At 68.4% G+C, this 110,857-nt stretch carries 111 protein-coding genes, 4 tRNA genes and 1 pseudogene (1 of these 116 cut by a window edge); 68 read left to right on the top strand and 48 right to left on the bottom strand.

The features are described 5' to 3' along the window. Positions 1 to 935: the 3' portion of an alpha/beta hydrolase gene (locus tag ACFWMR_RS04145; RefSeq protein WP_378376834.1), read on the top strand. Its footprint begins 283 nt before the window's first position; the window shows 935 of its 1,218 coding nt (coding positions 284–1,218); the start codon falls outside the window, past its left edge; the stop codon is at positions 933 to 935. Here the strand turns inward: ACFWMR_RS04145 and ACFWMR_RS04140 are convergent, their stop codons facing one another. Together ACFWMR_RS04140 and ACFWMR_RS04135 are read right to left on the bottom strand one after the other, a co-directional pair. Next, entirely contained in the window at positions 936 to 1,775 is an 840-nt protein-coding gene (locus ACFWMR_RS04140; protein WP_378376832.1) for an oxygenase MpaB family protein, read from the bottom strand. 66 nt (positions 1,776 to 1,841) lie between these two features. Then, entirely contained in the window at positions 1,842 to 2,762 is a 921-nt protein-coding gene (locus ACFWMR_RS04135; RefSeq protein WP_378376830.1) for a serine hydrolase, read from the bottom strand. A gap of 186 nt (positions 2,763 to 2,948) precedes the next feature. Here ACFWMR_RS04135 and ACFWMR_RS04130 point away from each other — a divergent pair, with 186 nt between their 5' ends. Next, the gene (locus tag ACFWMR_RS04130; protein ID WP_378376829.1) at positions 2,949 to 3,545 is read left to right on the top strand and encodes a DUF4383 domain-containing protein; all 597 of its coding nucleotides are present in this window, start codon (positions 2,949 to 2,951) and stop codon (positions 3,543 to 3,545) included. A gap of 9 nt (positions 3,546 to 3,554) precedes the next feature. Here the strand turns inward: ACFWMR_RS04130 and ACFWMR_RS04125 are convergent, their stop codons facing one another. From ACFWMR_RS04125 to ACFWMR_RS04115, 3 genes are all read right to left on the bottom strand, one after another. Beyond that, a complete protein-coding gene (locus ACFWMR_RS04125) occupies positions 3,555 to 4,550 on the bottom strand; it encodes an SCO0930 family lipoprotein (protein ID WP_378376827.1) in 996 nt (331 codons plus the stop codon). A gap of 82 nt (positions 4,551 to 4,632) precedes the next feature. Continuing rightward, positions 4,633 to 6,006 (bottom strand): 3-carboxy-cis,cis-muconate cycloisomerase, encoded by a 1,374-nt coding sequence (gene pcaB / locus ACFWMR_RS04120; protein ID WP_378376825.1) that lies wholly within the window; start codon positions 6,004 to 6,006, stop codon positions 4,633 to 4,635. Between the two features lie 25 nt (positions 6,007 to 6,031). Further along, positions 6,032 to 6,571: a DinB family protein gene (locus ACFWMR_RS04115; protein WP_378376823.1), complete on the bottom strand. Its 540-nt coding sequence runs from the start codon at positions 6,569 to 6,571 to the stop codon at positions 6,032 to 6,034. Positions 6,572 to 6,669: 98 nt separating this feature from the next. Here ACFWMR_RS04115 and ACFWMR_RS04110 point away from each other — a divergent pair. The 4 genes from ACFWMR_RS04110 (at position 6,670) to ACFWMR_RS04095 (ending at position 9,616) form a co-directional block, all read left to right on the top strand. Further along, a tRNA-Lys gene (locus ACFWMR_RS04110) sits at positions 6,670 to 6,742 on the top strand. Positions 6,743 to 7,242: 500 nt separating this feature from the next. Continuing rightward, positions 7,243 to 7,647, top strand: a complete 405-nt coding sequence (locus ACFWMR_RS04105; protein WP_378376821.1) for a hypothetical protein — start codon at positions 7,243 to 7,245, stop codon at positions 7,645 to 7,647. A 35-nt stretch (positions 7,648 to 7,682) separates the two neighbouring features. After that, complete coding sequence (locus ACFWMR_RS04100; protein ID WP_378376819.1) at positions 7,683 to 8,972, top strand: sensor histidine kinase; 1,290 nt, start codon at positions 7,683 to 7,685, stop codon at positions 8,970 to 8,972. Beyond that, positions 8,957 to 9,616: a response regulator transcription factor gene (locus ACFWMR_RS04095; RefSeq protein WP_378376817.1), complete on the top strand. Its 660-nt coding sequence runs from the start codon at positions 8,957 to 8,959 to the stop codon at positions 9,614 to 9,616. Before ACFWMR_RS04100 ends, ACFWMR_RS04095 begins: the two co-directional genes overlap by 16 nt. A 375-nt stretch (positions 9,617 to 9,991) precedes the next feature. Here ACFWMR_RS04095 and ACFWMR_RS04090 read toward each other — a convergent pair whose 3' ends face one another. After that, positions 9,992 to 10,492: a polyketide cyclase gene (locus ACFWMR_RS04090; RefSeq protein WP_378376816.1), complete on the bottom strand. Its 501-nt coding sequence runs from the start codon at positions 10,490 to 10,492 to the stop codon at positions 9,992 to 9,994. Positions 10,493 to 10,584: 92 nt separating this feature from the next. Between ACFWMR_RS04090 and ACFWMR_RS04085 the strand changes: the two genes are divergently transcribed. Genes ACFWMR_RS04085 through ACFWMR_RS04075 form a run of 3 tightly spaced genes read left to right on the top strand, consistent with a single transcriptional unit; the run spans position 10,585 to position 13,752 of the window. Further along, complete coding sequence (locus ACFWMR_RS04085; RefSeq protein WP_378376814.1) at positions 10,585 to 12,165, top strand: FAD-dependent monooxygenase; 1,581 nt, start codon at positions 10,585 to 10,587, stop codon at positions 12,163 to 12,165. Positions 12,166 to 12,177: 12 nt separating this feature from the next. Further along, on the top strand, positions 12,178 to 12,798 hold the full coding sequence (locus tag ACFWMR_RS04080) for a PadR family transcriptional regulator (RefSeq protein ID WP_378376812.1): 621 nt from the start codon (positions 12,178 to 12,180) through the stop codon (positions 12,796 to 12,798). Between the two features lie 42 nt (positions 12,799 to 12,840). Continuing rightward, on the top strand, positions 12,841 to 13,752 hold the full coding sequence (locus ACFWMR_RS04075; RefSeq protein ID WP_378376810.1) for a trypsin-like serine peptidase: 912 nt from the start codon (positions 12,841 to 12,843) through the stop codon (positions 13,750 to 13,752). On the opposite strand, the gene ACFWMR_RS04070 is transcribed toward ACFWMR_RS04075, so the two are convergent. Further along, entirely contained in the window at positions 13,749 to 14,960 is a 1,212-nt protein-coding gene (locus tag ACFWMR_RS04070) for an amidohydrolase family protein (protein ID WP_378376808.1), read from the bottom strand. The genes ACFWMR_RS04075 and ACFWMR_RS04070 overlap by 4 nt on opposite strands. A gap of 160 nt (positions 14,961 to 15,120) precedes the next feature. Between ACFWMR_RS04070 and ACFWMR_RS04065 the strand changes: the two genes are divergently transcribed. Then, positions 15,121 to 16,644 (top strand): nucleobase:cation symporter-2 family protein, encoded by a 1,524-nt coding sequence (locus ACFWMR_RS04065; protein WP_378376807.1) that lies wholly within the window; start codon positions 15,121 to 15,123, stop codon positions 16,642 to 16,644. Here the strand turns inward: ACFWMR_RS04065 and ACFWMR_RS04060 are convergent. Both ACFWMR_RS04060 and ACFWMR_RS04055 read right to left on the bottom strand, forming a co-directional pair. Further along, positions 16,611 to 17,357 (bottom strand): MerR family transcriptional regulator, encoded by a 747-nt coding sequence (locus tag ACFWMR_RS04060; protein WP_378276107.1) that lies wholly within the window; start codon positions 17,355 to 17,357, stop codon positions 16,611 to 16,613. The genes ACFWMR_RS04065 and ACFWMR_RS04060 overlap by 34 nt on opposite strands. A gap of 32 nt (positions 17,358 to 17,389) precedes the next feature. Then, positions 17,390 to 18,223 (bottom strand): alpha/beta fold hydrolase, encoded by an 834-nt coding sequence (locus tag ACFWMR_RS04055; RefSeq protein ID WP_378376805.1) that lies wholly within the window; start codon positions 18,221 to 18,223, stop codon positions 17,390 to 17,392. Positions 18,224 to 18,435: 212 nt separating this feature from the next. Between ACFWMR_RS04055 and ACFWMR_RS04050 the strand changes: the two genes are divergently transcribed. The 3 genes from ACFWMR_RS04050 (at position 18,436) to ACFWMR_RS04040 (ending at position 20,842) form a co-directional block, all read left to right on the top strand. Beyond that, positions 18,436 to 18,639, top strand: coding sequence for a cold-shock protein (locus ACFWMR_RS04050; RefSeq protein ID WP_016330817.1), 204 nt, complete (start codon positions 18,436 to 18,438; stop codon positions 18,637 to 18,639). A 235-nt stretch (positions 18,640 to 18,874) separates the two neighbouring features. Beyond that, positions 18,875 to 20,104, top strand: coding sequence for a lipase family protein (locus ACFWMR_RS04045; protein ID WP_378376803.1), 1,230 nt, complete (start codon positions 18,875 to 18,877; stop codon positions 20,102 to 20,104). A 93-nt stretch (positions 20,105 to 20,197) separates the two neighbouring features. Further along, on the top strand, positions 20,198 to 20,842 hold the full coding sequence (locus ACFWMR_RS04040) for a GNAT family N-acetyltransferase (protein WP_378376801.1): 645 nt from the start codon (positions 20,198 to 20,200) through the stop codon (positions 20,840 to 20,842). Here the strand turns inward: ACFWMR_RS04040 and ACFWMR_RS04035 are convergent. Both ACFWMR_RS04035 and ACFWMR_RS04030 read right to left on the bottom strand, forming a co-directional pair. Next, the gene (locus ACFWMR_RS04035; protein ID WP_378376799.1) at positions 20,832 to 21,479 is read right to left on the bottom strand and encodes a response regulator; all 648 of its coding nucleotides are present in this window, start codon (positions 21,477 to 21,479) and stop codon (positions 20,832 to 20,834) included. The two genes, ACFWMR_RS04040 and ACFWMR_RS04035, sit on opposite strands and share 11 nt — an antisense overlap. Continuing rightward, a complete protein-coding gene (locus ACFWMR_RS04030) occupies positions 21,476 to 22,678 on the bottom strand; it encodes a sensor histidine kinase (RefSeq protein WP_378376797.1) in 1,203 nt (400 codons plus the stop codon). Before ACFWMR_RS04030 ends, ACFWMR_RS04035 begins: the two co-directional genes overlap by 4 nt. A gap of 139 nt (positions 22,679 to 22,817) precedes the next feature. Between ACFWMR_RS04030 and ACFWMR_RS04025 the strand changes: the two genes are divergently transcribed. Continuing rightward, entirely contained in the window at positions 22,818 to 23,906 is a 1,089-nt protein-coding gene (locus ACFWMR_RS04025; protein ID WP_378376795.1) for an alpha/beta hydrolase family protein, read from the top strand. On the opposite strand, the gene ACFWMR_RS04020 is transcribed toward ACFWMR_RS04025, so the two are convergent. Further along, on the bottom strand, positions 23,903 to 24,859 hold the full coding sequence (locus ACFWMR_RS04020) for an SDR family NAD(P)-dependent oxidoreductase (RefSeq protein ID WP_378376793.1): 957 nt from the start codon (positions 24,857 to 24,859) through the stop codon (positions 23,903 to 23,905). The two genes, ACFWMR_RS04025 and ACFWMR_RS04020, sit on opposite strands and share 4 nt — an antisense overlap. A gap of 55 nt (positions 24,860 to 24,914) precedes the next feature. On the opposite strand from ACFWMR_RS04020, the gene ACFWMR_RS04015 reads away from it, so the two are divergent. Continuing rightward, the gene (locus ACFWMR_RS04015) at positions 24,915 to 25,307 is read left to right on the top strand and encodes a MerR family transcriptional regulator (RefSeq protein WP_093936728.1); all 393 of its coding nucleotides are present in this window, start codon (positions 24,915 to 24,917) and stop codon (positions 25,305 to 25,307) included. Between the two features lie 111 nt (positions 25,308 to 25,418). After that, positions 25,419 to 26,405: an MCE family protein gene (locus ACFWMR_RS04010; RefSeq protein WP_378376791.1), complete on the top strand. Its 987-nt coding sequence runs from the start codon at positions 25,419 to 25,421 to the stop codon at positions 26,403 to 26,405. A gap of 178 nt (positions 26,406 to 26,583) precedes the next feature. Here the strand turns inward: ACFWMR_RS04010 and ACFWMR_RS04005 are convergent, their stop codons facing one another. Both ACFWMR_RS04005 and ACFWMR_RS04000 read right to left on the bottom strand, forming a co-directional pair. Beyond that, complete coding sequence (locus ACFWMR_RS04005) at positions 26,584 to 27,006, bottom strand: hypothetical protein (protein ID WP_208636043.1); 423 nt, start codon at positions 27,004 to 27,006, stop codon at positions 26,584 to 26,586. Further along, a complete protein-coding gene (locus ACFWMR_RS04000) occupies positions 26,999 to 27,364 on the bottom strand; it encodes a hypothetical protein (RefSeq protein WP_378376789.1) in 366 nt (121 codons plus the stop codon). Before ACFWMR_RS04000 ends, ACFWMR_RS04005 begins: the two co-directional genes overlap by 8 nt. A 426-nt stretch (positions 27,365 to 27,790) precedes the next feature. Here ACFWMR_RS04000 and lanKC point away from each other — a divergent pair, with 426 nt between their 5' ends. From lanKC to ACFWMR_RS03980, 4 genes are all read left to right on the top strand, one after another. Then, positions 27,791 to 30,334 carry a class III lanthionine synthetase LanKC gene (gene lanKC, locus ACFWMR_RS03995; protein WP_378376787.1) on the top strand — a complete coding sequence of 848 codons (2,544 nt, stop codon included), beginning with the start codon at positions 27,791 to 27,793 and terminating at the stop codon, positions 30,332 to 30,334. A gap of 39 nt (positions 30,335 to 30,373) precedes the next feature. After that, a complete protein-coding gene (locus ACFWMR_RS03990) occupies positions 30,374 to 30,517 on the top strand; it encodes a SapB/AmfS family lanthipeptide (protein ID WP_093936726.1) in 144 nt (47 codons plus the stop codon). A gap of 111 nt (positions 30,518 to 30,628) precedes the next feature. Next, positions 30,629 to 32,305: an ABC transporter ATP-binding protein gene (locus tag ACFWMR_RS03985; protein WP_378376785.1), complete on the top strand. Its 1,677-nt coding sequence runs from the start codon at positions 30,629 to 30,631 to the stop codon at positions 32,303 to 32,305. 163 nt (positions 32,306 to 32,468) lie between these two features. Next, a complete protein-coding gene (locus ACFWMR_RS03980) occupies positions 32,469 to 34,205 on the top strand; it encodes an ATP-binding cassette domain-containing protein (RefSeq protein WP_378376783.1) in 1,737 nt (578 codons plus the stop codon). Here the strand turns inward: ACFWMR_RS03980 and ACFWMR_RS03975 are convergent. Continuing rightward, entirely contained in the window at positions 34,161 to 34,580 is a 420-nt protein-coding gene (locus ACFWMR_RS03975) for an acyl-CoA thioesterase (RefSeq protein ID WP_378376781.1), read from the bottom strand. The two genes, ACFWMR_RS03980 and ACFWMR_RS03975, sit on opposite strands and share 45 nt — an antisense overlap. Further along, on the bottom strand, positions 34,574 to 35,860 hold the full coding sequence (locus ACFWMR_RS03970; RefSeq protein WP_208636042.1) for a hydroxyacid-oxoacid transhydrogenase: 1,287 nt from the start codon (positions 35,858 to 35,860) through the stop codon (positions 34,574 to 34,576). Before ACFWMR_RS03970 ends, ACFWMR_RS03975 begins: the two co-directional genes overlap by 7 nt. Before the next feature lie 116 nt (positions 35,861 to 35,976). On the opposite strand from ACFWMR_RS03970, the gene ACFWMR_RS03965 reads away from it, so the two are divergent. The 10 genes from ACFWMR_RS03965 (at position 35,977) to ACFWMR_RS03920 (ending at position 45,357) form a co-directional block, all read left to right on the top strand. Further along, positions 35,977 to 37,638 carry a thiamine pyrophosphate-binding protein gene (locus ACFWMR_RS03965; RefSeq protein ID WP_378278478.1) on the top strand — a complete coding sequence of 554 codons (1,662 nt, stop codon included), beginning with the start codon at positions 35,977 to 35,979 and terminating at the stop codon, positions 37,636 to 37,638. A gap of 245 nt (positions 37,639 to 37,883) precedes the next feature. Beyond that, on the top strand, positions 37,884 to 38,054 hold the full coding sequence (locus ACFWMR_RS03960) for a hypothetical protein (RefSeq protein WP_005163371.1): 171 nt from the start codon (positions 37,884 to 37,886) through the stop codon (positions 38,052 to 38,054). A 249-nt stretch (positions 38,055 to 38,303) separates the two neighbouring features. Further along, positions 38,304 to 38,507, top strand: a complete 204-nt coding sequence (locus tag ACFWMR_RS03955; protein ID WP_005163378.1) for a cold-shock protein — start codon at positions 38,304 to 38,306, stop codon at positions 38,505 to 38,507. 206 nt (positions 38,508 to 38,713) lie between these two features. After that, complete coding sequence (locus tag ACFWMR_RS03950) at positions 38,714 to 39,595, top strand: ATP-NAD kinase (RefSeq protein ID WP_378376779.1); 882 nt, start codon at positions 38,714 to 38,716, stop codon at positions 39,593 to 39,595. Positions 39,596 to 39,676: 81 nt separating this feature from the next. After that, a complete protein-coding gene (locus tag ACFWMR_RS03945) occupies positions 39,677 to 40,930 on the top strand; it encodes a GAF domain-containing protein (protein WP_378376777.1) in 1,254 nt (417 codons plus the stop codon). Positions 40,931 to 40,997: 67 nt separating this feature from the next. Continuing rightward, entirely contained in the window at positions 40,998 to 41,120 is a 123-nt protein-coding gene (locus ACFWMR_RS03940) for a hypothetical protein (protein ID WP_279629241.1), read from the top strand. An 8-nt stretch (positions 41,121 to 41,128) separates the two neighbouring features. Beyond that, positions 41,129 to 42,256 (top strand): sensor histidine kinase, encoded by a 1,128-nt coding sequence (locus ACFWMR_RS03935; RefSeq protein ID WP_378376775.1) that lies wholly within the window; start codon positions 41,129 to 41,131, stop codon positions 42,254 to 42,256. After that, positions 42,253 to 42,891 (top strand): response regulator, encoded by a 639-nt coding sequence (locus ACFWMR_RS03930; protein ID WP_378376773.1) that lies wholly within the window; start codon positions 42,253 to 42,255, stop codon positions 42,889 to 42,891. Before ACFWMR_RS03935 ends, ACFWMR_RS03930 begins: the two co-directional genes overlap by 4 nt. 106 nt (positions 42,892 to 42,997) lie before the next feature. Beyond that, positions 42,998 to 44,392 (top strand): hypothetical protein, encoded by a 1,395-nt coding sequence (locus ACFWMR_RS03925; RefSeq protein WP_378376772.1) that lies wholly within the window; start codon positions 42,998 to 43,000, stop codon positions 44,390 to 44,392. Beyond that, entirely contained in the window at positions 44,392 to 45,357 is a 966-nt protein-coding gene (locus ACFWMR_RS03920; protein ID WP_378376770.1) for a glutamate ABC transporter substrate-binding protein, read from the top strand. Before ACFWMR_RS03925 ends, ACFWMR_RS03920 begins: the two co-directional genes overlap by 1 nt. A gap of 43 nt (positions 45,358 to 45,400) precedes the next feature. On the opposite strand, the gene ACFWMR_RS03915 is transcribed toward ACFWMR_RS03920, so the two are convergent. From ACFWMR_RS03915 to ACFWMR_RS03900, 4 genes are all read right to left on the bottom strand, one after another. Further along, entirely contained in the window at positions 45,401 to 46,900 is a 1,500-nt protein-coding gene (locus ACFWMR_RS03915) for a PPE domain-containing protein (protein ID WP_378376768.1), read from the bottom strand. A gap of 17 nt (positions 46,901 to 46,917) precedes the next feature. Beyond that, positions 46,918 to 47,469 (bottom strand): DUF3558 family protein, encoded by a 552-nt coding sequence (locus tag ACFWMR_RS03910; RefSeq protein WP_378376766.1) that lies wholly within the window; start codon positions 47,467 to 47,469, stop codon positions 46,918 to 46,920. 12 nt (positions 47,470 to 47,481) lie between these two features. Continuing rightward, positions 47,482 to 47,898 (bottom strand): hypothetical protein, encoded by a 417-nt coding sequence (locus ACFWMR_RS03905; protein ID WP_378376764.1) that lies wholly within the window; start codon positions 47,896 to 47,898, stop codon positions 47,482 to 47,484. A gap of 94 nt (positions 47,899 to 47,992) precedes the next feature. Then, positions 47,993 to 48,745: an ESX secretion-associated protein EspG gene (locus ACFWMR_RS03900; RefSeq protein ID WP_378376762.1), complete on the bottom strand. Its 753-nt coding sequence runs from the start codon at positions 48,743 to 48,745 to the stop codon at positions 47,993 to 47,995. Positions 48,746 to 48,879: 134 nt separating this feature from the next. Here ACFWMR_RS03900 and ACFWMR_RS03895 point away from each other — a divergent pair, with 134 nt between their 5' ends. Next, positions 48,880 to 51,555: a serine/threonine-protein kinase gene (locus tag ACFWMR_RS03895; protein ID WP_378376760.1), complete on the top strand. Its 2,676-nt coding sequence runs from the start codon at positions 48,880 to 48,882 to the stop codon at positions 51,553 to 51,555. Between the two features lie 67 nt (positions 51,556 to 51,622). On the opposite strand, the gene ACFWMR_RS03890 is transcribed toward ACFWMR_RS03895, so the two are convergent. From ACFWMR_RS03890 to ACFWMR_RS03865, 6 genes are all read right to left on the bottom strand, one after another. Next, positions 51,623 to 52,207 carry a PaaI family thioesterase gene (locus tag ACFWMR_RS03890; RefSeq protein WP_378376758.1) on the bottom strand — a complete coding sequence of 195 codons (585 nt, stop codon included), beginning with the start codon at positions 52,205 to 52,207 and terminating at the stop codon, positions 51,623 to 51,625. Between the two features lie 9 nt (positions 52,208 to 52,216). Further along, positions 52,217 to 53,632 carry an MFS transporter gene (locus ACFWMR_RS03885; RefSeq protein ID WP_378277828.1) on the bottom strand — a complete coding sequence of 472 codons (1,416 nt, stop codon included), beginning with the start codon at positions 53,630 to 53,632 and terminating at the stop codon, positions 52,217 to 52,219. Positions 53,633 to 53,846: 214 nt separating this feature from the next. Then, positions 53,847 to 54,317, bottom strand: a complete 471-nt coding sequence (locus ACFWMR_RS03880; RefSeq protein WP_378376756.1) for a hypothetical protein — start codon at positions 54,315 to 54,317, stop codon at positions 53,847 to 53,849. A gap of 4 nt (positions 54,318 to 54,321) precedes the next feature. After that, positions 54,322 to 54,879 (bottom strand): SigE family RNA polymerase sigma factor, encoded by a 558-nt coding sequence (locus ACFWMR_RS03875; RefSeq protein WP_093936854.1) that lies wholly within the window; start codon positions 54,877 to 54,879, stop codon positions 54,322 to 54,324. Further along, positions 54,880 to 55,236: a hypothetical protein gene (locus ACFWMR_RS03870; RefSeq protein ID WP_378376754.1), complete on the bottom strand. Its 357-nt coding sequence runs from the start codon at positions 55,234 to 55,236 to the stop codon at positions 54,880 to 54,882. It abuts the gene before it with no gap. A gap of 299 nt (positions 55,237 to 55,535) precedes the next feature. Further along, entirely contained in the window at positions 55,536 to 56,777 is a 1,242-nt protein-coding gene (locus ACFWMR_RS03865) for a L,D-transpeptidase (protein ID WP_378376859.1), read from the bottom strand. Between the two features lie 421 nt (positions 56,778 to 57,198). Between ACFWMR_RS03865 and ACFWMR_RS03860 the strand changes: the two genes are divergently transcribed. Then, a complete protein-coding gene (locus ACFWMR_RS03860; protein ID WP_003097368.1) occupies positions 57,199 to 57,402 on the top strand; it encodes a cold-shock protein in 204 nt (67 codons plus the stop codon). Between the two features lie 116 nt (positions 57,403 to 57,518). On the opposite strand, the gene ACFWMR_RS03855 is transcribed toward ACFWMR_RS03860, so the two are convergent. Further along, positions 57,519 to 57,941: a hypothetical protein gene (locus ACFWMR_RS03855; protein WP_093936857.1), complete on the bottom strand. Its 423-nt coding sequence runs from the start codon at positions 57,939 to 57,941 to the stop codon at positions 57,519 to 57,521. 595 nt (positions 57,942 to 58,536) lie between these two features. Between ACFWMR_RS03855 and ACFWMR_RS03850 the strand changes: the two genes are divergently transcribed. The 9 genes from ACFWMR_RS03850 (at position 58,537) to ACFWMR_RS03810 (ending at position 63,932) form a co-directional block, all read left to right on the top strand. Further along, positions 58,537 to 58,794 (top strand): hypothetical protein, encoded by a 258-nt coding sequence (locus ACFWMR_RS03850; RefSeq protein WP_020633070.1) that lies wholly within the window; start codon positions 58,537 to 58,539, stop codon positions 58,792 to 58,794. A 126-nt stretch (positions 58,795 to 58,920) separates the two neighbouring features. Next, positions 58,921 to 59,700 carry an SCO6745 family protein gene (locus ACFWMR_RS03845; protein ID WP_378376752.1) on the top strand — a complete coding sequence of 260 codons (780 nt, stop codon included), beginning with the start codon at positions 58,921 to 58,923 and terminating at the stop codon, positions 59,698 to 59,700. 145 nt (positions 59,701 to 59,845) lie between these two features. Then, a tRNA-Glu gene (locus ACFWMR_RS03840) sits at positions 59,846 to 59,918 on the top strand. A 28-nt stretch (positions 59,919 to 59,946) separates the two neighbouring features. Next, positions 59,947 to 60,020, top strand: a tRNA-Asp gene (locus ACFWMR_RS03835). A gap of 31 nt (positions 60,021 to 60,051) precedes the next feature. Continuing rightward, positions 60,052 to 60,125, top strand: a tRNA-Phe gene (locus tag ACFWMR_RS03830). Positions 60,126 to 60,278: 153 nt separating this feature from the next. Then, positions 60,279 to 60,719: a hypothetical protein gene (locus ACFWMR_RS03825; protein WP_378376750.1), complete on the top strand. Its 441-nt coding sequence runs from the start codon at positions 60,279 to 60,281 to the stop codon at positions 60,717 to 60,719. A 450-nt stretch (positions 60,720 to 61,169) separates the two neighbouring features. Next, positions 61,170 to 61,745: a hypothetical protein gene (locus ACFWMR_RS03820; RefSeq protein WP_378376748.1), complete on the top strand. Its 576-nt coding sequence runs from the start codon at positions 61,170 to 61,172 to the stop codon at positions 61,743 to 61,745. Then, the gene (locus ACFWMR_RS03815; RefSeq protein ID WP_378376746.1) at positions 61,742 to 63,184 is read left to right on the top strand and encodes a hypothetical protein; all 1,443 of its coding nucleotides are present in this window, start codon (positions 61,742 to 61,744) and stop codon (positions 63,182 to 63,184) included. Before ACFWMR_RS03820 ends, ACFWMR_RS03815 begins: the two co-directional genes overlap by 4 nt. Positions 63,185 to 63,371: 187 nt before the next feature. Continuing rightward, a complete protein-coding gene (locus tag ACFWMR_RS03810; protein ID WP_378376744.1) occupies positions 63,372 to 63,932 on the top strand; it encodes an HD domain-containing protein in 561 nt (186 codons plus the stop codon). Here the strand turns inward: ACFWMR_RS03810 and ACFWMR_RS03805 are convergent. Together ACFWMR_RS03805 and ACFWMR_RS03800 are read right to left on the bottom strand one after the other, a co-directional pair. Further along, positions 63,923 to 64,393 (bottom strand): NUDIX hydrolase, encoded by a 471-nt coding sequence (locus ACFWMR_RS03805; protein WP_378376743.1) that lies wholly within the window; start codon positions 64,391 to 64,393, stop codon positions 63,923 to 63,925. The genes ACFWMR_RS03810 and ACFWMR_RS03805 overlap by 10 nt on opposite strands. 10 nt (positions 64,394 to 64,403) lie before the next feature. After that, complete coding sequence (locus tag ACFWMR_RS03800) at positions 64,404 to 65,288, bottom strand: XRE family transcriptional regulator (protein ID WP_378376741.1); 885 nt, start codon at positions 65,286 to 65,288, stop codon at positions 64,404 to 64,406. A gap of 161 nt (positions 65,289 to 65,449) precedes the next feature. On the opposite strand from ACFWMR_RS03800, the gene ACFWMR_RS03795 reads away from it, so the two are divergent. The 13 genes from ACFWMR_RS03795 to ACFWMR_RS03735 all read left to right on the top strand — a co-directional run bounded on the left by ACFWMR_RS03795 (position 65,450) and on the right by ACFWMR_RS03735 (position 77,842). Further along, positions 65,450 to 65,908 carry a hypothetical protein gene (locus ACFWMR_RS03795; RefSeq protein ID WP_125790294.1) on the top strand — a complete coding sequence of 153 codons (459 nt, stop codon included), beginning with the start codon at positions 65,450 to 65,452 and terminating at the stop codon, positions 65,906 to 65,908. A 322-nt stretch (positions 65,909 to 66,230) separates the two neighbouring features. Beyond that, positions 66,231 to 66,473: a hypothetical protein gene (locus ACFWMR_RS03790; RefSeq protein WP_005155612.1), complete on the top strand. Its 243-nt coding sequence runs from the start codon at positions 66,231 to 66,233 to the stop codon at positions 66,471 to 66,473. Beyond that, the gene (locus ACFWMR_RS03785) at positions 66,451 to 66,705 is read left to right on the top strand and encodes an AMED_5909 family protein (protein ID WP_191256330.1); all 255 of its coding nucleotides are present in this window, start codon (positions 66,451 to 66,453) and stop codon (positions 66,703 to 66,705) included. Before ACFWMR_RS03790 ends, ACFWMR_RS03785 begins: the two co-directional genes overlap by 23 nt. Next, a complete protein-coding gene (locus tag ACFWMR_RS03780; RefSeq protein ID WP_378376740.1) occupies positions 66,695 to 66,997 on the top strand; it encodes a helix-turn-helix domain-containing protein in 303 nt (100 codons plus the stop codon). The genes ACFWMR_RS03785 and ACFWMR_RS03780 overlap by 11 nt, the downstream gene beginning before the upstream one ends. 334 nt (positions 66,998 to 67,331) lie before the next feature. Further along, entirely contained in the window at positions 67,332 to 68,915 is a 1,584-nt protein-coding gene (locus ACFWMR_RS03775) for an FtsK/SpoIIIE domain-containing protein (protein WP_378376739.1), read from the top strand. After that, positions 68,912 to 70,561 (top strand): replication initiator, encoded by a 1,650-nt coding sequence (locus ACFWMR_RS03770; RefSeq protein WP_378376737.1) that lies wholly within the window; start codon positions 68,912 to 68,914, stop codon positions 70,559 to 70,561. Before ACFWMR_RS03775 ends, ACFWMR_RS03770 begins: the two co-directional genes overlap by 4 nt. 12 nt (positions 70,562 to 70,573) lie before the next feature. After that, positions 70,574 to 70,786: a helix-turn-helix domain-containing protein gene (locus ACFWMR_RS03765; RefSeq protein WP_037333131.1), complete on the top strand. Its 213-nt coding sequence runs from the start codon at positions 70,574 to 70,576 to the stop codon at positions 70,784 to 70,786. Beyond that, positions 70,786 to 71,913, top strand: coding sequence for a tyrosine-type recombinase/integrase (locus ACFWMR_RS03760; RefSeq protein ID WP_378376735.1), 1,128 nt, complete (start codon positions 70,786 to 70,788; stop codon positions 71,911 to 71,913). The genes ACFWMR_RS03765 and ACFWMR_RS03760 overlap by 1 nt, the downstream gene beginning before the upstream one ends. Positions 71,914 to 73,627: 1,714 nt before the next feature. Next, entirely contained in the window at positions 73,628 to 74,857 is a 1,230-nt protein-coding gene (locus tag ACFWMR_RS03755) for an efflux RND transporter periplasmic adaptor subunit (protein ID WP_378376733.1), read from the top strand. Further along, positions 74,854 to 75,558, top strand: a complete 705-nt coding sequence (locus ACFWMR_RS03750) for an ABC transporter ATP-binding protein (RefSeq protein ID WP_378376731.1) — start codon at positions 74,854 to 74,856, stop codon at positions 75,556 to 75,558. Before ACFWMR_RS03755 ends, ACFWMR_RS03750 begins: the two co-directional genes overlap by 4 nt. After that, entirely contained in the window at positions 75,555 to 76,754 is a 1,200-nt protein-coding gene (locus tag ACFWMR_RS03745; RefSeq protein ID WP_378376729.1) for an ABC transporter permease, read from the top strand. Before ACFWMR_RS03750 ends, ACFWMR_RS03745 begins: the two co-directional genes overlap by 4 nt. An 8-nt stretch (positions 76,755 to 76,762) precedes the next feature. Then, on the top strand, positions 76,763 to 76,981 hold the full coding sequence (locus ACFWMR_RS03740) for a hypothetical protein (protein ID WP_378376727.1): 219 nt from the start codon (positions 76,763 to 76,765) through the stop codon (positions 76,979 to 76,981). Positions 76,982 to 77,020: 39 nt separating this feature from the next. Further along, complete coding sequence (locus tag ACFWMR_RS03735; RefSeq protein WP_378376725.1) at positions 77,021 to 77,842, top strand: arylamine N-acetyltransferase family protein; 822 nt, start codon at positions 77,021 to 77,023, stop codon at positions 77,840 to 77,842. A gap of 4 nt (positions 77,843 to 77,846) precedes the next feature. On the opposite strand, the gene ACFWMR_RS03730 is transcribed toward ACFWMR_RS03735, so the two are convergent. Both ACFWMR_RS03730 and ACFWMR_RS03725 read right to left on the bottom strand, forming a co-directional pair. Then, complete coding sequence (locus ACFWMR_RS03730) at positions 77,847 to 78,146, bottom strand: GNAT family N-acetyltransferase (RefSeq protein ID WP_093936863.1); 300 nt, start codon at positions 78,144 to 78,146, stop codon at positions 77,847 to 77,849. Continuing rightward, a complete protein-coding gene (locus ACFWMR_RS03725; RefSeq protein ID WP_378376723.1) occupies positions 78,143 to 80,920 on the bottom strand; it encodes a sensor domain-containing protein in 2,778 nt (925 codons plus the stop codon). The genes ACFWMR_RS03730 and ACFWMR_RS03725 overlap by 4 nt, the downstream gene beginning before the upstream one ends. Positions 80,921 to 81,166: 246 nt before the next feature. Between ACFWMR_RS03725 and ACFWMR_RS03720 the strand changes: the two genes are divergently transcribed. Beyond that, positions 81,167 to 81,694: a serine/threonine protein kinase gene (locus ACFWMR_RS03720; protein WP_378376721.1), complete on the top strand. Its 528-nt coding sequence runs from the start codon at positions 81,167 to 81,169 to the stop codon at positions 81,692 to 81,694. Here the strand turns inward: ACFWMR_RS03720 and ACFWMR_RS03715 are convergent. Further along, entirely contained in the window at positions 81,691 to 83,040 is a 1,350-nt protein-coding gene (locus tag ACFWMR_RS03715) for a nucleobase:cation symporter-2 family protein (protein WP_378376719.1), read from the bottom strand. The two genes, ACFWMR_RS03720 and ACFWMR_RS03715, sit on opposite strands and share 4 nt — an antisense overlap. Before the next feature lie 134 nt (positions 83,041 to 83,174). Here ACFWMR_RS03715 and ACFWMR_RS03710 point away from each other — a divergent pair, with 134 nt between their 5' ends. From ACFWMR_RS03710 to ACFWMR_RS03700, 3 genes are all read left to right on the top strand, one after another. Continuing rightward, the gene (locus tag ACFWMR_RS03710) at positions 83,175 to 84,389 is read left to right on the top strand and encodes an NAD(P)/FAD-dependent oxidoreductase (RefSeq protein WP_378376718.1); all 1,215 of its coding nucleotides are present in this window, start codon (positions 83,175 to 83,177) and stop codon (positions 84,387 to 84,389) included. 33 nt (positions 84,390 to 84,422) lie between these two features. Beyond that, positions 84,423 to 85,142: a Clp protease N-terminal domain-containing protein gene (locus tag ACFWMR_RS03705; RefSeq protein WP_378376716.1), complete on the top strand. Its 720-nt coding sequence runs from the start codon at positions 84,423 to 84,425 to the stop codon at positions 85,140 to 85,142. Positions 85,143 to 85,446: 304 nt separating this feature from the next. Then, a complete protein-coding gene (locus tag ACFWMR_RS03700) occupies positions 85,447 to 86,256 on the top strand; it encodes a hypothetical protein (RefSeq protein ID WP_378376714.1) in 810 nt (269 codons plus the stop codon). An 82-nt stretch (positions 86,257 to 86,338) separates the two neighbouring features. Here the strand turns inward: ACFWMR_RS03700 and gndA are convergent, their stop codons facing one another. Both gndA and ACFWMR_RS03690 read right to left on the bottom strand, forming a co-directional pair. Next, positions 86,339 to 87,778 (bottom strand): NADP-dependent phosphogluconate dehydrogenase, encoded by a 1,440-nt coding sequence (gndA, locus tag ACFWMR_RS03695; protein WP_378276512.1) that lies wholly within the window; start codon positions 87,776 to 87,778, stop codon positions 86,339 to 86,341. A 676-nt stretch (positions 87,779 to 88,454) separates the two neighbouring features. Further along, the gene (locus tag ACFWMR_RS03690; protein WP_378376712.1) at positions 88,455 to 89,363 is read right to left on the bottom strand and encodes an MBL fold metallo-hydrolase; all 909 of its coding nucleotides are present in this window, start codon (positions 89,361 to 89,363) and stop codon (positions 88,455 to 88,457) included. 220 nt (positions 89,364 to 89,583) lie between these two features. On the opposite strand from ACFWMR_RS03690, the gene ACFWMR_RS03685 reads away from it, so the two are divergent. The 3 genes from ACFWMR_RS03685 to ACFWMR_RS03675 all read left to right on the top strand — a co-directional run bounded on the left by ACFWMR_RS03685 (position 89,584) and on the right by ACFWMR_RS03675 (position 92,194). Then, positions 89,584 to 90,441 carry a helix-turn-helix domain-containing protein gene (locus ACFWMR_RS03685; RefSeq protein ID WP_044855139.1) on the top strand — a complete coding sequence of 286 codons (858 nt, stop codon included), beginning with the start codon at positions 89,584 to 89,586 and terminating at the stop codon, positions 90,439 to 90,441. Positions 90,442 to 90,506: 65 nt separating this feature from the next. After that, positions 90,507 to 91,322: an SAM-dependent methyltransferase gene (locus ACFWMR_RS03680; RefSeq protein WP_167406296.1), complete on the top strand. Its 816-nt coding sequence runs from the start codon at positions 90,507 to 90,509 to the stop codon at positions 91,320 to 91,322. Positions 91,323 to 91,336: 14 nt separating this feature from the next. Further along, positions 91,337 to 92,194, top strand: a complete 858-nt coding sequence (locus tag ACFWMR_RS03675) for an SAM-dependent methyltransferase (RefSeq protein ID WP_093936871.1) — start codon at positions 91,337 to 91,339, stop codon at positions 92,192 to 92,194. A 4-nt stretch (positions 92,195 to 92,198) separates the two neighbouring features. Here ACFWMR_RS03675 and ACFWMR_RS03670 read toward each other — a convergent pair whose 3' ends face one another. Further along, positions 92,199 to 92,465 (bottom strand): hypothetical protein, encoded by a 267-nt coding sequence (locus tag ACFWMR_RS03670; RefSeq protein ID WP_167406297.1) that lies wholly within the window; start codon positions 92,463 to 92,465, stop codon positions 92,199 to 92,201. Positions 92,466 to 92,470: 5 nt separating this feature from the next. Continuing rightward, positions 92,471 to 92,743: a hypothetical protein gene (locus tag ACFWMR_RS03665; RefSeq protein WP_093936873.1), complete on the bottom strand. Its 273-nt coding sequence runs from the start codon at positions 92,741 to 92,743 to the stop codon at positions 92,471 to 92,473. Positions 92,744 to 93,093: 350 nt separating this feature from the next. Between ACFWMR_RS03665 and ACFWMR_RS03660 the strand changes: the two genes are divergently transcribed. Continuing rightward, the gene (locus ACFWMR_RS03660; RefSeq protein ID WP_093936874.1) at positions 93,094 to 93,348 is read left to right on the top strand and encodes a DUF397 domain-containing protein; all 255 of its coding nucleotides are present in this window, start codon (positions 93,094 to 93,096) and stop codon (positions 93,346 to 93,348) included. Positions 93,349 to 93,408: 60 nt separating this feature from the next. Here the strand turns inward: ACFWMR_RS03660 and ACFWMR_RS03655 are convergent, their stop codons facing one another. The 7 genes from ACFWMR_RS03655 to ACFWMR_RS03625 all read right to left on the bottom strand — a co-directional run bounded on the left by ACFWMR_RS03655 (position 93,409) and on the right by ACFWMR_RS03625 (position 99,829). Then, positions 93,409 to 93,957, bottom strand: a complete 549-nt coding sequence (locus ACFWMR_RS03655; RefSeq protein WP_093936875.1) for a hypothetical protein — start codon at positions 93,955 to 93,957, stop codon at positions 93,409 to 93,411. Next, complete coding sequence (locus ACFWMR_RS03650) at positions 93,950 to 95,083, bottom strand: hypothetical protein (protein WP_378376710.1); 1,134 nt, start codon at positions 95,081 to 95,083, stop codon at positions 93,950 to 93,952. Before ACFWMR_RS03650 ends, ACFWMR_RS03655 begins: the two co-directional genes overlap by 8 nt. An 18-nt stretch (positions 95,084 to 95,101) precedes the next feature. Then, positions 95,102 to 95,518, bottom strand: a complete 417-nt coding sequence (locus ACFWMR_RS03645) for a FixH family protein (protein WP_378376708.1) — start codon at positions 95,516 to 95,518, stop codon at positions 95,102 to 95,104. Continuing rightward, positions 95,515 to 96,963 (bottom strand): hypothetical protein, encoded by a 1,449-nt coding sequence (locus ACFWMR_RS03640; RefSeq protein WP_378376706.1) that lies wholly within the window; start codon positions 96,961 to 96,963, stop codon positions 95,515 to 95,517. The genes ACFWMR_RS03645 and ACFWMR_RS03640 overlap by 4 nt, the downstream gene beginning before the upstream one ends. Before the next feature lie 84 nt (positions 96,964 to 97,047). After that, positions 97,048 to 97,905: an oxygenase MpaB family protein gene (locus ACFWMR_RS03635; RefSeq protein WP_378376704.1), complete on the bottom strand. Its 858-nt coding sequence runs from the start codon at positions 97,903 to 97,905 to the stop codon at positions 97,048 to 97,050. Continuing rightward, on the bottom strand, positions 97,902 to 98,450 hold the full coding sequence (locus ACFWMR_RS03630) for a TetR/AcrR family transcriptional regulator (RefSeq protein WP_378376702.1): 549 nt from the start codon (positions 98,448 to 98,450) through the stop codon (positions 97,902 to 97,904). Before ACFWMR_RS03630 ends, ACFWMR_RS03635 begins: the two co-directional genes overlap by 4 nt. Further along, positions 98,447 to 99,829 carry an amidase gene (locus tag ACFWMR_RS03625; RefSeq protein ID WP_378376701.1) on the bottom strand — a complete coding sequence of 461 codons (1,383 nt, stop codon included), beginning with the start codon at positions 99,827 to 99,829 and terminating at the stop codon, positions 98,447 to 98,449. Before ACFWMR_RS03625 ends, ACFWMR_RS03630 begins: the two co-directional genes overlap by 4 nt. A 90-nt stretch (positions 99,830 to 99,919) precedes the next feature. Between ACFWMR_RS03625 and ACFWMR_RS03620 the strand changes: the two genes are divergently transcribed. Then, complete coding sequence (locus tag ACFWMR_RS03620) at positions 99,920 to 100,924, top strand: D-cysteine desulfhydrase family protein (RefSeq protein ID WP_378376699.1); 1,005 nt, start codon at positions 99,920 to 99,922, stop codon at positions 100,922 to 100,924. Between the two features lie 78 nt (positions 100,925 to 101,002). Here ACFWMR_RS03620 and ACFWMR_RS03615 read toward each other — a convergent pair. Continuing rightward, positions 101,003 to 101,473: pseudogene (locus tag ACFWMR_RS03615) on the bottom strand (DUF998 domain-containing protein); the annotation flags it as partial. Positions 101,474 to 101,607: 134 nt separating this feature from the next. Then, complete coding sequence (locus ACFWMR_RS03610) at positions 101,608 to 102,381, bottom strand: hypothetical protein (protein ID WP_378376697.1); 774 nt, start codon at positions 102,379 to 102,381, stop codon at positions 101,608 to 101,610. A 61-nt stretch (positions 102,382 to 102,442) separates the two neighbouring features. Between ACFWMR_RS03610 and ACFWMR_RS03605 the strand changes: the two genes are divergently transcribed. Together ACFWMR_RS03605 and ACFWMR_RS03600 are read left to right on the top strand one after the other, a co-directional pair. Further along, entirely contained in the window at positions 102,443 to 102,652 is a 210-nt protein-coding gene (locus tag ACFWMR_RS03605; protein WP_004559389.1) for a sigma factor-like helix-turn-helix DNA-binding protein, read from the top strand. Next, on the top strand, positions 102,652 to 103,176 hold the full coding sequence (locus ACFWMR_RS03600) for a Clp protease N-terminal domain-containing protein (RefSeq protein ID WP_378376695.1): 525 nt from the start codon (positions 102,652 to 102,654) through the stop codon (positions 103,174 to 103,176). The genes ACFWMR_RS03605 and ACFWMR_RS03600 overlap by 1 nt, the downstream gene beginning before the upstream one ends. Before the next feature lie 203 nt (positions 103,177 to 103,379). Here the strand turns inward: ACFWMR_RS03600 and yczE are convergent, their stop codons facing one another. Beyond that, positions 103,380 to 104,012 carry a membrane protein YczE gene (gene yczE / locus ACFWMR_RS03595; protein ID WP_378376693.1) on the bottom strand — a complete coding sequence of 211 codons (633 nt, stop codon included), beginning with the start codon at positions 104,010 to 104,012 and terminating at the stop codon, positions 103,380 to 103,382. Between the two features lie 61 nt (positions 104,013 to 104,073). Here yczE and yczR point away from each other — a divergent pair, with 61 nt between their 5' ends. After that, positions 104,074 to 105,528: a MocR-like transcription factor YczR gene (gene yczR / locus ACFWMR_RS03590; protein ID WP_378280360.1), complete on the top strand. Its 1,455-nt coding sequence runs from the start codon at positions 104,074 to 104,076 to the stop codon at positions 105,526 to 105,528. Between the two features lie 519 nt (positions 105,529 to 106,047). Here yczR and ACFWMR_RS03585 read toward each other — a convergent pair. Next, positions 106,048 to 107,157: a hypothetical protein gene (locus ACFWMR_RS03585; protein WP_378376691.1), complete on the bottom strand. Its 1,110-nt coding sequence runs from the start codon at positions 107,155 to 107,157 to the stop codon at positions 106,048 to 106,050. Positions 107,158 to 107,522: 365 nt separating this feature from the next. Here ACFWMR_RS03585 and ACFWMR_RS03580 point away from each other — a divergent pair, with 365 nt between their 5' ends. Continuing rightward, positions 107,523 to 108,014 carry an RNA polymerase sigma factor gene (locus ACFWMR_RS03580; protein WP_378376690.1) on the top strand — a complete coding sequence of 164 codons (492 nt, stop codon included), beginning with the start codon at positions 107,523 to 107,525 and terminating at the stop codon, positions 108,012 to 108,014. Positions 108,015 to 108,029: 15 nt separating this feature from the next. Here ACFWMR_RS03580 and ACFWMR_RS03575 read toward each other — a convergent pair whose 3' ends face one another. Further along, positions 108,030 to 109,193, bottom strand: a complete 1,164-nt coding sequence (locus ACFWMR_RS03575) for a pyridoxal phosphate-dependent aminotransferase (protein WP_378376688.1) — start codon at positions 109,191 to 109,193, stop codon at positions 108,030 to 108,032. 29 nt (positions 109,194 to 109,222) lie between these two features. Between ACFWMR_RS03575 and ACFWMR_RS03570 the strand changes: the two genes are divergently transcribed. Beyond that, positions 109,223 to 110,521, top strand: coding sequence for a DUF445 domain-containing protein (locus ACFWMR_RS03570; RefSeq protein ID WP_378376686.1), 1,299 nt, complete (start codon positions 109,223 to 109,225; stop codon positions 110,519 to 110,521). Positions 110,522 to 110,857: the final 336 nt, after the last annotated feature.

The raw sequence follows: 110,857 nt of genomic DNA, 5'->3' as shown, positions 1-110,857 counted from the left end.
GCTCGGACCTCGACAAGCTGCGCGACGCCGGGGCGATGCGGGCCAAGGAGGGCAAGGGCTCCGTCGTGCACATGACGGTGACGGGCAAGCGCACCGGCCTCACCCGCGACGTCACGGTGTACTTCCCGCCCCAGTACTACGACCAGGCGTACCGGTCACTCAAGTTCCCGGTCATCGAATGGATCCCGAACTACCCGTCCGGCCCCGAAGTGGTCACCGGCCCCTACGAAATGCCCGCCAAACTCGACGCGGCCATCGCGAAGCACGTGCTCCCGCCGACCCTGGTGATCATCCCGGACCCGACCGGGAAACCGAAGATCGGTCACGACACCGAATGCATCGACGAGGTCAACGGGACCGCCAACGACACCTACCTGACCGCCGACATCCGCGACTGGGCGATCGACAAACTCGGCGCCAACCCGCAGCGGAAGGCGTGGACGATGGCGGGCTGGTCCTCGGGCGGGTACTGCGCGATGAACCTGGTGACCCGGCATCCGCAGTGGTACGGCCAGGCGGCGAGCGTCAGCGGCTACTACAAGGCTTCGGTGGACGCGGAGACCGAGAACCTGTTCAAGGGCAGGCAGGACATCATCGACGCGAACACGGTCTCGCTGAACCTGCAGAAGCACCCGGCGCCGGTCGACATCCTCGCGATCGCCGGCGAGAAGGAAAGCTTCGAAAGCTTCTCGATCGACCAGATCCAGTCGGCCATCCGCGCGCCCGCGACGCTCTCGTCGTGGCGGATCCCGGACGCCGGGCACAACATGAACACCTTCAAGACGCAGATTCCCGACGTGCTGGCGTGGATCGGCGCGCGGACCGTGGCGCCGTGCGCGCCGCAGGACAAGAAGATCGTCTCCAGCGGCGGGGTCACTCCGTGGCCCCTGCCCAACACCGGCGCCAAGGGCGCGCTGGTCGACGTCGTCGAGTAGCTAACTTCGCTTGGCGCGATATGCCTTGGGGTACAAGCGAAGCCGGTCGGGAACCCGGTTCCCGGCCGCCCTCGTGATCGCGCCGAGCCGCTGGAGGCGCCGTTCGTCCGCGTCCGTCCACTTGAGACTCAACCGGTCGCGAAGCACTGTGGGCAGCAGGCCGATCGCGCACAGGGTCAGCACGTTCCCGCCCGCCGGTCGCACGGGGCGCCACAAAGCTTCCGGCAGGAACCACCACGGTGGCGGCGGGGTGTCCCGCATGGTGATCGAGGCGAGCAGCTCCCGCACGGTGTGGTTGTCTTCGAGCCGGTTCGCGACGACGCCGTCGAAGTACGTCTCGAATCCTTCGAGGTCCGCGGGCATGTGGTGCTCACGGAGACCGAGGAGCAGGCCGAGGCGCCGCCATTCCGCGTAGAAGCGGCTCTTTTCCTCACGTGACAAGGGTTGTACGAAGACGTCCCGCATGCGCAGCGTCGTCCAGAAGGTCGATCCGTGCACCCACCAATAGGCTTCGGGATTCAGCGCGTGATAGCGCTCGCCGTGATGGTCGACGCCTTTGATCGCCTTGTGCATCTCGCGGAGCCGCTCGGCCTCCGCGATCGCCTCCCGGCCGCCGAAAACCTGGGACAGCAACGAATCGATGGTCCGGTCGAGGCGGCCCCACGGATCTTCGGGGTAGTTCGAATGGTCGTGGACACCGGCGCCGATCATCGGATGCGCGACCTGCAACAGCAACGCCGTCCCCGCGCCGAGCAGCAGTCTCCGGTCGCCGACCACTTGCCAGGCAACGGAATCCGGGCCGAGCGGGGTCACGGCGGGCAGGCTGGCTTCGGTGCTCATGACGACCTCCCGGAAGAGTGGCGTGAGGCCACTGTCCCACCTTGTTTACAGGTCGTCAATAGCGGCTCAGGCCGGGTCCAGCGCGGGGAGCAGCGCTTTCACCACCTCGGTCACCTGCCGGCCGGCACCGGGATAGGTGGTCGACGACGGTTGGGAGGTCAGGACGACGACGATGTAGCGGTCGTCTTTTCCGACCACGCCGGAACTGTGCAGGATCCGGGAGCCGCGGCAGCACGCCCAGCCCTGCTTGATCGACCAGGGCAGTTCGCCGGCGGCGTCCGGGATGCCGAAGTACTGCCGGATCCCGTCGGAGCCGTTTTCCGTCGCGCCGCTCAACGCCCGCATGATCGTCGACCTGGTCCCGGCGCTCACCTGGTCCAGCAGGTAGCGGTAGACCTTCGCGATGTCCGCCGCGGTGATCCTGGTGTCGCCCCAGCGTCCGGGATCCTCGGGCGGGCGGGTGCCGGCGAGGCCGATCTTGGTGGCCCACTTCGTGACGATGGCGGGTCCGCCGTGCGCGGTCCACAGCCTGCTGGCGATGTCGTCGTCGCTGACCGAGAGCATCCGCTGCACGGTGCTCGACGGTGTTCCCGCTTGCAGCGCTTCCAGTGCGATGAGGAGCTTCACGAGCGACGCCGAAGTGTAAGAACGTTCTGATTTGACCGAAACCGTGTTCTTCTTGGCGGTGCGGTCGTAGACGACCACGCTGACCTGGCCGCCGGGGACGAGGTCGGCGAGAGCGGACGCGTCGACGGTCGACGGTTTGCCGGGAACGGCCGACTTCGAGGGCGCCGGCGACCCCGGTGCCGCCGAGGGGGACGGAGCCGGGGAATCGACGGGCTCGGCTTCGACGCTCATCTCCGTGGCACCCGACGCCGCGACCGCGACCGACGAGGGCTCGGGTCGCGACGACGGGAACAGCAGCATCGCGAGGATGGCTCCCAGGCACAGCCCCACCAGGAGGAAGACTCCGCTCACCTTGCCCACACGACTTGTTGTCCGAACCACTCTTTCGTGTTCGCGACTGGGCTATTCGTGTGACGCAGGTCTCGTTTGAGGGCGGAATCCGTGACCCCTCGAACGCGCGGCGTTGCTTTCCGGTTTGTCCGGGAGATCCTCGGGGTATGTGACCCCCAGCGTGAATTTAGGTGGCCAACTCTGGAAGGCGGAGCAATGGCACGTGCACAACGCGCTCGTATCCGGACGGCGGGGCTCCAGCCCGCGCAGGTCCTCGCCGGACTCGCGAGCCTGGCGTACCTGGTGTTCGGGATCGTGGGCTTCACCAGGACCGGGTTCGCCGATTTCATCGGCCGCAGCGACGCGACGGTCCTCGGGATCTCGGTGAACCCCCTCTACAACCTCGGGTTCGTCCTGCTGGGCGCGATCGGTCTGCTGCTGACCTTCGGGTCGGGCAGGTCCCGGGTCTTCGGGTTCCTGACGTTCGTCGCCTTCGGGGCGTTGTTCGTCTGGGGGCTCATGATCACCGGGACCGTTTCGACGAACCCCGTCTCGCAGGCGGGGAACCCGTTCAACCTCAACGGGCCGGACAACTGGGTGCACCTCGGTCTCGCCGCGCTCGGGCTGGTGATCGCTTTCCTGCCCGCCCGGCACAAGGTCCTGCTGCCGGAGGACGAAGAGGAGACCGTGGTGACGGACCGCGCCGAAAGCGCCACCGTCGTCGAACCCGTCCCGGACACTTCACGACGGCCGAAGCATGAGAAAAGCCCGGCCGTCGCTCGTGAAGAGCGGCCGCCGGGCCTCGCCCACTAGATCGGTCTCTCAGTACCCGTACTCCGAACCGCCGGACTGGGCGGGAGCGTCGTCCTTCTTCTCGGGGGCGGCGTTCCCGCTCTGAGCCGCCTTGGTCTTCACCGGCGCGGAGCTCTTGCAGCCGGCGGGCTCGATGACGAACCAGGTGCCGCCGACACCGTGGCCGTTCGCCTCACCGGCGTTCGCGTCCTTGGCGTAGCGGTAGACGGGCCAGCCGCCGACGGTGACCTGCGTGGCGCCGTCCGCGCGCTTCACCGTGCCGAGCAGCTTCTTCTCGATGCCTTCGAGCTGGACGTCGCCTTCGGCGAGCACGGGCGGCCAGGCCTTCGCGCAGTCACCGTTGCAGGTCGGCTGCTTGTTCTTCTTGTCCTTGGTGAACATGTAGAGGGTGAAGCCGTCCTTGTCCACAATGGCCGGTCCGATGCCGTCGACGTCGCTCGCGACCAGCTTCGTGGCGCCGTCCTTCTGCTCGGCCGGAGCCTCTTTCTTCTCGGCCTGGCCCGCCTTGCCGCCCTTGGTGTTCGCGGCGTACCAGGTGCTGCCGACACCCTGTCCCTTCGACTCGCCCGCCTTGGTGTCCTTGGCGTAGCGGTAAAGCGCCCAGCCACCGACGGTGACCTGCTTGCGGCCGTCGGCGCGGGTCACCTCACCGACCAGGGACTGGTCCACACCTTCGATCCGGACCTCGCCCTCGGCGAGCATCGGCGGCCAGGTCTTCGCGCAGTCACCGTCGCAATTGGACTTCGGCGGCTTCGCGCTGTCCTTGTCGAAGCGGTACAAGGTGAACCCGTCCTTGTCGACGAGTATCTGCCCGAGATTCCCGGCTTCGGCCACGGCCACCTTGGTCTCACCCTTGGCCGCGGGGGCGTTCCCGCCCGCTCCGGCCACCGCGGCGGCCGGAGCGACGGCGGGCGCCGCCGTCTCGGTGCCACCGGAGCAGGCCGACAGCACCACCAGGCCCGCGGCCGCGGACGCCGCTGCGACGACGAAACGCTTGCGAAGCATGGGATTTCTCCTTGTTCGTAGGGGTTCCGCGGCTCGGCGCGGTGAGCTTGTACCCCCTACACGGGCCCGGTTCGGGACCGGTTCAAGGAGTTCCCGGTTTTTCTTCGCGGGCCTGAAGCGCGGCGTCCGTGAGCACCCCGGCCGAGCCGGTGTAGTTCGCGGGATCCAGCAGGTCGGACAGGGATTCCGCGGGCAGGACTCCGGTTATCTCCGGTAGGCCGGAAAGGACCTCGCCGAGAGGCTTGCCCTGTTCGAGGGCGAGCTTGGACGCGTGCCCGAGGACCTCCTTCGCCCGCGTCTTGCCGAGCAGCGGGGCGAGCACGGTCGAGAGCCGCTCGGACACGATCTGGCCGTGCGTGATCCCGAGGTTCTCGCGCATGCGTCCGTCCTCGACGACCAGACCGCGCGCGAGCTCGGCCGCCGTGTGCGCGGCGCCGCCGGTCAGCCGCAGGCATTCGCGCAGCAGTTGCCACTCGGCGTGCCACGCGCCCGCGGACCGTTCGTCCTCGGAGACCAGGGCCTGGGTGACGCCGGTGGCCAGCACCGGGACCTGGAGCGCGGCCGAGCGGATCAGCGTCGCCAGCACCGGATTGCGTTTGTGCGGCATCGCCGAAGAACCGCCACGGCCCTCGCCCGCCGGTTCCGTGACCTCGCCGACCTCGGTGCGGGTCAGGAACTGGACGTCGACAGCGATCTTGCCGAGCGCGGCGGCGGTGAACGACAGCGCCGCCGCGAGGTCGGCCGTCGGCGTGCGGAGCGTGTGCCAGGGGAGCGTGGTCTCGGCGAGACCGGTCTCTTCGGCGAAGGCCGTCTGCAGGCGCTGCGGATAGCCGTCGGGCAGCTCGGCGAGGCGCGCGTACTCGGCGTACGCGGCCCGTGTACCCGCCGCGCCGCCCAGCGAGACCGGCAGGACGACGCGGTTCAGCCTGTCGAGCGCGTCGAGCGTCAGCTGACGCCACCCCGCCGCCTTGAGCCCGAACGTGGTCGGGACCGCGTGGGCGGTGAGGGTGCGCCCGGCCATGACCGTGTCGCGATGCGCGCGGGCGAGGTCCTCCAGCGCGCTCGCCGTCGCCTCGAGGTCGGCCGCGATGAGCGCCCGTGTCCGCGCGGCGACCAGCATCATCGCGGTGTCGAAGATGTCCTGGCTGGTCGAGCCGCGATGGACGTACTCCGTCCCGGCCGCCTCGGTCAGCTCCTTGATCAACCCCACGACCGGATTCGCAGTCTCCCGCGCGGCCCTCGCCAGCGCGACCACGTCGATCTCGATCCTCGCGGCCGCGTCAGTGATCGCGTCCGCGGCTTCCCGCGGGATCAGCCCCGTGCTGGCCTGCGCCCTGGCGAGCGCCGCCTCCGCGTCGAGCAGGGCTCGCAGCCAGGCGAGATCACCCGTCGCAGCCTCGGCGGGCGTGCCGGCGCGGACCGGGGAGAGGAGGCCGGAATCGGGATCGGCGTTCATCGGCCCAGCATCGCACTCCGGGGTTTCAGTGGCCTGTCCTCCCGTCTATGCGCTCGCGCAGCAGGTCGGCGTGGCCGTCGTGACGCGCGTACTCGGCGATGTGATGGGTCAGCAGCCACCGCAGGGAGAACGGCGAGCCGTCGCGACGGCTCGTTCCCGTGTCGTCGAGCGAAGCGGCCGCGACGATCTCCCTCGACCGCTCGCACTCCTCACGCCACAACGCCCACGCGGCCTCGACGTCGCCATCGGTGTCGTCGAAGTCCTGCTCGGGCCGATCGTCGGAGTAATAGAGCATCGGGAGCTCTTCACCCGCGAACTGCAGGCGGAACCACCAGCGCTCGGTGCCGGTGAGATGCCTGAGCAGCCCGTGCAACGACATGCTCGACGGCTCCGCCGACCGCAGGGCCATCTGCTCCGGCGTCAGGCCCGCGCACTTCAGCTCGAAGGTGCGGCGATGCCAGTCCAGCGTGGACGTCAGGATCTCGCGCTCGCTCGCCACGCGCGGAGACTCCGGGCGGTCGCCCTCCCACTTGGGCGAGTAGTTCTCGTCGGGGATCGTGTCCATGCCCCGACCCTGGCAGAGACCCCCGACAATTCCGTGGCGCTCCGGCGGCGGCCCCGCCATCCTGGTGGTCGGCGGCGGTCTACTAGACTCAGCCGCACGGGCCGTTAGCTCAATTGGTAGAGCTGCGGACTTTTAATCCGTAGGTTCTGGGTTCGAGCCCCAGGCGGCCCACTTCAAAACCCCGTTTGATCTGCGAAAACGGTGTTTGACTATCTTCGCTCAGGTTTGGGAAATCCGTGTGGCCCGTTGTGTGTCCGAGGCCACCAGTTCGAGTGCCAGGTCCGGCCAGGTCCGGGATCGCCTGCCGCGGACCGAACACGTCCGGCATATCCCGCCAGGCGATCCCGCGCCGACATCGGTAACGACTCCCTCCGGTTAGGCCGGAGCCTGCACGGTGCACGGTCCGCTTTCGTCGCGACAGAAGGGGAATCCGGTCGCGGCGCTCGCGTTCCGAGGTGCTCACGTCGCCGGGCACGACCCTGCCCACTTCGCTGAATGTGCTCGGACAAGTACGCCGGAGACTGCGCTGCCGTCCTCTGTCTTGTCGCGACTCTCCATCGGCTCACCAGGGTTGGTGGGGATAGCCCCACCCCGATCGTGGGTTCAGACCGGTATTGCGGCAGGGGCGCTTTTCTTAGCGTGGTGGCACGACTTCGACGAGAGGAAACATGATGGCTGAGCAGTTGCGTGGGGCGAGCGTGCGGGAGGAGTTCGAGCTGGCGAGGAAGTGCATCTGGATCTTCCTGGTGTTCAACACGATCGCCTTGGCATCCGTGGTCGGCGTCACTCTCCTGGGTGAAGGGGCGAGCACGTTCATGTGGGTGCGGGCACTCATCCTGGTGGCGGTCTCGCCGTTCCTGTTGTGGGTGGCGCGCAGTGCGGGAGCAGGATCCGCGGGGATGGTCGGGCGGCTGCGTGTGGTGTCCACGGTGCTTCCCGTCGCGGTGGTCGTGGTCGACTTCATCCCGGGAATCGCTCCGGTCTGGTACGGAGTGATTCAGGGGCTTGGGGCACTGGCGTTGATCCCGGTCGCGGTCGTCTCCCGGCGCTGGGCCCGACGCCTGTCCGCGGCGTGAGGCGACACGGGACAACGGGTGCGAGGAGAACGACGATGAGGCAGCGGGATCCACGGCCGCGGACACCGGTTGGTCGTGCCGCGGCGGTGGTGCTCCACGGTTTCATCCGGTCCACCGTCTTCGCCGGGTTTGCCCTGCTCATCCCGGTGTGCGTCGCGCTCCTCCCGGTGCTTGCCGCCTTCGGCGTGCTCGGAGCGCCATGGTCGTGGACGAACCCGTGGTCCTGGGTCGGCCTCGCCCTGATCGGAGTCCCGGTCACGCTCGTTCTCGCACACCCGGTGGCCGAGATGTTCCGTCGGCTGATCCTGCAGTGGACGTCTGTGCGCGTCGAGTCGGGTTTCCGTCCGCTTGCGGAGCCGGTGAGGCTGGCGACCGGGTATTGGTGGAACGGTGTCTCCTACGAGCGCAGCCAGAAGGATGCCCGGATGGATCAACGGGTGCGGCAGATCAGCGAACCGGCGTATTGGCGGGAAGTGCGCTGGGTCGTGCTCGCCGCCGTCACGATCGGCATCGTGTGCGCGGTTCCCTGCGCAGCTGTGGTCGCCGCGATCGTCGTGTGTGCATCCACCACGTCGGCATCCGCCGGTATCGGGGTGTGCCTCCTCGTTGTCGGCCTGTCGATCGCACCTTGGACGTGGCGGCTTGTCGTTCCCCTGGCGCGGCGATGGCTCGCCCCGGCCGCGGACGAAAAGTCGCCCGCTGATTGGAAAACCCAGCGAGCCGACCTCTCCGCCGCCCATGATGCGGAGATCCGCCGAATCGAACGCGATCTGCACGACGGTGCGCAGGCCCGGCTCGTGGCGGTCGGGCTCGACCTGGCGGCGGCGGAACGGCTCGTCAAGGCCGATCCGGAGCGTGCCGAGGCGATGCTCAAGGCCGCGCGCGAAGGCACCCGCGCATCCCTGAACGAGTTACGCGACCTCGTTCGGGGTGTGTACCCCCCGGTGTTGGTCGAACGCGGCCTGGTGCCGGCGATTCGGGCCGCCGCGTTGGACAGCCCCCTCGACGTCACCGTCACAGGGGACGACGGACTGCGTCTGCCATCGCCTCTGGCCACGGCACTCTTCTTCGCCACCGGCGAGCTGCTCACCAACGTCACCAAACATGCCCACACCGACCATGCCGCCGTCACCATCGCCTCGGACACCGAGTTCGTCACCATCACGGTCCGTGACACCGGCGCGGGTGGAGCCTCCCCGCGGCCGGGGAGCGGTCTGGACGGGATCCGCCGGCGGCTCGACGTGTTCGACGCGGTGCTCGACATCCACAGTCCGGTCGGTGGACCGACCTCGATCACCGTGAGGATGCCGTGCGCGTCGTTTTAGCCGAAGATCAGTTCCTCCTCCGCGAAGGCCTCGCAAGGCTCCTGGATGCCTTCGGGCACGATGTCGTCGCCACGGCCGCCACCGGCCCAGAGACCCTGGACGCGCTCCTACGACACCGACCGGACATCGGACTCATCGATGTGCGGATGCCGCCGGACAACACCGACGACGGCCTCAGAGCCGCGCTGGCCGCCCGGAACAACATCCCGGGCCTGCCGATCCTGGTGCTCTCCCAACACGTCGAGCAGCTCTACGCACGTGAACTCGTCGCCGACGGAGCCGGCGGCATCGGCTACCTCCTCAAAGATCGCGTGTTCGACGGCGACGAATTCTTCGACAATCTCGAGCGCGTCGCGGCCGGGGGAACAGCCCTCGACCCGGCGGTCATAACCAGGCTCCTGGAACGACCCGGACCGAAGTCCGCGCTGGCGACGCTGACCGATCGCGAACGCGAGATGCTCGCGCTGATGGCCGAGGGCCTCTCGAACGCCGCGATCGCCCGCGTGCTGCATCTGAGTAAGGGAGCCGTCAGCAAATACACGACAACCACCTTCGACAAGCTCGGACTGGCCACCGACCTCTCCGCCAATCGACGCGTCCTCGCCGTCCTCGCCTACCTGGACGACTCCACCCGTCGCCGATAGCCGAGACACATCGGCACAGCGTGCACTCGCCTGGTCGACCGCTTGCCGGGCCGGGACTGTCCCCTGCCAATGCCGTGACCGACCGCGCGAGCGATTTCGACGATCCTCGGCGAAGGGATGGCGACGCCGTGCTCGGTCCTCGTGGCCGCGCGTGCCGCTGTGCACGTCGCCCTTGTCACCACAAATCCAACATCTGACCGTTGGCACGCATCCTGTGAGAGGTAACGCCGACACGGACCGAGATCGTGAACGAGGCGCCACCGCAGGTAAGAACCCTTGTAAACCGCCACAGCTTCGAGATCACCGCAGTCGAACCCGCTGGCTTTTGATCCGTAGGCTCTGGGTTCGAGCCACGCGTGGATCTTCCCTGTGGAGTCAGCGCGGGTGTCGTTCGGCGAGCTGCTTGAAGTTGAGCAGTTGCCGTCGCGCCATGAGCAGATCGCCGACGGACACCCCGATGGCCACCAAACGGTTGGTACGCATGACGACCTTCAACAGCAGGCGCGAAGTGTCGCGATCCCGGGGCACGAGCACATAAGACATGAAGGCGCCCATGATGGCGGCCGTCAGCTGTTCGCCTGGGGCGACCGAGACGATTCGGCCGACTTCGCGCCCACCGGCGGCGGTGAACTTGTCCCCGACTCGGGGGTCGGGAAGTGCCACCGGCTCGCGAGGTGAGCGGCGGCCGAGGTTGTCGATCCAGTCGTAGGAATACGGTGCCAGCCGCAGCTGGACGACCCAAGGCCACACCGCGTCGACGGGCGCCTCGACGGTCACGCCTCGCCACGCCTTCAAGGCGGGCGAGGTGACGAAGTCGTCGCACGGGTAGCCGCGTGCGATCTCGTCGTCGCTCACGCCCCATCGGTCACCGATCATGCGTCCATTCTTCCGGACAACCTTCGCCTTGACATAGTCATAATATGGCTAGTAACTCTATGGCTATAGCAGAACCTTCGAAGGGGAGACGTATGGCGGACGGCGAGCACGTACCGGTTCTCGTGGTGGGTGGCGGCCTGGTCGGGTTGACGACCACCTTGTTCCTTGCCGAACAGGGGGTTCGCGCCTTGCTGGTCGACCGGCATCCAGGTGCTTCGATCCAGGGCCGGGCGCGGGGGATCAACCAGCGGACCATGGAGATCTACCGCGCGCTGGGTCTGGAAGAGGCCATCCGGGAGGCCGGTAAGCCCTTCGAGGACGACTGGGGCGTCGCCCGCTGCGAGACACTGGCGGGCGAATGGCATTGGCTGTTCGGTGACGCCGCGCCGCGGAGCTGGCCGGATCTCAGCCCCGGCGAGTTCTGCCAGGCCGATCAGGGCGCGGTCGAGCCGATTCTGATCGCCGCCGCTCGTGAACTGGGTGCCAGGCACCGCTTCGACACCGAAGTGGTCTCCGTCGTCACCGAAGACGACGGCGTGACCGCGGTCGTCCGCGACCGGGCGACCGGCGTCGAGCAGACCGTGCGGGCGGACTACGTCGTCGCCGCGGACGGGCACCGCAGCCCGATCCGGGAGCGGCTCGGCATCCACCGCACCGGCCCCGGCGTGATCCAGCATTCGGTGAGCATCGTCTTCCGCGCCGACCTTTCGGAGTTCGTGCCGAAGCCGGCGCTGTTCTGGATCATCGTGAACGAGAAGGTCGGTGGCGGCCTGGTGACCACGGCCCGGCCCGATCGCTGGGGGATGAGCGTCGGTTACGACCCGGCGGCGGGCGAATCGATCGCCGACTTCACCGCCGAGCGCTGTGTCGCGGACGTCCGGGCCGCGATCGGCCGGGACGACCTGGCGGTGGAGATCGAAGACGTGGCCGCCTGGGAGCAGGCCATCGGCATCGCCGACCGGTACCGCGAAGGCCGTGTCTTCCTCGCGGGCGACGCCGCGCACGTGTGGCCGCCCGCGGGCGCGATGGGCGCCAACACCGGAGTGCAGGACGGCTACAACCTGGCATGGAAGATCGCCGGAGTGGTGCACGGCTGGGCTGGAAAGGGTCTGCTCGACACCTACCACGACGAGCGGCACACCGTCGCCGTCGAACTGTCGGACCTCGTGGTGCACAGGCAGATGAAGCGCAACAGCACCGAGATCGAGGACGACATCACGGACGACCAGTTGTGGACGCTGGGGCAGCGCTACTGGTCCTCCGCGGTCATCGGCGCCGGGCACGACACCGTTTTCGGGGACACGCTGGACAAGGTGGCGCGGGCGGGGGTGCGCGCGCCGCACCTGTGGGTGGAGCGCGACGGTGCGCGGCTGTCGACGCACGACCTGTTCGGCCGTGGCTTCGTCCTGTTCGCCGGTGCGGACGGTGCCGCGTGGGTCGAGGCCGCGAGCGAGGTCTCGGCTCGGCTTTCCGTCCCGGTCCGGGCGTTCCGGATCGGCGCGGCCGGTGGCCTCACCGACCCGGAGAACCTTTGGGGCGAGCGCTATCCGGTCGGCGCGGGTGGTGCCGCGCTGATCCGCCCCGACGGTTACGTGGCCTGGCTGAGTCCGGCGACCGCCCGGCCGTCGGAGGCGCTGGCCGAGGCGTTTCGCGCGATCCTGCGGAGAGGCTGAAATGATTGATCCGTGACCGGACATCCGAACGACGAGGAGACGGACACGGCGACAGTCCGCCGTTCTCCGCTGGCCATGGCCGTCCTGCTGCTGCTCGCCGTCGAACCCAAGCATCCGTACGGGCTGCGTCAGCGGATCTTCGAATGGGACAAGGACCGCGTCATCAACGTCAGTCAGCGAAACGCGATCTATCAGACGATGCGCAGGCTGGAGCGCGACGGGCTGATCGCCGTGCACGAGACGGCCAAGCACGAAAACCGTCCGGAGCGCACCGTCTTCCGTACCACCGAGCGCGGTGTCCAGGTGTCCAAGGAGTGGGTGCGCGAAATGCTGCGGGTTCCCGCCGTGGAGTACCCGGAGTTTCCCGCGGCGCTGGCGTTCGTGGCGTCGATCTCGAAATCCGAGGCGGTGGCCGCGTTGCGCGAGCGGCTCGAGACCTGCGAACGGAGCCTCGCCGGCTTCGAGACCGAGATCGACGCCCGGCTGGCCGATTTCGACGGCCCGGTGGACTCGATCCACCTCGTCGACGCGGACTACCAGCGGACCATGGCGAGCGCCGAGATCGGCTGGCTGCGACGGACGCTCGAAAAGCTGGAAGCCGATCAGCTGAAGGGTTTCGCCGACGGCGCCTGATCCGGTGAACAACCTTCCCGGCGTCCGGTGCGTCTCTTGATCATGGACTTGAAGCGCGCAGCTCGCCGTGTCGTCGCCCTCTCGGCCGCTCTCGGAGCCGCGACGGTGGTGGTCGCCGCGCCGGCGTCCGCGGCCGACGACCAGGTGGTGACCACGGTGAGCGAGGCCGACCGGGCGGCGGCGCTGGCGCATTGGACGCCGGAGCGGATGCGTCAGTGGGTGGGTGACGACGAGTTGCCGCCCGCGGAGAAGATCGGCCGTGAATGGGAGGGGCCGGTGCCGTCGGGGGTCGGGCGGCTGTTCTTCACTGCCCGGCCCGGGGTCGACGGATCCTGCACGGCGACCGTGGTTCCCAGCTCCAGCAAGGATGTCGCCTTCACCGCCGGGCACTGCGTGAACGGCGGGCTGGACCGGTTCGACAACCCGATCAAGATCGTCAACGTCGTGTTCGTCCCGGGTTACGACCACGGCGAAGCGCCGCACGGGGTGTTCGCGGCTCGGGCCTTCGCCTGGTCCAGCACGTATTCGGGGCCGATGAGCGGGTCGGACGACGACGCGGTGATCGCCTTGGATCCGGTCGACGGTCACCACGTCGCCGACGTCGCGGGCACCCAGGACATCTCCTTCGAGAAGCTTCCGTCCACTGTGGACACGACCATGCTCGGCTACCCGGTGTCGAAGGCGGCCGGTGGTGAGGCGTTGTTCTCTTGCGAGCGACCCGCCACGTTCGAGGAGAACTCCGTCAACGCGACGTGGAACACCGACTGCGACCTCGCGGGCGGCTCCAGTGGCGGTCCGTGGCTGCGGAACTTCGACCCCGCCACCGGCAAGGGCACCATCTTCAGCGTCACCAGCCGGGGGACGATGACCGAGGACGGCGTGACGACGGACCTCAGCGGCGCCGCGTTGACCGAGCCGGTGCGGAAGCTGTACGAGCGAGCGGGCGAACTCTAGAGCTCGACCACCGTGAGGCCGTCCGCCACGACGACGCCGTCGTGCAGCACCGTGCGGTCCTTACCGCGGTCCATCACCGCGCTCGTCGGGGTTTCGCCGTCCACCAGCAGCAGGTCGGCGCGGTCGCCGACGGCCACGCCCGGGCGGTCGGCGATGCTCGCCAGCCGCGGGACGTCGTGGCTCAGGATCGAAGCGCCGCCCATGGTCGCGACGGCCAGGGCCATTTCGATCAGGTCGTCGCGGCGGAAGCCGTGGGTGAAGGCCAGTTGCCAGGTGCGGTCGAGCAGATCGCAGTTGCCGTACGGGCTCCAGTAATCCCGCTGACCGTCCTCGCCGAGGCCGACGCGCACGCCCGCGGTCGTGAGGTCCGCCAGCGACAGCTGGCCGTCGACGGACGGTGCGACGGTCGCCATCGCGATGTCCAGCTCCGCGAACGTGTCGATCAGGCGGCGGCTCACCGATTCCGAGACCGACCCCAGTTCGTACGCGTGCGACATGGTCACCTTTCCGCGCATGTCCAGCGCGCGGACCCGCTCGATCACCAGATCGGTCGAGAAAACGCCGAGGTGGCCAGGTTCGTGCAGGTGGATGTCCACCTCGACGCCGTACTTCTCGGCGAGGCCGAACACGACGTCCAGGTGTCCCTTGGGGTCTTTGTCCAACGAGCACGGGTCGATCCCGCCGACGACCGTGGCGCCCGAGCGCAGCGAAGCCTCCAGCACGTCCACGGTGCCGGGTTCGCGCAGGATCCCGGCCTGCGGGAACGCCATGATCTCGACGTCCGCGTGCCCGGCGAAGCGCTCCTTCGCGGCGAGTACGGCGTCGAGCTTCTCCAGCTTGCAGTCGACGTCCACCTGCGCGTAGGTGCGCACCCGCGTGGTGCCGTTGGCGATCATCCGCTCCAGCGTCCCGGCGACGCGCTCGGGCAGCGGAACCTCGGCGTCGCGCCAGTTCTCGCGGTCGTTCAGCATCATCGCCCACACGCCCGGCGCGCCGGTGTGCGGCCGGAACGGCAGGCCGACGCGAGTCGAGTCCAGGTGGACGTGCACGTCGCTGAACGACGGGAACAGCAGCCGCCCGTGTCCTTCGACGATGCCGGGCGCCGCGGTGGCGGCGGGGTCGTGCGGCCGTACCGCGGCGATCCGGCCATCGGCCACTTCGACGTCACTGCGCTGTCCACCCCAGGGGCGGACGTCCCGGATCAACACTGAACACACCTCTCTCGACGAACCCTATTTGGTATACCAAAGCCGGTACCCGGTGGCAATCACCTGCTGAAATCGGGTCTTGATTGTTCTGCTATGTGGAAGTTAACCTCCGCAGATTGAAATTGCCCGGCATCGCTCGCTTCTACCGAGAGGCGGATCCATGGTGAAGAGGACGCAGACCGCAGCGGCCGCGAGGGGTGGGCCCGAGGACGAACGGCTCGGGATCGGCAAGAGTTTCACTTACGGCTTCCAGCACGTCCTGACGATGTACGGCGGGATCATCGCGCCACCGCTGATCATCGGCGGCGCCGCGGGCGTCTCGCCCGCCGAGATCGGGCTGCTCGTCGCGTCGTGCCTGTTCATCGGCGGGCTGGCGACGATCCTGCAGTCGTACGGCGTGCCCTTCTTCGGTTCGCGGCTGCCGCTGGTCCAGGGCACTTCCTTCGCCGGAGTGGCCACGATGACCGCGATCGTGGCCGACGGCGGACTCCCGGCGGTGTTCGGCTCCGTGATCGCCTCGTCGGTGCTCGGCCTGCTCATCACACCGGTGTTCTCCCGGCTGGTGAAGTACTTCCCGCCGGTCGTCACCGGGACGGTGATCACGGTGATCGGGCTCAGCCTGATGCCGGTCGCGGCCAAGTGGGCGATGGGCAACAACGACAAGGCGCCGGACTTCGGCTCGGTCTCCAACATCGGGCTGGCCGCGCTGACCCTCGCGATCGTGCTGGTGCTCAGCAAGGTCGCGGTCCCGGCGATCTCGCGCCTGTCGATCCTGCTGTCGATCGTGGTGGGGACCGTGCTGGCCGCCCTGCTGGGCAAGGCCGATTTCTCCGAGGTCGGGGACGGCCCGATCTTCGCGTTGCCGACACCGTTCAGCTTCGGCGCGCCGACCTTCGACATCGCCGCGATCGTGTCGATGTCCATCGTCGTGCTGGTGACCCTCACCGAGACCACGGCCGACCTCCTCGCGGTGGGCGAGATCGTCGGAACGCGGGTCGGCAGGCGCCGGATCGGCGACGGCCTGCGCGCCGACATGGCGTCCTCGGCGATCGCGCCGGTCTTCAACGGTTTCACCCAGAGCGCGTTCGCCCAGAACGTCGGCCTGGTCGCGATCACCGGGGTCAGGAGCAGGTTCGTGGTGACCGCCGGAGGTGTGGTCCTGCTGGTACTCGGGATGCTCCCGATCCTCGGCCGGGTGGTCGCCGCGATCCCTTACCCGGTCCTGGGCGGCGCCGGTCTCGTGCTGTTCGGCACGGTCGCGGCGTCAGGCATCAAGACTCTGTCCAAAGTGGACTACGACGGTAACCTGAACCTCGTCATCGTCGCCGCCTCGGTCGGTCTCGGCATGGTCCCGATCGCGATTCCGGACTTCTACCACCATTTCCCGGCGTGGGTCGGCACGATCTTCCATTCGGGGATCAGCTCCGCCGCGCTCTTGGCCGTCGTGCTGAACCTGGTGTTCAACCATCTGAAGCCGGGCAAGGCGGGCAGCGACCCGTCGGTGTTCGCGACGGCTACGCGAGTGATCGACTACTCCGACCTCAAAGCCCTGTCCCAGCTCAAGAACGGCGACAAGATCGTCGACGGCAAGATCGTGGACGCCGAGGGCAAGCCGGTCCCGGTTCAGGACGCGGACGGCCGCCCCGTGCACTACCGGATCGGCTCGGAGCCGGAGGCGCACTGACGCCGCAGGGCGCGGTGGGTGAGTTCGTCGACGACGCGTCGCCACGCCGGTGACGCCTCGGAGATCCGGGAGACGACCAGCTCGCGGTATCCCGGCCGCCCACCGTCCCGTTCGTGCTCGATCTCCCAGGCGTCGAGGTCGTCGATGAGCCCGTCCAGCCGCGGATCACGCGGATCCCAGCCGACAGCCTGATCGCAGGCCAGATAGACCCGCAATGTCTCGGGGTCGTCGAAAGCGGCGTTCTTGTCCCGAAGCCGCTCCGGCACGGCGCGCGGATCCAGCGCCCGCATCAGGATCCACGCGTCGCGTTCCAGCAGCACCCGCTGCTCGCTCACGCCCAGGCCGCGCATCCGATCCAGGAGGGCGACCACGCCGGGCGGCAGGACGAGCCGTTCGCCGCCGGTCAGTTCGGCGATCCGGAGGCGGTTTTCGGCGAGCCTGTCGATCTTGCGCCGCAGTTCGGCGTCGATCTCGGTGATGGCGGCGGCGAATTCGGCGGGCTGGGCGTGCAGCAGCGCGTCGACGCGGGCCAACGGCACCCCGGCGTCGGCGAGGGTCCTGATCCGGATGAGGTCCACGGCCGCCTGCGCGCTGTACCGGCGATATCCGGAGGCGTCGCGTTCGGGCTCGGGCAGCAGGCCGACGTGGTGGTAGTGGCGGACGGCGCGCACGGTCACGCCCGCGGTCGCGGCGAGCTGGCCGATCGTGAGCACCTGTCCTCCTGGTTCCGGGAACACCGCCGAGTCTAGGAGCGATCGACGACGTCGCGGATCGCCCGGACCACGGCATCGGGGCGGTCGAAGCAGAGCCGGTGATGGAGCGTGTCGGTGAGCACGCGCTGCTCCCCGCGGGAAAACCCGCTCACCACAGCCGCGTCCAGCTTCGTCTTGGCTTCGTCGAGCTCGGTCCGGCCGGCGCCCGCGACGGTGAGCGCGACGACCGGGACGTCGGGGAGTCCCGGCCCGGCCCGCAGTTCGGCGGCGAGGCCGGTCAGCCCGGTGCGCTCGGCGGCGCCGGCGCGGAGCCATTCGTCGCTCACCTTGGCCTCGACCAGGGCTTCGCGAAGGTCTTCCGGATAGGCCGCGCGCAGCTCGGCGTACATCTCGCGAAGGGCCGCTCGGTCGGGCTCCGGCGACGGCCGCTCGGCCTGGGCCAGGCTCGCGGCGGGCGGCATGAAGTCGTCCCACTCCGGGTGGAGGGCGTCCAGGAAGACCAGTCCGGCGACCTCGTGCGGGTGGAGCTGCGCGAACCGATGCGCGTAGAAGCCGCCGAGGGAATGCGCCGCCAGGACATACGGGACGGTGACGTCAAGGGCGAGCAGCAGCTCACGCAGTTCCGTGGCGACCGCGGTGGCGGTGCGCGGCAGCGGCAGGGGATCGCTGTAGCCCGTGCCGCCGCGGTCGTACAGCACGGCGGTGGTGAACCGCGAGACCTCCTGCTGGACGCCGAAGTAGTCCAGGCCGACCGCGCTCGCGCCCGGCAGGAACACGACGGCAGGCCCGCCGCCGCCCAACCGGTGCGCGAAGAGGCGGCGGCCGTCGATCTCCTGGAACCCTCCGAGGGGTGGTGTGTGCGTCATACGGCAAGGCTCGGACCCTGACGCAGGGTCAAGGTCAAGCCTTCGCGCGGGGACCTGACCGTCCGGCCGACTCGCCAAGGGTGACTCTGACCTGGGAATTCGCACAAATTCGGCACGGGGAGGTGTGCGAAGCGACAAGACCTGCGAGAATGACGGGCGAGATCGGGGCATCGAATGGGCTCAGACTCGCTATGAAGAGCAGGTAAAAAAGTATGGCTCAGGGCAGCGTTAAGTGGTTCAACGGCGAAAAGGGCTTCGGCTTCATCGCTCAGGACGACGGCGGACCGGACGTTTTCGTGCACTACTCGGAGATTCAGGGCACTGGCTTCAAGTCCCTGGACGAAGGGCAGCGCGTCGAGTTCGAGATCGGCCAAGGTCAGAAGGGCCCGCAGGCCCAGCGCGTCGTCGCCATCTGACTTTTTTCACGCCGAAGGCCTCCATCCGATCCGGGTGGGGGCCTTCGGGCGTTTCAGGGCCTTCGGGCCGCGCGGCGTGGAGACACGACGGCGGATCACAAAAACGCGGAAACGCGTGCTCAGCGAGCTGACAAGGCTCGAAACCGCTGGTTGACGGCCCTCTCGCCCGCCTCCACTGTGGGTTTCCTCTCGCTGATCCGGCGAGAGGAAACCGAACTCATCAGTGGAGTTCAGCATGCGCTTTTCTTCCCGGCTCTCCCTTCGGCGTGCCCTGGTGACCAGCGTGGTGACCGCCGCCCTGTTGTCCTTCGTCGCGGCTCCCGCCGGCGCCGACCCCGGTTTCTACGAGCCACCGTCACCGCTTCCTCCGGGTGCCGACGGCGACGTGCTCAAGACGTTGCCGTCGAAGTTCACCGGCGCGAAGTCGACCCGGGTCATGTACCTGAGCCGGGACACCGCGAACCGCGCGATCCCGGTGACGGGCACGGTCCTGGTGCCGGACAAGGCGTGGAGCGGGCCGGGACAACGCCCGATCGTGGCGTACGCGCCGTTCACCGCGGGGATGGGCGATCAATGCGCGCCGTCGAAAGCGCTGGCGGGCGAGGGCGGTGACTTCGTGTCGTCGTTCCAGAGCTCGTTCGTGAGTGCCTTGCTGGACAAGGGCTTCGCGGTGGCCCAGACCGACTACCAGGGACTCGGGACGCCGGGTGAGCACACGTACGTGGTGCGGGAGGCCGAAGCGCACGCCGTGCTCGACGTCCTTCGGGCGGCGCAACGCCTGCCCGGCGCCGGGCTTTCGGCCGCGTCACCCGTCGGTGTCGCGGGCTATTCGGAAGGTGGCGGCGCTTCGGCTTCTGCCGTCGAACTGGCGCCCGCGTACGCCCCCGAGCTGGACCTGAAGGGCGCCTACGTCGGAGCGGCTCCCGCGGACAAGGCGGTCCTCGCGAAGAGCCTCGACGGTGGCATGTACGTCGGATTCCTGGGGTACTCGCTGATCGGCCTGAACGCGGCCTATCCGGAAGCCGGGATCCTGGACCTGGCCAACGACGCCGGCAAGCAGCTGTTCGACGAGGCGCGCACCACCTGCACGCTGGACGCCGTCTTCAAGTACATGTACAAGAACTCCGGCCAGCTGACCAAGGACGGGCGCCCGGTCTCGGCGTACCTGGACCAAGAGCCCTTCCGGGGGATCGTCGCGGCCAACCGCGTCGGGACGCTCAAGCCGGCGGCGCCGGTGCTGGTCGAACACACGCCGAACGACGACGTCATCCCGTCGAGCGTCGGCAAGCAGCTCGGCAAGGACTGGTGCGCCAAAGGCGCCGACGTGCGCTTCCAGGACATCCCGTCGTTCAGCCCGGTGTTCTCCCACGTCCTGGGCATCACCGGTGCCCAGGGCAACGCGGCGAACTGGCTGAGCGAGCGTTTCGCCGGGAAACCGGCGACGGGAAACTGCGGTCGGTTCTAGACGTGGGCGCGGGGCGGGTGGCCGGGCCCACGGCGACGCGCCCCGCCACTACCGATATCGTCGATGCATGCTTGTGATCCTTCGTGAGCACCCGTGCGGCCGGACGCGGTGAGCCACTCCGCCTCCGAGCCCGGGCAGGTCGGGCGGAAGGTGCGGTTGCGCGAGGTCGGCCTCCGGGACCGGCGGGTCTTGATGGGCTTCGACCGCGACATGGCCCGCGAGGCGACGACGCTGATCGGCGGCGGGCACCGGCATTGGGCCTTGCACCGGTCGGGTTCCGCGGGCGACGACATCCACTTCGGCATCGAGACGGTCCGCGGGCGCATGCTGGTCGGTTCGGTCTGCACCATCGGCGCGGACCCGGTGACCGGCCACTTCGGCTACGGCATCGGCATCGCCCCGCGTCACCAGCGCTGCGGCTACGCCACGGACGCGATCACCGTCCTCCTGGCGCACATGTTCGAGCAACGCGGTTTCCGCAAATGCGAGGTCACCGTGTACGGCGGCAACCTGGCGTCGCTTTCCCTGCACGGCGGCCTCGGCTTCCGTGAGGAAGGCAGGCTGCGCGACACCGAAGTGGTGCGCGGCGAGATCAAGTACCTGGTGCGGATGGGCATCACGGCGGAGGAATTCGCCGCCCGCCCGATGGACGGCCTCGCCGACCTCGGGCGGCGCGGTCAGCACCGGCGGCCCCGGCGCGGCAAGCACTGGCGCGCGCCCGCCGCGGTCACCGGCTGATCAGCCCGGACTCGTAGGCGAACACGACGGCCTGGACGCGGTCCCGGAGGCCGAGTTTCGTGAGGATGCGGCCGACGTGGGTCTTCACCGTCCCCGGGGAGAGAAACAGCTTTTCGGCGATTTCGGCGTTGGACAGGCCACGCGCCAGCTGATGCAGCACCTCGTTCTCGCGCCCGGTGAGCAGGGCGATCCTGTCGTCCGGAGGCGGGGCGGGCAGGCCGGTGACGACGCGGTCGAGCAGCCGCCGGGTGACGGTGGGCGCGAGGGTCGCCTCGCCGGCGGCGACGACGCGGACACCGGAGAGCAGGTCCGGCGCCAGCGCGTCCTTGAGCAGGAAGCCGCTGGCCCCCGCCTGGAGCGCGGCGTAGACGTATTCGTCCAGGTCGAAGGTGGTCAGCACCAGGACGCGGGCGCGATGGGCCGCGGCGATCGCGGCGGTGGCCTCGACGCCGTCCATCTCGGGCATCCGGATGTCCATGAGGACGACGTCGGGATCGAGGTCCGCCACCAGCCCGATGGCCTCCGCACCGTCCGCTGCCTCGCCGACGACGTCGATGTCGTCGGCGTTGTCCAGGATCATCCGCAGGCCGGTGCGCACGAGCGCCTGGTCGTCGGCGATGACCACCCGGATCGTCATGACGGCAGGGTCGCGCGGACGGTGAAGCCGCGATCCGCCCGCGGTCCCGCTTCGAAGGTGCCGCCCAGTACGTTCACCCGTTCCCGCATCCCTTCGAGGCCGTGCCCGGTGCCGGACGGCGACGCCGCCCGGACGCCGTCGTCGGAGACCTCGATCTCCAGCGACCCGGGGCCGTACCGCATCACGATAGTCACCGACGCGTCCGGACCGGCGTGTTTCAGCACGTTCGTCAGCGCCTCCTGCACGATCCGGTAGGCCGCGAGGTCCACTGTGGACGGAAGCGGCCGGGGTTCCCCCTCGACCAGGAACTCGACCGGCGTGCCCGCGGAACGGACGTCGGCGACCAGTCGCGGCAAACGTTCCGCGCCGGGCTGGGGTTCCCAGTCCGGCTCGTCTCCCCCGAGCGCGCCGAGCAGGCGCCGGATCTCGCTCAACGCGGTCCGCCCGGTGCCGACGACGGCGTCCATCGCCTCCCGCGACCGCTCGGGCCGCCGCTCCAGTTCCGCCTGGGCGCCTTGGGCCTGCAACACCATCACGGAAAGCGCGTGCGCGACGACGTCGTGCAGTTCGCGGCTGATCCGGCCGCGTTCGGCGACCACGGCCAGCGCGGCCTGGGTGTCGCGCTCGCGTTCGAGATCGGCGGCCCGCTGCTCCAGCACCGACAGGCGGATCCGGCGCTGCCGTGTGTTCAGCCCGGCCAGCCACGCCACCGTGAGCGACAGCCCGATGCCCGCGAAACCGCCCCAGTCCTGCACCTGCCTGGCGTCGGTCTCGGCGTCGAAGGGCGCCAGCGGATCGATGATGATGATCCTCGGTGGCGGCGGCCCCGGTTCCCGCGAGTTCGTCTGGGAGGCGTGGAACGACCACGCTCCGGCGACCAGCAGCCCCGCCGCCAGCAAGGTCAGGGACAGCCGTCGCGATCCCCACGCCGCGACGGAGAAGAGGCCGATCAACGCCACGACGTCGACCGGCCGAAGGTCGTTGCCCATGGCCAGGTGAAGGAGCGAGACCGCCGACCCGGTCGAAAAGGTGATCAGGGGGTTGCGGTGCCGGACCAACAGGGAAGCCAGGGCCACCAAGGAAGTCAGCCACCACTCCAACCCCTCGGGGTCATCGGCGGAGACCACAGTGGACAGTCCGATGAGTACGGTCAGCCCGATGTCGACGGCCTTCGGGTGACTTCTGAGGTTGGCCAGCACCAGCCGAGCGTAATCCCGGAACGGACGCGGCGGATCCGCCTCGCGGCAGACATCGGGATACGACCTGCGGCAGACGCGCGAATACGACGACGGCCCGCAGGCTGGGCGCAGGAAGATCCTCTACAGAAACGGAATCCTCATGAGAAGGCTTCTCGTCGCAGCGGTCGCCCTGATCGGCATGGTGTCGTTGGCGAGCCCGGCTTCGGCGGCCCCGCGGCTGACGTTGCCGCCGCCGACAGGCTCGTATCCCGTCGGCTCCACCGACCTGCACCTGGTCGACAAGGCGCGCAAGGACCCCTGGGTGCCGAGCGGGCCGCGAGAGCTGATGGTGTCGATGTTCTACCCGGCGCTGCTGCCGGTCGGCCCGAAACGGCCGTATCTCACCTTGGCCGAGGCCAAGATGTTCCTGACCGGATCGGGCCTGCCCGACATCGACCCCGGGCTGCTCGCCGGACTCCGCACCAGCGCCCACGTCGACACCCCGCCCCTGCCGGGGAAGCGCGCGCTGGTCGTCCTGTCACCGGGGTTCAACAAACCGCGCACCACGCTCACCGGGCTGGCGGAGGAACTGGCGAGCAAGGGTTTCGTCGTCGCGGTGATCGGCCACAATTACGAATCCTTCGCCACCGGCTTCCCCGACGGGCACGTCACCGGCTGCGTCGCGTGCGGGTCGGACTCGAAGCTGCTCCCGCCGGTGCGCGCCGCGGACGTCTCGTTCCTCCTCGACACGCTGACCAGGGCTTCGTCGCCGTGGTCCCGGCTGATCGACCGGACCCGGATCGGCATGGCCGGGCATTCCATCGGCGGGTACAGCACGCCGACGGCGATGGTCGCCGACCAGCGGATCCGGGCCGGAGCCGACATGGACGGCAGGCTGTGGTCGCCGATCCCCGCGTCCGGGATCGACCGGCCGTTCCTGCTGCTCGGCCGCGAAAGCGAGTACACCCCGGCCGGTCCCGACACGACGTGGAAGGGCAGCTGGCCGAACCTCACCGGCTGGAAGCGGTGGATCAGCGTCGCCGCGGCCGCCCACCCGTCCTTCACCGACGTCGGCGTCCTCGGTGAGCAGCTCGGCCTGAGGGAGCCCGGCGTGCTCGACGGCGAGCGCGGAATGAAGCTGACCAGGGTTTATCTCTCCGCGTTCTTCGACAAGCACCTGCGCGGCGCACGTCAGCCGCTGCTCGACGGTCCGGTCGCGGCCAACCCCGAGATCAAGTTCTGGAACTAGCAGGGGGAGACACCGGTGAGGTCGGCGGACAGCTTCCACAGCCGCGCGGCCTCACCGGCGTCGATCGCGTAGGGGCGCACGCCGACCCACTCGCCTTCTTCCTCGGCGATCTCGGCCACTTCGCAGTCCTCGCAGTAGAGCCCGCCCAGCCCGTCGAGCAGCGGGGACGTCGCCGCCCAGACCTGGGTGGCCGCGCCCTGCTCGGGCGACTTGAAATCCGGGTCGGCCTGGTTCCCGTGCTCGTCGATCCAGCCGCGCTCGACCATCTCCTCCGGCCGCAGATGCCGCTGCAGGGGAGTGAGGATGGCGCCCGGGTGCAGGCTGAACGCGCGGACCCCGTGTTCGGCGCCGAGCCTGTCGAGGTGCACCGCGAACAGCACGTTCGCCGTTTTGGCCTGGCCGTAGGCGAGCCATCGGTCGTAGCCGCGCTCGAAGTGGACGTCGTCCCAGCGCATCGTCGAGGAATGGTGGCCGGAGGAGGCCACCGTGACGACGCGGGCGCCGCCGGACGCCGTCAGGGCGGGCCAGAGACGGCTCACCAGGGCGTAATGGCCGAGGTGACAGATCGCGAAATGCGACTCCCAGCCGGGGCCGACCCGCCGTTCGGGCGCGGCCATGATCCCGGCGCCGGCGATCAGCAAGTCGATCGAACGTCCCGTGCCGAGGAAGCGGCGGGCGAAGGTCTCGACACTCGTCAGGTCGGCGAGGTCGAGCTCGCCGACCTCGGTGCCGGAGATCCCGGAGAGGGCGGCTTCCGCGTCGGCCGGGCGGCGGGCGGGGACCACGACGTGCGCGCCGGCGTTCGCCAACGCTCGCGTGGTTTCCAGGCCCAGCCCCGAATATCCGCCGGTGACGACGGCGAGCTTGCCCGAAAGGTCGATCCCGTCCAGGACTTCCGCGGCGGTGCTGCGCGCGTCGAAGCCGGAGCCGATCTTGTGCTGTGAGGTGGTCATGCGGCGAACGCTAGGAGTTAGAGGGCTCTCTAGGTCAACAGCTATCGTTGCCCGCGTGACGGAACTCGCGATCGGCCAGGTCACCGACCGGACGGGCCTCAGCGCGCACGCGCTTCGCTTCTACGAGAAGGAAGGGCTGCTCGCGGCGCCGGTGAAACGGGACGGGAACGGCCGTCGCGTGTACACCGAATACGACGTCGAATGGCTGGTGAACTGCACGAAGTTCCGGGCGTCCGGGATGCCGCTCGCCACCATCCGCGAGTTCGCCGAGCTCGTCCGGCAGGGGCCGGGAAACGAGGAAAAGCGGCTGGAGCTGCTGCGCGACCATCAGGGCGCCGTCCGGGACCGGATCGCCGAACTGGCCGACTGCCTGGAACTGATCAGCAGGAAGGTCGAGGTCTACGAGGAGCACGTCGCGCGGGGGACCGCGGACACCCTCTGGCGCTGATCGTCTGTCCACAGTGGATAGACGACACTACCCGATCGGTGCAACGTTTCGCCTGGCGATGGGCAGGGGCGGCCCCTAGAGTTTGCCGCTCGTGACCTGCGAGGTGAGGCGATGAGATCCTTCGGCGCGGTGGATCCGGTCAAGCTGGCGCTCGCCGGGCTCACCACGATGGCTCTCGGGATGGCGGCCGCGCTCAACGCCGACGCCCTGCCGGTGATCGGCGGCGGCACCACCTATTCGGCCGAGTTCTCCGACGCGGGCGGATTGCGTGCGGACAACGACGTGCGGATCGCCGGGGTGAAGGTCGGCAAGGTGTCGGAGATCGACCTCGAAGGCGATCGCGTGCTCGTCTCCTTCCGGGTGAAGGACGCCTGGGTCGGCGACGCCACGACAGCGTCCATTCAGATCAAGAACGTGCTGGGGCAGAAGTATCTGGCGCTCGATCCGCGCGGCGAAGCGATCCTCGATCCCGGTGACGCGATCCCGCTACGGCGAACCACCGCGCCATACGACGTCCTTGAAGCGTTTCGGGATCTGTCGAAGACCGTCGACGCCATCGACGTCGACCAGCTCGCGAAGAGCTTCGACACCATCTCTGCCACCTTCGCCGATACGCCCGCCGACGTCCGCGCCGCACTCGACGGGATCTCGAAGCTCTCCGGCACCATCGCCTCCCGCGACCGGCAGCTCCGGACGCTGGTGGCGAACACGCGGCAGGTCTCGCAGACCCTCGTCGACCGCGACGCCGAGGCCCAGCGGCTGATCCAGGACGGCAACGCGCTCCTGCGCGCCATTTCCACGCGGCAGCAGGCGATCAAGGATCTGCTCGACGGCTCGAAACGGCTCGCGACCGCCCTCGACGGCATCATCGCCGACAACGACGGGCAACTAGCGCCGGTGCTCGAACAACTCGACCGGCTGACGTCGATGCTCCAGCGCAACCAGGATTCGCTGGCCAAGGGGATCGCCACGTTCGCCCCGGCGATCCGGGTGCTCACCAACGTCGCGGGCAACGGGCGCTGGATCGACGGCTACCTGTGCGGGCTGATCCTGCCCTCGTTCGGTCCGCTCAACGAAAAGGGCTGCTTCGACAAGTGAGCGGTAAGTCGTGACTCGCGTGCTTGAACCCGTAACTCACGTGTTTGACGGCGTGACTCGCGTGCTTGAAGGCGTGACTCGCGTGTGCGGCTTCTGAGCACGCGAGTTCCGCCTTCAAACACGCGAGATCCGGGTTCGAGCACGCGAGTTCGGTGTCACGGGACCCTGGCCTGTTCCGTCAGGGCTTCGTCCGCCGCAACCAGAACAGCCCGATCACCGGCAGCACCAGCGGGATGAAGAGGTAGCCCTGCCCGTACACCGACCACACGGTCGCGTGCGGGAAGGCCTCGCGGTCGAAGAGGCTGAACGTGCCGACGGTCAGCACGCCGAGCAGTTCGATCCCGCAGGCGACCAGCGCGATCCGCCACCAGCCCGCGCCGCGGCGGGCGAGCGCCACGGTGGCCAGGAGATAGACGACGGCCGCGAACGCCGACAGGACGTAGGCCAGCGGGGCCTCGTGGAACTTGGTGCCGATCTGCACGGCGGCGCGTGAGGTCGCCGCCAGCGCGAAGATCGCGTACACGGCGACCAGGATCCGTCCCGGGCCGGAGGTCTTGTCCGGGTGGGTGTCCACGGTTCGCTCCTCGGTTTCTTCAGGCACTGGCGCCCGCCCAGACCTCGTGCAGCCGGAGCACCATCACCGGGATGGCGAGGCAGGCGATCCCGAGGATCGCGGTGCTCGACCGGGTGCGCTCGGCCAGCGCCCAGAACGTCCCGAGCGGGAGCACGACCAGGCTGCCGACCAGGTAGGCGAGATAGGTGGCCATGCTGCCCGGGCGGCCGCCGTCGATCAGCAGCACGACGCCGATCACGAGCTGGGCCACCAGGAGGAGTTCGACGACGGCGAGGCCGGCGAGCAGCGCGTTGTCCGGAAGTTTTTTGCGCACGGACTGCACGAAACTCCACACCGCGACCAGCGTCGCGCAGATCGCGACGGTCACCGCGAAGCCTGTGATCACGCCCGCCTCCTTACCTGCTCCACCGGCGACAACGTACCTCCGGGCCGATCATCGCCGACGGGCGACCGGTGAGGCGCGTGGCGGGCGCCACGAAGTGAGCAGTGGTCCAGACCTCAGGTGAATAGATCACGAAGCGCAGCGGGTTGGCGCTCTGTCAATTTCGGCGCGCCTATTTGTGATCGGCGCCGCCACCTGGGATTACGTCGCGGGTTCGTTCCTGTTACACACCGACCGGGTGGTTGAAATCCCTGTTGATCTCACGCTGGGTACCCCTACCATTCGGTAGGTTTCGAATTCACGTCCCTGAACAGCCCATCCGAACCCCCGGTATGGCGGATTGGCCGTTCGGTTTCCGGCGGGTGGAATATTCTCCATCGCGATGGTGCACATGGCCCATCCGATTGGTTCCGAAGGAGGGGGCGCTCGATGGACGTCCGGTACGAAGCGTATTGCTTCGCCGATCCTCTGTTCTTCGACGAACAGCGGGAAACCGGGAATTCGTCCGATGATTTCGCCTCCCTGCTGCCCGCTCCCGAGTCCGGCTGGCGTGCCGGAGTGCGCGGGGTGTGGCGGATGCTGCACCCTGTTGATCGAAACCTTCCCTTGCAGGGCTGGAAAATTCACGTGTCGGCCGGGTTGGGGAACGCCGAGCGGGTGCTCGTGAAGGTGCACGAGCATTGTGTCGAGCACGGCGTGTCCTACAAGCATCTGCGTTCGCGGGCCACTTTGCTGGCAAGGAATTCTAAATACGCCCCGCGTGACGGAAGCGGAAAGTTACTGACTCTTTATCCGGCTGACAACAGCGAGCTCGAACGCGTTCTCGCGGAGTTGTCCGCGAAGCTCGACGGGGAACCCGGGGCTTACATTCTCAGCGATCTTCGGTACGGTACCGGGCCGCTCTTCGTCCGCTATGGCGGATTCGCAGAGCAATGGGTCGAACTCGACGGAAAACGTGTCCTCGCGGTGCGCAAACCGGACGGAACGTTGGTCCCGGACAAGCGCGAGCCGACCTTCTCCGTACCCGACTGGGTGACGATTCCGGAGTTCCTCGCGCCGCATCTCGCGGCTCGCAAGGGCGGCGGCGCGGATCAGTTCCCCTATCGAGTGAAGAGTTCGCTGCACTTCTCCAACGGCGGCGGCGTGTACCTCGCCGACCGGAACGCCGACGACGAGCAGGTCGTCCTCAAGGAGGCCAGGCCCTTCGCCGGCCTGGATCGCGACGAGATCGACGCCGTCGAGCGTCTCCGCCGCGAGCACGAGGTGTTGGAACGGCTGAAGGGCGTCGACGGCGTCCCCGCCGCCTTCGACCGGTTCACCGTCTGGGAGCACCACTTCCTGGCGATGGAGTACATGCCGGGCATTTCGCTCGGCAACTGGCTCGCCCGCAACTACCCGCTCACCCGGCGGGAGACCACCGAGGCCGACATCGCCGCGTACACCGAACGTGCGCTGGCGCTGGTCCGGCGGGTGGAGAAGACGGTCGGCGCCGTGCACGACCGCGGGATCGTCTTCGGCGACCTGCACTCCCTGAACATCCTGGTCGACGGGGACGAAGACGCGGTCTCGCTGATCGACTTCGAGATGGCGTCCGACAGCGAAAGCGGCAAACGGCCGGCGCTGGGCGCGCCCGGTTTCCGTGCCCCGAGGGACCGGAACGGTTTCGAGGTCGACAAGTACGCGCTCGCCGTCCTGAAGCTGTGGATCTTCCTGCCGCTCACCACGCTCTTGGAACTCGCCCCGGCGAAGCTGCGCGGGCTCGCGGACTTCGTCCAGAAGCGGTTCGACGTCCCGGAGGGGTACGCCGACTCGATCGTCGCCGAGCTCGCGCCCCGGAACATCCCGCCGCTGACCAGCGTCACCGAGCTGGACCAGGACGAGCCGGACTGGGCGCTGGTCCGCAAGCAGATCACCGAGGCGATCCTCGCCAGCGCGACCCCCGAACGCACCGACCGGCTCTTCCCCGGTGACATCGAGCAGTTCCGCGTCGGCGGAGCGTGCTTCGGTTACGGCGCGGCCGGCGTCCTCCACGCCCTGAACGCCGTCGGCGGCGAGCGTCACCCCGAGCACGAACGCTGGCTGCTGGACTCGATCCGCCGCGATCCGCCGAAACGACCGGGGTTCTACGACGGGTCGTACGGGATCGCGTACGTCCTAGAAGAGCTCGGGTACCGGGACGAGGCCACCAGGCTGCTGGCGGCGTCGGCGACGCTGGTCGAGCAGACCACCGACCACGGTCTGGAAGGCGGCCTGTCCGGGATCGGGCTCACCCAGCTGCATTTCGCGGTGACCCGCAAGGACAACGAGTTCGGCAGGCAGGCACTCGCCACCGCCGTCCGGCTCGCCGAGGCGCTCGAGACGGCCGACCCGCCCGGCGACTTCGCCAGGGCCGGGCTGCTCAACGGCTGGTCCGGTCCGGCGCTGCTGTTCATCCGGCTGTTCGAACGCACCCGCGAAGAGGGTTGGCTCTCCTTCGCCGACCAGGCGCTGGAGCGGGACATCGAGGAGTGCGTCGAGTCCAACGACGACTCGCTGCAGGTCCGCGACGGTGAGACCCGGACGCTTCCCTACGCGGGGGTCGGCAGTGCCGGGATCCTCATGGTCGCCGAGGAGCTGGCGAAGCACCGCCCGGACGCGAAGGCGCTGAAGAGCCTCGATGGCTTGCGCGAAGCGTGCCGCGGCGAGTTCGTCATCCACCCCGGCCTGCTGTTCGGCCGGTGCGGCCTGATGACGGCGCTGGCCATGGGCGCCGAGCCGGACCGGCGCGTCCGCGACGCCATAGACCTGCACCTTTCCCGGCTGGCCTGGTACGCGGTGCCGTACAAGGGCGGCCTGGCGTTCCCCGGCAACCAGCTGCTGCGGCTGTCGATGGACGTCGTCACCGGCGGAGCGGGCGTCCTGCTCGCGCTCGCCGCGACCCTGGACGGGAAGGCCGCGCTGCCTTTCCTGTCCTCCAGAACTGCCGTCCAATGAGGGCGGCGGACGAAGAGATGACTAGTGAAAGGGAACACCATGGAACTGGTTCTCGACCTGCAGGCCCTGGACACCCCCGACGTTCTCGACGGTGGCCACGGCGGCAGCCACGGCGGCACCAGCAACCTGAGCCTGCTCGCGTCCTGCGCGGACAGCACCATCAGCCTGCTGACCTGCCACTGATCCAGGTCTGATCGATGAGAGCGCGGGAGCGGCACAGGCCAAGTGCGCCGCTCCCGCGCTCTCATTTTGCCCGTTGCTTCGTCTCGTTGGGATCACGTTGTAGGGAGTGGGATGGCGGGTTCAGCCGATCGGCTGTTGGTCACGGTGACCGCGCTCGATCGTCCCCGCCTGATCGTGCTGATCTCGAGCGCGCTCGCCGGGACGGCGTCCGGGCTGCTCCTGCCGGGTGCGCTGGCGGCGGCCGTCGACACCGTCGTGGCCGGGCGGCAGAGTCTCCCCGAGGTCTCCTGGCTGATCGTCCTCGGCGTCACCCAGATCGCCGTCGCCCTGATCGGCGGGATCGTGACCGCGCGGATGACCAGTTCCGCGACGGCCTGGCTGCGGCGACGGCTGGCGGGCCACTACCTTTCGCTCGGAACCCGTTCGAAGTTCGCCGACGGCGACGCGATCAGCAGGCTCACCGGTGACTGCACCGGCGCCGGACTGGTCGCCTCGGTCGTCGTCCAGCTCGGGTCGACCACCCTGATCTCGGGCGGCTCCGTCGTCCTGCTCGCGCTGATGGACTGGCGCCTGGCGCTCGTCTTCCTCGGCAGCATCCCGTTCGGCCTGATGTTCGCGCGCACCCACCTGAAGAACACCGCCGACGACGTCCTGACCTATCAAGAGGTGTCCGGCGAACTGGCGGCGAGGATGGTCGACGCCGTCGCCGGGCTCCGCACGATCGCCGCTTCGGGCACCGCCGATCGCGAGGCCGAACGGGTGCTGCGGCCGCTGCCGAAACTGAGTCTCGCGGGGCGCGGGATGTGGCGCACGCAGGCCAGGATGGTGTGGCGCTCCGGTCTGCTGCTGCCCGCCGTGGAACTCGCGGTGCTCGCCGCCGCCGGCTTCGGCGTGCTGGCGGGAAGACTGACCGTCGGCCAGGTCCTCGCGGCGCTCGGCTACACCGCGCTCGGCATGGGCCTGATCACCCAGATCCCGTTGCTCACCACACTTTCCCGCGCGCGGTCGTGCGCGCGGCGGATCAACGAGGTGCTGGACTCGCCGGTGCCCGAGCCCGGCGACCTCGGCGTCGTCCCCGGGCGGGGCACGCTCGAACTGCGCGGGGTCACCGTCGAAGGCGCGTTGCGGGACGTCGACCTGCTCGTGCGGGGCGGCCGCTTCACCGCGGTCGTCGGGCGGTCCGGCTCGGGGAAGTCCGCGCTGGTCAACGTCCTCGGCGGACTGCTGAGCCCGGACGAGGGGACGGCGACGCTCGACGGCCGCCCGCTGGAGAAACTGCGGCCGTACGAACTCCGCGCCGTCGTCGGGTTCGCCTTCGAACGGCCCGCGCTGCTCGGTGCGACCATCGGCGACGCCGTCGGCTACGGCTCGTGGGCGGGGGAGGCCGCCGTGCGCGGCGCCTGCCGGTCCGCGCAGGTCGACGACCTGATCGTCCGGCTGCCGGACGGCTACCGGACGCCGCTCGCGGAGACGCCGCTCTCCGGCGGGGAGGCGCAGCGGATCGGGCTGGCGCGCGCGATCGCGCACGCGCCGCGGGTGCTCATCCTCGACGACGCCACCGCCAGTCTCGACACGGTCACCGAAGCCTCCGTCGAGGAGGCGATCGAACGCACTCTGCCCGGCCGGACCCGGGTGGTGGTGACGCATCGCGCGGCCACCGCGGCGCGGGCGGACGTCGTGGTGTGGATGGAGGACGGCGAGGTTCGCGCGGTCGGTCCCCATGGAGAGCTGTGGCGAAACTCGGGTTACCAGGCTGTTTTCACCGGCATGGGGGCGGAGCAGAGGTGAACGACGGAAGCCGGACCGAGCACGGCGCGAACCCGCCCTGGCCGCAGGCCCCGCTATCGCGGCGGCGGGGCGCCCTGCCGACACGATGCGCGAGTGACCGAAAAGGGCGCCCTGGCGACGCGATCGCGGTCGCGGGTTCGCCAATAGACGATGTGGGGACGCAGTGAGCGTCTGGGGGCTCTACCGCTCGGCGCTGGCCGGGCAGTGGAGAGGCGGGCTGGTCCTGCTGGCCTGCTCCGTGCTGGAAAGCGCGCCCGCGTTCTTGTCCGGTCGCCTGGTCGAACTCGCGGTTGACGAGGGGTTTGCCGCGGGTCGGCCAGGCACCGGACTGCGTTGGCTCGCGGTCTTCGGGCTGGTCGCCGTGATCGGGGCGTTCGGCTCCCGGCTGGTGTGGCATCAGCTCGGCAAGGTCGTCGAGCCGTTGCGCGACGCGCTGGTGACCGCCGTCGTCCGCGGGGTCCTGCACGATCCGGCGCCGCCGCGGAACCAGCCGGACGCCAGCGGCGTCGCCCGCATCACCCAGCACGTCGAGGTGGTCCGGGACGCCACGGCCGGGTTGCTGGTGCAGGCGCGCGGGATGATCGTGACGACGGTCGCGGCGCTGGCCGGGCTGTTCACCATCGCCGGTTCGCTGGCGCTGATCGTCGCGATCCCGGTGGTGGTCGCGGTGGTCGTGTTCGCCTGCCTGCTCCCGTCGCTGGCCCGCCGTCAGCGCGCGCTCGCGCTGGCCGACGAACGGACCGCCGAGGTCGCGGGCGCGTCGCTGTCCGGGATGCGTGACATCGTCGCCTGCGGCGCGGAACCCCTTGCCGCGCTTGAGCTTTACGACGCCATCGACAAGCAGGCCAAGGCGGCCGTGCGGGTCGCGCGGTCCGGGGCGGCGCGGGCGGTGGTGATCGCGATCGGTGCCTTCGTGCCGCTGCTCCTGGCGTTGCTGGTGGCGCCGGGGCTGGTCAGGGACGGCGTGCTCACCACCGGGGCCGCGCTCGGCGCGCTCGTCTACCTGGCGACGACGATGCAGCCGGCGTTGCGCGGGCTGGCCGCGACCGCGAGCACCGTGGTGCTGCGGCTGATCGTCGCGCTGCGGCGGCTGGCGGAGACCGCGGAGGCCGAACCGGAGGCCGACGGCACCGCCGAACCCGACGGGACCGCGATCTACGTCCGCGACCTGACCTTCAGCTGGGGCGCGGCGGCGGAACCGGTGGTGCGCGGTCTCGATCTGCATCTGCGGCCAGGCGAACGGCTCGCGGTGGTGGGGCCGAGCGGGATCGGCAAGTCGACTTTGGCCGGTCTCCTGACCGGGATGCTCGAACCGCAGGCGGGCCGGGTGCTGCTCGGCGGCGCCCCGGTCCGGGAGGTCCCGGCGGCGCTGCGGCACCGGATGGTCGCGTTGATCCCGCAGGAGGCCTACGTCTTCGCGGGGTCCGTGCGGGACAACGTCGGGCTGTTCGCGCAGACCGCGATGGACGGCGAGCTGCTGGCCGCGGTGGCGGCCGTCGGCGCGGAACCGCTGGTGACACGGCTGGGCGGGCTCGACGGCGAGATCGGGCACGGCACGCTGTCCGCCGGTGAAGCGCAGCTGATCGCGCTCGCGCGGGTGTTCGCGAGCGACGCGGGCGTCGTCATCCTCGACGAGGCGACCTCGCATCTCGACCCGCCCGCCGAAGCCCGCGCGGAGCGGGCGTTCGCCGAGCGGGGCGGGGTGCTGGTGGTGATCGCGCACCGGCTGTCTTCGGCGTTGCGCGCGGACCGGGTCCTGGTGATGGACGGCAAGGAGACCGCACTGGGCACCCACCTCGAACTCATGGACCGGTCCACGCGCTACGCCCAGCTCATGCACGCGTGGTCGCCGCGGCTACCCCAGCCCAGCGCCCAGTTCTTCGAGCGCGCTCCTGAGTAGACCCTCGACCGGGACCGGCCTCCTCGAAGAACGATCGACGAAGACGTGCACGAAGCGGCCCTCCGCGATCAAGGTCTCCTTCGAGTACATCCCGACCTCGTAGCGGACGCTGGACCGCCCGAGGTGTCCCACCCGCAGGCCGACCTCGAGTTCGCCCGGGAACGACACCGAAGCGTGGTACTTGCACTGCGATTCCACGCACAGCCCGATGACACCGCCGGTCTCGATGTCGAGCCCGCCGCGTTCGATCAACCAAGTGTTGATCACCGTGTCCATCACCGAATAGTGGACGACGTTGTTGACGTGCCCGTAGACGTCGTTGTCCTTCCACCGCAACGGAACCGTCTGCCAGTGCGGGTATTCGGCGTTCACCACAGCGTCACCGAGTCCCGCAGGATACCGGCGAGGTCCTCTTCGGACGCTTCACGCGGTGCCGTCGCCAGCAGCCGTTGTTGCTTCACCGTGCCGGAGACCAGTGAGTCCACATCGGACTCGGTGTAGCCGACGGCGCCGATCCCGTTGGGGATCCCGATCTCCCGCATGATCCGCCGCAGCACGGCGGGCAGGTGGTCGGCCAGATCGCCCGGCCATTCGAAGTCCGGCGCGAGCAGCCTGGCCACCCGCTCGTGCCGGTCCGGAGCGGCCTCGAAGGTGAACCGGAACGCCGCGGGCGCCGTCAGCGAGACGGCCATCCCGTGCGGCACCATCGGTTCGTCGCCCGGATACCCGGCGGGGTGGAACTCCCTGACCTGCCCGGCGATCGGGTACGCGTTGGCGTGCGGGATGTGCACGCCGGCGTTGCCGAACCCGAGTCCGGCGAAGGTCGCCGCGAGCGCCATCGCCTCACGCGCCTTCATGTCCGAGCCGTCCCGCACGGCGGCGGGCAGCGCCCACGACAGCAGGCGCAGCGACTGTTCGGCGAACATGTCGGCCAGCGGATTCGAGCCGCAGTAAGGAACCCGGTCCTCGGGCCGCTTGCGGTCGAATTCGGTGTACGGCTTGGCCGTGTAGCTTTCCGCGGCGTGGCAAAGGATGTCCATCCCGCTCGCGGCGGTGACCTCCGGCGGCTGCGAGACGGTCAGCCGCGGGTCGACCACGGCGAGGCTCGGCCGCAGCCGGAGATGGCTGATGCCGCTCTTCACCCGCAGTGACAGCACGTCCAGCACGCAGACCGTGGTGCTCTCCGAGCCGGTCCCGGTCGTGGTGGGCACCGCGACCAGCGGTTTCAGCGGCGCGCTCGGCGCGCGGCCGCCGCCGACCGGGGCGTTGACGTAATCCATCAGGTCGCCGTCGTTGCCGGTCAGCAGGTTCACCGCCTTGGCGGTGTCGATGGCCGATCCGCCGCCGACGGCGACGAAGGCGTCCCACTCGCCCTGCCCGCGGGCGAAGTCGACGGCTTTCCGCATGCTGACGTCGGTCGGCTCGACGTGCACGCCGTCGAACACGACCGCTTCGATGCCGTAGCCCTCTATGCCTTCGGCGATCCGTTGCGGCCAGCCCGTCGCGGCGACGTTCGCGTCGGTCAGGACGAGTACCCGGCGGGCGCCGTACTGCGTGAGGTCGTAGCCGATCTCGTCACTCGATCCGGTGCCGTATTTCAGGGCCGGGGCACCGTAGGTGAAAACAGTTTCACGTCCGGCGGTGGTTGAGGTCACGTTTTCGTGCTCCCTTGCTCGAACACGCTCCGATTTCGGACATTCCACCGCTCCGGGATTGCCGGAATCGGAAGATCGCTTGACGGCACCGATCATCGCCCGCCTAAGCTAATCCCATTAGATACCAACCGGGAGCGTCCGTCGCCCAGACGGCCGTGCGGATCCTGACCGAGGCGCAGATCCACCGCGTGTACGCGGTGGTGGGTGAGTCCTTCCTGGACCTGCTCGACGCGCTGCAGCGGGAGCGTTCGATCACCTTCGTCTCGGCGAGGCACGACTCCGGCGCGGCCTTCATGGCCGAGGCCGAAGGCAAGCTCACCGAGCACCCGGCCGTGCTGCTGGCGGGTCGCGGTCCGAACGCGGCGAACCTCGCGATCGGCGTGTCCACGGCGTACCAGGACGAGAGCCCGATGGTCGTCCTGCTGGAGAACCCGCCGTCCAGCCCCGGCCCGACCAGTGAACCGCCCACCGCGGACCTGACCGCGATGTTCGAGCCCATCGCCAAGTGGACCGGCCGCGCGCAATCCCCGGACGAGGTCCCCGGCCTGCTGGTCGAGGCGCTGACCCGCTGCCGCGAAGGGCGGCCCGGGCCCACCGTCGTCGCCGTCCCCGCCGACTTCTGGGGCGTCCCGTTCGATTCGGCCAAACCGGTCGCCGCCGTGCGCGCGCCCGTCACCGGTGCGCTCGGCCGCACCGCCGAAGCGGTCGCGCAGCTGGTCGACGAGGCCCGCTATCCGGTGGTGATCGTCGGCGGCCGGGCCCGGTCGGCGCGCGAGGAGCTGATCGCCGTCGCCGACGAGCTCGCGCTCCCGGTGTACAACGCGTTCCGCCGTCAGGACGCCTTCCCCGAGAATCACGCGCGCTACGCCGGCCACCTCGGCATCGGCATCCCCGCCCGGCAGCTCGACGCGCTGGAGCGCGCCGACCTCGTGCTCGCGCTGGGCACGCAGCTCGACGAGGTCACCACCCAGTCCTACCGCTATCCGACGCCGTCGCAGACGCTGGTGCTGGTCGGCACCGGGATCGAGCCGGCCCGGCGCGGCGGCCTGACCTTCCGGGTCGACTCCGAGGTCGAGCCGTTCCTGCGCGAACTGCGTGACGTCGCCTCGCCGCGGACGCGCCGCGCGTCGGCCGCGAACGCCGCCGTGCACACCTTCATGACGCCGCCCGACACCAGCGGCGCGACCCGCGTCCACCCCGCCGACGTCATCCGCGCGGTGCGCAAGCTCGCGCCCGAAGACGCGATCGTGACCAGCGACGCGGGCAACTTCGCCCAGTTCATGCACCGCTACTGGTGTTTCACCGCGCCGCGCAGTCAGCTCGGCCCGAGCAACGCGGCGATGGGCTACGCGGTCCCCGCGGCGGTCGCGGCGAAACTCGCCGAACCACGCCGCACGGTGATCGCGATGGTCGGCGACGGCGGCGCGCTGATGACCGGGCAGGAGATCGAGACCGCCGTCCGCTACCGCGTGCCGGTGACCGTCCTGGTGTTCCAGAACGGACTCCACGGTCCGCTCGCCGTGCGCCAGGCGCGCAAGCACGGGCGGCTTTCGGGGGTCACCGTCCCCGTCACCGACTTCGCGTCCTGGGCGCGCGGGCTCGGCGCCGCCGGATACACGGTGGACGACCGGGAGCAACTGGAGCCGATCATCGCGAGCGCGCTGGTCCGGCAACGGCCGTGCGTGATCGACATCAGGACGGATCCGGACGTGGTGACCCCGGACATCCGGCTGACGAGCCTGCTGGGCGCCGCGCGGCCGCAGCAGGGGCAGCAGTAAAGACACGGTTTTCTCAGGGGATACACAGAAACCCTTGTGGCGCCGCCTTCACCTGCTCCAAAAGGTGGGATCGAGATGACGACTCGGCCGACTTTCGGTCGCGGAGACCGGATTTTGTCGGTCGGCCGTGGCACAATCGCCGCAACACCGAGAGTCCGATATGGACCGGACGATCACCGGTGGGGTTGTTGGCACGCAGGGCGTCACGTCCTACTACGAGCATTGTGTTGACACTGGGAGAAAACATGGCTGACGAGACGAAGCCACAGGACAAGTCCGTTTCCGGCGTGGTGCCGGTGCTGTTCAGCGCGGACGCGGAAACCCACGACATCGCCGTCGTGGCCACGAACCGGGAGGCGTTGCGCCGTTCGCCGTTCGGCGCCGAGGTACCGTTGCGGGCGGCCAGCGGGGAATAGCCCTGCCGCCGGGAGCCGCGCCGCCGGGTAGTACAGTGCTGCCGCGCACACAGGGGTGAAGGCGCTTGTCGGCCTGCGTGAGGTGTGCTTTACTGCTCCAGGTCTCGATTTTTGTGTTCGTGTTGGTTCACGCTCGCAGAACTCAGCGGGCGTAGTGTCTCCTCGTGTTTCCGGGGAAGCAAACCGTCTGGTCATGACCCGGGCTGCCGACGTGGCTTCCTGTTTGTTTGTGTTGCATATGGAGATTTTATGACTCAGGGCACTGTGAAGTGGTTCAACTCCGAGAAGGGGTTCGGCTTCATCACTCCCGACAACGGCGGCGGCGACGTCTTCGTGCACTACAGCGAGATCAAGGGCAACGGCTTCCGTACCCTCGAGGAGAACGCCCGCGTGGAGTTCGAGATCGGGCAGGGCGCGAAGGGTCCGCAGGCCACCTCGGTCACCGTGATCTGATCCAGGTTTTCCAAGCAGGGCCGCCATCCCTTCGGGGAGGCGGCCCTGCTGCTTTTCACGGGGGCTTTTCCCGGGGCCGCCGCCCGCCGAACTGACCAAAATGGCCGTGTTCGCACAGCGAGTCGCGATGCAACCTCGTGCAACTCTTTCTTTCGCGGCCCGGACGTCGTTTCCTTGTAGGGACTTGGCGCGGCAGCGGAGGACATGTGGGCGAAGCGGTTGCGGGGATCGTGGCGAACCCCGCTTCGGAGCGTGACATCCAGAGCCTGCGCTCGGCACTCCGCGTGGCCGGGGTCGGCCGGGTGATGGTGTGGACCGAGGCGGGGAAGATCATCGGCACCGTCCGCCGGATGGTGGACGCGGGGGCGAGCGTGCTCATCTGCCTCGGCGACGACGGCCTGATGCGGGCCGCCGCGGCCGCGTGTGGCGACGTCCCGCTGCTCATGATGCCGACCGGGAGCACCGACGTGCTGCCCGAGCCCACCGTCGCCGGGCTCGCCGCCGGGCTGCTGGCCACCCACCAGGTGGACGCGGACCTGGTCACGAACCGCGCGACCATCCTCGAAGTCGTCACGAAGGCACGCCGGGAGATCGCGCTCACCGACGTCAGCGTGTCCTCGGAGAGCCAGTGGGGCCCCGCCTCGCTGACCGAGCTGTACTGCACGTTCGCCGTCCCGGACGGGATCGGGCTCTCCAGCATCCCCGGGCGGCTGTGCCCCAGTCCTAAGTCCACTGTGGACGGTGTCGCGGTCTCGCTCGGGCCGGTCGACGAGACGCCGTACGTCGTGCAGGCGCCGATCGCGCCCGGCGAGGTCCGGTCGGTGGGTGTCCGGGGCTGGAGCGTGCTGCATCCCGGGGTCCGCGTCGACCTCCGCGCCGGCGGCGGTTCCATCGCGCTCGACGGTCAGCCGCACTTCGTGCTGAGGCCGGAAGAGAGCGCTTTCGTCGAGCTGAAGCCCGACGGCCCGTGGTGCGTCGACGTCCGCGCCGTGATGGCCGAGGCCACCAGGACCGGCCTGCTCCTCGGACGACGGCCGAAGGGCGCCTTTCCCGCGTCCCGCCTGGCGGACGCGCCCTTCACCGGGTAAACCTCGCCCAGGTCACAGAGCCCTTCCGCGCGCCGGGATCCCCAGGCACACTGGCCGGAACGGACCAAGGGAGTAGGCCAGGTGCAGCTGGAGGCGGCGTTGCCGGTCGGCGCGGATCCGCGGCGGCACGCGCTCGCCCTCGCGAAGGTGCGCGAGGCCGCCCTCGCCGGGGCCACCCTCCCGAGTCATCCGCGCGCGGTCATCGGCGCGTCCTGGCGGCGCATGCGCCGTCTCGGTCTGGACCCGGATCGCGGCGCCCCCGTGCCCGCGCTCACCCCGGAACAGCTGGAGACCCGCCGTCGCCAGAGCGGTCTCGCCGCCGTCCTGCCCGCCCTGCGTGGTGGTCTGATCAGTCTCGCCGAGCAGTCCGCGCACATCATGGCCGTCGCCGCCGCCGACGGCCGCGTCCTCTGGCGCGACGGCAGCACCGCGGTCCGCCGCCGCGCCGACGCGCTCGGATTCGTCGAAGGCGTCGACTGGCACGAGAACTCCGCCGGTACCAACGCCATCGGGACGGCGCTGGTCGCCCGGCATCCGGTCCAGGTCTATTCCGCCGAGCACTACGTCCGTAACCAGCACGACTGGACCTGCGCCGCCGCGCCGCTGCACGATCCGCGGGACGGCAGGCTGCTCGGCGCCGTCGACCTCTCCGGCCCGGCCTCCACCGTGCACCCGACGACGCTGGCTCTGGTCGACGCGGTCGCGAAACTCGCCGAAGCGCAGCTGCGCACCACCCATCTCTCGGAACTCGAACGGCTGCGCGGGCTGGCTTCGCCCCTGCTCACCAAGCTGAAGGGCCGGGTGGTCATCGCCGACCCGCACGGCTGGGTCGCCGCCTCGGCGGGTTTCGTCCCGGTCGGCCGGATCGCGCTGCCGAACGACGCGACCGCGGGCCGGACCTGGCTGCCCACCTACGGGAACTGCCTGCTGGAACCGTTGCCCGGTGGTTGGCTCGTCCGGGTCGCCGACGAGGAGGACGCGCCGCCGACCCGCGTCGTCCTCGACCTGAAGTCGTCGCGGGAGAGCACGCTGCACGTCTCGGGCGCGGCGGGCACCTGGTCGCATCGGCTGAGCCCGCGCCACGCGGAGATGCTGTACGTCCTCGCGCTCCACCGGGAAGGGCGGTCGGCGTCGGAACTGTCGTTCGACCTCTTCGGCGACGCCGGCCGTACCGTCACCGTCCGCGCGGAGATGTCCAGGATGAGGCGGCATTTCGGCGGGATCCTGCTGGCCAGGCCGTACCGGTTCGACGACGGCGTCGAGGTCGTCGTCGAGCGGCCCGCCGACGGTGGCGAGGTCCTCCCGTACTCCGTCGCGCCCGCCGTCCGCGCCTGAACCTCCACCCCCGGTTCAACCCGGCGACGGTCCCGGTCCACCCCTTGGCGTGCCTAACGTCCGGGCCATGGGAAAAATGAACGTGAAAGGCCTGTTGGGGCTGGTAGTGATAGGTGTCGTCGTCCTGCTGGGGTTCCTGGCGTACCGCCTGATCCTGGTCGAGATGATCACGCGGCTGAGCGATCACTGAGGGAGCACATGGGGAAGCGTGAAAGGCCGCTGCTGCCGGACACGATCGCGCCGAGCTGGCTGGTCGTCCAGCTGCTCGGCACGGCCGCGGTCGTGGTGGTGCTGGTGACCGCACGCGAGTCCAGTGCGTGGATCTGGACGGCGTACGGCGTCTGCGGGGCCTGCTGGCTGGGCTTCGTGGCGGCCTCTCCGCGCTTTCCCCGGGTGGCGACCGTCCTGCTCGCGGTGGCGAGCGTCGCGCCGTCGATCGCGCTCGGCTGGGCGGAGGACTCGTCGGCCATCGTGCTGGCGGTGGTCACGGTCAGCCGGTTCGCCACCCTCACCGAGCCGTCGGTGGCCGCCATCCTGGGGGTGGTGGGGCTCGACGCGAGCCTCGCGGCGGTCACCGGCCTGGTCGCGGGCGCGTCCGAACCGCTCGTGTTCGGCAACGTCGGCGTGCTGCTCGTGCTGATGCTGCTGGGGTTGAACCGGCGGCAGTACGAGGTGCAGGCGGCGCAGGCGGCCGCGCTGCTGGAACAGACCAAGCTGGCGCAGAGCGAACACGCGCGGGCGGCCGCGCTCGACGAGCGCACGCGCATCGCCAGGGAGATCCACGACGTCCTCGCGCATTCGCTGGGAGCGCTGGGAATCCACCTGGAGGTCGCCGAGGCCCTGCTGGCCGAGAAGTCCGATGTGGACGGTGCGCTCGGCAGGGTCCGGTTGTCCCGACGGCTGGCGGCGGACGGGCTCGCCGAGGCGCGGGACGCCGTCGCCGCCTTGCGCAGTGACGTCCCGTCGCTGGCCGAAGCCTTGCGTCAGCTGGCGAACGCGCACCACGACGGGGTGTCCTACGAGGTTTCGGGGGAGCAGCGGCCGTTGCCGTCCGCCCAGGTGGTCTCGCTGGTGGGGGTCGCGCGGGAGGCGTTGACCAACGCGGCGAAACACGCGTCCGGGCGGCCGGTGTCGCTCCGGCTGATCTTCACCCCATCGGAGGTCCGCTTGCGGGTGTGGAACGAACTCGGCGACGTCGTCCGATCGGAGGAAACCGGCGGCTTCGGGCTCACCGGGATGCGGGAGCGGCTCGCGCTCGCCGGTGGCACGCTGACCGCGGGCCCGGCCGACGGGCGCTGGACGGTGGAGGCGGTGGTGCGGGCGTGATCCGGGTGGTCGTGGTCGATGACCAGCAGGTGATGCGCGAGGGGCTCGTCGCGTTGCTCGGGCTGATCGACGGTGTCGAGGTCGCCGGTTCGGCGGGCGATGGACGGCAGGCGCTCGACCTGCTCCGTCACACCGCGGCCGACGTCGTGCTGATGGACCTGCGCATGCCCGTACTGGACGGGGTGGCCGCGACCAGGCTGCTCAAACGCGATCACCCGGAGGTCGCCGTCGTCGTCCTCACGACGTACGCGGACGACGCGTCGATCGCCGACGCGTTGCGCGCCGGAGCCCGCGGCTATCTGACCAAGGACGCGGGCCGCGCCGAGATCGGGGCGGCCGTCCGCTCCGCCGCCAACGGGCAGGCGATCTTCGCCGCCGAAGTCTCCGACAGACTCGTCGCCGCACTCGAATCGAGAACGGTCACCCGGGCCAAGACCGGATTCCCGGACGGCCTCACCGCCCGCGAAGCGGAAGTGCTCGGCCTCATCGCGCGCGGGTTGTCCAATCCGGAAATCGCCGCCGAGCTGTTCATCGGCGAAGCCACCGTGAAAAGCCACATCAATCACGCTTTCGCCAAGATCGGTGTGCGCAATCGTGCGGAGGCCGTGCGATACGGCCTGGAAAAAGGCCTCTGACCCAGGCGGGAGATCACGTGCCGATGACACACGCCGGTGTCACTGGCTGCGCCGATCCCGACTCGGATACCTTCTTTGCGGGTAGAGCCAATGGGGAGGATCGGCGATGACGAGCACTGTGACCCGGCCGGGGCCGCCGGGCAGCCCCGCGCCGCCCCCTGCGCCGGAAGGCCGCAGCGGGATCGCCGGGCTGCTCGAACTGCCGGGGAACGGGGTCCGCGCGATCATCCGGTCCGCGGCGACCACGCCGGGCAGGCTTTCGGTCATCGCGATCGGGCTCGTCCTGCTGTCCCTGGTCGCGGGCCTGTTCGGCGCGCTCGCGGCGCAGGACAAGAAGGACACGATCAACGGCCTGATCGACCACCGCGAACCCCTCGCGGCCGCCGCGCAGCAGGTCTATCGCGCGCTCTCGGACGCGGACGCGACAGCGGCCAGCTCGTTCCTCTCGATCGGCACCGAGCCGCTCCCGATGCGCCAGCGATACGAACGCGACGTCGCGGAGGCCGGTGCGGCGCTGGCGAAGGCGGCGTCGGACTCTTCCGGTGTCGACGAAGCGGCCGAGCAGATCAACACCCTCGGCCGTGAGATCCCTGTCTACACAGGACTGATCGAGACGGCGCGCACTTACAACCGGCAGGGTTTTCCCGTCGGTGCCTCGTATCTGCGTGAAGCCTCCGAGCTGATGCGGGCGAAAATCCTTCCCGCCGCACAGGATCTGTACCGCATCGACACCGACCGGCTGGCCGCCGAACAGGACGACGCGACCGGATTTCCTTGGCTGGCAACGGCTTTGCTGCTCGCCCTGCTCGCCGCGCTGATCGTCACGCAGGTGCATCTGACCCGGAAGACCAACCGGTTGCTGAACGTCGGGCTCGTCGCCGCGTCGGTGTCGGTGGTGGTCGCCCTGCTGTGGGGCGCGGTGGCGCTGATCGTGCAGAGCAGCCTCGTCGGCAGCGGCGAGGAAGACGGCTCGCACCAGGTCGACGTCCTCGTCCGCGCCCGGATCGCGGCTTTGCAGGCACGAGCCGACGAAACGCTGACCCTCGTCGCCCGCGGCGACGGCGCGGCGTACGAAAAGGACTTCGGCGATCTCGCCGCGCAACTCGGCGGGTCGGACGGCCAGGGCGGCCTGCTGGGCGAGGCCCGCGGTCTCGCGGCGGGCGGTGTGGCCGCGGACAAGGTGGACGCGTCCATCCAAGCGGCGTCGGCGTGGTTCAAGGCGCACCGCGAGGTGCGGCGCCTGGACGACGACGGCTTCTACCAGGACGCCGTCGACACGGCCATCCGTGACGACAAGAAGGACGGCGCGGCCGGGGCGTTCCTGCGGCTCGACGAGAACCTGGTGGCCGCGATCAACGTGGGACGACAGGAATTCCTCGACGACACCCGCAGCGGCGAACGCGCGCTGACCCTGCTCGCGCCGGGGATCGCGGTGCTGGCGTTGATCGCGGCGGCGGGGTCCGCGTTGGGGATCCGTGAACGGCTGAGGGAGTACCGGTGATGCGGAACGGTCTGCGAACGGCCGTGCTCGGCGCGGTCTTGGTGCTGGCGACGGCTTGCGGCAGCGCGGGGGCGCCGGTCGATCCGGCTCCCGCCGGTGACGTCGCCCCGCCGCAGCCCGCCAACGTCGGCGGTGCCGACAACGCGGGCGGTGGCGGGACGGCCGACACGAGCTGTAACCCGTTGGCCAGCCTGCGGCCGACCAACGGCACGTCGATCACAAGCGGTTCGACGATGGCGAAGATCAAGGAAAACGGCAAGCTGATCGCTGGCGTCGACCAGACGACGTTCCTGTTCGGGTTCCGGAATCCGACGTCGGGTCAGCTCGAAGGCTTCGACATCGACATGGTCAACGAGATCGCGAAGGCGATCTTCGGCAGCGCGGAAGGCCGCGTGCAGTTCCGGGCGATCCCGTCGAAACTGCGGGAAGAGGTGCTGGAGAAGAAGCAGGTCGACATCGTGGTCCGGACCTACAGCATCACCTGCAGCCGGCTGAAGAAGGTCGGCTTCTCGACGGCGTATTACAAGGCCGGGCAACGGATCCTGGTCGAATCCGGGTCGAACGTCACCCAGCTCTCGGATCTCGGCGGACGGCGGGTGTGCGCGACCAAGACGTCGACCTCGCTGACGAAGATCGCGGCGGATCCGTCGAAGCCGGTGCCCGTCTCGGTGGACAACTGGTCGGACTGCCTGGTGATGCTGCAGCAGAAGCAGGTCGAGGCCGTGTCGACGGACGACGTCATCCTCGCCGGGATGCTCGCGCAGGACCCGACGCTGAAGATCGTGGGGGACCGGTTCAGCGAAGAGAACTACGGCATCGGTGTCCCGAAGGAGAACGAGGACATGGTGCGGTACGTGAACGCCGTGCTGGAGAACGTGCGCGGTGGCGCGTGGCAGGCGAGCTACGCGAAGTGGGTCGGGAACAAGCTCGAAGGCGGGACACCGCCCCCGGCTCAGTACAAGTGAGAACGGGCCGTTCGGGATTCACTCCCGAACGGCCCGTTTCTCGTCACGAGGACTTCTCGCCGATCACCGGCGGCACCGGCTTCATGTCGCCGTCGTAGCCGCCGAACAACACGTCGGCGTCTTCTTCCTGCAGGTAGTTCGGGGCCTTCTTTTCCTTGTCCTCTTCCTTTTGTCCCTTGCCGCCCGGAGCACCGGCACCCATCGGACCGTGGCCGCCGCCCTTGCCCGCGGCCGCCGCGCCACCCCGGGTGACCCGCTCCTCGGGCAGCTTGCCCGACCCGGATCCGCCCTTGCCCGCGAGCTTCTCGGCCTCACCGGCCGGAACCTTGCCGCCCGCGAGCCGCTCGGCGACGTTGCCGGACCCACCGTTGCGCCCGAACCCGCCGCCGCCACCGGTCAACCGGCTGGCCGCGCTGCCACCAGGCCCGCTCGGCGTCCGGCCCGGCTTGCCGCGGTACTGCTCGCTGCCCAGCCGTCCGAGGCCGGACGGCCCAGGACCGTTCACGGCCGCCAGCCCCGGCGTCGGCCCCGGCCGGAGCGACCCGGGCGGCCCGCTGAGCGGCTGACCCGGCCCCGGCACCCCGGTGTGCCCGCCACCCGTGGTGATCCCGGGCCCGGGACCCGACGTCGGTCCCGGCCCACCCGAGTAGCCCGGACCGCCTGTGTAGCCCGGCCCACCCGTCTGGCCAGGACCACCCGTCTGGCCCGGTCCGCCACTGAAGCCCTTGGCGTCGGTACCCCCGGAAAACCCGGACGCCGTCGTCGAATCGCCCATTTCCGGCGGTGGGGCGAAGGTGGGCTGCTTGGAATTGACGTCGAAGAGCGACTGGTCGTAGGTGTGCATCACCTGCGCCGCCTGCTGGTGCGCCTGGAACGACTGCTCCTGCTTGGCCGAGATGTTGCCGACCGTCTCCACCGCGCCCGCGAAGTTGCCGTCCCCGAGCTGCTGCATCGCGTTCTTGTACTCGGCGTTGCGGTCGAAGGGGACCTCTTCGGGCATGGAGTTCTTCGCGGTGGTGGCCGCGGCCGCCGACTGGGAGAACCGGTTGGACGCGAGGTAGGCGCCGTCACCCGCGGTGTCGGCCCACTTGCTGACACTGGAGAAGAAATCCGTGACCGCTTTGGCGCCGTCTCCCTGCCAGTGCTCGCCTTCCTTGCCTATCGCGGACTTGACGGCGCTGCTGAAGGTGTTCAGGGAGTTGCCCTGGTTGTTCCAGAGCTCACCCTTTTCGTCGATGTCACGGGGGTCGAGGTCCTGCGTGACCATGTTCTTCAACTCGCCGTGCGGGACCGCTTCGTAGCGCTGTTCCGAAGGGGTGAGGCCGGTGCGGAACTCCTGGCCCTGCGTGAGCGCCGCAGCCTGGTCGGCCGAATATTGTCCCGCTTTGGCCTCGGCCGTCAGCTTCGCGGTCAGGGCGTTCCCGCCGGGACCGGCATTGGTCTCCTCGTAGGTGTCGGAGTAGCGCTTCCCCTCGTAGTCACGGCTCGCCTTACCCGTCACCGAGAACGCGCTGTTGAAGTCGTCTTGCCCGACGTTGACCATGGTCCTCCCCGTTCCGGTCAGTTGCCTCTAGGCAGTTTCGGTTCCGCGGCCGTTGCGATTTCCCTGGACAGCGCGCACGCTTCCTCGTTTGTCCCCTTGTTCAAACCGGTCGAGGCAGTCATTCGAGCGTTCGCTGTTACGGCGATCGCTACTGTGCAGGCCTGTTTTCCCGCATCGCCGGGAATCTCGACGGCGTCCCGGCTCCCGACTTTGGTCGGAAGCTTGGTCCCTTGCCCTGCCGACAGCTGGTCGATGCCTGCGTCCGAAACAAGGTAGAGAGTGACGGAGCCAAATCCTTGCTTTCGGGTGCCGCACCCGTTGTCGCTCTCGTAGGTTTCTACGGCGGGCGGATCGAATCCCTTGGTCATGGTCGTCGGCTCGAGCAAATCGCATGCCTTAAGGTCGCCGAAGACATCAGCGGGGTTGGCGCTCGTCGACGTCGATGTTCGGCCGGGCTGCGTTGGTACAGGTGTCGCGTTGCCGGGCTTCTCGGTTGAGCAGGCGGTAAGCCCCGACGTAAGAAGGGTTGCCAGAGAGACGACGAGCAGAAGCCGCGATTTCATGATCATGTCGGTGTTTCGTCAGTCCTTTTGAAGAGATTTCAGCTGGTCTGCGTTGGCGTTGTCTCGGTGCGAATACTTCGACTTAGCCAGGTCTATGGCTTCTTCGGCGCGGTTGAGGACATCTCGCAGTTTGTCGAGCTGGGTCTTCGCGGATAGCTCGTCGCCGTCTGCTACAAGGATCGCGTGTTGACCAACTTGCTGTGCGAACGGGCCGGTACCCAACTTGGGCTTTTCCGCAAGACGGAGAAAACGGATCTGGTTATGTGACCAGTCAGTCACATATTCGGAGATGGCTGTCTTCAGCGCTTCCCCGGCTTCCTCGCTGACCTTGAACTTCCCCTCTTTCGCCGCCGTCACCATCGCGTCGGCCTGCGCCGAGAAGTCCCCCAGCATCTGCGAGAAGTCGCCCGGTGGTCCGCCGGTGCCGTCAGTCATGGTCTCTCCCCTGTACCAAGTCCCGGTTACTCGTAGCGCTCGTCAGATCACGATATCAGCGGAAACGGCCCCGAAGGCCGCTGTCCGGCGAGGATCACGCGCTGCCGACGCGGGCGGCTTCGACCAGGTCGTGGATCCATCGTGCCAGGTGAGAGCCACTCGTCGGGGTGAACGTGCGGCGGACTTCGCCGTCGGGGAAGCGGTCGGTGGCGAGCATGAAGCGGCCCTGGACGCTGTCGAACCACTGGACGCTCTTCTGCTGCGGTTTGCCCCGATCGTCGCGCAGGGTGATGCCGAGCGTGCCGAGCCGCGCGAGCGGGAATTCGAAGAAGCGGCCGGCCGCGCCCAGACGGAGGTTGCCGGGGTCTTCGTCGAACGGGTCGTCCGGTCGTTTGGCCGGGGGGAGGGTGGCGGACGTCGTCACCCGTCCGGGGAACGGTGGCAGTGACGGCAGGTAGCCGAGGAGGGTCGCGACGACCTGTTCGGGGTAGACCGGCTCGAAGAGGATGTCGAATCCGCGCTGTTGGCTCACGACGCCCAGACGTTGGTTCCAGGCACCCCGATAGAGGTATTCGGCGTCCTGCTCTACCTCGTGCGCCTCCAGGGTGACGACGAAGTCGCCCGTCGCCCAGAGCCGGAGCGCTTGTTCGTAGTCGCGCAAGAGTTCGCGGCCGCGGGCGAAGCCTCGGTCGGCCAGGCCGGCCCAGACCTCTTCGCAGTGCCGCTCGCGTTCGGTGACGGTGGTACCGACGGTCGGGATTTCGAAGGGCAGCACGAATCTGCCGAGCCCGAGTTCTTCGAGTACGACGTCGAGCTGGGCCATCGACATCGAAAATGACGCAGGCACCCGGTCCTCCCCCTCATCACCTGCTGAATCGGTTCTCTCCCGAACCGTAGCGGGTTCGACCCGGCGCGGGCACGACCTGCCTGCTCACGTCTAGGATCAGGTCCCAAGCCGTCGCGGGGATTCGGGAGGTACCAGTGTCGGAAGAGCCTCGCCGTCCTCGGCACGCAGCGCCGGATGACGCCACACCCGAGCGCGAGGCGGAGTCCGCCTCTTGGACGCCGCCGGCGCCGGTCCGCTGGGAAACGCCCGAACCGTCCATTTCCGGCAGGCTCGACTTCTCTGAGCCGCCGAAGGCGAAGCCCCAGCCCCCACCGGAGACGGACGCCGAGCGCACGATCTTCCACGCGCCCGTCCAGCGACCGCAGACGCCGCCGCGCGGCCAGCAGCGGCCGATCCCCGGCGCCGAGGACCCGACGCGTCCCCCGGGCGAGATGGCACCCGTGAGTCCGCAGACCCAGATCGTCCGCCCCGCCTGGCAGGCCCCGGTCGACGCGCCCCAGCCGACCAGCGTGCTCTCCTCGCCGACGCCGGAGACGCAGAGCATCATGCCGCCGTCGCCGCGCGTCGACCACGGCCCCGGCACACTTCCCGACCCCGGCACCGAAAGCGTCCTCCCCGAACGTTCGAGTGAAAGCCGGGGCACGGGTACCGGCACCGGGACCGGATCGGGCAGCCGGGGCACCGGCACCGGAACGGGTTCGTTCCCCGGCACCGCCCGCCGGACGTCGTCGCGCACCTCTCGTCGCGGCCGCCTCGGCGCCGGGCTCGTCGACGTCCCGCAGGTGCCCTACCGCGACCCGGCGTCCGCCGTCCTCGACAACCCGATGGTGTCGGAGGAGAAACGCTTCTGCGGTAATTGCAGCGCCAAGGTCGGCCGCGGCAAGGACGGCGAACCCGGCTCGCCGGAAGGCAACTGCGAGAAGTGCGGGAACCCGTTCTCCTTCGTGCCGAAGCTGCGGCCGAACGAGATCGTCGGCGGCCAGTACGAGGTGCTCGGCGCCCTCGCCTACGGCGGGCTCGGCTGGATCTACCTCGCGCAGGACCACAACGTCAGCGACCGCTGGGTGGTGCTCAAGGGCCTGATCGACACCGGTGACGCCACCGCGATGGCGGCCGCCGCCAACGAGCAGCGGTTCCTCGCCGAGGTCGAACACCCCAACATCGTCAAGATCCACAACTTCGTGCAGCATCCGGACGGCGACACCGGCAACTCCGTCGGCTACATCGTCATGGAGTACGTCGGTGGCCAGTCGCTGCGCCAGCTCGCGCTCGCGCACCACCGCGAGACGAAGCGCCCGGAGCCGCTGCCGATCGGCCAGGTGATCGCCTACGGGCTCGAGATCCTGCCCGCCATGGGCTACCTGCACAGCCAGAACCTGCTGTACTGCGACCTCAAGCCCGACAACGTCATCCAGACGCACGAACAGCTCAAGCTGATCGACCTCGGCGCGGTCCGCCGGACGGACGACTACGAGAGCCCGCTGTTCTTCACCACCGGCTACAGCGCGCCCGAACTGGCGACCCATGGCGCTTCGGTGGCCTCGGACCTGTACACGGTCGGCCGCACGCTCGCCGTCCTCAGCTTCGAGTTTTCGGGCTACACCAGCAAGTACAAGACGACCCTGCCGGGACCGGACGTCGTCCCGCTGTTCGCGCTCTTCGGTTCGTACTACCGCTTCCTGAAGCGCGCGACGCACACCGACCCGGATCGCCGGTTCATCGCCGCCGAGGAGATGGGCGACCAGCTGACCGGTGTGCTCCGCGAGATCATGGCGCTGGGCACCGGGAAACCGCGCCCGGGCGCTTCGACCGTCTTCGGCCCGGAGACCCGCACGTTCGGCGTCGAACTGGTCGTCCCGGAGCACGGCGGGAGCGTCCCGCTGCCGGATCCGGGCGAGGTGGTCTCGGGGCTGCCGATCCCGCAGGTCGACACGGACGACCCGGCGGCGGGCGTGCTCGCGTCGACGGTCGCGCTCGACCCCAAGGGCGCGATCGAGTCGCTGGCCGGCGCGCCGCGCGAGTCGATCGAGGTCCGGTTGCGCATCGTCCGCGCCAGGATCGAACTCGGTGAGCTGGTCGAGGCTCAGCGGCAGCTCCAGGCCGCGCAGTACCTCGCGATCAAGGCGGGCTTCCCGCACGACTGGCGGATCGACTGGTACCGCGGCCTGATCGAGCTCGCGGGCGGCCGGTCCCGCGTCGCGCACGTCGCTTTCGAAGCGGTGTACGACGACCTCCCCGGCGAGATCGCGCCGAAGCTGGCATTGGCCGTCAGCGCGGAGGGCGTCGGGGACTACTTCGGCGCCGCGCGCTACTACGAGCTGGTGTGGCGAACGGACCGGTCGTACGTCAGCGCCGCCTTCGGACTCGCTCGCGTGTACCTCGCGCAGGGCGCCAGGGCCAGCGCGATCGAGGTGCTGGAGGCCGTCCCGGCGTCCTCCTCCCACTACGTCGCCGCGCAGGTGGCCGCGATCAAGATCAAGACCAGGATCAACGGCGGCGGCAAGGACCCGGTGATGGTGTCCGAACGGGATCTCGTCGACGCTTCGTCGAGGCTCGAGCGCCTGCAACTCGACGCCGAACGCCGCACGCGTTTGTCGGCGGAGGTCCTCGAAGCCGCGCACGGCTGGCTCAACGCGCAGAACCGGCCGACGCCGGGCGCGAAGGTGCTGGGCTGCGACCTGGAGGAACGGGATCTGCGGTTCGGGCTGGAGCGGTGCTACCGGACGTTGGCCCGGCTGGCCGGATCGGTCGATCAGCGCGTCGAACTGGTCGACAAGGCCAACGCGATCCGGCCGAGGACCCTGACCTAGAACGCATTTCGTCCTCTGAATGCGGTGGTTCGTACGTCGAACTACCGCATTCAGAGGACGAAATGCATCATGGGTTGATGTCCCACTCGCGGTCGCGCTTGGCCTTTTCGTGCGCGGCGGCGAGCTTTTGCAGCGCCTCGGGATCCCCGTGGGTGCTGAAGTGCTCGAACTCGACTCGCACGAACAAAGCCCGCGCCCGCACCGCGACCGGGCCGTCCTCGGCGTCAAGCCGGCCGTCTGCGCTCACGTAGATCTTCCGGCCGGCGACGCCGTCCAGTTTCGTGGCGATATACAGGGTCGAACCGACCGGCACGGGCCGGAGGAAGTCCGTCTCCAGTTTCCCGGTGACAGCGGGGCGACGCAGCAGGTTGCCCACCGTCGCACCGAGCGCTTCGTCGAAGGCGCAGGCCAGCAGGCCGCCATGGGCGAGGCCGGGCGCACCCTGGTGGGCGGAGGTGACGGTGAACTTGGAGTACACCGTCGTCCCTTCGCCCACCGTCGAATGCAGGTGGAGCCCGGCCTCGATCTCGTCGCCGCACCCGAAGCATTCACCGAAGTGGATGCCGAGATGGCTGCCCGGCTGCGGGGCTTTCGGGTGGACGGTCGCCGGTTCGACTTCGACCGGCGGCCACGGCTGCGAGATACGGCTCATGGACAGACGTTAACTCGCGGGTAGCTCCGAGGCGCCGCCGGGAGTGGCCGTTTCCGGCTTCCGGCGCCGCGCGATCCGCGAGTTCACGATGCCGCGCAGCGAAACCCCGGCCGTCTCCGGCAGCAGCAGGATCGGGATGGCCGCGATCGCCGCCGCGCCCATCAGGTAGTACGCGGGCCACAGGTTGTCGCCGGTGTTCTTCACCAGGCTGCCGATGATGTACGACGCCGTCCCGCCGAAGAGCGCGGTGGAAACGCTGTACCCGATGGAGAAACCGCCGTAGCGCTCCTGCGTCGGGAACATCGCCGGCAGCGTCGCCGCGAGCACGGCGAGGATCAGCACCAGCGGCACCGCGATCATCACGAGGCCGAGCATGAGCTGCCAGGCGTTCCGGTCGTCGGCCGCCGCGCCCATCAACGAGAACGCCGGGATCGGCAACACCAGGAAGCTCGCGCAACTCGCGATCAGGATGGGTTTTCGCCCGATCTTGTCGGACAGGATGCCGACCGGCACGATCAAGATCAGCATCAGCGCGATGGTCGCCAGGATGATCAGCAACGGTGTGTGGCCGTTGAAGCCGACCACGTCCTTGAGATAGGTCTCCAGGTACGTGATCACGATGTAGTCGGCGACGTTCAGCATCACGACGATGCCGATCAGGTGCAGGATCGACGTCCAGTGCTTCTTGAGCAGCGCCTTCAGCGGCGACTTCTCGACCTGATCCTTCTTCTCGATCTCCTGGAACAGCGGAGTGTCCTCCAGCTTGTTCCGCAGGTAGAGACCGACGATGCCGAGCGGGCCCGCGATCAGGAACGGCAGTCGCCAGCCCCATTCGCGCATGGCGTCGTCGCCGAGGACCACGGTGAAGATCGTGACGAAGCCGGCGCCCATCGCGAACCCGACGAGCGTGCCGAACTCCAGCCAGCTGCCCCAGAAACCCCGGCGCCGGGCGGGCGCGTACTCGGCGATGAACGTCGCCGCGCCGCCGTACTCACCGCCCGCCGAGAAGCCCTGGATGGTCCGCAAGAGGATCAAGAGGACCGCCGCGGCCGGACCGATCGTCGCGTAGGACGGCAGCAGGCCGATGATGAACGTCGACCCGGACATCAGGATGATCGTCAGCGCGAGAACCTTCTGGCGCCCGATCTTGTCCCCCAGCGGACCGAACACGAAGCTGCCGAACGGCCGCACGACGAAGGTGATCGCCAGCACCGCGAAGGTCGCCAGAGCGCCCTCGGAAGTGCTGGAAGCGTTGAAGAAGACCTGCCCCAGAATGGCCGGCATGAAGCCGAAAACACCGAAGTCGTACCACTCGATGCAGTTACCCATCGCCGCTCCGGCGACGGCCTTTCTGATCTGCTCAGGTGGGGCCTCCGCGGGTTCCCCTTTTTCCTGATGTGACGCGCTCAGCGCCTCTTCGGCCATGGGTTTGACCTCCCGACCCACCCGTTTACTTACCCATCGACGAGGGTTTGTTCCCTCGACCGTAGGTGTTCAAACGTCCGGGCTCAGCGCTTTGGATCGATCGCGCGAGGGTCGTTCCCCCAAAAAGGTGACGAACCACCAGGTGAAGCCGTTGTAGGAGAATTTCTGATTACTTTGGGTGACACCTCGGGATTCGGACGTTCCGGGCACCCGGTCATCGCGTCGAGCTCGCCGGCGGTGGTGGCTCGCTCGGCTCCTTCGTCGGGGTGGGCCCGCTGCGAGGAGGGATCGCCGTCGTCGTGCGCCCTGGCTGAGGGGTCCTGGGCGTCGTACGTGTCTGACCCGGTTTCGACGACGTCTCGGGAACGGCGGGTGGCGGATCGTGAGGTGCCACCTCCGGACTCGGGGGCGGCTCGGCGGGAACGGGCGTGACCGGCGACGGAGACACGGTGGACAGTCCCGGCCCGGCGGGCTGCACCGGCGCGGTTCCTTCGCCGCCGTGACCGCCGACGGCGATCGCGCCGAGCACGATCACCGCGACCGTCGCCAGCGAACTCCCCGCCACCGCGAGTCGCTTGCGTCGTCGCCGGATCCGGCCACCGCGCTCGATGATGTCCGCCGCCCGGATGCCCAGCGGGGGACCGCTCGCACCGTGCGAAAGCACGCCTTTGATGTCCTCGTCCATCTCCTCACCTCCCATCGTCGTGCGCTCCGCTCAAGGCCAGTTCACTGAAATGCGGCCCGAGCCGCTTGCGCAGGGTCGCCAGACCCCGGGCGCCCTGACTCTTCACGTTCCCGGTGCTGCAACCCAGCGCCGCGGCGGTCTCCTCGACGCTGAGATCTTCGAAGTAGCGCAGCACCAAGACGGCCCGCTGCTTCGGGGCGATGCCGGACAGGGCGTGCCTGACCAGCATCTCCTGTTCCGTGCCGCCCGTTTCGCTCGGCGTTTCGGGAAGGGCGTCGGTGAGCTTCTCCCGTTTGCGCCAGACCCGCCGATGCTCGGAGAGGAACGTCCGCAGCACGATCTTGCGCGCGTAGCCGTCGAGCGCGTCGTGCCGGGAGAGCCTCGGCCAAGCCAGGTAGAGCTTCAGCAGCGCGGCCTGGGTGATGTCCTCGGCCTGGTGCCAGTCCCCGCACAGGAGGTACGCGGTGGCACGAAGGCTGTGCGCGCGCTCGTCGAAGTACCGGGCGAACTCGCCGTCCCACGGCGAGCCCGTCCCGGTCTTCGACGAGCGGCTCGACGACACCTAGTTGCCGGCTCCTTCGACGATGGCGGGGAGGTTCAGGTCCCCGGTCGGCCCGGCCGGGACGGCCTTGGGCACGCGGTGCTCACCCGGGGCGGCGACCTCCGGGGTCTTCCGCGCGGGCCGCGGGTCGCGCGGCGGCGCGGTGGTGGCGCGGGTCGGCTGCTCGGCGGGCTTCGTGGTGGTGGGAGCCGGCTGCGGCGGCTGGGGCGCCTGAGTGGCCGTCGGGGACGGGGCGCTCTGGTCGGCCGACGCCAGCGACGTGGTCGCGAAGGCGGCGCCGCCCGCCAGCAGCAGCGCGCCGAGGGAAAGAGCGATACGAGTACGCAAGAGTGTCTCCTCGATCCGGGCGCCGCTCATTGGCCGCGGCGCCTCACGTCGTTAGACATGCGCCCCGCCAGACTTGGGGTTGCATCGGATTTTTGAAGTCTCACAACGCGGTCTCCCTAAGGGCGCTCCGCGCCCGACGGAGACTTCACCCCGGGCGCCCTCTTTCGGGCCGGAGGCCCACTGGAACCTTTTGCGGGGCGCGCCCTGGGGGACACTTGAGTTCGATCGCGGTGTCGCGTCCCGCGGAAGGTTCCAGTCAGCGCACGGCAACAAGCACGAACGGCCGGAGACCGCAGGGGTCTCCGGCCGCCCGGTTCCATGGAAGTACTTCAGCTCGCGAGAGCGGAAAGCTTGGACCACTCGGCCCAGTCGTAGGTCCAGTCGCTGTAGTCGCGCGCCCGGTTGATCTTCTGGGTGCTGCCTTCGATCTCGACGGGGTCCCCGACCAAGGCGCCGTCCATGTACGCCTTGGCGTTCGCCGGCGCCAGGTTCACGCAGCCGTGCGAGATGTTCTTCTTGCCCTGCGCCCAGATCGACGGCCCGTATCCGTGGATGAACTCGCCGTTGGTGGAGAACCGCACCGCGGACGGCACGACGATGTTCTCGTAGTTGTAGCGCTCGTTGGTCATCGAGTACGTGTCGTGCTTCGACATCACGACGTGCGTGCCGCTCGGCGTGACGCGGCCCGGGTCGGCGTCGAGGCCGTAGCTGGCCGGGTAGTCCGCGATCTGCTGACCGTCACGGATCACCAGGAGCCGGTGGGTCTGGGTGTTGCCCTTGACGACCTGCGAGCGGCCGATGGTGAAGCTCGCCGAGCGGTCTTCCTTGCCGTACACGCCGTCGCCGATCTTGACGCCGTAGATCTTGGCGTTGAACTTCACCGTGGTGCCGGGCTGCCAGTAGGCCTTGGGCCGCCAGTGCACCGAGGTGTCGTCGTGGACCCAGGCCCACGATCCCTCGGTCTTCGGCGTGGTCTCGACCGACAGCGCCTTCTCGACCGAGGCCTTGTCCGTGACCTTGCTCGGGAACGTCAGCGTGATCGGCATGGCGACGCCGTACGTCTGCCCGTCGAAGACGTTGATGTTCGCACCCACCTGCTTGCGCGGTTTGACCGTGGTGAAGGCCCCGCCGATCTCGACCGGCTTGCCGTCGGTGCCGGTGGCCTTGCCGGACCACGTGTAGCCCTTGCCGTAGCCGAGCTGTTCGGTGGTGGACCAGCTCTTCTTGTCTTCGGACGGCTGGCCCGCGACCTGCTTGCCGTCCGGGTTGGTCAGCACGACCTGGTCGAGCGTGCCGTCGGCGACGGTGACCTTGATCGGCTGGCCCGGCGCGACGTCCTGCGCGCCCGCGGCGGGCTCGTAGGTCAGTTTGGCCGGCGACGCCCCTTTGTCGCCGGTCTCGCCGCTCATCTGGCCGCCGCTGTCCGGCCCGCTGGCCGACACGGTCGGCTCGCTGCTGCACGCCCCCAGCGTCAGAACGGCGACCAGCCCCAGTGCCGCGAACGCCGCCCGGCGGCGCGCGGTTTCAGTGAACCTCAAAGCTTCCCCTTTGCTCCCCTGTACACCGACCATGACGTCCGGACAGCCCTGTTCGTTGATCCGATCCGTAGTGATGCGAGTCACAATCGGGTGGATCCTAGTTCACGATCGGGGCATGACCGACTTCGGTCCGTGTCCGGCGAAGATCTGAGGTCGGCGTGCGGCGACAGGGTAGCGAGAGGGTCCGACAGAAGTCGGGCCGGTATACGACGTTCCGGTGACCTTGGTACTCGGGGGTGCCCAGAGTCCGATCACGGGCTTCAAATATGGCCAGATCCCGGTACGCTGCCATCAGGCCGTCGTTTTGCGTGTTCGTGGCTTCACACTCGCGGAACTTCTGACGCGAGCCATGAGCCGGTGACGCGCTCTTCGCTCGACTCGTTGGAACCGCCCGGGACGGTCTGGGTGTCGCTTCGGAGGCACTCGAAGCGGATGTGCAACGAGGAGTAAAGCGGTGGCGCAAGGCACTGTGAAGTGGTTCAACGCGGAGAAGGGCTTCGGCTTCATCGCGCAGGATGGCGGCGAGGGCGACGTCTTCGTTCACTACTCGGAGATCGAGGGCCGCGGTTTCCGCACTCTCGAGGAGAACCAGCGAGTGGAGTTCGAGGTCGGTCAGGGCCAGAAGGGCCCGCAGGCCCAAAAGGTCCGCGCGATCTGAGTCCGCCCTTCGGCGTTGCTCAGACTGAACAGAAAAGCCCCCGGCGATCTCGCCGGGGGCTTTTCTATGGTCTTCAAAACTTCTTCGATTGTGCTGTTCCGTTCCGGGGGCGACGGTCAGCGGGGAACGGGCTGCTGCTCCCACGCGTCGGCGTCGAAGTGGAATTCGTCGGTGTGGGCCTCTTCGTGGCGGCGCTGCTGGGCCGAGTTGGCCTGCGATTCCCACGAGAGGCGCTCGAGGATCCATTCCTGCGCCAGCGCCTGCGGCGACAGGTTGCGCTCGGCGGCGGCGTCCTTGAGTTGTTCGCAGGCGATGAGGTTCATCCGCAGCTGGAACACCTGCGCTTCGCCGAAGCGCTTGCCGGTGCCGGTGCTCTCCGGGTCGTTGTCCGGGGCGAGGGCGCGAAGGTAGCTGGTGAGCTCCGTGTCTTCGACGACCGCTTCGGCCTCCTTGGTGGGGGAGTTGCGGTGACGACCCGGGTTGACCGGCTTCATGTTCGTGCGGCTGCCGCTACGACGGCTCAGGGAAGGAAGGGGCACCGGGCCACGATAACGGTTCGGTCTCGGCAAACCAACCACAGTGAGCCACGACACACCGACTTTTCTGTCCCATTCGGCCCAACCCCGACAGGAAACCGATTTCCCGTGATCACAACCCGCAATCAGAACCGCCAATGAGAATCATTCACGGAGCGTGAGATTGATGCCCGATGGCCCCGGGTCCGGGGCTGTCAACCGCCGCCGCACGGACCCTGGGGGGTCCGGGGGGCTGGGCCCCCGGGGTGGCACTACGACTTCCGGCGCGGTCGCGAAGCGACAAGCGGCGGAACGTAGACGACCCCCGCGCCAGGGGGAGGAACGCGGGGGTCGGAGGGGATCTCCACAGGCGCTGACCGGGGGTGTGTCAGCAAATCGATTGTTGCACGGTTTCCTGAGAAGGGCGAGTGGGCGCGGGCAGAATTCCGGTCGGCGCGCCACCCGTGGTTCGCCTGTGGTTCATGTGGCGACGGTGTGCGCGTGATTGCTCTGCGTTGTGCGGAGCGTGTCGACAGGTTCACTCTCCGGGGGGCTGTGTGTCGCGGCCGGCTCTGGCTAGCCTCGCGGCCAAGCTGTTCGTTGGCCGTCTGGAGGAACCATGGGTGGGTCTGTGGAAGTGCGACAGTTCCTCCTTCGGTACGAAGGTGCCGATGGGGGAAGCTCGACGACGTTGGCTGGTGGTCTGCCGGCGCAGCGCACGGGTCAGGGGGATGCCCAGCGGGTGTCCGACGACCAGGTGCGGCGTGCCCGGCTGGCGGTGGCCAACGGGGCGCTGGGCGTCGATGACTGTGTCCAGTTGCTGGACATGCTGGGGTTGACGCTGGATGAGGACGGGCAGGCGCCCGTCCAGCGCTGAAGTCGTCTCACGAAGCCCGGTCGTGCGGTGTTCGCCGCTCGGCCGGGCTTTCGTTTGTCCTTGACGAGGGAACCGCCAGTTATGTAACACTGTTTTTATTCAACTGGCGGGAAGGTGGCGGGCGGTATGGGTGACGAAGCGGCGATCGTGGCGGCGCGGGAGATCCGGGGCGCGGTGCAGGTGCTGGGCGGGAAGTTCATGACCTCCCCGGAGCTCGCCGAGGTCGAGGCCGAGGTGGGTCTGTCGCCCCGGGCGCTGTACCTGCGCGGGCGTTCGGCGGTGCTGGGCGACCCGCCGCCGAAGGTGGTCGCGAAGCTGTTCGGGATCTTCCCGTCGTGGCTCTTCGAGTTCGCTTTGCCACCCGCGATGGCGGCTCTGGACGCGGCCTCCGCGGTCCGTGCCTACTCGCGGTCATCGGCGAAGTGGGCCCACATCAGTCTTTCGGGGGCCGCCGATCCCGGTCGTCTGGCCGATCTGCTCTTCCGGCTCGTCGACGCCGCGGACGCGAGCGGTCTCGCGTTGTTCGCCGGATGGCAACTCGCCGAACGCCCGGAAGACGACATCGAGCGCCTGGCGTTCGCGCTCATGGTCTTCCGCGAGTTTCGCGGCGGCGTTCACTTCGCGGCCCTTCGCGCGGCCGGCCTGACGGTCCCCGAGGCCGTCGTCGCGGATCCGGAAGGCGGCCGCGGGCGTCTCCTGCGCACCGCGTGGTCCGAGGAGGCGGCCGACGAACTGATCGCCGCGGCGGAGGCGAAGGGTGATCTGCGCAAGCGGTGGCGGCACGCCGAGGACCTGACCGACCGGCGCGTGGCCGAACTCCTCGCCGTCACTCTTACGGACGACGAGCGGGACGAGCTTCGGGGGCGTCTCGGCGCCCTGCGGGACGCGTCGGCCCTGATATCCTGAGCTCGCCGCGTTCTCGCAGGTCCCAGCCCTGTGAACAGTTAAGGGACCCCCTGTGCGGGAGCGAAAACAGGGGTGTCCTATAGTTATGTTCGCTCCCGGGGACACCGGAGAGCGCGGGTCGGTCGGTTCGCCGAAACCGAACCGGGCTCCCATCGTCCAGCGGCCTAGGACTCCGCCCTTTCAAGGCGGCAACGCGGGTTCGAATCCCGTTGGGAGTACGCAGTACAGTTACAAAGCAGTATGCAAGGCCCTGTGGCGCAGTTGGTTAGCGCGTCGCCCTGTCACGGCGAAGGTCGCGGGTTCGAGTCCCGTCAGGGTCGCAAGATCGTTCGGCTCCTTGCCGGCGTTCCCGGCCAGGTAGCTCAGTTGGTACGAGCGTCCGCCTGAAAAGCGGAAGGTCGCCGGTTCGACCCCGGCCCTGGCCACCGCTCTCAGAACCGCCTTGATCCAGGTCAAGGCGGTTTTTTCATGCCTGGGGTCGATCTTGAGTCTGTCCACTGTTGACCTTGGTTGACCGCTGCTAGCCTCCGCTAGTTGCACGCGGATTGCACGCCTCGCACTGACCCCAGGACGTTCTCATGCCGATCTGGCTACAGGTTCTAACCAGCCTCATCGCTGCGCTGATCGGCGGGGTGGTGTCGCCTCAAGTCACTCAAGCGAAAGATCGCCGCGCTGCGCGGGCGGCCGTTCGTGAGAAGGTCGCGGAGGTCGATGCCCTTGGCTGGCGTGACGAGCCATATCCGGATTTTCGCCGAGCTGTGGCGGCGCTTGAGGCGGCGGCCATCCTTGCAGGCGTGCCACGTTCGAAGGTGCTGCGGTTTACTCAGGCTGTCGTAGAAGCGCGAAACAGCAGCGAGACCTATGACGAGGGGCCAGACGGCGAGCCGATAACCGTTCGTGGCACCGCAGAAGAAGAAGTGATGCGCGGGGCAATCGAAGACCTGAGTCGGAGCCTGTGGCACCCCTGGCTTGAGAAGCTGAGGTCGATGGCGTCTCGACTTGCGTGGTGGCGTCGCTGAACTGTGCGCCCGCCGACTCGGCTAGTTCAACACTGCGTGCCTGTTCGCCCCGTTTCCCTCGCCCCTGCCATCTCTAGCGCCGGGTCGGTCGCGTCAAGGCACGCTTTCCCGCCTTGATGCGGGCGGGCCGGTGTTAGACGCTGAGCAGCGAGGGACCTCCAAGTGACCACTGCGCGTCGGCCGGGTGGGTCGGGTGATCTCGCCGTGGCTCCTGGATCTCCGTCGTCGTTGGCGGCGCGCTGCGGATGCTGCCCTGCGGCGGGCTCGCCCGGCGGCGCCTGCCGGAGCGGAGCGGGAGGCCGGCGTCGCCTCCTGGGCGTAGCCCGCCGGACGGGTGGTGACCCGCGCGCCGCCAACGGCGGCGCCTTGATCCCATAGAGCCAAGTTCGGCAGCCAACGATCAGGTTACGTCTCTCCGAAAGAGGGATGTAGTGCGTATACGCTCCGTAAGTGGTTGCTGAAGGGGAGCATGTAAAGGGCGAACAGGGAGTACTGTTCGTCAAGCATTGGCTGGAAAGCACTACCTATGTGCAAATTAGTTTCAGTGTCTACGATGACCCTGCGCAGACCACGGTTGAGCGACTAGATCGAAAACACAAAAGGTTCGACCTGGTAGGCTCGTTTCTTGGCGACCATCGACGGCCGTTGTATGTCGAAGTAAAAAACTACGATCACGTGGGTAGTCAGCCAGCGGAGTTCAAAGAGTTTTTGGCAAACGCATATAGTGTTACGGCTCTTGGCGTCAAATCAAATGTGGACAAGAAGCTTGAGTTCATGTGGGTCACAACCCACCCCTTCGATCAAACAAAATGGTCGAAGCTTACGACTGAACTTGAAATACGGGCCGCGCTGAATGTTCATAAGGATGCGCTCGCGGGCGAAGAAATTGACGACAGTATAGTTCGCTTAGTTGCGGACCGGCTATGGCTCGTGATGTTAAACCGACGCCAGAGCGTGTTTCTGCTGTCTCCCGAAGAGCTATATAAGGTACACGGAGTTCTCAGGCGGAAAGGATCCTTCGGATGACGGCCCCTGATATTCGGCGCGAGATCGAGTCGGCGCTATCGCACAAGAATAGCGCCGACATCGTCGAGGGCGTTAAATCTGCCGTGATTCGAGAATTCAAAAGTATCGACCCTTCTGCAGAGGTGGCATCTACAGAGTACTTTAATCATAGTTACGTTCCTGATTTAGTTGTTCAGTGGCGCGAGAATGGGAAAAATCTCGAAAGGAATGTATATCTTCGATATACATTGCGATCGGCGGCATTGGGTGGCGACGTTGCATCCTTGGGCTCTCTGGGGCCGATTGTTCTGGCCCTGCGTGACGAAGATGAAGGATCGATCGGCCGTGATCGGGTACTGAGTGAAATTGACGATGAGTCCAGAATTTTGGTCACCAATGTCCCTGCGCTCGACACGGTTTCAGCCCTTGACGCCGCTGCTGCTCGACCGCCTTTGGTCGAGTTACTAAAAGGTAGCATTGTCAAGGGTGGACGCGGGTTGATCGATCACTCGACGATGCAAGATTTAACTAGCGGAGCCGAATCATTCGCGACCTCGGGGGAGGATTCAGCGGATTCTGAAGCGCAGTTTCGTCAATTGATCGAGCAGTCCTTTCTTCCGGACGCCGCTCTTCGCCTCAGCCGCGCTGCACTTATACTGCAGGCAGGGGCGTCCGACGATCCCGAGTCGCTGCTATTTGATGACGATGGTAGAGAGTTGATTGGCGGGAAGCTCTCGCGGTCTGAGATCCGAGTTCTGCTTCCTTATCTACTTTCCCGTACCGGCAGTCCAGCATCTTCCCGCTTCTGGTCATATATTGGGTCAATAGTCCCGCTGGCTGACCTTGAGGAAATTTACTTAGATCTAGAAGGCTTAGATCTATCTCCGCTTGTTATACCGAATCTGCAGACTTGGGTGGCGGCAAAAGCGGACGCTGTCCAAGTTTCCGATGAAGAAGATTTGGAACCGGGCTCGGAATCCGAATCTTCTGCGAGTGCGGTGACGCAGCCGGCGTGGAGGATTCACGCCAAGATGCTGTGCGTCGATCTGGACTCGTGGCGAATACATGTGGAAGCACGTGGCCGAAAGATCCGCGGGCGATCAGATTCTGCTAGCGCGCTTTGGGATGACCTGTCAGGTCAATTGGCCGGGTTTGGTTTGGCGCACGTTAGTCTTCGTGGAGCATCTCGCGCCGTCGATGTCAGCGCAGAAAGCGATTCAGATGTTCGATCTGACATAGAAAAGATCTCAGAAACTCTTGAAGACAGATTCTATGTTCCTCGCGTCGGAGTAATGGAATATGATCGCGGTGACGGTCGCGTGATTGACATCGACTTTCAAAAAATGGTTGCTTTTGGGCAGAAAAAGAGCACGTTGGGATCGTTGGCCAGAGCTGCAGCTAGAATATTGACGTACAGAAACCCTATCGACCCAGAATTAATCGCAAGGTACTTGGGTTGAGGTGGACCCAGTAGTCGCCACGGTGCAGTAGCGCTCGTGGTGGTCGCCCACGACATGGAATACCTGGTTTATCAGACGTCGAGTCGCTTCGGTGGGGTACCAAGAAGCTTAGTCCTCTCGGCTAGTGGAGCGGTTTCACGCTGGTGCGGTTGAGGATGCTCCTGGCGGCAGTCGATACCGTGAATGCGTGGAGTTGACGGCGTGGGCCGCTGAGTTGGCGGCGAAATGGCTCGGTGGACATATGGCGCGTCGGTGGGGGCATGTTCAGGGGGTTCGTGAGCGGTTACGGGTGCTCGGTCCACTCTTCTCGGTGAAGGACGCGGACTTGCTCACGGCTGCAGGTCTCGTACACGACATTGGGTATGCGGAGGACCTGGCGGTCACAGGACTGCATGCGCTGGACGGCGCGCGGTACCTCCGAGAGGTCGAGGCTCCGGAGCGGTTGTGTGCGCTGGTGGCGCATCATTCAGCGGCGTATCTGGAGGCAGAACTACGAGGCCAGGCCGACGAGTTGGCCTACTGGACCGACGAGCGGACGCCGCTGAGGGACGCCCTGTGGTGGGCAGACATGACCACCTCGCCAGATGGGGAAGTCGTGACCTTCGACCAGCGCGCGGCTGAGATCCAGCATCGGTACGGGCCTGACGACGTCGTGTCGACGTTCATCCAGTTAGCGCGGCCGGAGTTGGCGGGTGCCGTCGAGCGGACGGAAGCTCGGATGCGGGCGGCAGGCATCGATTACGTGTAGAACGGCTGGTCAGAACCCTCGAAGCCGCGGGCGATCCTGAGCCGGATGGCGGGGTGGATGTTGAGGTCGTCCAGCTTGGCTGGTTCGACCCACAGAACCTCTTTGCTCTCGCTGCTCGTGCGCAGGTCACCGGACAGAGGGCGGGCGCGGAAGCAGAGCGAGAACTCCTGACGGACCTCGCCGTCGTCGTACTCGATGACGTAGTCAGGGTCGGAGAAGATCCCGATGAAGCCGGTGACCTCGACGGTCAGACCTGTCTCTTCCTCGACCTCGCGGACCACGGCCTGTGCCACTGATTCGCCGAACTCCTGTCCGCCGCCGGGGATGGCGTAGCGGTCGTTGTCGGTGCGCCGGATCATCAGCAGCCGGCCAGCCTCGTCCAGGATGAATGCGCTGACGGCGACCCGCAGTGAGTTCGCCTCCGGCGCGTTCGGTTCGTGGTAGTGGTCTCGGCGTGCCATAGCTCCTTGCCTACCAGGTCAGCGGCTTGGCGGCAGCCCAGACAGTCTCGAAGCTCTCCATGTATGTCTCGAACATGTCGCCCTTCGGCGTCTGGCGGAGGTGTAGCGCGGGGGCGTGTGCTCCTGGAAGGCCGTACACGTGGGTGTTGATGACCATCTCGTCGTCGAACCGGAACACCGAGTTGTACAGCGTGGTGGTGTGCAGCCGCGCCTCTACGCCGGGTACGCCATCGAGCGGGCGCAGAAACGCCAGCGCGTTGCGGATGCGAGCGGAAACGGTGCGTGCGTCGAGCCGTTCCTCTTCGCTGCGCTTGGTGGCCTCGTCCGCGTCGGGATCGCCGAACAGAAGCCGAATTTTGGCCCCATCGCTGGCTTTCTGCTTGATGTGCTTTGCAAACGTCGGTCGTTCAACGAGGAACAGGGCGGCCAGGCAAAGAATGTCGATGCGTTCCCCGCTGTCGTCCAGCAGCCGAGTCCACAGGTCGGCAGGGATCGCGCTCCGGTGCGAGAAGACTTCAACGACTTCCGGGTTGCCGCGTGGTTCCATCGCGGAGCTTGGCGGATTAGTGGCCTGGCTCGTCGGCGACGCAGTTGGTTCGGGGACGAACTCGATTCCACCGTCGTGAAACTCGAAGAGTTGTTCGGCCTGCCATCCGGGAAGCATTGCTTCGAGGATTCGGCAGTGGTCGGCGTAGGGCAGGCCGACGAGTTCGCCGGATAGCCATCGATAGAACTGGGCTTTGCTGGGAAAGCTGCCCCTGAGGCTCTTGTCGACCTTTTCGGCCACCTTGTCGTACTCGCGGCAGAACGCGCGGTAGCTCTGCAAGTGTCGTCCTCTGAGCAGGACTTTGAGGACGATCGGCCGGGTTTCCTGAGCTGTGGTGTCGGGGCTCATGAGACCAAGCTAGCACGGGAGACGAGACAAGACGAGACAAGGTGAGTGCGAGACGCTGTGAGGCGAGACCGAGACGGTGTCGTGACGGGACACTCATTTGGCCGATTGTTGTAGGTGCGCCGGTAAAGGCGTATCCGACAAGCGGGAAGGTTCACTACGACATGGCGATCGAAAAGGGCATTCGATTCAGCGTTGACCACGATGACGCGTTTCCGCAGGGTCTTGTGATGGTGGGCGAAGTGTCGCCGGACAACGAATACCAGTCGCGTGAGGAGAGGGCGCAGGGGCGGCCGACGAGGCAGAGGGTGGACGAGGTGACGGGGAAGCGGCAGTGGAAGTTCATGGCGACCGACCCAGGTGAGACGAAGGCGAAGCGGGCTTCGTTCGAGATCACGCTGCTGGCCGATGTGCAGCCGGTGCCGACGACGGCTGAGGTGATGCCGGGGATGCGGCCGGTGGAGCTGGACGGGTTGACCGCTGAACCCAAGGTGGCCGGGCAGGGTGAGTACAAGTACCTGTCCTACGTGTTCCGCGCTACCGGATTCAAGGCGGCGGGAAGTGGCGCGGGCGGGAAGGCGTCACGGTCGACGGCGGGTGAGTCCTCGGCCAAGGCCGCGTGACGGCACTGACTTCTAGAGGGAAGTGGTGTCGTGACGTCGAAAAAGCAGGTGTCCGCGTGGGAGTCGGCGTATCGCGTTTATCGGGACGCGGCGGACGTGGATGCACGGTCGCGGGGCGCGAATCCGGATGTTGCGCGAGAGATGGCGGCGGCGTCGCGGTTGGTCGCTCAGGCATGGCGAGCGCTGGGCAGTGATCCCGACCTGCCGTGGTGGGTGGTCGCCGCCGTGGGGTCGGCCGCGCAAGCCTTCGAGGAGCAGGCGCGGGAGTGGGAACGCAAGGCGGGAGGTGACGAGTATGCGGGAGGGGTTCGGCCCAACGTGGGTGATCAGTCCGTGGGACGAGGTGACGGTGGAGGAGACTGGTTCGGGTCCGGGGTCGCCCCCGGCGCTGGTGCTGTCGGGCACAGCGGGATCGCTGACGATCCGTCCTCCCGAACATCGGGGCGACTGGCTGAGCCGGGCCGTCTTCCTTCGCCGACTCCGCGATTGCGCGGACGAACTGGCGGCACTGCTCGAAAGCCGCGCACGGACCGGGGCCTGTGATGACGACTCCGGGCAGGAATGAGCCGCAAACACTCAAGGATGCGCACGACGTCGCGGCAGCGACTCGTCCGCTGCCAGGGGCGAGCCTGTCGACGTGGCTGAAATGGCGGCAGGCCAACGCCAGAATGTATCGCGCGGTGTCTGATGTGGACCGCTTTCATCACCACGAGATTCGGTACTGGGTCGCGCACGAGGACGGCAAGGCGGAAGAACTGGCCGCGAGGATTCAGGCGGAGAAATCGGATGCCAAGTAGGCGCGTGCAGGAATGGGGAGGCAACGGCGACGGCTCGATGCTGGACGGCAAGACGGCGGCGCAATGGCTGCGGCGGGCACGACGGTTTCGGCGGCTGACCCAAGCTCAACTTGCCGCACGATCCGGCATCAGCCCTCGGCACCTCGGCCAACTGGAGCGGGGCGAACGGCCGTTGACCACGGTGACTACAGCGGTCCGCCTGGCGGATGGCCTGGACATCGCACGGGAGCACGTGTGGTTGGTCGCGCTTCGGGAGTTCGAACGGAAGGAGCGTGCACGTTCGCGGGACTGACCAGATAGGCAAGAACTGAATATCGAGATTTTCGCACGTGGGGACGTGTGGCGAATAAACGCGTCCCCATGTGGCTAAAAGTGTCCCTTAAAACGCAGAACCGGCCCTTGGCTACCAACCTGTTCCGGTTCTGCGCCTGTCCACTGGAGCAGTGAACAATGACGAAGATAAATGACGGCACACAGTGCGAGTCAACGGGGGTCACCCGAACGCGCTGTACGGAATGCAAACGGTTCGCTCGGCTGCTGCCGGGTGAGGAGAAGTGCTCCCCGTGCCTGGGGATGTTGCCGTTGCCGATCGTGGTTCCCGCAGCTGGTCTGCGGGGTGGTCGGTGATGAACACGCAGGAGATCATGACCACCCTCGCGGTCGGTGGCGGGCTGGCGGTGGTGTTGTGGGTGCTGGCCAAGGTCGGCCGTGTGCTGGCGAGTGTGTTCGAGGCGCTGGCCGCGTTGGCGGTGCTCGGTGTGGCGCTGTGGGGTCTGCTGCGGGCGGTCGGGTGGATTGTTCGGCAACTCGTCGGGCACTGGCGTACCTGCCTGGCGCTGCTGGGTTTGTGGGCCTGGTGCACGGTGCTGGGCTGGGTGTCCTTCGTCGTCACGGTCGGCGTGCTGGCGGTGGTACTGCTCGTCTGGTGGCGGCTCGATGAGGTCGTGTACGACCTGTGGTGTGGGCGGTGGCTGCGGGCGTGGTGGCTGCGCTGGGCGCTTTACGGGCGGAAGCTGGCCGGGTGGTTGCACGCCTGCGGCCTGACGGTGCGGGATGACGCGATCCCGGTCGACGTGACGGTGAATCTGGTGTCTCGTCGGCGCAAGCGTGAGGCGGTCACGAAGGCGCGTCAGGCGTCCGGTGTGGCGGTGCCGAAACTGCTGTCGGTCCGCTCCGGCCCGTCGTGGGATGAGGTCCGGGTCCGGCTGGTTCCTGGGCAGAAGCCGGAAGACTTCGATGAGGTCGCGCGGGAGCTGGCGGTGGCGCGGAAGGTCGCGCGGTGCCAGGTGCGGGAGCTTGAGCCGGATGTGGTCTCCATCGACTTCATGCGCCGGGATCTGCTCGACGCGGCGGTGACGTGCCTACCGGTCCCGGAGATGGTCTCCGTGGACGGCTCGGGAGTGGATCTGCGAGCGGTCTATGCCGGTTCGACCGAGTACGGCACGCCGTGGACACTGCCGCTGGTCGGTGGTGGCGCGCACACGCTCGTGGCTGGTGCGTCGGGGTCGGGGAAGGGCTCGGTCCTGTGGGCTCCGCTGGTGTCGGCTGCGGCACCGATCCGCGCCGGTCTGATCCGCGTGTCCGGGATCGACCCAAAGGCGGTCGAACTCGCCTACGGGCGCGGGATCTTCGCCCGATACGGCGTGTCCGGCAAGGAAGCCCTGGAAGTCCTCGACGCGCTGATCGAGGAGCTGGAGAACCGGAAGCGCGTCTTCGCCGGGAACACTCGTCAGGTCCCGGTCTCGGCCGAGTATCCGGTGGAGCTGCTGGAGTTCGACGAGATCGGCGCTCTGACCCGCTACACCGACCGCAAGACCCGTGACGCGATCGTGGAACGGGTCGCGATCCTGACCACGCAGGGGCGGGCGCTCGGGTTCGCGGTCCGGGGCTATGTCCAGGAACCGACCAAGGAAACGGTTCCGGTGCGGGAGCTGTTCACCCGTCGTATCTGCCTGCGGGTGACCGCGAAGAGTCAGGTCCCGATGGTCCTCGGGGACGGCGCCTACGAACGCGGGGCGTGGGCCAACCGCATCCCGGAGTCTGCGGCCGGTGTCGGCTACGTCTGGGGCGAAGGCATCCGCGAACCCCTGCGCGTCCGGGCCGGTTGGGTTCCGGACCAGACCATCAAGCATCTGGAGCACTACGTCACCAACGGCGGTGCCTCGGTCATCCACCTGTCAGACCGGCGCGGCGAGAGGGGGACGGCATGACCACGACAGATTCGCAGGTCGGAGCAGGTCCGGCCGCCCCGCCGGCCACGAATGGACGAATCCGCGGTGCCTTGTCGGCGGAGGTCGTGAAGGCCACCGCGGAAAAGCACGGCGTCTGTGTCCGGCCGTTCACGATGGAGGTGGGAGACACCGAGACCGGCGAGATCCGCTACGTCCCGGTGCCGTGCGGGTCGACGGTGGAATCGGTGTGCCTTCCCTGTGCTCGCAAGGCAAAAGCGCTCCGTCAGGCACAGTGCCGTGAGGGCTGGCACATGACTGAGGAACCTGTCATCGAACGGGAAGTGCCGTCGAAGACGCAAACGGAGCTGGTGGCGTTCCGGGCTGATCTGGCGGCGGCCTATCGGGAGGCGCTGGCGGTCGGTGACGAGGTCGAGATGGAGGAGCTGCGGGCAGAGGTCGCCTCGGTGGACGAGGAGCTGCGGGCGTCGGGGATGACGGGTCGCCTGCCCGCTCTCGACGTTCCGGAGAAGCGTCCGGTGAAGCGGTCGACCAAGCGGCGGCAGGACGCGCCGAACTTGCCACGCCGCAAGGTCAGCAAGACCACCGTGGGCCGTGAGTTCGCGGGGAAGTTCCGGCCGTCGATGTTCGTCACTCTCACCTGCGACACCTACGGCCCGGTGCGGTCCGATGGTTCGCCGGTGAACCCGTCGACCTATGACTACCGGCGGGCGGCTCGGGACGCGGTGCACTTCTCGGCGCTGGTGGACAGGTGGTGGCAGAACCTGCGGCGCGTGGTCGGCTGGGATGTGCAGTACTTCGCCACCGTGGAACCTCAACGGCGGGCGGCTCCGCACCTGCACACCGCTCTCCGTGGGTCCATCTCGCACGAGGTCATCCGGATGGTCACGGAGGCCACCTATCACCAGGTGTGGTGGCCCAACCATGACGAGATCGTCTACACGGACCGGGAACCGTTGTGGGACATGCATTCCCGGACGTTCGTGGACCCGGACACCTGCGCGCCGCTGCCGGGCTTCGATGAGGCGAAAGAGGCGGTGGAGGAAGCGGCGCATGTGGTCACGTTCGGCCGTCAGGTGCACTCCAAGGGGATCTTGGGCGGCACGGAGGAATCGGGGCGCCACATCGGCTACCTGACCAAGTACCTGACGAAATCCACGGGTGAGGTGGTCGACGCGGACACTGCCGCGCAGCGGGATCACCACGACCGGCTTCACGCTGAGCTGGCGGTGACCCCGTGCTCGCCTCGGTGCGCGGTGTGGCTGCTGTACGGCATCAACCCCAAGGGAGCCAACGGAAAGACCGTCCCCGGTCACTGCAAGGGACGCGCTCACCGCCGGACGACGCTCGGGCTTCCAGGGCGGCGAGTGCTGGTGTCCCGGAAGTGGTCCGGCAAGACCGTGGCCGATCACAAGGCAGACCGGAAGGGCTTCGTCCTGGACGCGCTGGCCGCTGTCGGCATCACCAAGGAACAACCCGAACCGGACCGGTTCGTCTGGCGCAAGGTCGAACCCGGCGACACCCACTGCCCACCACGGGACCACCTGGTGATGCGCGCCATCTCCGAACGGATCACGTGGAGGGCCGAGTACGACCGGGCACTACTCGCGGCGCAGGGGCCACCCGGTGAAGGTCCGGAAACTTCGGCAACTCGGCAAGCGGCCTAGGAAGGGGGAGACGTGGAGAAGAACTATCTGACAGTCGATGAAGCGGCTGAGTACCTGAACACGGGTGTCCGGTTCGTGCGGCGGCTGATCGCGGAACGGCGGATCGCTTTCCACAAGGTCGGCGTTCACGTTCGGCTGGCGGTCGCTGATCTGGATGCGTTCGTGATGGCGGGACGCGTCGAGCCGGTACGGGTGAGCTGGTCCGCTGGTCGGGCGGTGGCGTGATGGCGAAGAAGCGGAGGCGGTTCGGGTCGGTTCGGAAGCTGCCTTCCGGCCGGTTTCAGGCATCGTTCCTCGGTCCGAACGGAGTGCGCCAGTACGCGCCGGACACGTTCCGGACCAGGACCGACGCTGATCGATGGCTGGTCGGCGTAGAGGCGGACATCAACAAGGGCGCCTGGCTGGACGACAAGCTAGGACGAGAAACGTTCGGCAACTACGCGGGTGCCTACCTGCGCGACAGTCCGAACATCGGGGACAGGTGGGAGGAGACGTGTCGGCGGAACATGCGCCTTCACATGACTGAGCTGCTGGATCTCCCGTTGATCGCGATCACCCCGCCGGTGGTGCGGAGCTGGTACGCCAAGGCCCTGCTCGGGGAGGGCGGGAAGACGTCGATCGGGCAGTCGTACCGCTTCCTCCGCGCCGTGATGAACTCGGCCAAGAGGGATGGGGCGATCATGATCAATCCCTGCCAGATTCCCGGCGCGGGCTCGGACAAGGCCAAAGAGCGGGGCATCGCCAACCCTGGGCAGATCGTTGAGCTTGTCGAGGCGATCACTCCTCGCTACCGGGCGGCCGTGCTGCTGGCGGCCTGGTGCGGTCTTCGCCGCGGTGAGGTCTGCGGCCTGCGGACGGCTGACGTGGACCTGGTGGACGGCGTCGTGTGGGTCCGGAAGAACCGGGTGGAGCTTCTGGAGAGTCCGAAGAAGTACGACAAGGACCCCAAGACGGATGCGGGGCGTCGGCCGGTGTCGGTCCCTCCGCACGTCATGCCGTACCTGCGGGATCACATGAAGGAGTGGGCGGGGCGGGATCGGTTCTTCGTCGGCAGGGACGGGCAGCCGATGCGGGGGAACGCGGTCTATCAGGCGTTCGTCCGGGCGCGGGTGAAGGTCGGCGTCGACGTGAGCTATCACGACCTGCGGCACACGGGGCAGACGCTCGCAGCGAGTGCGGGCGCGACGCTGGCTGACCTTAAGAAGCGGCTCGGGCACGCGTCGGCGGCTGCGTCCCTCCGGTATCTCCACGCGGTCGAAGGGCGGGACAAGGAGGTAGCCGACCAGTTGAGCAAGCTCGCCGCGCACGGGAACGCTGCCAAGCTGCCCAAGACAATCATCGTGAAGCACTGAGCCACGATGTTGCACGGGGGTTGCACGCGACACTGGTGCAACCCCCGTGACCAGCGGAAACGTCTGTGCCTGAAAAGCGGAAGGTCGCCGGTTCGACCCCGGCCCTGGCCACCGCTCTCAGAACCGCCTCGATGCATGTCGAGGCGGTTTTTTCATGCTCGCCGCCGATCTGGGCTGTCCTTGGTTGACCGCGGTCGATCCACCTGGCCGCCGCTTGTCGCACGGCACACCTTCTCTGGCGGGCCATTGTCAACGATCGCACGCTAGGTGCGGTTCACCTTTCATGGCATGAACCCTGGAACGGCGAGAGCGACCGTCCCAGCACCGACGAACAGCAGGCTGGTGATCTGGAGCCGCACAGTTCCGACTGCTATGGACCTGGTCAACTCTTGGCTGGCGTGCTCAACCTCCCGAATCTTTTGCTCGGTTTCGCTCATGGCTTTGCGGAGCGCATGTACGTCTGAGCTTCGGCGGCTCCGCTCGCGGGCTGCTTCCGCCTCTACGAGTTCGATACGCCGCTCGATCCAGCGAAGCTGCTCCTCCACTGGCAGATCAGTCGGTGCGGGACGGCGCGATACGACACCTTCAGCCTGCAACGCTGCGACTCGGACCCCTGCAGCGCTGCCAGCATGGACGGTGACGCTCCGATTGCTGCGGAGGAGACGATGGGCAAGATGACGGGCCCGAGTTAGAAGACGGTCTAGTGCTGGCCAAACTGGTCCTGATCCGTGTTCTCGGTTGGTAGACACGAAGGCGCCCACTGCGAGGCAGATGCCTACGATTGAGAGCAAGAGGCCCAGGGCTGTGAGCAGGATCTTGAGCATGCGGTTAAGTCGCACGGATAGCTGCCTATGTTGCAAGAAACCGTAGCGCCAGGGCTGTCGGCTGGGCGGAGCGGTTCTCGGCCACGGCGTCGCTTGCGTGCTGTTTTACCCATCGAGCCAGGTTCGGCGGCAATCCAGACGCTGATGACCGCAGTAGGCGGACCCGGTGCTTCACGTAACGAGTGACGGGGGTTCCGCGACCTTATCCCGTACCAAAAGCAGACGGGAGATGACCATGGGCCTGCTCTACAAGCTCTTCATGCCGAAAGGCTTGAAGAAAGTGCGGCGCAAGGTGACTCAAGTGGCTCACCCCGTTCGGACCGTGACTCGGGCGGCTACCCCGCGCGCCGTACGTGCCGCAATGAACCCGGTTGGTTATGGGAAGGGAGCGCTCGAGAATCAGATCGTTCGCGCTGTCAAAGGAAAGGGCAGAAAGAGCGGCAGCAGGCGCACCGGCCCTGTGGTCGCTTGCCAGCATTGCGGAGCCAAGGCGCCAGGCGTGATGTGCCCCGCCTGCCGACGACGTATGAGGCCGACAGCGAGATAGATTCCAGTCGATCAGGGCTGTTGGCGCTGAGATGGAGCGCGGCGAAGCTGACGGCGGCTCCCGCTGTGCTCCTTGCAGAACGGGACAACGACTTTGGTCTCGGTGGGTTTGCCGCCGGTCGTCCCGGCTCGAGCCTGTGCAGAGCCGAGGAGTGGCCCGGCCATATTGAGCCCCGCCAGCAGGAGTGCCATGGCGGCAGGCGAGGGCGGCACTACGTGATTCGGGGAGCAAGGCGCGGCCGGAGAGGATCGAATCACCGTTTCGCGTAGTTCGCCCGGGGATACACAGCGGGCTCACAGGCAATCAACAGGTCATTGCCAAGCAACGGCAGCAGTGTCGCCGCATGACGCGAGCTCGCCCCTCCAGGGCCTGGGTGCTCAACGGTGTCCTGATCGTGCTCCTGGCCGGAGCAGGTTTCGGGATATATCAGGCATTCGGTCCCGAACAGAACACCGCGCAGGCCCAGACCCGCAGTACGCCGGTCCGCCGGGCCACGGTCACCGAGACCGTCTCCGCCGCCGGGACGCTCGCCAGCGGGTACACCGGCACCGCGAACTTCGCCTCGGCGGGCAAGGTCGCGTCGATCGACGTGAAGGTCGGCGATGTCGTGTCGGTGGGCCAGAAGCTCGCGACCATCGACAGCGCTCAGGCGACGAAGGAGCTTCAGGTCGCGAAGGCGAACCTCGTGGTCGCCCGGGACAACCTCGACACCGCCGAGACAGCGGAGGACACGCCCGCCACCGGACAGAACACCCAAGGCGCCCAGAGCAGTCAGAACAGCGTCGCCTCGGCGCAGGCCAAAGTGGACCAGGCCGAGCTCGACGTCCAGAACGCGCAGACCGCGCTCGGCAACACCACGCTCGGCGCGCCCGGCGCGGGAACGGTCACCGCGATCAACGGCACCGTCGGACAGCAGTCCTCCGCGAGCTCCCAGTCGTCCACGACTGGCGGGAACCAGCAAGGGAACTCCAGCGCCGCGACGTCGTCTTCGTCCAGTGGTGGCAGCGGGTTCATCACCATCACGAACATGACCGACCTGGTCGTCGACACTTCGATCGCGGAGATCGACGTCAGCAAGGTCAAGGCCGGCCAGAAGGCGACGGTGACGCTGAACTCGTCGCCGGACAAGCCGGTCAAGGCGACCGTTTCCAGCGTCGATCTGACGCCGACGACCAGCGGCAGCGTCGTCTCCTACAAGACGAAGCTGACGCTGACCGATCCGCCGGAAGGGCTTCGGCCCGGGCAATCCGCGAGTGTCGTGGTCACCGTCGCGGAGGCGCAGAACGCGTTGAGCGTCCCCGCCGCGGCTGTGCGGACCACGGGCAGCAGGAACGTCGTCACCGTGCGGGAGAACGGCCAGGAAACCCAGCGCCAGGTGCAGGTCGGGATCCGCGGCGAGTCGACGGTGCAGATCACTTCGGGGCTCACCGAAGGGGAGAGCGTCGTGCTGACCGCGACGGCCGCCACCGGCACCGGGAACACCGGAGGCACCGGCAGGACGGGTGGCACGGGCGGCTTCCCCGGTGGTGGCCAGCGCGGCACCGGTACCGGCGCCGGAGGCGGTCGGGGATGAACCCGGTGATCGCGGTCTCCGGGCTGCGCAAGACCTACGGGGAAGGGGAAACCGCCGTCCACGCCTTGCGTGGCGTCGACCTCACCGTCCTGCCCGGGGAGTACGTCGCGATCATGGGCGCGTCCGGTTCGGGCAAGTCGACGTTGCTGAACATGCTGGGCTGCCTGGACGTGCCGACCTCGGGCGAGTATCTGCTCGACGGTTTCGGCGTCGGCGAGCTCAACGAACGCCAGTTGGCGTTGCTGCGCAACCGCAAGATCGGCTTCGTCTTCCAGTCCTTCAACCTGGTTCCCCGAACCTCCGCCGTGTCCAATGTGGAGCTTCCTCTCGTCTACAGTGGACTGAAGAGGTCGGTACGGCGCGAACGCGCGCTCGCCGCGCTGGAGATGGTCGGCCTGACCGACCGTGCCAAGCATCTGCCGAGCGAGCTGTCCGGCGGTCAGATCCAGCGGGTGGCCGTGGCGCGGGCGCTCGTCACCGGGCCGGCGATGCTGCTGGCCGACGAGCCCACGGGCAACCTCGACAGCCGCAGCACCGCGGACGTCCTTGGCGTCTTCGACCGGCTGAACCGGCTCGGCCGCACCATCGTGGTGATCACGCACGAGGACGAGGTCGCCGCGCACGCCCGCCGGGTGGTCCGCGTCGACGACGGGCTGATCGTGTCCGACGAGCCGACCCGGGCCGTGGGGGTGACGTCGTGAACTTCCTGGAGATCCTGCGGTTCGCGATCCGCGGTCTCACCGCGAACAAGCTGCGGTCGGCGCTCACCACGCTCGGCATCACCATCGGCGTCGCGGCGGTCATCCTGCTCGTGGCGGTGGGGAACGGCGCGTCCGCCGCCATCGCGGCGAGCATCCAAGGGCTCGGCACCAACGTCGTCAACGTCTCGCCGGTACGCGGCGGCCAGGGCGCGACGGCGCGCCCGCTGACGGTGCAGGACGCCCACGCGCTCGTCGACCCGGTCGGCGCGCCGGACGTCAAGGCGGCGTCGCCGGTGGTCACGACGACGGCCACCGCGACCCGAGGCCAGACGTCGTACGACATTTCGAGCGTCGTGGGCACCGAACCCGCGTACTTCACCACGACCAACAAGGAGGTCGCCGACGGCGCGCTGTTCACCGCCGAGGACGTCACCGCCGGGCGGAAGGTCGTCGTCCTCGGCGCTACGGCGGCCCAGTCGATCTTCGGCACGGCCGAGCCGGTCGGCGGGAACGTGCTGCTCGACGGGATCCAGTTCACCGTCGCCGGAGTGCTGAAGGCCCAGGGGAGCACCGGGCCGCAGAACGCCGACGACGTCGCGATCGCGCCGATCTCGGCGGTGCAGAACTCGTTGGCGGGCTACGGAAGCCTCAGCCAGATCGCCGTACAGGCGGCGGGCGCGGACTCGGTTTCCCTCGCCCAGGCCGAAATCACCGCGATCCTCGACGCGCGGCACGGGATCCGCGCCGGCGGCACCGCCGACTACCAGATCCAGAACTCCGAACAACTGCTCGCGACCCGCACGTCGGCCACCGAGACGTTCACCGTGCTGCTCGCCGCCGTCGCGGCGATCTCGCTGCTGGTCGGCGGGATCGGCGTCACGAACATCATGCTGGTGACGGTGACCGAACGGATCCGCGAGATCGGCATCCGCAAGGCCGTCGGAGCACCGCGTTCGGCCATCCTCGGCCAGTTCCTCGCCGAAGCGACCATGCTCAGCCTGTTCGGCGGGCTGCTCGGCGTCGCGATCGGGCTGATCGGCAGCCGGTTCACGATCTCCGGGATCCAGCCGGTCGTGGTGCCGTCCTCGATCTTCCTCGCCTTCGCGGTTTCCGCCCTGATCGGGCTGTTCTTCGGGGTCTTCCCAGCGAACCGGGCCGCGAAGCTGCGGCCGATCGACGCCCTGCGTCACGAATAGGAGTCTCGATGGCGTCCACTGAACAGACCGCGGAGGAGGTCGTCGCCGGTCCGGCGGTGACCGGTGACCTCCACGGCGAGATGCGCCGCGCCGCCCGGCCGTTCTCCCGGACGACGCGGGTGCTGGCCGCCCTGGTCGTTCTGGCGGCGGTGTTCGCCCTCGGCGCCTGGACGCATGCCGCGTTCGGCCCCGCGTCTTCCCCCGTGCCCGTCCGGCAGACCCGCTGATCTTGACCTCGATCTAGGTGGAGGTGTCAGGCTGGTGCCATGACACTCGCACCTGAGCAGGTCGACGAATGGACCGTCGACACCCTCGATCTCGACGCGTACCTCGGCCGGATCGGCCAGGACCGCGCCCAGCCTTCCGCCGCCGCGCTGCGAGAGCTGGCGAAGGCGCACATCCTGGCTGTTCCGTTCGAGAACGTCGACGTCGTTTTGGAACAGCACAAGGGAATCGCGCTCGAAGACGTGATCGGCAAGCTGGTCCGGCGGCATCGCGGCGGCTACTGCTACGAGCACGGAAGCCTGTTCGCCGCGGCCGCCGAGCAGCTCGGCTACCCCGTGCGCCGCCTGGTCGCGCGGGTGCAGCCGCAGAAGAACGGCCCGTACACGCATATGACGCTCGCCGTCGAAGCCGACGGCGTCCAGCATCTGGTCGACATCGGGTTCGGCGCCGGGATGCTGGTGCCGATGCCGCTGGTCGACGGCGCCGTGGTGGACCAGGCGGGCTGGCCGCACCGGCTCGTCGCCGACGGCGACTGGTGGCGCCTGCAGAAACAGGAAGGCGAGGAGTGGACCGACCTGCACGCCTTCAGGCTCACGCCGATGCACCGGATCGACTACGAGGTCTACCACCACTACACGTCGACGCATCCGCGTTCGCCGTTCACCGGCCAGCTGGTGATCATGCGCCTGGAGGAAGGGCTCAGCCGCAAGCTGGTCGGCACCGAGTTCATCGTCGAACGCCCGGACGGGACCAAGGAGACCACCCCGGTCCCGCCCGAGCGGCTCGACGCGACACTGCGCGAACTGGACGTCGTCCTGACCGAGGACGAACTCGCGAAACTGCTGAAGATCTACCCGGGCTGAGAGCTCAGAGTTCGAACTCGGCGCGCTTGTCCTCGGGGACGAGGTCCTCGTATTCGCGGTGCTTCGCGATGTACGAGCGCACGTACGGGCAGTAGGGCAGGACGGACCTGCCCTGCGACCGGACGTCGTCGAGAGCGGCTTTCACGAGCTTGCCCGCCAGGCCCTGGCCGGCGAAGTCGTCCGAGATCTCGGTGTGCAGGAACAGGATCGCGTCCGGGCGGGTGCGGGTTTCCAGCAGCCCGGCGGGTTTCCCGTCCACGGCGATGTCGTAGCGGTCTTCTCCGGATGTGATCTCGACACTCATTCAACGGCTCCGAAAAGTTCGTCCGGGGGCGCGGGGCGGCCCAAGTGGAAGCCCTGCGCCTGGTCACAGCGCAGCTCACGCAGGACCGCGAGCTGCTCTTCGTCTTCGACGCCTTCGGCGACGACGATCAGGTCGACGGCGTGCGCCATCGCGATGATGCTCTTGACGATCGCGGCCGCGTCGCGCGATTCCGCGATGCCGGTGACGAAGGTGCGGTCGATCTTGAGCGTGTCCAGCGGGAGCCGTTGCAGCTGCGCGAGCGACGAGTAGCCGGTGCCGAAGTCGTCGATCGCCAGCGTGACACCGAGATCGCGCAACGACGTCAGGACTTCGGCGGCCGCGGCCTGGTCGCGCATCAGCGCGCTCTCGGTGACCTCCAGGGTCAGCGCGTGCGGCGGGAGCCCGGTCGTCTTCAGCGCGTCCTGCACTCCCGCCACCAGCTGCGGGTCGTCCAGCTGCCGGGCCGACAGATTGACCTTGAGGTTCAGGTCGATGCCGAGTTGTTCGCGACGACGGGCGATCTCGCGTGTGGTCGTGCGGAGGACGTACTTGCCGATCAGGTTGATCAGGTCGCTTTCCTCCGCCAGCGGGATGAACTCGGCGGGTGAGATCGTGCCGTGCGCCGGATGTTTCCAGCGCAGCAACGCCTCCACGGCGACCATCTCGCCGGACTCGATGTCCACGACGGGCTGGTACGCGGTCCAGAGCTCCTCGTTCTGCAAGGCGTCGCGCAGGTCCTGCTCCATGCGGAGCCGCCGCTGCATCCGCTCGCGCAGCTCGACGTCGAAGAACTCGTAGCGCGCCCGGCCGAGCGTTTTCGCTTGGTACATGGCGACATCCGCGTCCCGCAGCAGATCTTCGGCGGTCCGGGTGTCGTCGTTGGCCGCGGTGACGATGCCGATGCTGGCGTCGATGTGCAGCTGCCTGCCGTTGACCGTGATCGGTTCGGTCAGCGCCTCGCGCAGATGCTCGGCCAGCGCCTTGATCTCGTCCGGTTCGGTGATCTCCGCGGTGACGACGACGAACTCGTCGCCCCCGAGCCTGCCGACGAGATCGCTTTCGCCGATTCCCCGGCGCAGCCGTTCACCCGCGATGCGGAGCACCTTGTCGCCGACGGAATGCCCGAGGGAATCGTTGATCACCTTGAATTTGTCGAGATCGATGAACAGCAAGGTGGTCAGTTCGGCGCGGCCGGCGCCGGACAGCGCCTCGGCCAGGCTGTCCAGGACCAGTGTCCGGTTCGCGAGTTCGGTGAGTGGGTCGTGCGTCGCCTCGTGGGCGAGCCGTTCGCCGATGGCGCGGCGTTCGGTGATGTCGGTGAACGAGGTGACCACCGCCATCGCCGACGGGTCTTCCGGGGTCAGCAGCCGGGAGGTCAGCGAGATCCAGACGTCGCTGCCATCGGGCCGCCGCAACCGCAGCACGAGCCCGGTCTGGGTGACCCTGGTCCGCCTGGTCACCACCGACGGGATGCGAGCGGGCGGAATGCGGCCCTGCTCGTCGTACAGTTCCAGCGTCACGCACGGGACGCCGATGAGGTCGTCGTGCTCGATACCGATGATCCGGCACGCCGCCGGGTTGGCCGATTCGATGAGGCCGCCGGGGCCGACCACGACCACGCCTTCGTCGAGGGACGCGACCACCGTGCTGTAGTGCTGTTCGGCCCGCCGCCGGGCGGTTTCGTCGGCGCAGACCAGCACGAAACCGTTGTTCATCTCCGCCGCCGAGATGCGGATGGCCAAGGTCGAGCCGTTGCGATGACGGTGGGTCGTCCGCAGGACACCGCCCCGGCGCAGCACGGTTTCCGGGTCGAGCGCGGCGCCGACGAGGTCGCTCACCGTGCCGCCGATCGCCTCGCCCGTTGTCCAGCCGTAGACGTTCTCCGCGGCGGGGTTCCAGCTGGTCACCATGCCCGTGCCGTTGGTCGCGATGATCGCGTCGCTGACGTGGCTGATCAACGCGGCCTGGTAGCGCAGTGTCGCTTCGGCGGCCTTCTGCGCGCTGATGTCGCGCATGATGACCTGGAACGCGGGCCTGCCCTCCCAGGTCGTCCGCACCGAGATGCTCTGGACCAGGTATTTCGTGCCGTCGAGGCGGAGCATGACGGTGTCGGCGGGATCGGTCGACGCGCCGAGGCGGTGCAGCGACGCGATTCTGTCCAGCAGGGCCGGGAGCGATTCGTCGGCGACGAAGTCCATGATCGGCCGCCCGATCAGTTCGGCGGTCGAGGACGCTCCGAGCGCGGCGACGGCCGCCCGGTTCACGTACGTCACGACGCCGGCTTCGTGGACGCAGACCGCGTCGGGGCTCAGCTCGACCAGAAGCCGGTAACGGTCAGTGAGATCTTCGAGGGCTTGCCGGTTCTCGCGGACGTCGGTCACGTCGGTGGCGATCCCGAGCAGACCCGACGAGCCGTTGTCGTCACCGATGGTGCGGGCGCGCAGCCGGACCCAGCGGATCTCGCCCGCGGGGTTCCGGAACGACTGCTCGAGTTCGAACTCGCGCCAGGGCGGGGAAGTGCGGGTGCCGGAGGTCAGCGGCGCCACCAGATCGGCGAGCCGGGACTCGATGTCGGCTTCGGGGAGGGCGGCTCCACCCAGCAGGTTCTCCAGTCCGGGCAGCCAGGACAGCCGCTCGGTCTCGAAGTCGTACGACCAGATGGCGGCATGGTCGCCCGCGAGGCCGAGATCGCCGACCGGCTCGTTTCCGAGCGGTTTGCCTGTCGGACGACCGGAATTTCCGGCTCCCGGCACGGCGAGGGCGTCAGCCTCCATGATCCGTCCGTACCCCCTCTACCGGTGCTGGCACCGTCGATTACACCACCCGCGAAGGGCGCTGTATACGCGAACCGAAGGCGGGCCACCGCTGATATGCGCGAAAGCATATGAATACACGCTGTGTGACCGACATGCGCTAACGTGTTCCATCGAGTGAATAATTTTTGGTTAACTTCACCCATTCGGCGGTGAGTTGCGGTAAAACTACTGTTCGCTCGTTCCCGGTGTGAAAGGTCCCAGCTGGTGGATGACGACGACGTTTCGGTCGCCGACCTGCTCATTCGCGAGGGCTGGGACGACCACGAGGAGTCACGGGCAAAGTCACGCTGGAGAGTTATCGCGGTGGTGATCGCCGTGGTCGTCGCCTGCGGTGCGGCCGGTGTTCTCGTCGGATTCGATTCGGACCCCGAGCAGAACGCGCAGCCGAATCAGATCAGCGTCATCGAGATGCCGAAGCGTCCCTCGGAGAACAGGGGAGCCGGTGCGACGTCGGCGGTCCCGTCCACCGAGACGGTCGAAACCGGCGAAGGCGGGACTCCGACGCAGTCCAGCAAGACGACGTCGTCGAGCCGTCGCACGTCGAGTTCGGCCGCGTCGACGTCCGACACCCCGGACACCCCGACGACTCCGACCTCGTCGCGCGAGCCCGCCGACCCGCCGAAGCCGACAGGATCGACGGTCCCTCCTCAGCCGCCCCACCAGACCCCGCCGCCGCCCTCCACGACGCCGACCGAAGAGTGCAACCTGTGGCCGAAATGGCTCTGGTGCTAGGGCGCCCGCAGTAGGTCCGGCTCCTGGCGTTTGCCGAGGTGGTTGAACAGCAGGTTGAGGGTGAAGGCGACGATCGCGGCGACCGTGATCGGGCTGCCGCAGATGGTCTGCAACCACGCCGGGAAATGCTGGAAGAAGATCGAGTTCCCGAACTGGTTCGTGGAGAACGCCGGCAGCAGACCGACGCCGAACGACACCGCGACGATGAAGGTGTTGTGGTTGCCGGAGAACTCCACCTTCTTGAGGTTCTGCACGCCGACCGCGGCGACCATCGCGAACATGACCACCGCGACGGCGCCGATCACCGGCTCCGGCACGGCCGCGACGAAGGCGCCGACCTTCGGCACCAGGCCCATCAGCACGAGCAGGCCGCCCGCCATCGCGACCACCCAGCGGCTGCGTACCCCGGTCATCTGCACGAGACCGACGTTCTGCGCGAAAGCCGTGTCCGGGAAAGAGTTCATCGCGCCGCCGAGGATGGCCGAGAGACCGTCGGTGGCGAGGCCGCGCGCGAGGTCGGAATCGGTCGCCGGGCGTCCGGTGATCTCGCCGACCGCGACCAGGTCCGCGGTGGATTCGGTGTAGGTCACCAGCATCACGACGCACATCGAGAGCACGGCCGCGATCGGGAAGGTCGGCGGGCCGAAGTGGAACGGCGACGCGAGGCCGAACCAGGCGGCATCGGCGACGCCGTCGAAGCTCACCAGGCCCATCGGGACGGCGGCGGCCAGGCCGATCACCAGCGCCAGCAGCGGGCCGATCTGGTTCGCGAACCCGCGCAGCACCCGCGTGAACAGGATGATCACCGCGATCACGCCGAACGCGAGCCCGATGTTGGCGGGCCTCGCGTAGTCCGGCGACGTGGTGTCGTGGCCGGCGATCAGGCCGACGCCGGGCCCGATGAGCGAGATGCCGATGACGACGAGCAGCGTGCCCGAGACCAGCGGCGGGAAGAACCGGATCATCTTCGCGAACGGCTTCGCGATGAGCAGGCCGAACACCCCCGACGCGATCATCGCGCCGTAGACGGCCTGCATGCCGTACTGGGACGCGATCATGATCATCGGGTTGACCACGGTGAACGTCGCGCCGGCCACCACCGGCAGCCGGATGCCGAAAAGCCGTCCGATCCCGATCGCCTGAATGAGGGTCGCGATCCCCGCGACCAGCAGATCCGCGTTGACCAGCAACGCGATCGTCGCCGCGTCGAGCTTCAGCGCGCTGCCCACGACGAGCGGGACGGCCACCGAACCCGCGTACATGATCGTCATGTGCTGGAGGCCGAGCAGGGTCAGCTTCGGCAGTGGCGGGCGGGCATCGACCGGGTGGATCTCGGGCCGGCTCATGCAACCCTCCTCACGTGCGGGAACACCAGTGGACTCGTCGCGCATGACCGTAGCGCTTCCTCCGTGTGCGGATCACGTGTCGAAACGGCCGGAGCTGTGTTGAATGGACAGCGGGCACAACGGAAGGAGCGCCGATGGAGACCGTCCTCGTCGTAGGGGCCGGGCAGAGCGGGTTCGGAGTGGCGACCTCGCTGCGGGACAAGGGGTTCGACGGGCGGGTGGTGCTCATCGGCGACGAACCCGGGCTGCCGTATCAACGTCCTCCGCTGTCGAAGGGCTATCTCGCCGGGACGGCGGGTGACGCTCAGTTGCGCTTGCGGCCCGAGGACTTCTTCGCGGAGAAGAGCATCGAGCTGATCCCGGGCCGCGTCGCGTCGGTGGATCGCGACGGCGCGAAGGTTGTGCTCGAAGACGGGAGCGCCCACGAGTACGACCATCTCGTCCTGGCGACGGGCGCGGTCAACAGGGTGCTGCCGGTGCCCGGATCCACTTTGGACGGTGTGTTCACCTTGCGCACCAAGGACGAAGCCGACGTCTTGCGCGCCGCTCTGGAAAGCGCGGAGAACGTGGTCGTGGTCGGAGGCGGGTTCATCGGGCTGGAGTTCGCCGCGCACGCCGGACGGCCCGTGACGATCGTCGAGGCGCAGGACAGGCTGATGGCGCGCGTCGCGACTCCGGAGGTCTCCGCGTACTTCGCGGCTCTGCACGAGGGAGCCGGGCACACGATCCTGCTCGGCAAGGGCGTCTCCGCGCTGCGCGGCGAGGGCCGGGTGACCGAGGTGGAACTGAGCGACGGCAGTCTGCTGCCCGCCGACTTGGTGCTGGTCGGGGTCGGGGTGGAGCCGCGGACGCTGCTCGCCGAAGAGGCCGGGCTCGCCGTGGCGAACGGTGTCGTCGTCGACGAACACCTGCGCACGAGCGACCCGAAGATCTCGGCGGTCGGGGACTGCGCGAACTTCCCGTGCGTCCAGGCGGGGACGGCGACACGGCTGGAGTCGGTGCAGAACGCCGTCGACCAGGCGCGGGCGGCGGCCGCCGTCATCACCGGCGAACCCGCGCCCTACGAAAGCCTGCCGTGGTTCTGGACCGACCAGCTCGGCGCGAAACTCCAGATCGCCGGGATCCTGACCGGGGCGGAGAAGACCGTCGTGACCGGGGACCGGGAAGGCGGGAAGTTCTCGGTGCTGTCGTTCCGGGACGGCGTGCTGGCCGGGGTCGAGTCGGTGAACCGGCCGCCGGACCACATCGCCGCGCGGCGGCTGTTCGCCGCGGATCCGGCGCCGCGGTTCGAGACGCTGGAGGCCAACGGCTTCGATCTCAAGGCGACCTTCGCGTCAACCCAAGGTTGACGATTACAGGTGCGTCAACCTAGAGTTGACGGCATGACGAATCCAGTCCGGCTCGACGACCTCATCTCCCACATCAAGCAGCAGCATCCCGACGGGGACGTGCTCGGCCAGCTGTCCGACGCGGTCTTCCTCGGCGAGCACCTCGGCGAAGTGGCCGACCACCTGATCGGCCACTTCGTCGACCAGGCGCGGCGCTCCGGCGCCTCCTGGACCGAGATCGGCAAGAACATGGGGGTGTCCAAACAGGCCGCCCAGAAGCGCTTCGTCGAATCGAGCGGCTCTTCACTCGAAGACCTGGTGAAGGTGTTCAGCCGCTACACCGACCGCGCGCGGCACGTCGTCGTCGCTTCGCGGGACGCGGCTGTCACGGCGAAGAGTCCGCAGATCGAGCCCGTACACCTGGTCCTCGGCCTGCTCGCCGAACCCGCCGCTCTCGCCGCCGGGGCGATCTTGGCGCAGAAGGTGACCCTCGAAGCCGTCCGGGAGGCCGCGGAGGCGGCGCTACCGGATCCCGCCGACGAACCGGCGGAGGCGGCGAAGATGGCTTTCGGGGCACAGGCCAAGAAGGCGCTTGAGCTCACCATGCGGGAGTCTCTGCGGCTCGGGCACAACTACATCGGAACCGAGCACATCCTGCTGGCCCTGTTCGAACTCGGCGACGGCCTGCTGACCGGGCTCGGGCTCACGAAGGAAGCGACCGAGGCCGCGATCCTGCGGGCGTTGGCGGAGATCGTCGCGGCACGCGAGGGCTGAAGGCGTCCTTCACCGCATGCGACGCGGTGAAGGACGCTTTCGTCTCGTAAGACGCGGGGAAAGGGCCCTTCGCACTTATCCACAACACCCCGGTTGTCCACAGGTTGGGGAATCGGGTCTGGGCAGACATCGTGGCCGGCCCCACGATCGAGGAATGAAAAAAAGATCGTGGGGCGACGACCCCGAACTCCTGCTGGAGAACAGCGACCACGGCGTCATCCGTGCGATGCGCCTTCAAGAAATGGGCGTCTCTTCGACTACGACATATCGAAGATGCGGGCCCAGCGGACCTTGGACGAGGCTCTTGCCGGGCATCGTCCTCCTCTTCAACGGACCACCCACCCGCGAGCAACAGATCGCCGCGGCGATGCTGTACGGCGGCGAGTCCGCTTTGATCACCGGTGGCGAGGCTTGCCGGATCCACGGCCTGCGTAATGTGCCTGAAACCGGCGAAGAGATCCATCTGCTCGTGCCACACGAACGGAAGCTCCACAACTACGGCTTCGTGATCGTCGAGCGCACACAACGCCTGCCCCGAACGGTCCACCGAGGTGGGCGGCCGCTGGCCGAAATCACCCGTGCGACTCTCGACGTCTGTCGCAGACAGACTGAAGTCAGGCCTGTGCGCGCTCTGATGAGCGAAGTGATTCAGCGCAGGTACAGTTCGTTCGAGCGGTTGTCCCACGAACTGGCCCAGGGCAGTCAGCGCGGCAGCGCGGTGCCCCGGCTGGTGCTCACGGAGCTGGCTTCCGGGCAAGAGTCGATCGCCGAGATCGATGCCCGGCGGGTTTGGGCACGATCCGGACTCCCGGAACCGATGTGGAACAAGAAGCTGTACGACGAGGCGGGCGCATATGTCGCCAAGCCCGACGCGTGGTTCGACGATGTCGGGCTGGCCTGGGAAGTCGACTCGCTGTCGTTCCATCTCAGGGCAGTGGGCGGGTTCGACCGGACATTGGCGAGGAACGGGCGGTACACGGCAGCCGGCGTCCTGGTGCTCCAGACCTTGCCGTCCAGGCTGCGGACCGAGCCGGACAAGGTGGTCGCGGAGTTGCGAGCCGCGCACGCCGCCGCCGCGGCTCGGACTCGGCCGAACGTCCGGATCGCAAGTTGACGAAGGGGCCCTTCACCGCATGCCATGCGGTGAAGGGCCCCTTCGTGGCGTCTTATGTGGGGAAAGTCCCCTTCAGCCTCTGTCAGGCGGAGGACTCGGGACGGCCGTCGGCGGCCCAAGCGGTGTGGAACGAACCTTCCCGATCGACCCGGCGGTACGTGTGGGCACCGAAGTAGTCCCGCTGCCCCTGCACCAGCGCGGCGGGGAGCCGCTCCGCGCGTAGGCCGTCGTAGTAGGCCAGCGCGGTCGAGAAGCCCGGGGTCGGGATGCCGAGCCGCACCGCCGTGGAGATCACCGAACGCCAGGAGTCCTGGGCGTCCTCGACGGCCTTGCGGAAGCCGCCGGAGGTCAGGAGCGTCGGCAGCGCGGGCTCGTCGGCGTACGCGGCGGTGATGTCGTTCAGGAACTTCGCGCGGATGATGCAGCCGCCGCGCCAGATGGACGCGACCTTGCCCAGGTCGATGTCCCAGCCGTATTCGGCGCCGCCGGCCTGGATCTGGTTGAAGCCCTGGGCATACGCCACCACCTTCGACGCGTACAGCGCCTGCTCCACATCGTCCGCGAAGGTGTCCAAAGCGGACCCTGTCAGCGGAGCGCGCGAAGGACCGCCGAGACCGCGGGAGGCCTCGCGCAGGTTCGACGAACCGGACAGTGAGCGCGCGAAGACGGCTTCGGCGATCCCGCTGATCGGCACGCCCAGGTCCAGTCCGATTTGGACGGTCCAGCGGCCGGTGCCCTTCTGCTCCGCCTGGTCGGCCACGACGTCGACGAACGGTTTGCCGGAAGCGGCGTCGGTGTGGGCCAGCACCTGCGAGGTGATCTCGATCAGGTACGAGTCCAGCCGTCCGGAGTTCCACGTCTGGAAGACCTGGGCGATCTCGGCGGGGGAGTAGCCGCCCGCGCCGCGCAGCAGGTCGAACGACTCGGCGATCAGCTGCATGTCGGCGTACTCGATGCCGTTGTGCACCATCTTCACGAAATGCCCGGCGCCGTCCGCGCCCACGTGCGTGCAGCACGGTTCGCCGTCGACCTTCGCCGAGATGTCCTCGAACAGCGGCCCGAGCGACTGGTACGACTCCTTGGAGCCGCCCGGCATGATGCTCGGCCCGTGCAGCGCGCCCTCCTCACCGCCGGACACACCGGTGCCGACGAAGTGGATGCCCTTCTCGCGCAGCGCGGCCTCGCGGCGCCGGGTGTCCGCGAAGTGCGCGTTGCCCGCGTCGACGATCACGTCGCCCTTCTCGAGGAGCGGGACGAACTCGTCGATCACGGCGTCCGTGGGCGCGCCGGCCTTGACCATGATCACGACCTGACGCGGCCGCTCCAGCGCGTCGACGAACGCCTGCGCCGAATACGCCGGGATGAAGTCGCCTTCGTCGCCGAACTGCTCGACCAGTTCCTTCGTCCGCTGCTCGGAGCGGTTGTGCAGGGCCACCGTGTGTCCGTGCCTCGCCAGGTTCCTGGCCAGGTTGCGGCCCATGACCGCCAGGCCGGTGACCCCGATGCTCGCCTTCTTGCTCATCCGCACCCTTCCGCTTCGATTCCCGTGCCGAGCCTATCCCCGTTGAGGGATACGGCGCCGGGGCGAGAAGGGATCAACCCCGAGTTGTCCACAACCTGCTCTGCCTGTGGACAACTCGGCTCGACCACCCTTGCCCGCCGGGGGGTGCCGGTACGCTGGGTGCGGGGCCGTCCCCCAGGGACGGGTGGGGGGCTGGGTTCGGGGGCGCGGGCTTTTCGGGAGGTTGTGAAAGCCACATTCGCAACCTTCAACGTCAGGGGCTCGGCAAGTCGCGTAAGCGGGTCGTGTGGCGTTTCGGGTTCTATTGAGGGCCAAGGCAAAGGTGGCGTGTCCGCGGAACGGGTCAGTGACTCAGCGCGACACCTGACCTCGGGCGCCGACTGTGTGGATTTTGGTGCGTTGGACGCTCAGAAATCCACACAGTCCCGCGGCCAGGTGGCCCGAGAAGCTCCAGGGTGTGTGGAAACAGGGACATTCAACGTCCCTGTTTCCACACACCTCTCACCCTGAGTGACAGTTCGCGATCTCGCCGACCACAACGACCCGCCACCTTTGCTTTGCCCCTCAATAGCCCGAAACGCCACTCACGACCACCCGGACCGACCTGTGCGTGGGTGGTGTCGGGATCGCGCCGGCCCAGCCCACGAGGCGAGCAGCGGCGGGGTGAGCGGAGCCGTCAGGAGAAGCAGCGGATCGGCGCGCCGTTGAAGGTGACCATGTCCGACATCGCGGCCCCCAGATCGATAGGCGCGCCCCACTCCAGGCCGTCCAGTTCGGCGTAGGCCCGGTGCAGGTTCGCGGGCAGGCGTTCCTGTTCGGACAGTCCCTCGTAGGGCCCGAGATCCGCTTCGCGCGCGGCCTGCAGAGGCGTAAGACCGGCGGCCTTCCCCCGTGACGCGAGCTTTTGCAGAAAGCCCAGATACCCGTCGACGACGTCGATCGCCTCGGGCCCGCACACCGGTCCGTGGCCCGGCACGATCGTCTCCGGCTCCAGCTCGCGGACCAGGTCCAAGGCTTTGCGCCAGCCAGCGGGCGAGCCCATCAGCGCGAACGGGCTGCCGCCGTTGAAGATCAGGTCGCCGACGAACAGCACCCGCCGCTGGGGCAGCCAGACCAGCACGTCGTTGGTGGTGTGCGCGGCGTGCCCGGGGTGGATCAGCTCCAGCCGCACGTCGCCGGCGTGCACGGTCAGCTGGTCGTCGAACACCACTTCGGGCGGCCGCAGCTCCAGATGCCCCCAGTCGCTCCCGGTGAACGCGTTCTCATAGGTGTTGATCCCGGTCGCGACCATCACCTCGCGCGTCTTCCGGTGCCCGATGATCGTCGCGCCCTCCGCCAGGTAGTTGCCGTTCGTGTGGTCGCCGTGGTGATGCGTGTTGACCACGGTCGTCACCGGCGCCCCACCGGTCGCCGCCGCCGTCTCCAGCAGGGCACGCGTGCGCCGTTCGGTGGAACAGGTGTCGATGACCACGGTGTGATCACCCGCGGCGACGAAACCGCAGTTGTTGATCCACCAGGAGCCGTCGGGCTGCACGTACCCGAAGACATCGTCGGAGACTCGCCGGGCGAAGGGGGATTGGTCCACTCGGTCACTATGCCCGGTGAACGTGCCCGAAATGTGACGAGATCGTTCCGCCACCAGGGTGACGTACCAGGTGACTGGTGTTTTCGGCCGTTTCCTGGAACGCTGCGCAATGTCATCATCGAACCCCGCAAGGTGAAGTACCCTGGGTGGGTTCGAGTATTCGCGCGCAGGACGGCGGGAAGCCGCGGTCCTGGCTATGTGGTCCGGGAGAGCAAGGCTGATGGCCAGCACCGTCACCTCGCGCCGGAAGCAGCTCGGGAACGAGCTCCGGCATGCCCGCAACGCCGCGCGGATGACACAGCAGCAGGTCGCCGAGGTTCTCGGTTGCACCCAGGGCAAGGTCAACAAGATCGAGTCCGGTGCCGTCGGGGTCAAACTCGGGGATGTGCGATCGATGCTGAACGCGTTCGGGATCAACGGCGACGAGGCCGACACGCTGATGAACCTGGCCCGCGCCGCGGCCGGGCAGCGCGGCCACTGGTCCGGCTACCGATCCGTGGTACCGCACTGGTTCCGCACCTTCACCGACCTCGAACCCGCGGCCGCGGAGATCCTCACCTGGCACGGCGAGCGCATCCCCGGCCCGCTGCAGTCCGAGCACTACATGCTCAAGCAGTTCACCGAAGCCGGCGCCACCGACGTCACCTCGCTGGTCCGCAACCGGCTGGACCGCAAAGCCGTCTTCGAGCAACAGCAGCCGCCCTACTACCGGTTCATCATCAGCGAAGGCGCCCTGCGCCGCGCTCCCGGCGGTTCCGCCCCGGCGGTGATGCTGGACCAGGTCGAACATCTGCTGGCGCTGGAAAAGCATCCGCGCGTGTACGTGCACGTGCTGCCGTTCGGCGCGCGCCTCGCCGCGGTGCCCAACGACTTCACCATCATGCGTTTTCCCGACCGCACCAGGGATTTCGTCTACATCGAGCATTCCGCGGGCGGGTTGTACCTCGACGACGTCAAGGACTTCAACATTTTCGTCGACTCCTGGGACAGGCTGCGCGGCGCCGCGCTCGAACGTCAGGAGACCCGCCAGTTCCTCAAGGAACTCGCCGAGCTGTACCGCAATCAGATGCAATCCTGAGAGCTCGCCGTCTCCCTTCGGTAGGGTTGTGCGCACAGGCGCGGTCGAGTGGACAGGGGCTGGACGTGGACCCGCAGTTCCTACCCGAAGGCGTGGATCTCGAACGTCCCAACGCCGCCAGGATCTACGACTGGGCCCTCGGGGGAACCGCGAACTGGGCGGTGGACAGGGAATTCGGCGAGCAACTGGTCAAGTCCTTCCCGCTCATCCGCTCCCTCGCCAGAGCCAACCGGGCCTTCCTCGGCCGTGCGGTGCGGCACTGCGCCGAACACGGCGTGAACCAGTTCCTCGACCTCGGCTCCGGCGTGCCGACCGTCGGCAACGTCCATGAGATCGCCGGAGAGGCCGACGAAGACAGCCGCTGCGTGTACGTCGACAACGAACCGGTCGCCGTCGCGCACGCCAAGATCCTGCTGGAGAAAAGCGGGGACCCCACCCGGCACGCGGTGATCGGCGGCGACCTGCGCGACGCCGACGACGTCTGGGAACGCGCCCTCGACACCGGCGTGCTCGACCCGGCCGAACCGGTGGCCCTGCTCACCGTCGCGGTCCTGCATTTCGTGCCGGGCCCCGAACTCGCCGCCGTCATCGCGAGGTACCGAAGACTTCTGCCCCCGGGCTCCTTCTACGTCCTTTCCCACGTCACGACGTCCGACGTGGAAGGCGACGAGCTCGAACAGATCAAGCGCGTCGTGAAGCAGTACGAACAGTCCAGCACCCCCGCGTCCTTCCGCGACAAGGAAGAGATCCGGGGTTTCTTCGGGGATTTCGACCTCGCGGCGCCCGGTCTGGTCCCGGTCGGCGCCTGGCGGCTGGACGACCCCCGATCGCCTGCGCTTAACTGCACCATCGGCGGGGTCGCCCGCAAACCCGGTACCTGACGAGGTGTGACGGCATGACGACGCAGCAGGATCCCAGAGACCCTGAAGCCCCCGAAGGTGTCGACCTCGAACGGCCCAACGTGGCAAGGGTGTACGACTGGTTCCTCGGCGGCTCCGCCAACTGGGCCGTCGACCGCGAGTTCGGCACGCAGGTACTCAAGCAGTTCCCCGAGGTCAAGACGTTCGCCAGGGTCGGGCGCGACTTCCTCGGCCGCGGCGTGGGATACCTGGCCCGCCAAGGGGTCACCCAGTTCCTCGACATCGGCTCCGGCGTGCCCACCGTCGGCAACGTCCACCAGATCGCCAGTGCGATCAACCCGGACAGCCGCGTCGTCTACGTCGACATCGAACCGGTCGCCGTCGCGCACTCCCAGCTGCTGCTGGAACGGGAGGGCCTGCTCGGGCGGCACGCGGTCCTGCAAGGCGACGTGCGGGATCCCGCCGACATCTGGAAGCGCGCCCTGGAGACCGGGGTGCTCGACCCCCGGCAGCCGATCGGGCTGGTCCTGGTCGGCCTGCTGTACTTCCTCGGCCCGGACGAACCCGTCCACGAGATGGTCCAGCGCTACATCGACCTGCTGCCGCCGGGTTCGTACTTCCTGTCCTCGCATCTGACCGAGGACGGCGTCACCCGCAAGGAAGGCGACAACCGGGAGAACGTCCAGGAGCTCTACAAGAAGACCAGCGCGCCGTTCCACCTGCGGTCCCGCGCGGAGTTCACCGCGTTCTTCGACGGCCTGGAGCTGGTGGAGCCGGGTATCGACTGGATGGCCACCTGGCACCTCGACGAAGCGGCTTCCCGGGCGAGCGACCGGTTCGCGGACGACCCGACCTTCACCGGTGGGCTCGGCGGCCTGGGCCGCAAGCCCTGATCCCTCAGACCCGGCCGGTCAGATGCCCGATCAGGGGCGTCAGCTCGAAATGACCTTCGAGCGGCCGGCCGGTCCTGATCAGGTCCCGGTGCGTGCCGCGCTGGACGGGGAAGTCGACTTCGGAGTTCCACGGCGGCTGCTTGCGCAGCGGGGCCTGGATGAGGCTGAACCCGAACCGCCGGCGCAGTTCGAGCCCGATGTTGCGGCGCTTCGCCGAAGCCAGGCGTTCGTCCTCACGGCGGAACAACAGCGTGGTGAGGCGGACGGCCATGACGGTCACACTCCCCGGCTCGGGCGCGGCAACCGCGTCTGGTCGAACGAACCGGCCAGGCCGAGACAACGCTCACACGGCATCCCCGAACCGACGGGGATCCATTCCAGGTGGTCGTAAGGCATCGCCGCGCCGCAACGGGTGTGCAGGAACTCGGGGTGCGAACCCCCGGAGTGCAGGTCGAAAAGGTGCGCGGACCGGCGGCTTTCGCCCGCCGTCCCGGCCATGAGCCTGCCGACGGCGAGTACCGTCGCAGGCATCGTGTCCTGAATGATCACGCTGATCCTCCCCCACGAGGTCGGCGGTGGGTGGTCGTGCGCCCCGGGGTCGCGTCCAGGCCGGTCACCTGCCGTCGATGACCTGCTGGAACGGATGAACTCCCTGGTGAGCGCCCCCCGGTGGCAGCTGTCGCCGAGGTTTTCGCATACTGCGGGCGAATCACCAACAACCGAGCCCCGGCCGCTGCGATTAATCCTACTCCTGGAATAATCTTCATGTCGAGAGTGGGCGGAGTTGATCACCCACTTGGCCGTGCGGGATAGTCCCGTTGAGGCAAGGAGAAGCTGGGGCCGTGACGGTTCGCGCAGGTCGCCACCGCATCCCCGACCGACGTTCGGAGGTACGACCAATGGCCGATTATCCATCGGCGGCGGATTACGATCCGACCACGGCCGTGTCGCTGTTCGACGACTCCGCGTGGGAGAAGTCCTTCGCGAGCGAGCCCAACGGTGGCAACTGTGTCGAGGTCAACCTCGGCAGGGAAGGCCTGGTCGGGGTGCGTGACACCAAACTGGCGAAGAGCCCCGTCTTCGTCTTCGATTCCGGTGAGTGGAACGCCTTCCTCGAGGCGGTCAAGGCCGGGCAGTTCGATTTGAGCCCATGACGAAAGACTCGCGTGCCCCCCTCGCGGCACGCGAGTCATCCGATCTTCGGTCACTTCGAGTCACACCGTCGCCGGGAGCCCGTTCCCGCGCAGCCTGGATCTGGTCCTGCGCCAGGCGACGGTGATCAGGACGGCCAGGACGATCAGCGGGATCAGGCTGATCGACCAGCTGACCGCCATCGGCGGTCCCGGCTGTTCGAGCACCGTCAGATCGCGGAGTTCCCCCGTGCCCTTGCCCGCGGGCCCCTCGATCTCGAACCGGAACGTCCACGCGCCCTGCGTCTGCAGGGCGCGGATGTCGAGTCCCCACACCTCCAGTTTCCGTGGATGCTTCGCCAGCGGCTGCGGGCGGCCCAGCCGCCCGGTCTCCGGGTTGAGGAACGCGAGCGTCCCCGACTTCCCGGCGATCCCGTCGTCCGGGATGAACGTGAAGTCCAGCGATTGCATGGCGCGCAACGGCCACGTGCTGAACCCGACCGTCATCCCGTACGGGCCGACTTGCACCCGTTCGGTGTGGACGATGTTCACCGGTTCGTAGGCGTTCGCCGCGGGCGTGGTCGCGAACAGCAAGCCGATCGCCGCCGCCAAAGCCAGCAGTGTCTTACGCATGCGCGTCGTCCCCCTTCGCCGGGGCCAGCAGCCTCAGCATCCCGCCGAACCGCCACCCGGCGAACCCACCGAGCAGCCCGAACACCGCGCCGACGGCGGCCGTCGCGAACACCGCCGCCCAATCCACGTGCGCGGCCCCGTACACGAGCACGTTCTGGATCGGCATGCTCGCACCGATCAGGAACCCGCCGATCCCGCCCGCCAGCAGCGAAACCCGCCCGGCGGAGAGGCCACGCCGCGAGAGCGGGTAGACCGCTTCGAGCACGGCCGCGATCGGCAGCAACGCCATCGGCATCATCGCGGGCATCGCGGGCACGCCGTCGATGTAGTCCCGCATCGGCAGGCCGACGGCGCTCGCGTACGCCTCCGCCGCCCACGGCGAGAACCACCAGGTGATCGCCTGGATGACCGCCAGCGACGCGGCGACCCGGACCGCTCCGCCCGGCCGCCCCCAGAACCCGGCGCCCGCCGAAACCAGCAGCACCGAAAGCAGTGCGATGCCCACCGAGATGACGTCGACCAGGTCGACGTCGATCTGCTGGAGCCCCAGCACGGTGACCGTGCTGAACGCGATCAGCACGCCGAGGGTGCCGACCACGCCGAGCGTGCCCCAGCGGTGCTCCCGCGCGGCCGCGAACACCATGACCGTGCCGATGATGCTCAGCGTGATCGACAGCAGCAGCCCGATGTGCGGCGGCGAGTCGATGACCGCGTCGAAGCCGTACAGGCCGTGCCACCACTGGTCCCACAGGCCGTACAGCAGGAACATCGCCGCGCCGGTCCCGGTCACCAGGTAGCCGGCCGGTGCGGCGAAGAGCCTGCCGAAGACGTTGATCGCGCGGCCGCCGACGCGCGCGTCGACCGGACGGCCCGCCCGGCGCGCGGCCGTGGTCATCAGCACGACCACGAGGCTCGCGAGCCCCGAGATCGCGCTGCCCGAATACAGGAACAGATGCGGCAGCGTGAAGAACGTGTCCGGGCCGACGTCGCCGTGCCACTGGATGTCCCAGGTCAGCCCGATCAGCGAGATCACCGACCCGGCCAGCACCGTACCCGCCGGCACGAGCCCGGTGCGTTCGCTTCGTGCCACCGAGGCGACCCGCGCCCCTCCCGCGGTGAGATCCATACCCCCGACCTCCCTCTCCTACTTGACCAGCAAAGGAAAAACGTGCTGCGTGGCGCCGGACGGCCCGCGCAGTGAAACGGTGATCTCCCATTGCCCCGACATCGGCAGCAGGACGTCGCCGGTGCGGAACCGGCCCGGTGCCTGGGCGATCGCGGGCGACGGGGCGAGCGCGTGCCCCATCTGCGGCATCACCGGCTCGACGGTGACGACGTCCGGCGTGGCCCCGGTGACGGTGAGCGCGAAGACATTGCCGCCCTGGCGCGGATCCTCGACCGACAGCTGCACGGTGTACGGGCCCTGGGTCGAGCGCTGCACCTGTTCCCCGCCGCCGCTCGGCCACACCAGCCAGGCCACGATCGCCGCCACGAGCACGGCGACCACGGAGATGAGCAGGACGGGCTTACGTCTGTCCACTGTGGACGTCTCGGTGGTCATTGCGGCGCCCCTTCCGGCGGGACTTCGAGCTGCATGGGCACGGTCAGCACCGTGTAGTCGCGTTCGGCCTGCAACCAGATCCGGTACTTGCCCGGCGCGGCGAAGGTGTAGGTGAACGGGACGTCGGGGCCGTACGCGGCGACGGTCTCATCGGGCTTTCCCGGCATACCGGGCGATTGCGGGATCATCGAGTGCACATGGGCCCAGGTCGGCGCGGCAGCGGCATCCGCGCCGACCCGGTCGTCGCCGGTTATCGGGCCGACGACGATCAGGTGGCCGAGCATGCCCAGCCAGGGTTGGAGATCCGCTTTGCCGAACCGCGCGGTGATCGTGGTCGGCGTCCCCGGCTCGACCTCGACGTCGACCGGGTTCCCGTTCACGACCTTCCGGCCTGCGCCGGTCGGCACCGGTTCGGCGGTGGAGCCGGTGCCCGCCACGACCCCCATCGTGGCGCGGACCAGCTGCACCCCACCGCCTCGCCGGGCGACCTCCGCGGCGACCGCGTAGGTCCCGGCCTCGGGTGGCGTGAACTTCACCCGGTAGTCGCCGGGCGCGACGCGCACCGGATGCAGATGCCAGAGCCTGCCGGTCGGCGAGATGACGACGAGATGCACCAAGGCGTTGTCGTGCACCAAAAGATCGTCGACGGGGCGGCCGGTGGCGCCGTCCGCGAAGGCGAGCCGGACCTCGGTGAGGCCACCCGAGCGCGCGTTCGGCGCGTTCACGGCCAGGTTCACCGGCGGCCTGGAGAAGTCCACAGTGGACATCTGAGCGTTCGCGTACGGGTCCTGGACGTTGTCGATCGTCGGGTCCAGCGCCGCACCCGGCGCGGGTGGTGCCGGTGTCGACGCCGAAAGCATCGCGCCCGTGACCGCGACAGCGAGCGCGGCGACCATCCCGCCGGCGGGGATCAGCGCGAGCTGCGGCCGCCGGACGCGCATCGCGACCACGAGCCCGATCACCAGGAACACGCCCGCGGCGACGAAACCGCCGAAGGTGGCCTTCTCCCAGGGAGGAATGACCCTGGCCGGAACGAGGAACGGGATCGACGCGGTGTCCGTCCCGTCGTCGAGGCCGAGCTCCCACGGACCGGGCCGGTCGACCCGCAGCAGCGCCGGATGGGCGCCGGGCTTCCCGTCCAGCTGAACGGTGGTCTCGGAAAACGTCGTCCCGGCCGTCGACGCGCGCAGTTTCAGTGTGCCCGGCTCGCTTCCGGCGTGCGTGACGACGTCGACGTGCAGCGGGCCGGGCGCGATGTCCATCCGCCGCAGCACGATCGTGAGATCCCGGGTGCCGAGCGTCTGCGCGACCTGGACGTCCGCGCCGCTCGACACGCCGTCCGCCCGGGCCGTGCCGCCCAGCAGCAAAGACGCCAGCGCGCAGAGCACGAGTACGCGGGCGATGACCAACGGCGCCGCGCGCCGCCCCCTCGGTGAATTCCCCATCGTGGCCGAAGGTAACGGCGGACGCCGGGGAAAGCGTCACGGCGCGGGGTGAACCCGGGTCCCCCGTGAAGGGGATGGAGGCCCTTACCCTGGGTGGGGGGCACCACCGAGGAAGCGGTAGGCGCGCGGATGCGCCCGGAACCAGACATTCAGCCTGCCGATCCGGCGCACGAGCGAGGACCGCAACGTCACCGGCACGAACCCGACCGTCACTCTCACGACTCTGCGGAACCGGTCGAACCGGCGCTGCTCTTCGTCTGTCCACTGTAGACCGAGACGCTCGCGCAGCGCGGGCTGAAGGGCGCCGCGCAAGAGGAACATCTGCTCCCGTCGCAGCCTCGCCCAGAGTCCGTCGGGCAGCCACCGCAAGGGCTTCTCCACCGTCCGGATCGTCTCGAACAGCGTCGAGATCGTCTCGTTCGGGCCGAAGCCGTCGATCGTTTCCGCGTAGTAGCGCTCGAATTCCGGCCACGTCGACGGCATGTCCTGTTCGCGGAGGCCGAGAAGGCGTCCGACGTCGCACAGCTGCGCGTAGTACTCGTCCAGTTCGGACGCGGTCATCGGTTTGCCGTAGAACCGTTGCGTGTCAACGGGAGCCATGACGAGCGTGGCGTGCACCCAGGCGTACGCGCGCGGGTTCAGCGCGCTGTAGCGGCGCCCGTCGTCGTCGACCCCGGTGAAATCGCGATGCAGCGCGCGCAACCGGTCCGCTTCGTAGCGGGCGCCTTCCGGGCCGCCGTAGATGTAGATCGACAGCGACGCGGCCGTGCGCATCAGCCGCGTCCACGGATCCTCGACGTAGTCCGAATGATCCCGCACCCCGGCCGCGACGACCGGATGCGCGACCTGCAACACCAGCACCTGCTCCGCCAGCAGGCCGGCCCGGAAGTCGCCGAAGTACCGCCACGCCGCCGTCCCCTTGACGATCGGGGGACTGCTCACGACGCGCCGCGGACGAGCATCATCAGCGACTGCGCCACCTCGACGCCGTCGTCGCCGGTGGCCAGCCTGCGCAACTGCAGCCCGGCGATCAGCGCCACGACCGGCCCGGTCAGCCGGTCCGGCGAGGGCACCCCGAGCGTTTTCAGGATCACCAGCGCGAGTTCGTCGTAGGCGGCGAAACACCGCGCGGCCGCGTCCTGGAGCCCGGGGTCGCGCGCGGCCTGCAGGTACAGCTCGTGCGCGCCGAGTTCGTCGGTGCCGAACGGGAGCTGCGAGATGACCTGCTCGACGACCGACGCGGCCTGCTCGACGCTCAAGCCCTGCTCGCGGTAGGTGTCCACGAAGCCGGTCAGCTTCGTGGTCTCCTCCTCGACGAACAGCAGCATCGCCTCGCGCAGCAACGCCGTCTGGCTGGGGAAGTGGTAGGTCAGCGTGCCTGGCGAGACGGCGGCCGCGGTCGCGATCCGGCGGTTGGTCAGCCCGCCGACACCCTGTTCCCCGACCACCTTGAGCGCGGCGTGGAGGATCGTCTCGCGGGTGTTCACCAAACGGTCTCGGGCTTGCGGTCCTGCCACCGTTCGACCTCTTCCAGTTGCGCGGCCAGCGAGATCAGCCGTTCCTCCGCGTGCGAGGGGCCGAGCAGCTGACCGCCGAGCGGCAGGCCTTCCGGGCTCAGCCCGGCGGGGACGTTGACCCCCGGCCAGCCCAGCACGTTCCACGGCCAAGCGTAAGGGCACGCGGCGATCATGGCCTGGTCGGTCTGCCAGCCGGTGAGCTTGTCGAAGGTGCCGATCCGCGGCGGCGGGGTCGCGGTGGTCGGCGTGAGCACGACGTCCACCCGGCCGAACACCGAGCCGATCTGCCGTTGCAGCAACGGTTCCGTGGCCCTGGCGAGCCGCAGCGCCGGTCCGGCCAGCGCCGAGCCCTGCCTCGCGTTGGCCCGCGTGCGCGGGTCGAGCCGCCCCTGGTCCGGGACGCGACGGGACCAGTCACGCACGCCGACCAGCGAACGCGGCAGGAAGGTGAGGCCGATCAGCCGGTAGTCGGGTTCGATCTCGACGATCTCGTGGCCGAGTTCGGCGAACCGCTCCGCGAGCCGGACGACGGCCGCGTGCGCGTGCGGGTCGAGCCGGGTTTTCGTGGCGGTGAAGGGGATCCTGGTGGACAGGCCGATCCGCATCCGGCCCGGTTCGCGGCGTGCGGCCGACTGGAACGCGGTCCCGGTGCCCGCCGCGACGTCGAGCAGCAGGGCCGCGTCGGCGACGGTGCGCGCGAGCGGGCCGACCACGGTCAGGCCGTGGAAGAGTTCGCGTTCGGTCGGGACGCGGCCGCGCTGCGGTTTGATCCCGACCAGATCGGTCCACGCGGCCGGGATCCGGATCGACCCCGCCCCGTCGGAACCCAGCGCGGCGGCGATCACCCCCGACGCGATGGCCGCCGCCGCGCCGCCCGAGGAACCGCCCGGGGTGCGCTCGGTGTCCCACGGATTGCGGGTCGCGCCGAACGCGGGGCCTTCGGTGAACGGCCATTGGCCGAGTTCCGGGGTGTTGGTCTTGCCGATGAGCACCGCGCCCGCCCCGCGCAGCGCGGCGACGGGCGGGGAATCCGTTGTCGCGAGGGAGAAGTCGCCTTCGCAGCCGAACGCGGTCGGCAGCCCGGTGACGTCGAGGTCGTCCTTGATCGCGGTGGGAACGCCGAGCAGGGGAGCGGTCTCCCCGGCGGCAAGCCGTCGGTCGGCCTCCTCGGCCTCGCGAAGGGCCTCTTCGGGGCGAAGGCTTTTGAAGGCGTTGAGAGTCGGCTGACTGGCTTCGGCCTTTTCGAGCGCCAGGTGCGTGAGCTCGACTGACGTCGTGGCCCCGGCGGCGAGCAGCGAGGCCTGTTCGGCCAGTCCCGTGAAGGCGAGTTCCGGTTTCGACGTGGTCATGGCTCCCCCTTTGCCGCTCTCGTTCGTTCAAACGAACGATACCACCGGGTAACCTCGATCGCCGCTCCTCGGTGTGGTTACGTGACCTGCATGAACCTGGACCGCTTCCCCCGCGTCGACCTCGGCGGCTACCCGACGCCGCTGCATCCGGCACCCCGGCTGGGCGAAGCCCTCGGCTTGCCGAACCTGCTGCTCAAGCGGGACGACGTGCATCCGCTCGGCGTGGGCGGCAACAAACTGCGCAAACTCGAATTCCTGCTGGGTGCGGCGATCGAGAACGGCGCCGACACGGTGATCACCTTCGGCGCCTTGCAGACCAACCACGGCCGCCAGACCGCCGCGGCCTGCGCGAAGCTCGGGTTGCGGTGCGAGCTCGTGCTCACGGCGAAGGTCCCTCGCGACGGCGACGCGTACGAGCGGTCCGGCAACGTGTCCCTCGACCATCTCTTCGGCGCGAACGTGCACGTCTGCCGCGACGGCGAGGAGACCGGCCGGACCTACGACCGGCTGATCACCGAGGCCGCGGCCGAGGGGCGCAAGGTGGCCACGTTCCCGGTCGGCGGCTCCGACGGCGTCGGGGCGCTCGGCTACGTGGCGGCCGCGCGGGAGCTCGCCGGGCAACTCGCCGGACTGGGTGTCACCAAGGCACGGCTGGTCGCGCCGCACGCCAGCGGCGGGACGTCCGCCGGGCTCGTCGTCGGAACGGCGGACCTGGACTGGCTGACGCTGGACATCGCTTGCGTCAGCCATCCGGTCGACGAAGCCCTCGACAACCTGGCCGATCTCACCATCGCGGCCTCCGTGCTGCTGGGGAGCGAGCCGCCGTCACTCGACGGCCTGCATCTCGACGACCGCACGATCGGCCCCGGCTACGGGATCCCGACCGCCGGCACGTGGGAGGCGGTACGGCTTTTCGGTCGCACGGAAGGGATCGCGCTCGATCCCGTGTACACCGGCAAGGTGGGCGCCGCGATGGTCGAGTGGGCCGCCGAAGGCCAGTTCGCGGCCGACGAGCACGTTGTCTTCCTGCACACGGGCGGGCTGCCCGGTCTTTACGGGTACGCCCCCGAATTCACCGACGCGGTGAGCCGCTGACGCGACCTTCAGCATCCCGGCGATCAGGATCACGTGCGCCACCAGGGAAAGCCGTTGCGTGACACCGACCGGCACGACGTCGGTCAGCGTCTTGAAGAACGGGATGTCGGCCAGGCGCACGAAGATGAAGCTGAGCCCGAAGACGACCAGCCCGGCCGCGCTGCCCCAGGCCAGGCGGCCGATCTGCCTGGCCGCCGGGGTGCCGCGCAGGTTGTCGCGCAGGGTGAACCCGGCGGCGGGCAGACTGAGGAACGCGATGAGGCACGCGTAGAGGTGGATCTCGCCGCTGACCGGGTCCGGGTACTCGGGGTAGCTCGCCGGGAAGATCGCGGCCGCCGCCAGTCCCAGCGACCACAGCACGAACAGCAGTTTCGTGGTGCGGCCGAGCGGGATCCCGGCCGCGGCCAGCGCGCCGAGCGCGGTGAGCGAGCCGATGGACAGGGAAAGCACGCTGGCCCCGAGCATCCCGGTGCCGCGGTCGACGTAGGCGTAGCTGGACAGCGTGTCGAACACCGGATCGCGTGAGCTGATCAGGTGGAGCACGACCATGGTGAACAGAGCCCAGCCGATGGCGGCGCCCGACGCGATGAGCCAGGGTCTGGCCCGCGGTCTCTCCCCAGGGAACGTCATGCGTCCAGCCTGCTCGCGCGGGCGCGGATTTCCGATCCGGGAAGCCCCCGGTTCTACCCTGGGGCTACCCCGAACTCGACCAGTACCAGTAGCTGGTCATCGTGCCTTTTCGCGCGGGGCCAGCGGGCGCCGTCCGGGTCCTGTTTCTCCGCCGTGCGCACCGCGTCGAGGACCGCGTCCGGGCCACGCTCGCGGCTGAGGGCGAGCACTTCCGGCCAGTCGAACAGGTCGTACTCGTCGACCCCGATGGAGACGCCGTCGGTCGCCAGAAGCAGGGCTTCGACCTCCGAGCGCGGCCAGCTGCGGCGGACGGCTTCGTCGGCCGCCTTCGGTTCCGCTTCGGCGACCCAGAAGCCGCCCGGCGCGTTGCGTTTCGCGCGGACGTCGGCGCCGGTGCGGAGCTGACCGCTGTCACGAAGCGAAACCAGCCTGTCGTCGGTGAGCGGGTCCGGGCCCGAGGGACCGAAGGCGATGATGGGGCTGTCGGCGAGCACCAGCGCGTCGACGGACTCGTCCGTCCAGCGCGCGATCGCGACCGTGCTCGACGGCGATCGTCCCGGTTCGAGGCCTTCGCGACCCGCGACGTCGGCGATCGATCCGGCCAGCAGGACCGCGAGGTCCGCTTCGGGTTCCGCGGTCAGCGCCTGCGACAGGCTGCGCACGAGCAGGCCCGCGTACCAGCCGCCGGACGGCAGATCCGGTCGCGGCGCGGTCGCTCCGTCGAGCACCACCACGGCGTTGCCGAGTACGGCGACGTGGTCTTCGGTCGGGCGCGACGCTCCGTCCGCACCTACTCCGTCCCTTTCCGCCACTGCGATTTCGACCATGGCCAGACCCTAACTGTCAACTGAGGTTGACGCGGGCGAGATGTCAACGTAGGTTGACGTCATGACCGAAGCGACAGATCTGGCCGCGCGAGCCGGTGACCGCGATCCCCGCGTGGGATTGCGCGCCGTCGCCGCCTTGCGTCGGCTGTTGGAACAACTCGAAGCCGTGCAGGTCCGCAGCGCGCGGGTGCACGGCTGGTCCTGGCAGGAGATCGCGGCCGAGCTGGGGGTCAGCAGGCAAGCGGTGCACAAGAAGTACGGGAGGCACTGATGTTCGAACGGTTCACCACCGAACTCCGCGAGGTCGTCATCGGCTCGCAGCTCGTCGCGGCGGACGAAGGCGCGCCCCACATCGATCCGCTGCATCTGCTCACGTCACTGGCCCGGCGCGCCGGCGTGCTCACCGCCTTGGGCTGTCCCGCGGACGAACTGGCCGACGACCTCCGGCGAATCCGCCGCCGGGGCGGCATGAGCGACGCCGACGTCGAAGCCCTGAGCGGCTTCGGCATCGACGTCGAGCACATCGTCGAGCGGGTCGAGCAGACCCACGGACCCGGCGCGCTTGCCGGTGGGCAGCGCGCCGGACGTGGTCATCGGCCCTTCACGCCGGAGGCGAAGAAGATGGTGGAGCGGAGTTTTCGTGAAGCCGTCGACGTCGGCGGCAAGCGCATCGAAAGCGAGCATCTCCTGCTCGCGCTGACCGCCGTTCCCGGTGTGGCCGCCGACGTCCTCGCGCAGCGTGGCATCGACTACCTGGCCGTGCGGCGCCTGCTTGAGCAACGCGCCGCCAGCTAGTGATCGGTCCCCAATCACGCGTGCTTGAAGCCGGATCTCGCGTGCTTGAAGCCGTGACTCGCGTGATCACACCCCGCACACGCAAGTCACGTCCCCAATCACGCGAGTCACGGCTCTGATCACGCGAGTCACGTCCCCAATCACGCGAATCACGGCTCTGATCACGCGAGTCGCGTCCCCAATCACGCGAGTCTCGCGCTCGGCTACGCGGCGGAGCGCTCCCGCCACACGACATACGGCAGGAAAGCCTGCGTCAGCGGCCCGATGGCCAGCGCGTAGAGCACAGTGCCGACACCGACGGTCCCGCCGAGCAGCCAACCCGCCGCGAGGACGGTGATCTCGATCAGGGTCCGGACGAGGCGGATCGACTTGCCCGTCCGGGCCGCGAAACCGGTCATCAGCCCATCACGAGGGCCGGGGCCGAGCCGGGCACCGACGTAGATCGCGGCGGCGAGGCCGTTGAGCACGACCCCGGCGACCAGGTTGAAGAGCTGCCAGCCGAGGACGTCCTGGTCGGGCAGGAAGAGCCGGACCAGGTCGACGGTGAGCGAGATGACCACGATGTTGGCGAGCGTCCCGATCCCGGGCCGCTGCCGCAGGGGGATCCACAGCAGGAGTACCAGGACCGAAGCGATCGCGGTGACCGTGCCGAACGAGAGCCCGGTGAGCTTCATCAGACCTTCGTGGAGCACGTCCCACGGGTCGAGTCCGAGTCCCGACCTGGTCAGCATGGCCATGCTGCCGCCGTAGAGGGCGAGCCCGCCGACGAGCTGGAGCGAGCGGCGGGTGGTGTCCTGGGAGATGCCGACTGGTCTGAGGTCGAGTTTAAGTGCCACGAGTGCACCATCAGGGGTAAGTGGCTACCTTGACCATGGCCAATCTGGAACAATTGGCCTTATGGAACCGCTGATCCCGCTGACTGGACGCGTTTCGGGGCCGAAATTGGCCATTTTGCTGGGGAGTTGGCGCCAGAGTGGTTCTCGACACGGTGCCGCGGATCTCGCGGCGGCTGTCGAGCTCCTGGTCCTCGACGGCAGGCTCCCGCTCGGCACGAAACTCCCGGCCGAGCGGGAGCTCGCCGACGCGCTGGACGTCAGCCGCACGCTGATCGGCGCCGCGCTGGACAAACTGCGGGCCGACGGGCTGGTCGCCAGCCGGCGCGGGGCCGGGTCCTGGATCGCGTCTCCCGGGGGCAGGGGCCGCGACGCGATCCTGCCGTCCGGGGAGGACCTCATCGACCTGGCCCAGGCCTGCCCGCCCGCCATCCCTGGCCTGGTCCCCGCGGTGGACGCCGCGCGGAAGGCGTTGGTGGACCACCTCGGCGAAAACGGCTATCACGTGCGCGGCCTGCGGATCCTGCGCGAGCGGATCGCCCGCCGCTACACCGAGCGCGGGCTGCCGACCAACGCCGACCAGGTGATGGTCACCAACGGCGCGCATCACGCGTTCGTGCAGGTCCTGCGCATGCTGGCCGGTCCGGGTGACCGCGTGCTGGTCGAGCAGCCGACGTATCCGAACGCGCTGGAGGCCATCGCCGCCGCACACGCCATCCCGGTTCCGGTGCCGCTCGACCCGGCCACCGGCTGGGACGTCGTCGGGATCGAGGCCGCGCTGCGGCAGTCCGCGCCGAGGCTCGCGTACTTCGTCGCGGACTTCCAGAACCCGACTGGTCTGCGGATGAAGGCGACCGACCGGGAGCGGCTCGCGGCCGCGCTGAGCCGCGCGCGGACGCCCGCGATCATCGACGAGACGCTGGTCGAGCTGGACCTCGAAGGTGATCCGGCCGACGGGCCGCCACCGCTGGGCGCGTTCGCGGGCGACCTGGGCATCACGATCGGTTCGGCGTCGAAGTCGCACTGGGCCGGGCTGCGGCTCGGCTGGATCCGCGCTTCCGAGGACGTCATCGGCAGGCTGATCGCGGCCCGGTTCGCCGTCGACCTGGGCTCGCCGGTCTTCGAGCAACTGGTCCTCGCCGAGCTGCTCGACGACGGCGGGGCCGCGCTGGCACACCGTCGCGAGGAGACACTGGCCCTGCGCGACGCGCTGACCGGGGCACTGAACTGGTACTGCCCCGATTGGACGTTCACCGTGCCGCCCGGCGGGCTTTCGCTGTGGTGCCGTCTCCCGGAGCCGATGAGCACGCGCCTGGCCGTCGCCGCGGCGGGACACGGGGTGCAGGTGGCGCCGGGTTCGAGGTTCGGTGTCCACGGTGGACTGGAGCGCTGGCTGCGCCTGCCGTACTCGCTTCCGGCCGACAGGCTGTTCGAGGCCGTACGGCGGCTGGGCGCGGCCGCCGCTTCGGTGGCCGCGACACCCGCCACGGCCGCTCCGGTGGCCGTCCAGGTCACCTGATTCCCGCATTTCGTCCTCTGAATGCGGTAGTTGCACGCGCAAGGACCGCATTCAGAGGACGAAATGCGTAGGGGCGGAAACGGAAATAGCCGGTGCGCCGGCGGGGCGGCCGATGCTCCAGGGAGGGCATCGGCGCCGCACGACCAGCGCACCGGCTATCCGGCCCGCCTGCGAGGTCGAGACCTCGCAGGCGGGCACCGCGGCGGTTACCCGGCACAGCCCCTCGACGTGCCGGGAACCGCCCGCGGTTCAGGCGGACTTCGAGCTTGGCCGGCTCCTGCTCGGCGCGGTGAGCAGAAGCCCCCGAAGTCCACCCGGTGCTGGTCCCGGCGCCGCAGGGGCAGCGCGGCGCCGGGGCCGGGATCCGAACCGGCCGGGCGCGGTCGGCCGTTCGGAAAGACAAAGGGGATGCCTGAAAGAGGGCAGGCGAAAAGAGACTCGAGCCGAGGACTTCAAGGGACGTCGAAACCCGAAGTTGATCTTGGTTTGGACGTGGTTCTCCCCGGCGACCCGGTCAGGTCAGTCGGGGGAGGTGGCGGGAAGCGCGGCTTCCCGGCCGGTGCGCTCGCCTTCGTGGTCGCAGCCGGCTCCGAGGAGCTTCAGTTGCGTGGCGGACATTCCGGAGTCGAGCACGGCGAGCGGCCCGCGGCCGCCGCCGGAGTGGTCGTGCCCGGGCTGAGCGCTCGTCGTGGGCGCGACCGGGGTCGCCGGGGTGTTCGGCAGGCCACCACCGCCGCCGCCCGAGCCGCCGCCGTCCGGGAACGCGTGCGTGTCGGACGTGGGCGCGGCGGGGGCGGGCTTGGCGTCGGTCTTGAGCTGCACCGGCAGCGCGGTGACGCGGTGGTTCTGGACGGCGGGCGCCGGTGTGGGCGTCGTGGCGGGGACGAACGGGCGCGGATCCGGCGTGGTCGGCTCGGGCGCGGGCGTCGTGGCTGTCTTGGCCGGGACGGCGATGGTGACCGAGCCACCCGCCGACTGGCCGGAGCCGCCGCCGAAGACGGGGTCGAGCACGTCGCCGGCGCCCGGCAGGAGCCCCGGAGTGCCCGATCCGCAGCACGGACCCGGTTTGACGATCGGTTCGACGACGTGCTCGCCGATTCCGCCGACGACCCCGCCGACGGTTTCGACGACTCCACCGACCGTGTCCGTGACGAGATTCAGTACGCCGCCGAGGAGACCGCCCAGCAAACCGCCGGACGACTGGGGCTTCGCGGTCTTCTTTTCCGGTTCCGGAGAAGAAGACTTCTCGACGGAACTCGCGGCCGAAACGGCCTTTTCCTCAACCGTGCTCTCGGAAGACGTGGCCTCGGGCTCCTTGCTCGAAACAGGAGCGGGCTCTTCCTTCGGGGATTCGGTCTTCGGGGTTTCGGCGGGTTTCGTGGTCTCGGTCGCACTGGAGTCCGAAGTGGACTCCTCGGGGGTAGTCGTTTTCCCGGATCCCGCTTCGTTCGCGGGCTGGACCACGGAGGTCTCCGGTGTCACGGCGGTCTGTTCTTCGGCGGAAGCCGGGGTGGAAAGGACGGCGCCGAGAAGCCATCCCGTGAGCGCGAGCCCGCCCGCGAAAAGAATTCGCAAGCCGGTCTTCGGTGAGGTGAGGCCGTGACGGGACACGACTGCCGCACCACTCACAGCAATCACCACCGTCCGCGCCTGAAACCCACGTTCTCCGCGTGAGTTCGATCTTTCTTGGGGTCTCTTCCGGTCAGGTCGCAGTTCCCCCGGGGCTGCACCAGTTTTAGCACCGGAGGCGAGTGTTTCACTTAAGCCGCCGTCGATCCAGCCCGTTAGGCGGAACGACGCAACCGGCTCCGGTGCATGGAGTACCGAAGTTGATCACTCTCGGTGTGTGCCGAGCGGCCATCCGGGCCCGGGTGGAACTACTCAAATCCTTGGTGACCTGACCTTTTCCGGATCCCTGCTGCGGTGTGTGCCGTCGAAGTCGCGTTCGGTGATCGACGCGGCGGTCGCGGGCCGTCTGGAGAGGAGAGTCCGGGATGTGGGACGTGAAAGCGGTTTCGGCGGCGGTGCTCGGCGCGCTGAAGACCTATCGCCTGACCGAATCGGACGCTCACGATGTCTGTCAGGATGCGTGGCTGGAACTGCTCCGCGCGCCGGGCGTGCTACGCGACGAAGCGAAACTCGGGGCTTGGCTGACAACCACCGCGCGGCGCCGCGCGGTCCGGATGATCACCAGGAACAGGCGCGAAAATCCGCGCCCGCTCCGGGACGCCGAACTGACCCCGGGTGTCGGGCCGACCCCGGAGGCCGTGGTCGTCCGCGCCGAGATCGACCGCGCGCTCTGGGCGGCGGTCGACCTCCTGCCGGACGTCCACCGGCGCCTGATGTGGCTGCTCGCGTACCGGCCGGAACTGTCCTACGCGCAGCTCGCGGGGGAACTGGGGATCAGTCCGGCCAGTGTGGGCAGGTTGCGAAGACGGTGTCTGGACAGGCTCGGACGCATCCTCGAAAAGGGCGGCTGGGCGTGACGGACATCGGACGAGTCACTGGAGTTTGCGCAATCGGGTGACCGCTTCGTCGATTACCTCGTTGCGCTTGCAGAACGCGAACCGCAGCAGGTGTTTCCACTCTTCCGGGTGATCGGTGAACACCTTTACGGGCACGGCCGCCACCCCCACTCGTTCGGGGAGCTGCCAAGCCAGTTCGGCGGCGTCGTCGAAGCCGAGCGGACGCACGTCGACGCAGACGAAGTACGTCCCCGCGGTCGGCCGGACGGCGAACCCGGCCTCCGCGAGACCGGCCGCGAGCCGGTCCCGTTTGGTTTGAAGGCTCGTGCGCAGCTCCTCGGCCCAGGGCACCTCGTGGTCCAGCGCGTAGGCGACGGCCGGCTGGAACGGCCCGCCCGAGACGAAGGTGATGAACTGCTTCGCGGCCTTCACCGCCGCGACCAGTTCCGGGCTCGCGCAGACCCAGCCGATCTTCCAGCCGGTGCAGTTGAACGTCTTGCCCGCGCTGGAGATCGAAACCGTGCGATCGCGCATGCCGGGGAAGGTCGCGAGCGGGAAGTGCTCGGCGTCGTCGAAGACCAGGTGCTCGTACACCTCGTCGGTGATCGCGATCAGGTCGTGCTCCACGCAGAGCGCGGCGACGGCTTCCAGTTCGGCGCGGGTGAACACCGTGCCGGTCGGGTTGTGCGGCGAGTTGATCAGGATCGCCCTGGTCCGGCCGGTCACCGCGGCGCGCAGGCCCTCGACGTCCAGCGCGAACCGGCCGTCGCGTTCCACCAGGCCGACGACACGGCGTTCCGCGCCCGCCATGGCGACCGCGGCCGCGTACGAGTCGTAGTAGGGCTCGATGACGATGACCTCGTCGCCCGCCTGCGTCAGCGCGATCAGCGACGCCGCGATGGCCTCGGTGGCACCGGCGGTGACCAGGATCTCCGTGTCGGGGTCGTACTCGACGCCGTACCGGAGACGATGGCGCGCGATCGCCGCGCGCAACTCCGGCCGTCCGGGACCCGGCGGGTACTGGTTCGCGCCCCCGAACAGCGCGTTCTTGGCGGCGTCGAGCATCCCGGCGGGCCCGTCGGTGTCGGGGAACCCCTGGCCGAGGTTGACGGCTTCGTGGCGGACGGCGAGTGCCGTCATCTCCGCGAAGATGGTCGACGTGAAGGGCTGGAGGCGGGGTACGAGGAGAGGTTCGCGCACGATCAGCCATCCTCACGGACAATGGCCGTGTGGAGCAACTGACGCCCGCCAAGGTGACCCCAGCCGATCCGCCAGGTGGAAGCGCCGCCGAGGAGGAGAAGCGCCGCGGCCTGCGCAAGATGAAGATGGTCGCGCTGTCGTTCCTGCTCGGGGCGACGGTGATCTTTTTGCTGACCAGCTGGGCCGAGGCCGCGGGCTGGCCGGGCTGGGTCGGCTACGTCCGCGCCGCCGCCGAAGCCGGGCTGGTCGGCGCGCTCGCCGACTGGTTCGCGGTGACGGCGCTGTTCCGGCATCCGCTGCGGATCAAGATCCCGCACACCGCGATCATCCCGAACAAGAAGGACGCGCTGGGCAGCAGCCTCGGCGACTTCGTCGGCTCGAACTTCCTGTCCGAGTCCGTGATCCGCGAGAAGCTGAGCCGGGTCGAGGTGTCGAAGCGGCTCGGCGGCTGGCTTTCGCAGCCGAAGAACGCCGAACGCGTGACGTCCGAACTGGCCACCGTCGTACGGGCCGCGGTCAAGGTGCTCCGTGACGAAGACGTCCAGGCGATCATGGAACAGGCCGTGGTCAAGCGGATCGTGGACAAGCCGTGGGGCCCGCCGCTCGGGAAGATCCTGGAAGGCGTGTTCGCCGACGGGGCGCACCACAAGCTGGTGGACCTGATGTGCGACCGCGCCTACGAATGGGTGCGGGACAACCACACGACGATGCTGCGCGTGGTCTCGGACCGGGCGCCGAGCTGGTCGCCGAAGTTCGTCGACGAGATGCTCGCGGACAAGGTCTACGGCGAGGTGCTGTCCTTCGTGTGGGCGGTGAAGACCGACGTCAACCACCCCATGCGGCTGGCGCTGGACAAGTTCCTCGGCGAGTTCGCCCAGGACCTCCAGACCGACCCCGAGGTGATGGCGCGCGCCGAGCAGGTCAAGGCCCAGATGCTGGGGCACGACGAGGTGCAGAAGCTGATCGGCTCGGCGTGGGCGACGGCGAAGGAGATGCTCCTCAACGCCGCCGAGGACCCGTCGAGCGAGCTGCGGCGCCGCGTGCGCACCGGCCTCGAGACCCTCGGTGAACGGCTGGTCTCCGACGACCAGATCCGGTCCAAAGTGGACACCTGGGTGGAGGGCGCGGCGGCGTACGTCGTCACCCACTACTCCAAGGAGATCACCACGATCATCACCGACACCGTGGAGCGCTGGGACGCCGAGGAGACCTCGCGCAAGATCGAGCTCCAGGTGGGCCGGGATCTCCAGTTCATCCGGATCAACGGCACGGTGGTCGGCGCGCTCGCCGGACTGGTCATCTACGCCGTCGCGCAGCTGCTCTTCTGAGTCTTCGGCATATACCACACTCCGGAGGCCTCACCGGGAGTTGTCCACAGGAAGTGGAGTCATCCCCAGGGTTATCCACAGCTTTTCACGTCTTTGGCCTAACGCTGTGCACAACCCCTGGGGGTAACTCGGGGGTGGGTGACCCCAGAAGTTGTGGTCGTTCGGGTCCGGATGGGTCGTGACGCAGGGCGGTGGCGCGGCGGGGCCGAGTCGGGTTCAGATGGTCGGGTGTGGAGGATTTGGGGCGCTCAGCGTCCCAAAAACACCACGGACCGGGAACAGCTTAGTCTCGGTTCCGGATGAAACACGTGCTGGAGGCCCGTGCGGTCGACGGGG

This window comes from Amycolatopsis thailandensis (assembly GCF_042723255.1).
Lineage (GTDB): Bacteria > Actinomycetota > Actinomycetes > Mycobacteriales > Pseudonocardiaceae > Amycolatopsis > Amycolatopsis thailandensis.
This window is presented reverse-complemented; position numbering and strand designations above follow the sequence as displayed.

Excerpts from the sequence above, each read along its gene's own strand:
- ACFWMR_RS04140 (WP_378376832.1), bottom strand. The coding sequence starts at position 1,775 with ATGAGCACCGAAGCCAGCCTGCCCGCCGTGACCCCGCTCGGCCCGGAT.
- ACFWMR_RS04130 (WP_378376829.1), top strand. The coding sequence starts at position 2,949 with ATGGCACGTGCACAACGCGCTCGTATCCGGACGGCGGGGCTCCAGCCC.
- ACFWMR_RS04125 (WP_378376827.1), bottom strand. The coding sequence starts at position 4,550 with ATGCTTCGCAAGCGTTTCGTCGTCGCAGCGGCGTCCGCGGCCGCGGGC.
- pcaB (WP_378376825.1), bottom strand. The coding sequence starts at position 6,006 with ATGAACGCCGATCCCGATTCCGGCCTCCTCTCCCCGGTCCGCGCCGGC.
- ACFWMR_RS04115 (WP_378376823.1), bottom strand. The coding sequence starts at position 6,571 with ATGGACACGATCCCCGACGAGAACTACTCGCCCAAGTGGGAGGGCGAC.
- ACFWMR_RS04105 (WP_378376821.1), top strand. The coding sequence starts at position 7,243 with ATGGCTGAGCAGTTGCGTGGGGCGAGCGTGCGGGAGGAGTTCGAGCTG.
- ACFWMR_RS04100 (WP_378376819.1), top strand. The coding sequence starts at position 7,683 with ATGAGGCAGCGGGATCCACGGCCGCGGACACCGGTTGGTCGTGCCGCG.
- ACFWMR_RS04090 (WP_378376816.1), bottom strand. The coding sequence starts at position 10,492 with ATGATCGGTGACCGATGGGGCGTGAGCGACGACGAGATCGCACGCGGC.
- ACFWMR_RS04085 (WP_378376814.1), top strand. The coding sequence starts at position 10,585 with ATGGCGGACGGCGAGCACGTACCGGTTCTCGTGGTGGGTGGCGGCCTG.
- ACFWMR_RS04075 (WP_378376810.1), top strand. The coding sequence starts at position 12,841 with ATGGACTTGAAGCGCGCAGCTCGCCGTGTCGTCGCCCTCTCGGCCGCT.
- ACFWMR_RS04065 (WP_378376807.1), top strand. The coding sequence starts at position 15,121 with ATGGTGAAGAGGACGCAGACCGCAGCGGCCGCGAGGGGTGGGCCCGAG.
- ACFWMR_RS04055 (WP_378376805.1), bottom strand. The coding sequence starts at position 18,223 with ATGACGCACACACCACCCCTCGGAGGGTTCCAGGAGATCGACGGCCGC.
- ACFWMR_RS04050 (WP_016330817.1), top strand. The coding sequence starts at position 18,436 with ATGGCTCAGGGCAGCGTTAAGTGGTTCAACGGCGAAAAGGGCTTCGGC.
- ACFWMR_RS04045 (WP_378376803.1), top strand. The coding sequence starts at position 18,875 with ATGCGCTTTTCTTCCCGGCTCTCCCTTCGGCGTGCCCTGGTGACCAGC.
- ACFWMR_RS04035 (WP_378376799.1), bottom strand. The coding sequence starts at position 21,479 with ATGACGATCCGGGTGGTCATCGCCGACGACCAGGCGCTCGTGCGCACC.
- ACFWMR_RS04025 (WP_378376795.1), top strand. The coding sequence starts at position 22,818 with ATGAGAAGGCTTCTCGTCGCAGCGGTCGCCCTGATCGGCATGGTGTCG.
- ACFWMR_RS04020 (WP_378376793.1), bottom strand. The coding sequence starts at position 24,859 with ATGACCACCTCACAGCACAAGATCGGCTCCGGCTTCGACGCGCGCAGC.
- ACFWMR_RS04010 (WP_378376791.1), top strand. The coding sequence starts at position 25,419 with ATGAGATCCTTCGGCGCGGTGGATCCGGTCAAGCTGGCGCTCGCCGGG.
- lanKC (WP_378376787.1), top strand. The coding sequence starts at position 27,791 with ATGGACGTCCGGTACGAAGCGTATTGCTTCGCCGATCCTCTGTTCTTC.
- ACFWMR_RS03990 (WP_093936726.1), top strand. The coding sequence starts at position 30,374 with ATGGAACTGGTTCTCGACCTGCAGGCCCTGGACACCCCCGACGTTCTC.
- ACFWMR_RS03985 (WP_378376785.1), top strand. The coding sequence starts at position 30,629 with ATGGCGGGTTCAGCCGATCGGCTGTTGGTCACGGTGACCGCGCTCGAT.
- ACFWMR_RS03960 (WP_005163371.1), top strand. The coding sequence starts at position 37,884 with ATGGCTGACGAGACGAAGCCACAGGACAAGTCCGTTTCCGGCGTGGTG.
- ACFWMR_RS03955 (WP_005163378.1), top strand. The coding sequence starts at position 38,304 with ATGACTCAGGGCACTGTGAAGTGGTTCAACTCCGAGAAGGGGTTCGGC.
- ACFWMR_RS03940 (WP_279629241.1), top strand. The coding sequence starts at position 40,998 with ATGGGAAAAATGAACGTGAAAGGCCTGTTGGGGCTGGTAGTGATAGGT.
- ACFWMR_RS03935 (WP_378376775.1), top strand. The coding sequence starts at position 41,129 with ATGGGGAAGCGTGAAAGGCCGCTGCTGCCGGACACGATCGCGCCGAGC.
- ACFWMR_RS03925 (WP_378376772.1), top strand. The coding sequence starts at position 42,998 with ATGACGAGCACTGTGACCCGGCCGGGGCCGCCGGGCAGCCCCGCGCCG.
- ACFWMR_RS03920 (WP_378376770.1), top strand. The coding sequence starts at position 44,392 with ATGCGGAACGGTCTGCGAACGGCCGTGCTCGGCGCGGTCTTGGTGCTG.
- ACFWMR_RS03915 (WP_378376768.1), bottom strand. The coding sequence starts at position 46,900 with ATGGTCAACGTCGGGCAAGACGACTTCAACAGCGCGTTCTCGGTGACG.
- ACFWMR_RS03910 (WP_378376766.1), bottom strand. The coding sequence starts at position 47,469 with ATGATCATGAAATCGCGGCTTCTGCTCGTCGTCTCTCTGGCAACCCTT.
- ACFWMR_RS03905 (WP_378376764.1), bottom strand. The coding sequence starts at position 47,898 with ATGACTGACGGCACCGGCGGACCACCGGGCGACTTCTCGCAGATGCTG.
- ACFWMR_RS03890 (WP_378376758.1), bottom strand. The coding sequence starts at position 52,207 with ATGAGCCGTATCTCGCAGCCGTGGCCGCCGGTCGAAGTCGAACCGGCG.
- ACFWMR_RS03885 (WP_378277828.1), bottom strand. The coding sequence starts at position 53,632 with ATGGCCGAAGAGGCGCTGAGCGCGTCACATCAGGAAAAAGGGGAACCC.
- ACFWMR_RS03880 (WP_378376756.1), bottom strand. The coding sequence starts at position 54,317 with ATGGACGAGGACATCAAAGGCGTGCTTTCGCACGGTGCGAGCGGTCCC.
- ACFWMR_RS03870 (WP_378376754.1), bottom strand. The coding sequence starts at position 55,236 with ATGAGCGGCGCCCGGATCGAGGAGACACTCTTGCGTACTCGTATCGCT.
- ACFWMR_RS03865 (WP_378376859.1), bottom strand. The coding sequence starts at position 56,777 with ATGGTCGGTGTACAGGGGAGCAAAGGGGAAGCTTTGAGGTTCACTGAA.
- ACFWMR_RS03850 (WP_020633070.1), top strand. The coding sequence starts at position 58,537 with ATGGGTGGGTCTGTGGAAGTGCGACAGTTCCTCCTTCGGTACGAAGGT.
- ACFWMR_RS03845 (WP_378376752.1), top strand. The coding sequence starts at position 58,921 with ATGGGTGACGAAGCGGCGATCGTGGCGGCGCGGGAGATCCGGGGCGCG.
- ACFWMR_RS03825 (WP_378376750.1), top strand. The coding sequence starts at position 60,279 with ATGCCGATCTGGCTACAGGTTCTAACCAGCCTCATCGCTGCGCTGATC.
- ACFWMR_RS03815 (WP_378376746.1), top strand. The coding sequence starts at position 61,742 with ATGACGGCCCCTGATATTCGGCGCGAGATCGAGTCGGCGCTATCGCAC.
- ACFWMR_RS03805 (WP_378376743.1), bottom strand. The coding sequence starts at position 64,393 with ATGGCACGCCGAGACCACTACCACGAACCGAACGCGCCGGAGGCGAAC.
- ACFWMR_RS03800 (WP_378376741.1), bottom strand. The coding sequence starts at position 65,288 with ATGAGCCCCGACACCACAGCTCAGGAAACCCGGCCGATCGTCCTCAAA.
- ACFWMR_RS03795 (WP_125790294.1), top strand. The coding sequence starts at position 65,450 with ATGGCGATCGAAAAGGGCATTCGATTCAGCGTTGACCACGATGACGCG.
- ACFWMR_RS03785 (WP_191256330.1), top strand. The coding sequence starts at position 66,451 with ATGACGACTCCGGGCAGGAATGAGCCGCAAACACTCAAGGATGCGCAC.
- ACFWMR_RS03780 (WP_378376740.1), top strand. The coding sequence starts at position 66,695 with ATGCCAAGTAGGCGCGTGCAGGAATGGGGAGGCAACGGCGACGGCTCG.
- ACFWMR_RS03775 (WP_378376739.1), top strand. The coding sequence starts at position 67,332 with ATGAACACGCAGGAGATCATGACCACCCTCGCGGTCGGTGGCGGGCTG.
- ACFWMR_RS03770 (WP_378376737.1), top strand. The coding sequence starts at position 68,912 with ATGACCACGACAGATTCGCAGGTCGGAGCAGGTCCGGCCGCCCCGCCG.
- ACFWMR_RS03760 (WP_378376735.1), top strand. The coding sequence starts at position 70,786 with ATGGCGAAGAAGCGGAGGCGGTTCGGGTCGGTTCGGAAGCTGCCTTCC.
- ACFWMR_RS03755 (WP_378376733.1), top strand. The coding sequence starts at position 73,628 with ATGACGCGAGCTCGCCCCTCCAGGGCCTGGGTGCTCAACGGTGTCCTG.
- ACFWMR_RS03750 (WP_378376731.1), top strand. The coding sequence starts at position 74,854 with ATGAACCCGGTGATCGCGGTCTCCGGGCTGCGCAAGACCTACGGGGAA.
- ACFWMR_RS03740 (WP_378376727.1), top strand. The coding sequence starts at position 76,763 with ATGGCGTCCACTGAACAGACCGCGGAGGAGGTCGTCGCCGGTCCGGCG.
- ACFWMR_RS03735 (WP_378376725.1), top strand. The coding sequence starts at position 77,021 with ATGACACTCGCACCTGAGCAGGTCGACGAATGGACCGTCGACACCCTC.
- ACFWMR_RS03730 (WP_093936863.1), bottom strand. The coding sequence starts at position 78,146 with ATGAGTGTCGAGATCACATCCGGAGAAGACCGCTACGACATCGCCGTG.
- ACFWMR_RS03725 (WP_378376723.1), bottom strand. The coding sequence starts at position 80,920 with ATGGAGGCTGACGCCCTCGCCGTGCCGGGAGCCGGAAATTCCGGTCGT.
- ACFWMR_RS03715 (WP_378376719.1), bottom strand. The coding sequence starts at position 83,040 with ATGAGCCGGCCCGAGATCCACCCGGTCGATGCCCGCCCGCCACTGCCG.
- ACFWMR_RS03710 (WP_378376718.1), top strand. The coding sequence starts at position 83,175 with ATGGAGACCGTCCTCGTCGTAGGGGCCGGGCAGAGCGGGTTCGGAGTG.
- ACFWMR_RS03705 (WP_378376716.1), top strand. The coding sequence starts at position 84,423 with ATGACGAATCCAGTCCGGCTCGACGACCTCATCTCCCACATCAAGCAG.
- gndA (WP_378276512.1), bottom strand. The coding sequence starts at position 87,778 with ATGAGCAAGAAGGCGAGCATCGGGGTCACCGGCCTGGCGGTCATGGGC.
- ACFWMR_RS03685 (WP_044855139.1), top strand. The coding sequence starts at position 89,584 with ATGGCCAGCACCGTCACCTCGCGCCGGAAGCAGCTCGGGAACGAGCTC.
- ACFWMR_RS03675 (WP_093936871.1), top strand. The coding sequence starts at position 91,337 with ATGACGACGCAGCAGGATCCCAGAGACCCTGAAGCCCCCGAAGGTGTC.
- ACFWMR_RS03670 (WP_167406297.1), bottom strand. The coding sequence starts at position 92,465 with ATGGCCGTCCGCCTCACCACGCTGTTGTTCCGCCGTGAGGACGAACGC.
- ACFWMR_RS03660 (WP_093936874.1), top strand. The coding sequence starts at position 93,094 with ATGGCCGATTATCCATCGGCGGCGGATTACGATCCGACCACGGCCGTG.
- ACFWMR_RS03655 (WP_093936875.1), bottom strand. The coding sequence starts at position 93,957 with ATGCGTAAGACACTGCTGGCTTTGGCGGCGGCGATCGGCTTGCTGTTC.
- ACFWMR_RS03650 (WP_378376710.1), bottom strand. The coding sequence starts at position 95,083 with ATGGATCTCACCGCGGGAGGGGCGCGGGTCGCCTCGGTGGCACGAAGC.
- ACFWMR_RS03645 (WP_378376708.1), bottom strand. The coding sequence starts at position 95,518 with ATGACCACCGAGACGTCCACAGTGGACAGACGTAAGCCCGTCCTGCTC.
- ACFWMR_RS03640 (WP_378376706.1), bottom strand. The coding sequence starts at position 96,963 with ATGGGGAATTCACCGAGGGGGCGGCGCGCGGCGCCGTTGGTCATCGCC.
- ACFWMR_RS03625 (WP_378376701.1), bottom strand. The coding sequence starts at position 99,829 with ATGACCACGTCGAAACCGGAACTCGCCTTCACGGGACTGGCCGAACAG.
- ACFWMR_RS03620 (WP_378376699.1), top strand. The coding sequence starts at position 99,920 with ATGAACCTGGACCGCTTCCCCCGCGTCGACCTCGGCGGCTACCCGACG.
- ACFWMR_RS03610 (WP_378376697.1), bottom strand. The coding sequence starts at position 102,381 with ATGGTCGAAATCGCAGTGGCGGAAAGGGACGGAGTAGGTGCGGACGGA.
- ACFWMR_RS03605 (WP_004559389.1), top strand. The coding sequence starts at position 102,443 with ATGACCGAAGCGACAGATCTGGCCGCGCGAGCCGGTGACCGCGATCCC.
- ACFWMR_RS03600 (WP_378376695.1), top strand. The coding sequence starts at position 102,652 with ATGTTCGAACGGTTCACCACCGAACTCCGCGAGGTCGTCATCGGCTCG.
- yczR (WP_378280360.1), top strand. The coding sequence starts at position 104,074 with ATGGAACCGCTGATCCCGCTGACTGGACGCGTTTCGGGGCCGAAATTG.
- ACFWMR_RS03580 (WP_378376690.1), top strand. The coding sequence starts at position 107,523 with ATGTGGGACGTGAAAGCGGTTTCGGCGGCGGTGCTCGGCGCGCTGAAG.